The sequence below is a fragment of the Pseudomonas sp. PKS genome (assembly GCF_051913525.1).
GTDB lineage: Bacteria > Pseudomonadota > Gammaproteobacteria > Pseudomonadales > Pseudomonadaceae > Aquipseudomonas > Aquipseudomonas guariconensis_D.
In genome coordinates this window covers 55,743-171,085 of the sequence record NZ_JBEGDO010000005.1, presented here as the reverse complement: position 1 = coordinate 171,085, position 115,343 = coordinate 55,743, and the positions used below count along the sequence as shown (strand labels likewise).

Genomic DNA, 115,343 nt, shown 5'->3' with positions numbered 1-115,343 from the left:
GCGCTGACCCGCCTGGAGCTGCGTCCAAGCTTCGAGAAGATGATTCCGCAGAGCCACCCCTACATCCAGAACTACCTGGACAACCGCCAGTCCCTGCGCGGCCTGGGCAATTCGTTGCGGGTGGTGGTGGAGACCACCGAGGGCGACATCTTCGACCCGGCCTACCTGCAGGCGCTGCGGCACATCAACGATGAGTTGTTTCTCAGCCAGGGCGTGGACCGCGCCTGGATGAAGTCGTTGTGGAGCCCGGCGGTGCGCTGGACCGAGGTCACTGAAGAGGGCTTCCAGGGCGGCCCGGTGATGCCGGACGGCTACCAGGGTGCCCAGGCGGACATCGAGCAGCTGCGCCAGAACATCGAGCGCGCCAACATCGTCGGCAGCCTGGTGGCCCGCGACTTCAAGTCGAGCATGCTGGTGGTGCCGCTGCTCGACCGGGATTCGGCCACCGGCCGTGGCGTGGACTACCACGCGTTCTCCCGTCAGCTCGAACAGCTGCGCAGCCACTACGAAGCGGCCGGCCCCTACAAGGTCCACGTGATCGGCTTCGCCAAGCTGATGGGCGACCTGATCGACGGTTTGATCCAGGTGATGCTGTTCTTCGCCCTGGCGGTGGTCACGAGTCTGGTGATCATCTACCTGTACACCCGCTGCGTGCGCAGTACCTTGCTGGTGGTGTTGTGCTCGCTGACCGCGGTGGTCTGGCAATTGGGCATCGTCGCCTGGCTGGGCTACGCGATCGATCCGTACTCGATTCTGGTGCCGTTCTTGATCTTCGCCATCGGTGTGTCCCACGCCGCGCAGAAGATGAACGGGATCATGCAGGACATCGGGCGCGGCACCCACCGTCAGGTCGCGGCCCGCTACACCTTCCGCCGCCTGTTCGTGGCCGGGGTGACGGCGCTGCTGGCCGACGCGGTGGGCTTTGCCGTGCTGATGCTGATCGACATTCCGGTGATCAAGGATCTGGCCATCACCGCCAGCATCGGGGTGGCGGTGCTGATCTTCACTTCGCTGCTGTTGATGCCGGTGGCGCTGTCGTACATCGGTGTCGGGCGCAAGGCCGCCGAGCGCGCCTTGCGCATCGATTCGCGCGCCGCCGCGCACCGGGGCTTCGGCAAACTGTGGGATGTGCTGGACCGCTTTACCGAGCGCAAGTGGGCCACGGCGGCGGTGCTGGTGGCCGTGGCAATGGGGGCAGGGGGGCTGTGGACCAGCCTGCAACTGAAGATCGGCGATCTGGACAGCGGCGCCCCGGAGCTGCACGCCGACTCGCGCTACAACCGCGACAACGCCTACATCACCGACAATTACGCGCTCTCCAGCGACACCTTCGCGGTCATGGTCAAGACCGCGCCTGAAGGCTGTCTGCGCTACCAGACGTTGGTGTTGGCCGATCGCCTGGCCTGGGAGTTGCAACAGCTGCCAGGGGTGCAGACCACGCTGTCGCTGACCAACGCCGTGCGCCAGATCACCGCCGGTACCTACGAGGGCAACCCCAAGCTCAACAGCATCCAGCGCAACCAGGATGTGCTCAACTACGCCGCGCAGCAGGCCTCGGTCAATGCCCCTGAGCTGTTCAACAACGATTGCTCGCTGATGCCGGTGATCGCCTACCTCAAGGACCACAAGGCCGACACCCTGGATGAGGTGGTGGCTGCTGCCGAGCGTTTCGCCCAGGCCAACAGCCGTGATGATCGGCAGTTCCTGCTGGCTGCCGGCAGCGCCGGGATCGAGGCGGCCACCAACATCGTGGTGCGCGAGGCCAACCGCACCATGCTGTTGCTGGTGTACCTGGCCGTCACGCTGTTCTGCCTGGTGACCTTCCGCAGCTGGCGCGCCACCTTGGTGGCGGTGCTGCCGCTGATGCTCACCTCGGTGCTGTGCGAGGCACTGATGGTGGCCATGGGCATTGGTGTGAAGGTCGCCACCTTGCCAGTGATCGCCCTGGGCGTGGGTATCGGCGTGGATTACGCCCTGTACCTGCTCAGCGTGCAGCTGCACTACCAGCGCAAGGGCCTCTCGCTGGCCCAGGCCTACCAGAACGCGGTGGCCTTCACCGGCCGGGTCGTGGGCCTGGTGGGCATCACCTTGGCCGCCGGTGTGGTGGGCTGGGCCTGGTCACCGATCAAGTTCCAGGCCGACATGGGCCTGCTGCTGACCTTCATGTTCCTGTGGAACATGCTCGGCGCGCTGGTGCTGATCCCGGCGCTGTCGTACTTCCTCCTGCCCGGCGACAAGGTCCGGGCGACCGTCACCGGCCCCCGCACCCAAGGTGGGCTGCACTCCAACAACCAAGAAGCCGAGTGTTCGTCTCATGTCTGATTACCTTGCGCCTTTGCGCGATATGGATTTTCTGTTCAACGAAGTCTTCGATATCCCGGCCTGGTGGGCGCAGACGCCTGCACTGGTGGAGCAGGTCGACGCCGATACCGCCAAGGCCGTGCTCGAACAGGCTGGTAAGGTCATCGCCCAGGTCGTGGCGCCGCTCAACCGCAGCGGCGACGAACAAGGCTGTCGCTTCGAGGCCGGCACGGTGACGACCCCGGATGGCTTCGTCGACGCCTACCGGACCTACGCGGCCGATGGCTGGGTGGGTGTGACGGGCGCCCCGGCGTTCGGTGGCATGGGCATGCCCAAGGTGATCGGCGCCCAGGTCGAGGAAATGCTCAACGCCGCCAACCTGTCGTTTGGCCTGTACCCGATGCTCACGGCCGGCGCCTGCCTGTCGCTGCTCAACCATGCCAGCGAAGCGCTCAAGGCCCGCTACCTGCCGCCGATGTACGAGGGGCGCTGGACCGGTTCGATGTGCCTGACCGAGCCCCATGCCGGCACCGACCTGGGTTTGATCCGCACCCGCGCCGAGCCCCAGGCCGATGGTCGCTACCGCATCACCGGCACCAAGATCTTCATCACAGGCGGCGAGCAGGACCTGACCGAAAACATCATCCATCTGGTGCTGGCCAAGCTGCCTGACGCGCCGGCCGGTGCCAAGGGGATCTCCTTGTTCCTGGTGCCCAAGGTGATGGTCGAGGACGATGGTGAGCTGGGCGAGGCCAACGCGGTCAGCTGTGGCTCCATCGAGCACAAGATGGGCATCAAGGCCTCGGCCACCTGCGTGATGAACTTCGATGGTGCCCTCGGCTACCTGGTGGGGGAGGCGAACAAGGGCCTGAACGCCATGTTCACCATGATGAACTACGAGCGCCTGGGCGTCGGCATCCAGGGCCTGGCCCTGGGCGAACGTTCCTACCAGAACGCCCTGGCCTATGCCCGTGACCGCCTGCAGGGCCGCGCGGCCATCGGCCCCGAGGCGCCCGACAAGGCGGCCGACCCGATCATCGTGCACCCGGACGTGCGCCGCATGCTGTTGACCATGAAGGCACTCAACGAAGGTGGGCGGGCGTTTTCCACCTATGTGGCGCAGCAACTGGACGTGGCCAAGTACAGCGAGCAAGCCGACGTGCGCGGCCAGGCCGAGGCCCGCGTGGCATTGCTGACGCCGGTGGCCAAGGCGTTTCTGACCGACATGGGGCTGGAGACGACGGTGCATGGCCAGCAGGTGTTCGGCGGCCATGGCTATATCCGCGAGTGGGGCCAGGAGCAGTTGATCCGCGACTGCCGCATCACCCAGATCTACGAGGGCGCCAATGGCATCCAGGCCCTGGACCTGGTAGGCCGCAAGTTGGTCGCCGACGGCGGGCGCAGCTACCAGTTGCTGTCCGATGAGATGCGCGCATTCGCCCGAGGCCTGGCGCCGTCGCGCGGCGAGTTCCGCACGCCGTTGCTGGCCGCGCTGGACAACCTGGACGAACTGACTGCCTGGGTGCTCGATCGCGCCCAAGGCAACCCACGGGAAACCGGCGCGGCGGCGGTGGAGTTCCTGCACGCCTTCGGCTACACGCTGTACGCCTACCTGTGGGCGCGGATGGCCGACGTGGCTATTGCGCAGGAGGGCGCGTTCTACCAGAGCAAGCTGGGCACGGCGCGGTTCTACTTCGCTCGCATGCTGCCGCGCATCCATTCGCTCAGCGCCGTGATCAAGGCTGGCAGCGACAGCCTCTATCTGCTCGACGAGGCGCAGCTGTGATGGAGGGCACCATGATCAAGACTCGCGTCATCGCACCGGCGGCCGAGGCCTACACCTACCCGCTGCTGATCAAGCGCCTGCTGCTGTCGGGCGTGCGCTACCAGCCGGGGCAGGAGATCGTCTACGCCGACCAGTTGCGCTACAGCTACACCACCTTGCAAACGCGCATCCAGCGCCTGGCCAATGTGCTCACCGAGGCCGGCGTGCGCCCCGGAGATACCGTGGCCTTGCTCGATTGGGACAGCCACCGGGCGCTGGAGTGCTTCTTCGCCGTGCCGATGATCGGCGCGGTGCTGCACACGGTCAACGTGCGTCTGTCCGCCGAGCAGATCCGCTACACCATGAACCACGCCGAAGACCGGTTGGTGCTTGTGCATGACGACTTCCTGCCGCTGATGGAACAACTGCACGGCGAGTTGGGCGCGGTCGAGCGCTTCATCCGCCTCGGCGAAGGGCTGGCGCCGGTGACCGGCCTGCCGTTGGTGGGCGAGTACGAGGCCTTGCTGGCGGCGGTGGACAGCCACTTCGACTTCCCCGATTTCGATGAAAACTCCGTCGCGACGCTGTTCTACACCACCGGCACCACTGGCGATCCAAAGGGCGTGTACTTCACCCATCGCCAGCTGGTGCTGCATACCCTCAACGAGCTGGGCACGCTCGCCGCCTGTGGCGGCGAGCCGCTGTTGCGCACGGGCGATGTGTACATGCCGATCACGCCAATGTTCCATGTGCACGCCTGGGGCGTGCCCTATGTGGCCACGGCGCTAGGTATCAAGCAGGTCTATCCCGGGCGTTACGAGGCCAACCAGTTGGTGCGCCTGTACCGTGACGAAGGGGTGAGTTTCTCCCATTGCGTGCCCACCTTGCTGCAGATGATGCTCGACTGCGAAGAGGGCAAGCGCACAGACCTCAATGGCTGGAAGATGCTCCTGGGCGGCAGCGCCCTGACCCAGGGCCTGGCCCAGCGGGCCAGCGAGCGGGGCATTCGCGTGCATTGCGGTTACGGTATGTCCGAAACCTGCCCGTTGCTTAGCCTGACCTGCCTGAGCGCCGAGGACCTGGCGTTGCCCATGGCGCAGCAGGTGCCCCTGCGCATCGCGGCCGGAGTGCCGATCCCGCTGGTGGATCTGCGCATCGTCGATGGCGAGGGCCAAGACGTGGCCCATGACGGCGAAACCCTCGGCGAAGTGGTGGTGCGTGCGCCCTGGCTGACCCAGGGCTACCTCAACGCGCCCGAGCAAGGCGCCGCGCTCTGGGCCGGCGGCTGGTTGCACACGGGCGATCTGGCGTGCATCGACGCGCACGGGGTGATGCGCATCCGCGACCGGATCAAGGACGTGATCAAGACCGGAGGCGAGTGGATCAGTTCGGTAGAGTTGGAAAGCCTGATCAGCCAGCACCCCGGCGTCGACTCGGTCGCCGTGATCGGCCTGCCGGACGAACGCTGGGGTGAGCAGCCGCTGGCCCTGGTGGTCTGCACCGACGGCGTGACGCTGGACCAGCCAGCCCTTGCCCGGCATCTGCAGCAATATGTCGACAGCGGGCGGCTGAACAAGTGGGCCGTACCCCGGCAGGTGCGTTTCGTGGACCAAATCCCCAAGACCAGCGTGGGCAAGATCGACAAGAAGCGCATTCGCCAGACCTGCCTTTAGGCACTGGGCTTTTCGCGGGTAAACCCACCACAAGGGCCTGCGCGGACCAGGTGGGTTTACCCGCGAAGAGGACAACACAAGCATATCCAGAAACCATTCCCCACTTGGGCAGTTCGACCGAATCACTAGGCTTAAGGCGAGACCTGATTCAAGGAAGATCCAATGCCTCTCGCCAAATCCCACCTGCTGCGCCGTGGCCGCTACTCGGCGCCTGGCAGGTTGTACCTGTTGACCACTGTCACGCATCGTCGCAAACCGTTGTTTTGCAATCTTCGACCTGCTCGCCTGGTGATTCACCATCTACGTCTGTTGGACCAGGAGCAGGCCTGTCGATCGTTGGCATGGGTGGTAATGCCGGATCATCTTCATTGGTTGATCGAACTGGAGGCTGCAACGCTGGGCACCTTGATGCGCAGGTTCAAGTCGCGCTCAAGCCGTACCTTGCATCAGTCAGGTGTTGAAGATCATCCGATTTGGCAACCGGGCTACCAAGACCGGGCGCTGCGTCGGGAGGAGGAGGTGAAGGCAGTGGCCAGATACATTGTGGCCAACCCGCTGCGTGCGGGCTTGGTGAGTAGCATCAGGGAGTACCCGCACTGGGATGCAGTCTGGCTTTGAACCCGTGGTGCTCCCTTCGCGGGTAAACCCGCTCCCACAGGAATCGCGTCGTCCTGGCGTCTGTGCTCAGTCAGGGAGTACCCGCACTGGGATGCAGTCTGGCTTTGAATCCGTGGTGCGCTCTTCGCGGGTAAACCCGCAGGTATCGCGTCGTCCTAACGTTTGCGCCCGGTCTGACAGGCGCAACACAACCCCAAGAGCGACGCGATCCGTGTGGGAGCGGGTTTACCCGCGAATGCGCCAAAAAGCTCACCACAAAAACCACTGAATGAAATAACGCCAGCCCAGGCACCTCCGTAAGGGCGCAAAGGTGAACGAGCGTCGCCACGTCAAATGGATAACCCCACAACCTCAAAACCAACCACTGCTCGACTCGTATTCACGCAAACCCGGGCTGATACATGCACGTGTTCAGGTCCTCCAGAAACGCCTGCAGGATCGGCGGCGGGGTCACGCCGCGTCGGGTGATGACGTCGAAGGGGGAGGTGAGGTCCAGGGTGTTGGCGTCCAGGCGGTACATCTCGCCGGTCTTGACCCACTGCTCGGCGAAGTGCACCGGCAAGAACCCGATATAGGCCCCGGATATGATCAGGATCGCCGCTGCCTCGATGTTCTCCACGGTGGCATCGGCCTTGCTCATGCCCAACTGCGTCAGGTCGTACTGCTGCATGTAGCCGCGCACCACGATCCGGCAGGCGCGCACCTCTTCGAGCAGGCGCCCGTTGGCCGGTTTGCTGGCGAACAGCGGGTGGCGACGGCCGCAGTACAGCCCCAGGGCTTCGTTGTACAGCGGCAGGTAGGACAGCCCCGGCACCCGTAGGGGAAAGTGCCCGATCGCTAGGTGCAGGCGCCCGTCCAGCACCCGCTCTTCGAGCTCCGCCGGGGCGCCGATGTAGATGTTCAACTGGGCATCATGGCCGCGTGAGACGAAGCGCTGGGTGGTGCGCGGCAGCGGTGAGTCGGGGTCGGTCAGCGTGGAGTCGATGATCCCCAAATTGAGCTGGCCGCTGATGTGCTGCTTGAGCACGTCGGCGTCCATGCAGAAGCTTTCCACCGCGCTCAAAAGGCGCAACGTGGCTTCATGGATGGCCACGCCCTGCTCGGTGAGGCGAAAGCCACTGCGCCCGCGCTGGCAGAGCTTGACGCCCAGGCGGGTCTCCAGATGCGTCATCTGTTCGCTGATGGTGGACTGGCCGGTGTTCAGCGCCGCCTGCGCCGCGGAAAACCCGCCGCACTTGACGATGGTGGCGAACACCCTGAGGAGCTTCAGATCGACATCGTGGAGCTGGATCACCGCGGCCTCCCGGGCCAAGGTCACATCGCGGGCTGCTGATATGAACGCTCGGCTGAATGTGTTTTTGCCAAAGCTAACCCTCTACGCAGAGCAACCGCAATCCCGGCATTTGGCAAAACGCCTGCGGCTGGGGCGGCCTTTGCAGGGGCCGCTATCGGCCGCGCCAGATACTTCGGTGCAGCCGATGTATGCATCTGGACTTGCGCATTTTTCCAAGGCCGAGCCGGGCCCATAGTGGCCTCAACGGTGTCGCACAGTCGCCCCGTCTCCTGACCAGAACAAGAAATGTGGAGAAGCTCTAACATGGCAAAGCATGGTTATGAATCCGGCCGCCTGAACCTGCCCTTCGTGGGGCACTGCACGTTCGCCAAGTCGCCCATCTGCACCGACTGGAATGCCATCGACGCCGATGTCGCGATCCTCGGCGCGCCCAACGACATGGGCACCCAGTGGCGCTCCGGCGCACGTTTCGGACCGCGCGGCATCCGCGAGGCGTCCACGCTGTTCTCCTTCGGCCATTCCGGCGCCTATGACCACGAAGATGACGCCACCTACCTGACCGAAGACCAAGTGCGCATGGTCGATGTGGGGGATGCCGACATCGTCCACACCGACATGGCCACCAGCAACGCCAACATCGAGTCGGCCGTGCGCCAGATCCTTGCCAGCGGCGCCATGCCGGTGGTGCTGGGCGGCGATCACTCGATCCATGCGCCGGTTATCAAGGCCTTCGAAGGGCGCGATCCGATCCACATCATCCACTTCGATGCTCACCTGGACTTCGTCGACGAGCGCCACGGCGTGCGTTATGGGCATGGCAACCCCCTGCGCCGTGCCTCGGAGCTGTCGAACATCACCGGCATGACCCAGATGGGCATCCGCAACGTGTCGTCTTCCAACCGCGACGACTACGACGCCGCCCGCGATGCCGGCTCGAACATTCTCTCGGTGCGCGACGTACGCCGCCTGGGCGTCGAAGGCGTGCTGGCGAAGATCCCCCAGGACATCGACTACTACATCACCATCGACATCGATGGCTTCGACCCGTCCATCGCCCCAGGTACCGGCACGCCGAGCCATGGCGGCTTCCAGTACTACGAAGTGCTGGAGATCATCCAGGCCCTGGCCAAGCGCAGCAATGGGCGCATCGTCGGCATGGACCTGGTGGAAGTGGCCCCGGCCTACGACCCCGCTGGCGTGACGTCCATCCTCGCCGCGCAACTGCTGATGAACAGCATCGGCTTCATCTTCCACGCGCGTGCCAACGCTCGCTGATCCGGAGTTTCCAACGTGGACAACAAGGTAAAGACCTACCTGCAGACCTTCGGTGTTTCCGAGGCGACCCAGCGTTTTCTCACCAAGCAGCAGCACATGTTCATCGGCGGCGCCTGGGTGCTGGCCAGCGATGGTGCCACCGCCGAGGTGATCGAACCCTCCACCGAAGCGGTGCTCACCCGCATTCCCATGGGTACCGCCGAGGACCTGGACCGTGCGGTGAAGGCTGCGCGTGCGCAGTTCGACGGCGGCCCCTGGAGCCAGCTCAAGCCGCTGGAGCGTGAGCGCGTGCTGCACCGCCTGGCGGACCTGATCGAGGCCAACGGCGAGGAGCTGGCGCAGATCGAATCCATCGATATGGGCAAATCGGTCGACCAGGCGCGCGCCGTGGACATCCAGGGCACCATCGACACCTTCCGTTACTTCGCCGGCTGGGCCAGCAAGATCCATGGCCGCACCGTCGAGCCGTCACTGCCGGGCAACTACCTGGCCTACACCCGCAAAGAAGCGGTGGGTGTGGTCGGGGTGATCGTGCCGTGGAACTTCCCGCTGCAGACCATGGCCTGGAAGTTGGGCGCGGCCCTTGCAGTCGGCTGCACCGTGGTGGTCAAACCGGCAGAACTCACCTCGCTTTCGGCCCTGCGTTTCGCCGAGCTGGTGCAGGAAGCCGGGCTGCCCGACGGCGTGGTGAACATCGTCACCGGCCGTGGTAGCGTGGTGGGCAATGCCATGACCAGCCACCCGGGTATCGACAAGCTGAGTTTCACCGGCTCCACCCCGGTCGGCTGCTCGGTGGGCAAGGCCTCGATGGACCAGATGAAGCGCCTGACCCTGGAACTGGGCGGCAAGTCACCGGTGATCGTGTTCGCCGATGCCGACATCGAAGCCGCAGCCCAGGCAGTGGCTAACGGCGTGTTCTTCAACTCGGGCCAGGTGTGCGACGCCGGGACCCGCGCCTACATCGAGCGCAGCGTCTACCCGGCCTTCCTGGAAGCGCTGGCGCGCTACACCGCAACGCTCAAGATCGCCCCGGGCCTGGATCCGGATTGCTTCATCAGCCCCATGGTGTCGCGTCAGCAACAGCAGCGGGTGCTGGAGTACATCGCCCTGGGCAAGGCCGAAGGCGCGCAGGTGTATTACGGTGGCGAGCCGGTCCAAGGCCCGGGTTTCTTCGTGCAGCCGACGATCTTCGCCAACTGCACCCACGACATGCGCATCGTGCGCGAGGAGATCTTCGGCCCGGTGCTGGTGACCCAGCCGTTCGACTCCCAGGAGCAGGCCGTGGAACTGGCCAACGACTCGGTGTTCGGCCTGGCCGCGGCCATCTACTCCAACGACTTGAGCCGGGTCCACGGGCTGATTCCGCGTCTGCGGGCAGGGACCGTCTACGTCAACGCGCACAGCACCCTCGATCCGTCCATGCCCTTCGGCGGCTACAAGCAGTCGGGCTATGGCAAGGACATGGGCGCCGAACAACTGGAGTTCTTGCTGGAGACCAAGGCGGTCTGGATCACCTTGCCCTGAGGTCCAGGGCTGGCCAGCGCCGCTGAGGTTGGCGGGCGGCGCTGATTTATCGGATGCATCGAATTTCAAGAACAAGAACCTATCGAGGTGATGCCCATGAACAGCCAAGCAGATGTAGAGCGAGCGCAAGATCTGGAAAGGCGCTTGTGCGCCTATGAGGAACTGGAAGGACGGACGGATTGGCCGGGTGCGATGGGCGTCGGTGACTACCTGGCGCTGGCGGTGTTCGCCCTGGTCGTGATGGTGGGCTTCTACCTGTGGGGGGGCCACGCATGAGCCCGTCCAGAGAGCAGGAATTGCGACTGGCCGCTGAACGCGGCGACACCCCCTTGCTGCCCAGCGAGCGCGTGTGGGGTTTCTGGGGGTATGCCTATGCCAACTCCGCGCTGGCCGTGGCTACCTGGGTGTTTCTGATCGGCGGCGCCACGGCGCTGTTCGTCGGCCCCAAGCAAGGGATCTGCGCCATCGTCATCGGCAACATCGTGGGGGTGATCCTCGCGGCGTTTGCCACCTGCGTGCCGTGCGGCAAGTATGGGGTGGAGCAGTTCACCTTCCTGCGCAGCATGTTCGGCCTCAATGGCAGCCGCCTGGTCTACATCCTGTCGGTAGTGTTGCTCACCATGGGCTGGCTGGCGGTGTTGGGGCTGATGTGCGGGCGTGCGTTGGATAACCTGGAGACCCTGGTGCAGCAGGTCCCGCCCGATGGCGACGGCTGGCTGGTGACCGGTGGCGCCTTGCTGGCCATCGTGCTGGCGGCGCTGGTGGCCATGCGCGGGCCGGACATGATCCGCTTGCTGAGCGCGATCATCGCGCCCAGCCTGATCCTGATCATGCTGGCGCTGATGTACTTCATCTCCCGCAGCCACAGCCTGGACCAACTGCTGGCCATGCCGGCGCTGCAACCGCCGTTCGCCGACTCACGCATCAACTTCATGATTGCCGTGGAGATCAACATCGCCGCTGGATTCTCCTGGTGGCCCTACATCGGCAACCTGTCGCGCCTGTGCAGCAACCAGCGCACGGCCTTCTGGCCGAACCTGGTGGGGATCTTCGGCGCCGCCTCCCTGGGCGAGACCGTCAGCCTGTTCGCCGCGTCGACGCTGGGCAGCAGCGACCCGACCGCCTGGATGCGCCTGGCCGGTGGCATGGTGTTCGGGGTGGTGGCGCTGGGCTTCCTGGCCCTGGCCAACCTCACGGGCATGGTCAACATCCTCTACACCGCGGTCATCGGTTTGCGGCAAGTGACCGGAGAGCGCTTGCGCAGTGTGCGCTGGGGTGTGCTGGTGGGGCTGTTCTGCGTGATTCCGGTAGCCATCGTGCTGTTCTTCCCGGGCATCTATGACGGCTTCTTCATCTTCCTGGTGTGGACGTCGGCTTTGAACAGCGCCCTGGCCGGGATCGGCATCGCCGACTACTTCTTCCTTCGACGCCAGCGCGTGAACCTGCGCCAGCTCTACGCCCCACAAGAAACATCGCCACTGCGCTTTTGCGGCGGCTTCAACCCCATCGCACTGGTGGCGTTGGTGGCGGGCTTCGTGATCTACGTGGTGGTGTTCAACCCGCAGACCTTGGCCAACACCACCTTCTTCACCTTCGCCACCGCTTCTCTGCCGTCCTGCCTGCTGGCCGGGCTTGTGCACTACGGGCTGACCCGTGCACTGGCCAGGCGCTTTGGCTGGGGCGGCTACCCAAAGGGCAATGAACGCAACATCGAGGCAGCAGGCCTCGAAGCAAAGGGCTACAGCAAATGAACAAGCGATATGACTACATCATCATCGGCGCAGGCTCTGCCGGCTGCGTCCTGGCCAACCGCCTGACCGAAGACGCCGGCACCTCGGTGCTGGTCCTGGAGTTCGGCGGCAGCGACCGCAGTGTGCTGATCCAGATGCCCAGCGCCTTCTCGCTGCCGATGAACACCAAGAAGTACAACTGGCGCTACGAGACCGTCGCCGAGCCCCACCTCGATGGCCGGCGCCTGCACTGCCCGCGGGGCAAGGTGCTGGGCGGCTCATCCTCGATCAACGGCCTGGTCTACATCCGCGGCCATGCCCATGACTTCGACGAGTGGGAAAGCCTGGGTGCGAAGAACTGGAGCTATCGCAACTGCCTGCCGTACTTCAAGCGCGCCGAGACGTTCAAGTTCGGCGGTGACGACTACCGCGGTGCCAGCGGCCCGTTGGCCACCAACAACGGCAACAACATGCAGAACCCGTTGTACGGCGCCTGGGTGGAGGCCGGCGCCGAGGCCGGCTACATCAAGACCGACGACTGCAACGGCTACATGCAGGAAGGCTTTGGCGCCATGCACATGACGGTCAAGGATGGCGTGCGTTGGTCCACCGCCAATGCCTATCTGCGCCCGGCCATGACCCGGCCGAACCTCACCGTCGTCACCCACGCCATGACCCGGCGCATCCTGCTCGACGGCAAACGCGCGGTGGGGGTCGAATACGACGAGGGCGGCAAGACTCACAAGGTCTACTGCAATCGCGAAGTGCTGGTGTCCTCCGGTCCGATCGGCTCGCCGCACCTGTTGCAGCGCTCCGGCATCGGCCCACAGGAGGTGTTGAAGAAGGCCGGCATCGACGTGCGCCACGACCTGCCGGGTGTGGGTGAGAACCTGCAGGATCACTCGGAAATCTACATCCAGTACGCCTGCAAGGAGCCGGTGACCCTCAACGGCAAGATGAACCTGCTGGGCAAGGCGATGATCGGCCTGCGCTGGCTGCTGTTCAAGGATGGCCTAGGGGCGAGCAACCACTTCGAGGCCGGTGGCTTCATCCGCTCGGCCAAGGGCCTGCGCTGGCCGGACATCCAGTTCCACTTCCTGCCGGCGGCTATGCGCTATGACGGCGACAAACCGTTCAAGGGCCATGGTTTCATGGTGCTCACCGGGCCTAACAAGCCCAAGAGCCGCGGCCATGTGCGGGCGCTGTCGGCCGACCCGTACCAGCACCCGGAGATCCGCTTCAACTACCTGCAAAGCGAGGAGGACAAAGAAGGCTTCCGACGCTGCGTGCGCCTGACCCGGGAGATCATCGCCCAGCCGGCTATGGACCGCTTCCGTGGCGAGGAGCTGGCGCCGGGGGCCCATGTGCAGACCGATGAGCAGATCGACGCCTTCGTGCGCGCCAACATGGAAAGCACCATGCACCCCTGTGGTTCCTGCCGGATGGGCGAGGATGACATGGCGGTGGTCGACTCCGAGCTGCGTGTACGTGGCCTGCAAGGGCTGCGGGTGATCGATTCCTCGGTGTTTCCAAGCGAGCCCAACGGCAACCTCAACGCACCGACCATCATGCTCGCCGAACGCGCCTCGGACCTGGTACGCGGCCGCCAGCCCCTCGCGCCTGCCGATGTACCGGTCGGGCTGGTGGAGGGCTGGGAAGAGCAACAACGTAGCGCTGAGCCCGTGCGCAAAGTGCGGGCCTGAACCGCGCCTCGATCGCTGTAGGAGCGGGGTTACTCGCGAAAGCGTTGGTCAACACACTATCGCATTCGCGGGTAAACCCACTTCCACAGGGGGCTGCGGCAACCTGAGGGTCTGCGGGAGCACTGCGATCTTTGTGGGGGCGGGTTTACCCGCTCTCAAGTCCGAGAACTTTGCGTGTATCCGTAGGCGCTGGAGAAGCCTGCGATGGGCTGCATGACAGCCCCAAAAGCGTTTCATGGCAGGTGATAGTCAGCGCACAATAGCCACCTGGCCCTCAGGACACGATCTCCATGAAAACCCCCGGTGGCGTGCTGCTCAGCGGCGTCGAGCTCGATCGCGGCAACTCGGTCCCGCTCTACCGCCAACTTTACCTGCAGTTGCGCAAGCAGATCCTCAGCGGTCGCCTGCCGGGCGGCACGCGACTGCCATCCACCCGCACCCTGTGCAAGGAGCTGTCGCTGTCGCGGATCACGCTGCTCAACGCCTTCGACCTGCTCACCGCCGAGGGCTTTCTGGCCTCGCGCACTGGGGCGGGCACCTACGTGGGCCACGAATGGCAGGGCAGGGTGGCCCAGGCCGACCTGCCCATCAAACCCCCGCGGCTGTCGAGCCTGAGCCAGGCCGTGCATTCGTTGCGTAGCGAGCATTTCAGCGGCATCTCCTACAGCGCCTGGGACCCTCAGCGCCCGGTATCCCTGCTGCCCAGCCATCCGGCCTACGATGCGTTTCCCATGCCGGTGTGGAAGCGCCTGATGAACCGCCACCTGCGCAAACCGGACAAAGCCCAGCTGGCCTACGGCGAGCTCAAAGGCTTGCAGCGCTTGCGCGAGGCCATCGTCGAGTACGTGTTCGACGCCCGCGGCATCGAGTGCAGCGTGGAGCAGGTGGTGATCACCTCCGGTGCCCAGCAGGCGTTCAACCTGCTGGGCATGCTGCTGCTCAACCCCGGTGATCGAGTGTGGATGGAAGACCCTGGCCACATCGCCGCGCGCATCGCCTTCCAGGCATTGGGCTGCCAACTCGTGCCCCTGCGGATCGACGAGCAGGGGCTGGACGTGCAGCAGGGGATACGCGAATGCCCTGAGGCGCGCCTGGCCTTCACCACGCCCTCACGCCAGCATCCTCTGGGCACCACCATGAGCTACCCGCGCCGCCAGGAGCTGATCGACTGGGCTGCGCGCAGCCAGGGCTGGATCGTCGAGGACGACTGCGACAGCGAGTTCCGCTACGTGGGCCGGCCGCTGCCGGCATTGTTCGCCATGGACCCGGGGCAGCGAGTGATCTACGTCGGCACTTTCAGCAAGGTGCTGTACCCATCGTTGCGCCTAGGCTATGTGATCCTGCCCGAGGCGCTGGTCGAGCCGTTCTGCGCGATCCGCGCGGTGATGGACCGCAGCCCCTCCACGCTGCACCAGGCGACCACTGCCGACTTCATGCTCGACGGCCATTTCCTCGGGCACATCCGCCATATGCGCGCGCTCTACCAAGAGCGCCAGGCCAGCCTGGTGGAGGCGCTGCAAGGCCAGTTGGGGGGATTTCTTTCGGTGGCGCCGGTGGAGGCCGGGCTGCACCTGATCGGTTGGTTGCCCGAGCAGGTCGACGATGACGCCCTGGCCCGTGGGTTGGGTAATCACCAGGTCTACACCTATGCGCTGAGCGACTATTGCCTGCAGCGCTACCTGCCGCCCGGGCTGCTGCTGGGCTTTGCCGCCACGCCCGCCGAGCAGGCCGCGCAGCGGGTGCGCGAGCTGGCCCAGGCCCTTGAAGCGTTGGGCATGCACGGCTGAGCCCGGGCTTCAAAATGGCTATACCAACAAAAGGTTAATGGCTCTATGGATGGGGCCACTTCGGAGCGATAAAGGCACTGCCGGCCACCCCGGCATCGCTCTGAGGAAATGACAATAATGAATCCTATCCAAGCCCGTTTCGCCGCTCTCATGGGCCATAACGCGCAGGCGCCGTGCACGCCCGTGCTGCTCACCGCCGACCTTGCCCGCCGCCTGCTGGCGCGTCTGGACAGTCTGCGGCTGTTCGCCCACGGTTACCCGCTTCTGACCAACCTCACCCACGGACGGGTCACCCCCGAGGACATGCTCGACTTTGCCTACCGGCATGGGCTCGACGGCCTCTCGCTGCACCTGCTCGATGGCGAGCACAACAGCCTGTCGCGCATGCCGGCCGAGCGCCTGGCGGCCTTCGCCGACAAAGCCCGCGGCCTCGGGCTGGACGTGCACCTGGAGATCAGCAGCACGCTGCCCGCGGACGTGGAACAGGCCGTGACCGTCGCCCGTGCCATCGGCAGTCGCAACATCCGCGTGTACTCGCGCTACGAAGGGCACCTGTCGCGGGTGATGGGCATCATCGAGGACGACCTGCGCCGCCTGGCGCGCCTGGCCGACGAGCACGACCTGAACTTCGACTTCGAGCAGCATGAAGAGCTCAAGAGCGACGAGATCGCCACCTTGCTGCGCCGGGTCGGACATCCACGGCTCAACGCTTTGTTCGATTTCGGCAACATGATCAATGCCTGCGAGCAGCCGTTGCCTGCGCTGGCGAACCTGGCACCGTTCATTCGCCAGGTGCACCTCAAGGGCGTGCGCGTAGTGCCCGAGGCCAACGGTTTTGGCCATTACGGCGTGCTGCAGGGCAGCGCCGAGGACCAGTTGCCTGGTGCGCGCATGCTGCTGGAGTTGTTGCTGCTGGGCGAATCCACGCCCCAAGTGGTGGCGTTCATCCTCGAGCAGGAAAACCACTACATCGCCCCGGCGTTCCGCCAAGTGGGCGAGGAGGCCGACCCCTTCATCGTCTACCGCGAGATGAGCGAAACCCCGCTGCCGCCTGGCTACAGCCTGGAGCAGATGCTTGCGGACGAGCATCGCTGGGCCAATGACCAGGTGCGCTACGTCCGCGAACTGCTGGCCCAGATGCGCCTGCTGGCCGAACTGACCCTGGCCGATGCCGCCGTAGCCTGACCCTCAACCTGGAAACCGTGGAGAACAACAATGACAGCTTCGGTCAAAGCCAAGTGGCTACGCTTTTTGATCCTCGTCCTCGGCGGCGGGACCATCTACAAACTCTCCAACCTCAAGGATGCCTTCTACATCCCGATGCAGGAGCACATGGGCCTGACCCATACCCAGATCGGCACGCTGCTGAGCGTCAACGCTATCGTCGCTACCGCGCTGTTCGTGGTGGGTGGCTTTCTGGCTGACCGCTTCGAAACGCGCAAGCTGATCCCGCTGGGGCTGGTGAGCATCGGTGGTCTGGGCCTTTACCTGGCAAGCTTCCCGGGCTACAACCAGTTGCTCATCATCTTCGGCCTGCTGGCGGTGTGCGCCGACTGCATCTTCTGGCCCTCGCTGCTCAAGGCCATCCGCAACCTGGGCAATGACCAGGAGCAAAGCCGCATGTTCGGCCTGCTCGAAGGCGGGCGTGGCGCGGTGGACACCTTGGTGGCGTTCTCCGCCCTCGGCGTGTTCGTTGCCCTAGGCTCCGGTGCGGCCGGGCTCAAGGCAGCCATCGCGTTCTATTCGCTGATCGACATCGGGGTCGGCGTACTGGCGCTGTTCCTGCTCAAGGACACCCGCCAGGGCAACAGCACCCGCGAGCCCATCGGCCTGTCGGGGCTGCTGGAGGCGGTGCGCATGCCGGGGATCTGGCTGGTGAGCCTGAACGTGTTCATGGTCTACATCGTGTACTGCGGCCTGACCTACTTCATCCCGTACCTCAAGGACATGTACCACCTGCCGGTGGCACTGGTGGGCGCCTACGGCATCATCAACCAGTACTTCCTCAAGGTGCTGGGTGGCCCGGCCGGTGGTTTCATCGCCGACAAACAGCTCAAGAGTTCGAGCCGCTACCTCAAGTGGGCCTTCGTTGCCTTGCTGCCGCTGATGCTGGTCATCCTCAGCATCCCGCGTGGCGAGAGCTACATCTACGCGGGCCTGGCGGCGACGCTGTCCTTCGCCCTGGTGGTGTTCACCATGCGTGGGGTGTTCTGGGCGCCGATGAGCGAAGTGGGCATCCCTTCGCGCATCACCGGCTCCGCGTTCGGCATCGGCTGCCTGATCGGCTATGCGCCGGGCATGTTCGCCTACGTCATCTACGGCGCGCTGCTGGACCACTACCCAGGTGAGCAGGGCTACACCTATGTGTTCAGCCTGATGAGCGTGTTGGCGGTGGTGGGTGTGGTGGTGTCCAGCCTGCTGCAGCGGATGGTCAGACGCCACCGCGAGGCAGTCGGGGCCCAGGCGATCGCCTGATCCCGATTGGGGCACTGACTTTTGGGCTGCCACAGGGACAGTTAGTCTTTGGGTAAATCTGTTCTCAAAGAAGGCTGCGCCGTGCACCGCCACAAAGCCTGCACAGCCTTCTCGGTGAATTTTTTTACGTTCCGCTGTATCTGATGCCATAGAGCGTGCATCCGCGACAGGGAGCGACCATGAAATCACGGAAAAAGACCGTCAAGCCGATCGGCTTGCAGGACATCACCATCGTCGACGACGCCAAGATGCGCAAGGCGATCACCGCCGCGGCGCTGGGCAATGCCATGGAGTGGTTCGACTTCGGTGTCTATGGCTTCGTTGCCTATGCACTGGGCAAGGTGTTCTTTCCTAACGCAAGCCCCGGGGTGCAGATGATCGCGGCACTGGCCACGTTCTCGGTGCCATTCCTGATCCGCCCGCTGGGTGGGCTGTTCTTCGGCGCGTTGGGTGACCGCTATGGGCGTCAGAAGGTGCTGGCGGCGACCATCGTGATCATGTCCTTGAGTACGTTCGCCATCGGGCTGATCCCGTCCTATGCCTCGATCGGCATCTGGGCGCCGATCCTGTTGCTGCTGGCCAAGATGGCCCAAGGGTTCTCGGTGGGCGGCGAATACACCGGGGCGTCGATCTTCGTGGCCGAGTACGCACCGGACCGCAAGCGGGGCTTTCTCGGCAGTTGGCTGGACTTCGGTTCGATCGCAGGGTTCGTGCTGGGCGCGGGCCTGGTGGTGCTCATCTCCACTGCACTGGGCGAGGCGGCGTTTCTGGAGTGGGGCTGGCGCTTGCCGTTCTTCCTGGCTTTGCCGCTGGGCCTGATCGGCCTCTACCTGCGCCACGCCCTCGAAGAGACGCCAGCCTTCCAGCAGCATGTCGACACGCTGGAGCAGGGCGATCGCGAAGGCCTGGCCTCAGGCCCGAAGGTGTCGTTCAAGGAGGTCGCCACCCGGCACTGGCGTAGCCTGGTGACCTGCGTGGGTGTGGTCATCGCCACCAACGTCACCTACTACATGCTGCTCACCTACATGCCCAGCTATCTGTCCCACAACCTGCACTACAGCGAAGACCATGGGGTGCTGATCATCATCGCGATCATGGTCGGCATGTTGTTCGTGCAGCCGATCATTGGCCTGTTGAGCGACAAGGTGGGCCGCCGGCCCTTCATCATCGGTGGCAGCGTGGGGCTGTTGGTGCTTGCCATTCCGGCGTTCATGCTGATCAACAGCGGCGTGCTCGGGGTGATCTTCGCCGGCCTGCTGATCCTGGCCGTGCTGCTCAATTTCTTCATCGGGGTGATGGCCTCTACCTTGCCGGCGATGTTCCCCACCCACATCCGCTACAGCGCCTTGGCCAGCGCCTTCAACATTTCGGTGCTGATCGCCGGGCTGACCCCGACCCTCGCCGCCTGGCTGGTGGAGAGCAGCGGAAACCTGTACATGCCGGCCTACTACCTGATGGTGATCGCATTGGTGGGGTTGGCCACGGGCGTGTCGATGAAGGAGACGGCCAACAAGCCCCTGCACGGCGCCGCCCCCGCCGCCTCGGACATCGAAGAGGCGCGCGAGCTGCTGCAAGAACACCACGACACGCTGGAGCAGAAGATCGAAGACATCGACGCGAAGATTGCCGAGCTAAAAGCCCAGCGCGCGCGTTTGGCGCAACAGCATCCCCATATCGATTGACGGTGGGAAGCGGCATTTAAATGTGCATTGCAAGTGCAAACTATTTAGTCGGGGTGATTAATTTGACGCCATAAAATAATTGGCAAATACCCGAGGTAGAGCGCTTGCAAAGTCATTTGTTGGCACCTTTACTTGTTACTGGATATGAAGGGGTGATGCTTCAATGAAGTGTTGCTTTCATATCAATGAGTTACAGGGTGCGTTGACGTTTCGCGTTGATATTCCGGCCTAATTGTCAGGTTCATAAAGGGTGGCCACATCCTTTATGGGTTTGCCGTTCCTGATGGGGCCCGCTCAGTGGGGAGGACTGTTCATGGAAAGTGAGGTGTCGGCGTTCAGTCAATTGGAATCCCATCATCGTCGGCACTGGACCTTGGCCGCGTATAAATACATCGCACGAAAACGGCTGGCTCGTCATGTCGATATCAGCCTGAAAAGCATCGCGGAGAAAAGCTGGGACATCGCCCCAGGTTGCCTGGCGTTTTCCCCGCCGGCCATTGCACTGCCCGGCCAGTTGGAGCGGGTCACCGGCTGGGAGGAAAAACGCTTCTATCCCTATGAGCATCCGGCCCGCACCATGGCAGGGCTGGGCGAAGTGGTGCAGGGCCCGACCCGGGGCTATCTGCTCAAGGATGTCTGGTTGATCGACGGTGTGCTGTACAAGGGGCGGGCCAGTTTCTGGCTTTCCCAACGGCCCAGGGCATTCCCGCGAGTGGTCGTGGAGCATGAGATCGACCGCGGGGCGATCTACTGTTCGGTCAACGGTAATACCTGGTTCGGCAACTGGATGGTCGAAGACTGCGTGACCTATCCCCTGGCCGCCGAGGAAGGTGTGCCGGTCACGGTCGGGCCGTCGGCGCGGTTTCCCATCTACACCCAGGCGCCGCCCTACGAAGACTGGCTCGGCATGAAGCCCAGGCGCCTGGGTGGCGCGTACTTCCATGAGCTGGTGCTGTTCGATGACTTCTGCAACAACCGCAACAAGTACCTGCGTTTTCGCGCCATGGGCGACAAACTGCTGTCGCGGGTGGACTATCAGGCGCACCCCGGCGTGTTCTTGCTGCGCGGCGGCGACGGCGACCTGCGCTTGCTGCGCAACGAACTGGAGTTGGCCGAACACCTGCGCCGAACCCGTGGTTTCCACGTGGTCGACCCGCTGAAAAGCGACGTGCCGTCCATCGTTGCGGCCTGCGCCGGGGCGCAGGTGGTGATCGGTGTCGAGGGCAGCCAGCTGGTGCATGGGGTCAATGTCCTGCAACCGGGCGGTGCATTGCTCGCCCTGCAGCCGCCCAATCGCTTCGTCAGCTACTACAAGTACCACACCGACCGCGACAACCAGCATTTCGCCTATGTGGTCGGCACCCCCGATGGCGACGGTTTCAGGGTCGACATCGAGGAAGTGGAGCGCACGTTGGACCTGATTCCACCGCCGTGAGCCGTGGCGCGGAGCCCGCTCAGGACGTAGCCCGGGCCAGAAGTAGGTTCGCCGCCTTCACCATTTGAATCCACTCCTGCTCGGTCACCAACCCCTTCTGTCGGAGCAACTGGGCCTCCAGGATGGCCTCGTCGTACTCGGACTCGGTGAACCCCTTAAAGTGCACGTGCCTTGACGACCACAAGGCAAATTCCGGTGATTGGATGTCGTTCATCGTCAAAAGCCCCTCCGTGGTCAGATCTTGAAGTTCGCCACCAGGCCGTTGAGTTCGATCGCAAGTTGGGACAACGCCTGGCTGGCCGCGCTGGTCTGGTTTGCGCCCGCGGAGGTCTGCATCGACAGGTCACGGATATTGACCAGGTTGCGATCGACTTCCCGGGCGACCTGAGCCTGCTCTTCGGAGGCGCTGGCGATCACCAGGTTGCGGTCGTTGATGGTGGACATGGACTGGGAGATCACCGTCAGGGCGTGGCCCGCCGCCTGGGCAATTTCCAGCGTGCTGTTGGCGCGGCTCTCACTGGCGCGCATGGCATCGACCGCGTGCGCAGTGCCGGAGCGGATGCCGCTGATCATCTGTTCGATCTCTCCGGTGGACTGCTGGGTGCGATGGGCGAGGGCGCGTACTTCGTCGGCCACCACCGCGAAGCCACGACCGGCTTCGCCTGCCCGCGCCGCCTCGATGGCGGCGTTCAAGGCCAGCAGGTTGGTCTGCTCGGCGATCTCGCCGATCACCTCGAGCACGCGGTTGATCTCATTGGCGCGGTGCGCCAGCTGGGCGATCTGCCCAGAGGTCGTGCTGACATCGCCCACCAGCTGCTGGAGCGAACCCAGTGCCTGCTCGACCTTCTCGCGGCCCTGGCGCGTGGTACTGTCGGCGTCCTCGGAGGCCTGGGCGGTATTGACTGCGTTGCTGGCCACTTCCTCGACGGCTGCGGTCATTTCGTTGACAGCGGTTGCGGCCTGCTCGATTTCGGCGCTCTGCTGGTGCAGTCCACGGTTGGTGTCTTCGGTCACCGCGTGGAGCTCTTCGGCTGCGGAGGCGAGCTGGTCCGAGGATTGGGCGATGTGCTGCAAGGTCTGGCGCAGGCTGTCCTGCATGTGCTTGAGCGATGCCAGCAATTGGCCCGGCTCGTCGCGCTCCCTGACGCGGATCTCCTGGGTCAGATCGTTGCTCGAAATCCGCTGGGCGACCGTAATGGCATCCGCCAGCGGCCGCACGATGCTGCGGGTCAGCAGGAACGAGCAGAGCAGCATCATGAGCAGGATGACCACCAGGGCCACGACGATGGTGAAAAACGCCTCGTAATAGGTCTTTTCGCTGGCTTCGGCAGCGCGGTCTGCGCTGTCGGAGTTGAAGGTTCGCAGGGCATTGAGGGCGGCCATCATGCTGTCGGCCCGAGGGGACAGCTCATGCTTGATGGTGTTCATGGTCGCCGCCTTGTCGCCCTGGGCTTCGAGGACCGTATCCAGTACTGTCAGGTAGTTTGCGTATGCGCGGCTGAAGGTGACGAAGAGGGCACGGTCTTCTTCGCTCTGGAGGGTTTTTTCATAGTCGGCCATGGCGTTGGAAACATCGCCCTTGAGCGATTCGATCCTGCGCACGTCTTCAGCGTCTTGTTCGATGAAGTTGCGCAGGGCCAGCGAACGTATCCGCCCCAAGTGGTTGCTGATATCGCCGGTGGCCATCACACCGGGCAGCCAGTGTTGGCGGACTTGTTCGGCCGAAGCGTTCATGGATCGGGTTTGCAGGATGGCAGTCACGCCGATCGCCAGCGTCAACAAGGCGATGAGCGAGAAAATAAGCGCGCAGCGGCTTCCGATGGCGAGGGAACGTAAGTTCATGGGAGGCTCCATGGTCAAGAGGACGTCGCACTTCGAGCACGGTGTACCGAGGATTATCAAGCCATTGGCCGGGCGTGGCTTTTGCCCGGGGGGCCGCGTCTTTCGCTGGCGGGAAATTTTTGTTGTCGGGAACGCGCTCGCGAAATATCCGCAGTTGAAGCGCGCAAAAGTGGCATGCGATAAAACGGCTGCACAGGCCTGTGTGAGGGTGCGGGCCTGCCCTGTATTCGGTCGGTAGAGGAGGGAGTTTCATCGAGACGCTAAATCTGGCGCCAGACGTCCTCCAAGGGCAGCGTATCCTGGTCGTCGATGATGTCGACAATGAGCGGATGCTGCTCGCCGACTACCTGCAGCAGCAAGGTTGCCGCGTGTATCTGGCGCGCAACGGCCAGGATGCGTTCAAGAAGGTTCAGCTGATCAATCCGGACATCGTGTTGATGGATGTGCTGATGCCGGTTTGCGATGGCCTGACCTGTTGTCGAATGATGCAGGCCTCGGCATTGACCCGGCAGATCCCCGTGATCTTCCTGACGGGCGCGGGCATGCCAGACCAGCGGGTGCAAGGCCTGCTGTGCGGTGCGGTCGACTACATCGTCAAACCCTTCAGGCTGGAGGAGATCCGTCTGCGGCTGGTGATTCATCTACGACGCAAACAGGACAGCACCTCGGTGAACGAACCCCTGACCGCACCGGTGCGCAACCTCGACAACATACTGTTCCAGACCGCGCGCAACGTGTTGGTGAATGCGTTGAGCACGACCCCTGACCTGCACGAGCTGGCCGCGCAGGTGGGCACCAACAGCAAGCGCCTGAACGAAGCCTTTCGCCAGTGTGCCGGGGTCACGGTGTTCGAGTTCCTGCGAGAGGAACGCATGAAAGAGGCGTGCCGCCTGCTGTCCAACACCGGTCTTGCCTCCCAGGCGATCGCCCTGGAGGTGGGGTTCACCAGCGGCGCCAGCTTCTCGACGGCATTTCGCGACCGCTACGGGCTCTCGCCCAATCAGTTTCGCCAGGCGCGCGGCAACATGGAGCCGGGCGATGTCGACTGATGCTCGCAGCGCATGCACGGTTTTTTTCGGGGCCTTGCTGTTGTTGCTGGCCTTCGGCTCGGTGGCGGTGTTCGATCAACGCAGCTTCCACGCCCCGTTCCAGGCGCTGACCGGCAATGTCCAGGTCTTCGAAGAGACTCCAGGACATCCCCTTGAAGCACAGCAGGCCCTGCAACAGGTACGTTGGCGTCCAGCCAGCAAAGCGCTTCTGAGTGCGCCGCGTCGTCATACCACGCTCTGGCTGAGGCTCAAGGTCCAGGCACCGGACCAGCAGGTCACCGAGCGCTGGCTGGAGGTTGCGCCCTGGCGAGTCGGAGACATCGATCTCTACCAACTCGATGCCCGTACCGGCGAGGTGATCGACCATCAGCGCACTGGCCCTTCGCTGCCCATGGACGCGCGCGCGATCCACAGTCAGCGGAATCTGCTGCCCATCACCTTCGTCGGCGGAGCACCCAGCGATCTGTTGATTCGGGTTCAAAGCGAAAACCGGCCCACGCTGTCACTCAGGTTGTGGGAGGCGGACGCCGTGCAAGCCCAGGACCGCCTCGAACAGCTGCAGCATGCCGTGCTGTTCGGGTGCGTGCTGGCGCTGGTGGCGATCCTGCTGCTGCGGCTGAAGCTGGTCTTCATGACACTCGCCCTGTGGCTGCTGGCGACCTTCGCGATGCAGGCCGAACAGGAGGGCTACCTGACCTTTCAGCTGTTCGATGGGCTGCAATCCATCGGCCTGGCCCTGCGCATGACGTTCTGGCAGATCGCGCTGCTCAGCTTCCTGACCTCGGCGCTGCTGTTGCTCGACCTTCGCCAGCGCCGAGCGTGGCGGTACTTCTATTGGCCGAGCGTGGTGCTCATTGGGGCGCTGGTCCTGAGCCAGGCACTGTGGGACAACAATACGCTGCGCACGCTCAGCGCCTACCTGAGCCTGGCCGTGCTGCTGGCATGGCCTTTCTCGATATCGCGCACCGCCTTGCGCGGCAACCCCTATCGCCAGGTGCTGCTGGTTCTGTTCCTGTTCATCTGGCTGGAAAGCCTGTGGTTCACCTTTAACTACACCTTTGCCATCAACTACGACGGGCTGTTCAGCATCTCGGCCATGCTCATCCGGTTGGGCATCATCGTCGGCATCATCGGCTTGTTCACCCTCGAGCAGCAGGTCAGGCGCAAGCAGATCGAGCAGGCGTTGCTTCAGAGCGAGCGCCAGCAAAAGCACCGTCTGGAAAAGGCCGTGGCCCAGCGTACGCGGGCGCTTCAGACCGCCGTGGTCGAAGCCAACAACGCCAGCCAGGCAAAGATCGAGTTTCTCGGTCGGGTCAGCCACGACCTGCGCTCGCCGCTGACCTCGATCATCGGCTATGCGCAGCTGCTGCAAGCCGAAGGGGGCGCGATCACACGAAAGGCGGGGGTGATCTTCAAGAGCGCCAACCACATGCTGGCGCTGGTCAGCGACCTGATCGACTACGCCAAAGGCACCTCGGGACAAACCTTGCTCGTTGCGCCGGTGTACTTTCATGGTGTGCTGGACTCGGTGGTCATGGAGGCACAGGTCCTGGCCCTGCGACGCAACAACAAGTTCTCGTTCGACCTGTCCGGGGCTGTCCCGCCCGTGGTGGAAGTCGATGCCAAGCGCCTTCGCCAGGTGTTGATCAATCTGCTGGACAACGCCGCCAAGTTCACCCGCGACGGCATGATCGGCCTGAAGGTGCGGGCGACGGACACCCCGGGGAAGGTGGGCTGCGTGAACCTGCATTTCTGCGTGCACGACACAGGCCTTGGCATTGCCAAAGAAGATTTGCCGAACCTGTTTGCGCCTTTCTTTCGCAGCCACGCCCACGATGTGGAGGGCAGTGGCCTCGGCTTGGCCATCGTCGATCATTGGTTGGGGCTGATGGGCGCGAAGTTAGAGGTCGACAGCGCCGTTGGGGACGGGACGCGCATCGGGTTTTGCCTGACGGTCAATGTCGCTTGCGAGAGCCAGATCGCCGAGCCGCAATGGCTGGATTTCTCGATTGCCGTGCCGCCGGTTCTGGGGGAGGGGCGCACGGTGTGGGTGGTCGAAGACAACGAAGACATCCGCAATGTGCTGGTAGATGAACTGCTCAATTGCGGGTTCTCTGTCCAGGCGGCGGTGGATGGCGAGGATTGCCTGGCACGGCTCGCCGCGACCGCTCTGCAGCCACCAGCGTTGGTCCTGACCGATTACCTGATGCCCAAGCTCAATGGCGCCCAGTTGCTGGGTGCATTGCGCGAGCGTTGGCCTGCACTGCCTGTGGTGTTGATTTCGGCGACCCAGCACAGCCAGCTGTTGCCCAGCCCACCGCACCCTGCGTTCGACGCCATGCTGATAAAGCCGGTCAACCTGGCGACATTGCGCCAGACGCTGGCGCAGTTACTGGGGCTGGGGTATCGCAGGGAGGACAGGGAGGATGAGGTGCCGTGCGACCAGGTGCTGGTGATCCACCAATTGAGCAGCCTGGATGCGCATCGCTTGCGGGAGTTGAGTGTGTTGCTCGAGGCGGGGGCGGTCACGGACCTGTTCGAATGGGTGCAAGCTCTTCCGCAGGAGCTCGAGATGCTGGCGGCCCATATGTGCGCCTTGGCCGAAGCCTGTGATCTGGATGCCGTGAGCGCGCTGCTGGAAGCCGTGCCCGCGACAAAGCCGTGAGGCTGTCCAGGTTTCACGGGTAAATCGGGCACCGAACCGATTTACCCGCGAAGCGGGCGCCACGGCGAAGGGCAGCGCCTACAGGGGTTATTTCTTCAGGGTCTGGTACGACTTGACCATGTCCTGTGCCCAACCGTCGAGCACGGCCTTGGCATCCTTGGCCTGCATGACTTGCGACGAATTTTCCAGCTCCGTACCAGCGCCTTTGCGCACCACTTCGGCCACCAGCTGGTTGTTGCTGCCATCGAGGAAGGCGGCCTCGGTGGCGATGCTGGTGTCCTGGTCACGAATGCCGGTGGCGGTGCTGATACCTGCGGCGATCAGGGCGATCGGGATCACTTCATAAGGGCGCAGGCTCTTGGTGGAGGCGCTGACCGCCGTGATCGCCGGGCGCACGACCAACACGCCCGGGCCAGGGCTGGTGGCCAGCGGCAGGACTTTGGAGAAGTGCGATTTCAAGGTCTGGTCATAGTACTGGGTGATGCCCTGGAGCGTAGACTGCGGGACCTTCTCGGTCGGCTGTGGCCGCGGATAAAGCTGGCTGGGCTCGATGTAGACGCTGCGGAAGGCGTTGACGTTGACGCCAGGCTTGATCCAGCGCATCACCGGCGCACCGGAGGGGGACTTTTCTTCCTTGAGGATGCTGTAGTCCTTCAGAAAGCCGGAATACTGATCGGACTCCACGTATTTGCTTGCACAACCTGAGAGCAGTAACGAGGACAGGCACACGGTAGTAGCGAACGACTTCAAGTTCATTCAGGTTCTCCTTGGGACATTGGCATTGCGCTGTGGCCTTTGTTTCGAGTTCGTGTGACGGTGTCGTGGAAACGCCAGGTCGCGCGCCCTCCAATGATATGTAGCGCACAGTTGCCAAAGTTGCCGGACAAAGTATGGCCCGACAGCGCATTTATTGGGTCAATGCCCTGTTGCTGAGTCAGATCAAGGTGTCGCTCATGCTAGAATCCGCCGCTTCGAATCAGGAGGTAGACGCGTGCGCAAACTGGCAGTGGTAATGGCAGTGCTGGCCCTGGCGGGCTGTGAGAACGAGGTCGAGGGTGTCCACAAACAGGTGGCCGAACACCTGCACAACCCCAAGACGGCCAAGTTCGCCAACGTGCGGATCGACACCCAGGGCTCGATCTGCGGCCAGGTGCGCGGCAAGGACGACGCCGGGCAGTACGAGGCGTACCGCAGTTATGTGGCGATCAAGCACGATGGCCAATATGAAATCCTCGTCGATGAAACCGGCAACAACCTGCGCATCCGTGAGGTCTGCGGCGGTGCCGAGCTGCAACGGCGCGCCGATGCCCTGGCTGACCAGCCGGCTCCCGAAGGCTGGGATGTGGAAGTGATCCAGGGGGCCAACATGGGCGCCTTGACCGACATGACCGCCCGCCTGATCGAAAAAGGCATCCCGTCCTCGGTCGAGTATCGCAATGGCAAGCCGGTGGTGTTGATGGGGCCATTCCCCACCAAGGCCGAGGCCGAGGCACGCAAGGCCGATGTCATGGCGCGCCTGGGGACGGACTCGATCGTCATCCAGCACGGCGCGCAGCGCTGAGTGCCAGGGGCTGCAAGGCAGCCCCAGACCGTCAAAAATGCATGTCCGGGGCGTGTGCGGCTATGCTTGCAGGGAAGCCGGTGGTTGAGGGGGAAAGGCCTCATGTCTACGCTGGAACGGGCCATTGCCGTCGCTGCCAGGGCGCATGAAGGGCAGTATGACAAGGGCGGTGCGGCCTACATTCTCCACCCGTTGCGGGTGATGATGCGGGTCTCGACGCCCGAGCAACGGATCGTCGCGGTGCTCCACGACGTACTGGAGGACACCCCGCTGACCCTGTCGGACCTCGCGCGCGAAGGCTTCCCCCTGAAGATCCTCGCTGCCGTGCTAGCGTTGAGCCGGCGCGAGGGCGAGAGCTACGAAGCGTTCGTGGTACGCCTGGGGGGCGACCCGCTGGCGCGGCAGGTCAAGCTGGCGGATCTGGCCGACAACAGTGACCTGTCGCGTATCCCATGCCCGGGCCCGGCGGACCTGGCCCGGCTTTGCCGCTACCAGCAGGCCAGCGCCTACCTGCAGACCCTCAACTGATCAGCCACAGGCCTGCATGTTCACCGGCCCGACGAAGTCGTTGCCATGGCCCATCACGCACGCCACCTGTTGGTTGCGCTGCAACTCCCAGGTCTGCGGTGGATAGGTCTTGTTCCAGGCCTCGAACAACTGCCGGTCCTGCTTGGACAGGCGCAGGTTGTACTGCTTGCTCATATAGAAGTAGGTGCGCGCGATCATCCCGCGGATCGACGGGCGCGGCATCACTTTCTTGGCCTTGAAGTCCACCTGGGTCAGGCAACTGCCGTACTGGCCCTGTTGCTCGGGCAGCCAGCCGAAGCTGTAGTTGCTGCGGTCGCCATTGACCTCGCCGATGCTCGGCACCAGGTTGTGCAGGTCGGCTTCGGCGCGTTTGTACACCTCATCGTGGCGCGAGCAGTTCTTGCGTCCACCGTTCTGCCAGCATTGGCGCTGATGGCCGATCTGCCAGGCAGGCACGATGTGTTCCCATTCGATGCGCGAAGCGCGTTGGGCGTTCTTGCGCGGGGTGTAGCCGCAGGAGGCCAGGTCCACTTTGTTGCCTTTGTACTTGCAACCACAGTAGAACTCGGTGGATTGCGGTGCATACAGGCGCCAGGCGACTTTTTTGGCTTCCTGGAAGGTGCGCGGGGCGTCGGCGTGGGCGGTGACAGCGGTGAACAGCAGGCACAGGCCTGCGAAAAGCGAAACTCTCATGCGCGGTCAGTCTTCCTTGGGCACGGTCCAGAAGATCTGCACGCCGCCGTCATCGCGGTGGGCGAGGGTGACGTTGTCGTTTTCGGCGATTTCCTCGAGCAGGGTTTCCCAGTCGTCGGGCGACTCGTGCTCCAGGCGGAAGATCAAGGCCGCGCGGCTGCGCTGGGCAATGGGGCTGTTGATGATCTTCTGGATGCGCAGACCCAGTTGTTCGTAGGTGCTAGGCGATGCTGCAGAGGTACTGGCCACGGGGCTTTTCCTTGTTTTGCTGTATGCGCATACAGTATTTCACTGTAGGCTATTTCGCAACAGCGTGTAAGGCGAAAAGCGTCTATGACCGCAGGAATGGAATTGGTTCACTCACCCAGAGAATGCAGACGCGGGTAAACCCGCTCCTCCCTTGTCCGCACTGGACCCTGTGGGAGCGGGTTTACCCGCGAATGGGCCGGCTCAGACAACGCGCCGGCCCGACTTCATGGCAACGAATCAATACTCCCAGAAGATCCGCTGCAGCTCCTTGCTGTCCTGGGTCTTGGTCATCGCCACCATCGCCAGGATCCGCGCCTTCTGCGGATTCAGGTCATGGGCCACGACCCAGTCGTTCTTGTCGTCAGGCTGTTCGGCGTTGCGCAGCACGAAACCACCCTGATTGACGTGGGACGAACGAATGATCTGAACACCGTTCTTGCGCAGCTCTTGCAGGGCTGGCACCACCCGCGACGATACCGAACCATTGCCAGTGCCCGCGTGGATCAGGGCCTTGGCGCCATTTTGTGCCAGGGCCTTGTAGGCGGTGTCGGTTACGTTGCCGTAGCCATAGGCGATGTCCACCTGGGGCAGGGCGCTGATCTGCTTGATGTCGAACTCCGAGTTGACGGTATGGCGCTTGGCCGGCAGGCGGAACCAGTAGGACTTGCCTTCGACCACCATGCCCATTGGGCCCCAGGCGCTCTTGAACGCTTCGGTCTTGATGTTGACCGACTTGCTCACGTCACGGCCGGACTGGATCTCGTCGTTCATGGTCACCAGCACCCCTTTGCCGCGGGACTGCTTGTCGCTGGCCACTGCTACGGCGTTGTACAGGTTGAGCATGCCGTCAGCGGACATCGCAGTACCCGGACGCATGGAACCGACGACCACGATTGGCTTGTCGGTCTTCTCCACCAGGTTGAGGAAGTAGGCGGTTTCTTCGAGGGTATCGGTGCCGTGGGTGATGACGATGCCGTCGACATCCTTGCTGTCGGCCAGCTCCGCGACGCGTTTGCCAAGCTTGAGCAGGTCGTCGTTGCTGATGCTCTCGGAGGCGATCTGCATCACCTGCTCGCCACGCACGTTGGCCAAGGTGGCCAGCTCCGGTACGCCGGCGATGAGTTTGTCGACACCGAGCTTGGCGGCCTGGTAGGTGGCGCTGTTGGCGGCACTGGCACCGGCGCCGGCAATGGTGCCGCCGGTGGCGAGAATGACTACGTTGGCCAGTTTCTGCTGTTGCTCGGCTTCCTTGGCGCTAAGGCCGGTCGGCAGGATCAGCAACAGGGCGAGGGCGCTTGGGGCGAAGGTTTTCACTGCAGCGTTCATGTTTTTATTTTCTCTCTTCCAAATGAGATGGTTGGCTGTGTCGCCGCCCTAGAGCAGGCAGGTTTCGTACCAGCAGGGTGCGGGGCCTCGGCGAGGGCTGCGTGAGGCCGTGATCAGGGCGCGTTACGACATTCCTGTGTGACTGGTTCGGGCTGCATGACAGCCTGTTCCGTTCGGTATCCCGAATGAAAGTAGGAAAAGGTGTTCGGTTTTTCGGAAATTTTTCGGATAATCCCGACGTACGCGGCCTGGGCAAAACCGCGTGATGGATTTGACAAAAGCAGGTCTTGTTTCCATAGTTAGGCAACGCAAACGTTTGCGATCCGATAAAAAACACAAGATTCGGAGTCAAATTCATGAAATTGCCATTCCCCGGCCGCTTGCTGGCCCTGGCTGTCCTCTCCACGCTTGCCCTCACACTCCCCGTGTCCGCCGCCCAGGCCCAGGACAAACCCAAGGTCGCCCTGGTCATGAAATCCCTGGCCAACGAGTTCTTCCTGACCATGGAAGACGGCGCCAAGACCTACCAGAAAACCCACGCTGATGATTTCGACTTGGTGGCCAACGGCATCAAGGACGAATCCGATACTGGCAACCAGATCCGCATTGTCGAGCAGATGATCGTCTCCGGCGTCAACGCCCTGGTCATCGCCCCGGCCGACTCCAAGGCCCTGGTGCCGGTGATCAAGAAGGCCATGGATGCAGGCATCACCGTGGTCAACATCGACAACCGCCTCGACCCCGACGTGCTCAAGAGCAAAGGCCTGAGCGTGCCCTTCGTCGGCCCCGACAACCGCAAAGGCGCACGCTTGGTCGGCGACTACCTGGCCCAGCATAAGCTCAAGGCCGGTGACCAGGTCGGTATCATCGAGGGCGTGCCGACCACCACCAACGCCCAGCAGCGCACCGCAGGCTTCAAGGACGCCATGGAAGCTGCGCAGATGAAGGTGGTCTCGGTGCAGTCGGGCAACTGGGAGATCGACAAGGGCAACGTCGTCGCCGCCGCCATGCTCAACGAATACCCCGATCTCAAGGCATTGCTGGCCGGTAACGACAGCATGGCCCTGGGCGCTGTGTCGGCGGTGCGGGCGGCGGGCAAGACCGGCCAGGTTCAGGTGGTGGGCTACGACAACATCCGCGCCATCAAGCCCATGCTCAAGGACGGCCGTGTGCTCGCCACCCTCGAGCAGCATGGCGCCGACCAGGCGGTGTTCGGCATCCAGGCGGCCTTGCAGATGCTCAAGGGCGAAAAGCCTGCGGTGGACGCCGACAACGTCATTCAGACCCCGGTCGAACTGGTTACCGAATAATGACGTGGCATCGCGGCGCCTGTTTCGTCGGTAACCCCGTTCCCCTGGGTACAGCAAGGTTCTCGAGGACTGCGCAAGGCCTGCGGGAGCGGGCTCGCCCGCCAATAGGCCAGCACAGCCAATACAAGACCGCTGCGTTCCCTGGGGCGGGGTGTTTGCCATGAGAGAAGCGAATGAGGTCACCCTCGCTGTCAGCGGCCTGGGCAAGACTTACACCCAACCGGTGCTCGGCGATGTGACGCTGGAGCTGCGCGCCGGCGAAGTACTGGCGCTCACCGGCGAGAACGGCGCGGGCAAGAGCACGCTGTCCAAGCTCATCAGCGGCCTGGAAACGCCCACCACAGGGCAGATGCGTTATCGCGGCGAGCCCTACGCGCCCGGCAGTCGCAGCGCGGCCGAGCGCCTGGGCGTGCGCATGGTGATGCAGGAGCTCAACCTGCTGCCCACCCTGACCGTGGCCGAGAACCTGTTCCTCGACAACCTGCCCAGCCGCGCCGGCTGGATCAGCCAGAAACGCCTGCGTCAACTGGCTACCGCCGCCATGGCCCAGGTCGGCCTGGATGCCATCGACCCGGACACCCCGGTCGGCGAGTTGGGCATCGGCCATCAGCAGATGGTGGAGATCGCCCGCAACCTCATTGGCGATTGCCATGTGCTGATCTTCGACGAGCCCACGGCGATGCTCACCGCTCGCGAAGTGGAGCTGCTGTTCACCCAGATCGAACGCCTGCGCCAGCGCGGCGTGGCCATCGTCTATATCTCCCATCGCCTGGAAGAGCTGCAGCGCGTGGCCCAGCGCATCGCCGTGCTGCGCGATGGCAAGCTGGTGTGCGTCGAGCCGATCCAGCGTTACAGCAGCGCCGAGCTGGTCAACCTCATGGTCGGTCGCGAGCTGGGTGAGCATATCGACCTCGGCCGTCGCGAGATCGGCCAGACGCTGCTCAAGGTCCACAAGCTCAGCCGTGGCGACAAGGTGCGCGAGGTGTCGTTCGAGGTCAGGGCAGGGGAGATCTTTGGCATCTCCGGCCTGATTGGCGCCGGGCGCACCGAGCTATTGCGCCTGATCTACGGCGCCGACCGCGCCGACAGCGGGCAGATTGAACTTGGCCAGCCCTTGCAGCCGGTCACCCTCGATTCGCCCAAGGCGGCGGTGCGCGCGGGTATCGCGTTGATCACCGAGGACCGCAAGGGCGAAGGCTTGCTGCTGTCCCAATCGATCAGCGCCAATATTGCCTTGGGCAACCTGGGGGCGGTGTCCCGCGCGGGCATACTCGACGCCGAGGCCGAGCGCGCCCAGGCGCTGCGCCAGATCAACGCCATGCGCATCCGCAGCGCCAGCCCGGCCCAGGCCGTGGGCGAGCTCTCCGGCGGCAACCAGCAGAAAGTGGTGATCGGCCGCTGGCTGGAGCGCGACTGCCAGGTGCTGTTGTTCGACGAGCCGACCCGGGGCATCGACGTCGGCGCCAAATTCGACATCTATGGCCTGCTGGCCGAACTGGCGCGCCAGGGCAAGGCCTTGGTGGTGGTGTCCAGCGACCTGCGCGAGCTGATGCTGATCTGCGATCGCATCGCCGTGCTTTCGGCGGGCCGGCTGATCGATACCTTCGACCGCGAGCGCTGGAGCCAGGATCAACTGCTCGCCGCCGCCTTCGCCGGCTATCAGAAACGTGACGCACTGCTGCACGAAGCAGCTCCCAGGATGGACCCATGAAGACCACACCTCTCGACACCCCGGGCCGCGCCCCCGCGCGCCGCAGCGCCAATTACTTCGGCCTGGGTACCTACCTGGGCCTGGCCGGCGCGTTGCTGGCGATGATCGTGCTGTTCTCGTTCCTGAGCAGCCACTTCCTGTCCTACGCCACCTTCAGTACCCTGGCCAACCAGATCCCGGACCTCATGGTGCTGGCGGTGGGCATGACCTTCGTGCTGATCATCGGCGGCATCGACCTGTCGGTGGGCTCGGTGTTGGCCCTGGCCGCCTCGGCGGTCAGCGTGGCGATCCTGGGCTGGGGCTGGAGCCCGTTGCCTGCGGCGTTGCTGGGCATGGCCGTGGCGGCGCTGGCCGGTAGCGTCACCGGTGGCATCACGGTGGCCTGGCGCATCCCATCGTTCATCGTCTCCCTGGGCGTGCTGGAGATGGCCCGAGGTCTGGCCTACCAGTTCACCGACTCACGCACCGCCTACATCGGCGATGCCTTTGCCTGGTTCTCCAACCCCATCGCCTTCGGTATTTCGCCAGCCTTCATCATTGCCTTGCTGGTCATCGTCGTCGCCCAGTTGGTGCTGACCCGCACGGTGTTCGGCCGCTACCTGATCGGCATCGGCACCAACGAAGAGGCCGTGCGCCTTGCCGGCATCGACCCGCGCCCCTACAAGGTGCTGGTGTTCGCCTTGATGGGCCTGCTCGCGGGCGTGGCCGCGCTGTTCCAGATCTCCCGCCTGGAGGCCGCCGACCCCAATGCCGGCGCTGGCCTGGAGCTGCAGGTCATCGCCGCCGTGGTCATCGGCGGCACCAGCCTGATGGGCGGGCGCGGCTCGGTCATCAGTACCTTCTTCGGCGTCCTGATCATCTCCGTGCTGGCCGCGGGGCTGGCGCAGATCGGCGCCTCCGAACCCACCAAGCGCATCATCACCGGGGCGGTCATCGTGATCGCCGTGGTGCTCGACACTTACCGGAGCCGGCGCGCAGGCCGGCGGAACTGAACCCATGGCAACCATCAAAGACGTCGCGGCACTGGCAGGTATTTCCTACACCACCGTGTCCCATGTACTGAACAAGACCCGCCCGGTCAGCGAGCATGTGCGCCTGAAGGTCGAGGCGGCCATCGCCGAGCTCGACTACGTGCCCAGCGCCGTTGCCCGTTCGCTCAAGGCCCGTAGCACCGCCACCATCGGCCTGCTGGTGCCCAACAGCGTCAACCCGTACTTCGCCGAGTTGGCCCGGGGTATCGAGGACGGCTGTGAGCGCAACGGTTATTGCGTGATCCTCTGCAACTCCGACGACAACCCGCAAAAGCAGCGCAGCTACCTGCGGGTGTTGCTGGAAAAGCGCATTGACGGCCTGATCGTCGCCTCGGTCGGCCAGGACAGCGACTTGCTGGAAAGCCTGGCCTGCGTGCGCACGCCGATGGTCATCGTCGATCGCGCCCTGGATGGCATCGATGCCGACCTGGTACGCATCGACCACGAACAGGGCGGCTACCTCGCCACCCGGCACCTGCTGGACCTGGGCCATCGCGACATCGCCTGCATCGGCGGGCCGGCCGACTCAGGGCCTGCCCAGTTGCGCCTGGCGGGCTACCGTCGGGCGATGGCCGAGCAGGGCGTGGCGGAGGTCGAAAACCGCATTCTGCACAGTGATTTCAGCAGCCCCGGTGGCTACGCCGCCGCGGTGCACCTGCTCGACGGCCCGCGGCCCACGGCGATCTTCGCCGGCAACGACATGATCGGTTTTGGCGTGTTGCGTGCGGCGGCCGAGCGCAACATCCACGTGCCGGGCGAGTTGTCGGTGGTCGGCTTCGACGACATCGAGCTCAGCCGCTACGTGTACCCGCCGTTGACCACGGTTGGTCAGTCGATCCGCGAGCTGGGCGAAAGCGCCGCGCAACTGCTGCTCTCGCGCATCACCACACCCCGCAGCGGCGGCGTGGAGCAGCGAATCGTCGCTCCGCGCATCGTGCTGCGTGAATCCACCGGGCCGCGCCCGGACCTGTTCAATGATTACCGTTAAGGAGTGACCATGAGCGCCAAGGTCGTGGTGGTCGGCAGTCTCAACATGGACCTGGTGGCCCGCACCCAGCGTTTGCCCCGGCCCGGCGAGACGCTGGCCGGCGACAGCTTCTTCACTGTGCCCGGCGGCAAGGGCGCCAACCAGGCGGTGGCCGTGGCTCGGCTCGGGGCCAACGTGGCCATGGTCGGCAATGTGGGCGACGACGCCTATGGCCAGCAACTGCGCAAGGCCCTGGAGCAGGAGGGCATCGATTGCCAGGCGGTGGGCGTATGTCCGGGCGTCTCCAGCGGCGTGGCGCTGATCATGGTCGATGCCGCCAGCCAGAACTCCATCGTCATCATCCCTGGTGGCAACGGCCAACTGACGCCGGCGTCCGTGCAGCGTTTCGACGCTCTGTTGCAGGCGGCCGAGGTGATCATCTGCCAGCTGGAAGTGCCCATGGCTACGGTGGCCTGGACGCTGGCCCGTGGGCGTGAGCTGGGCAAGACAGTGATCCTCAACCCCGCGCCTGCCACCGGCCCGCTGCCGTCGGACTGGTTCGCCCACATCGATTACCTCACGCCCAACGAGAGCGAGGCCGAAGCCTTGACCGGGCTGCCGGTGACCGACATCGACAGCGCACGCCGCGCGGGTGAACGGCTGTTGCAACTGGGCGCGGGCAAGGTGATCGTCACACTGGGGGCGCAGGGGGCGTTGTTCGTCAGCCCTGCGGGTAGCCGGCATTTTCCCGCCCCGGTGGTCCAGCCGGTGGACACCACGGCGGCGGGGGATACCTTTATCGGCGGCTTCGCTGCCGGCCTGGTGCGGGGCTTGGAGGAGGGCGAGGCCATCGCCTTCGGCCAGCGGGCCGCGGCGTTGTCGGTGACCCGCGTGGGCGCCCAGCCTTCGATCCCCTATTTGGCGGAGCTTGCGCCATGAAGAAGACCGGATTGTTGAATGTGGCGTTGTCCAGGGTGATCGCCGGGCTGGGCCACGGCGACATCCTGGTGATCGGCGATGCCGGGCTGCCGGTGCCGCCGGGCGTGGAACTGATCGATCTGGCCGTAACGCCCGGTGTGCCGGATTTCGCCAGTGTGTTGCAGGCGGTGCTGGAAGAGATGCAAGTGGAGCGGCATGTGCTGGCCGAGCAGATGCTCGAGGTGGCGCCACCGGCCCTGGCGCAGGTACAGGGGTTGCAAGGACAACTGGGCGTGCGCGAGCTGCTGACCCATCAAGCGTTCAAAGAGCTCTGCCGCCGGGCCAAGGCCGTGGTGCGAACCGGAGAGTGCAAGCCCTACAGCAACATCGCGCTAGTGGCGGGTGTCACGTTCTGAGGTCAAGGCTCACTCGCGGGTAAGCCCGGTCCTGCGCCGAACCCTGTGGGAGCGGGTTTACCCGCGAAGGGCCGCAACCCGGCCCCAATACCGAAGGCAACAAGGAGTGCCCCCATGCTCAAACACCTCCTCAAAGGAGTCATCCTTATGTCAGCCGTGGCCACCACCACCCTCCAGGCCGCCCCGCGGGATGTGATCATCGACACCGACCCGGGTGCCGACGACGTCGTCGCGCTGCTGCTCGCCATGGCCTCGCCCGAGGACCTGAACATCCGCGCCATCACCACCGTGGCCGGCAACGTGCGCCTGGACAAGACCTCGCGCAACGCTCGCCTCGCGCGGGAATGGGCTGGGCGCGAAGACATCCCGGTCTACGCCGGGGCAGGGCGCCCGCTGGTGCGCAAGCCGATCTACGCTGACGATATCCATGGTCGGGAGGGCCTGGAGGGGGTGAAGGTCCACGAGCCCAAACAGGGGCTGGCCCAGGGCAATGCCGTGCAGTACCTGGTCGATACGCTGTCCCACGCCGAGCCTCACAGCATCATCCTGGCCATGCTCGGCCCGCAGACCAACCTGGCCCTGGCGTTGATCCAGAAGCCCGAGATCGCCAAAGGCATCAAGGAAGTGGTGGTAATGGGTGGTGCTCACTTCAATGGCGGCAACATAACCCCGGTGGCCGAGTTCAACCTCTACGCCGACCCCCATGCTGCGCAGGTGGTGCTGGCCAGCGGCGTCAAGCTCACCTACGTGCCCCTGGACCTGACCCACAAGGTGATTACCAGCGAAGCGCGCTTCAAACAATTGGCGGCCATCAACAATCAGGCCAGTCAGCGTGTGGTGGATATTCTCGACGCCTACGTCAAGCACGACATGGACCTGTACGGCATGCCTGGTGGCCCGGTGCACGATGCCAGTGTCATCGCCTACCTGATCCAGCCCGAGCTGTTCAGCGGCAGGCGGGCCCACCTGGAGGTCGACAGCCGTGAAGGCCCGACCTTTGGCCAGACCATCGTTGACTGGTACGCGGTGCTCAAGTGTCCGGCCAATGTGCTGTGGCTGAACGAGGGCGATGCCCAGGGTTTTTTCGACCTGCTCAGCGAGCGCTTGGCTCGATTGCAATAGCGGCGTGCGGGGCGTAGCGCTCGAACACCTGCTCGATGAAGCTGCGCGCTGCTTCGCTGCCGCGGTCGCGGACCAACAAGTCGATGGCGATCAGCAGCAGTTCTTCAGGGGTGCTGGGGCTGTAGGCGCTCTGGCCCTCGGCCCATTTGACCTTGATGTCGGCGTCGATGCTGTGGCTGCTCATGGGAGGCTCTCGTGGCAAGCCTGGGCTAAGGGTCGAACACCGGACCCTGGCGTTCGAAGGGAGGCGTGCTGCGCTCCGGTTGTTGCAGTAAATCATGCCTTTGCATTCGTCGCACGACCGCTGGCGAATAAACCGCCAGGCGTATGGCGCAAAATCCAGTCACGATTCCCTTTCGCCATCAGGGGCCGGTTCAGGCAGACTTGCCCGGTTTTGCAACAAAAGTTGAGCGGAGCTGTCGCATGAGACAGTTCCCATGATGATTAGGAGGATTCATGTTCCGTACCCGTGCTTACCTGGCGACCTTGCTGGCGGCTGCAGTCCTGGCAGGTTGCAGCACAGGCGGTTCTTCTAGCGGTGGCGACAAGGCCCCAGGCACTTCGGCCGACAACGGCGGTCGCTGCGAGGCCAGCGGCGCCGACTTCACCATCGGCAAGCAGGCCACCCCGGCGCTGCTGGAGCAGGCGCGCAAGGCCAGCGGTTCGCAACTGGCACGCATCCTCAAGCCTCATGACGTGATCACCCTGGAATACCGCTCCGAGCGGCTGAACCTGAACGTCGATGACAAAGGTGTGGTGACCCGCGTCAACTGCGGTTGAGGCTTCGCCTGCGAATGCGTCGGTGGTTTCACTATCGCATTCGCGGGTAAATCCAAGGCAATGGCTTCCCGCTGCCAAAAGCGAACACCCACAAAAAACCCGCCATGAAGGCGGGTTTTTTGTATTCGATCCGAATTACTCCGGACGAACCTGCGCAGCCTGCATGCCCTTCTGACCGCGTTCGGCAACGAAGGAAACGGACTGGCCTTCTTTCAGGCTCTTGAAGCCGTCGGTTTCGATGGCCTTGAAGTGTACGAACAGGTCGTCGCCGCCGCCTGCTGGGGTGATGAAGCCGTAGCCTTTTTCATCATTGAACCATTTGACGGTGCCGTTTTGGCGATTGGACATGGGGTGAATCTCCAGAAACATGGTTTTTTTTCGAGGTGCGATGTTGCCGAGGCTACGCAGCACCGGCGACATCATAGTCTAATTCTGCGTATCTAGCGCCTGTTACCTTCGCAGGATACTGATCCACGGCAAATAATGCGTGGATTGCCCCGCAAAAAAGGCTCAGCTTTTCGGTGCGCAGGCCTGACGTACCACGGTTTGCGCCCGCTGCATCAACTTGGCGTCGACGCCGTCCTTGCTGTCCAGGTCTTCGATTTCCGCCTTGGTGAAGTTCTTTTCGATCGCATTAGCGCCGCACTTGCAGTGCTGGTCCGCTGTTTTTGCATCGACACCTTGAGCCGACGCCACCTGGACGCACTGCTCCATATAGGCGCCTTTCTTGCCGGCAGGCCACTCGGCATGTGCCGCCAGGGGCAGCAGCAGGGCGCTGGCGGCGGTCAGGGCCAGAAGAGACTGAAGTCGCATAACCACACACTCCTTGGGTTAGATCTCATCAAGAGTAGGATGCTTCAGAAACTCTGAGGTGGAATTTTCCAAACAAGTTCACCCAGACGGCTTAATTTCCAAATATTTCTGCCTGCCGCCCAAGCCGCGTGCTAGCATGCTCGGCTTGCAGCTGCACCCTGGCAGCTGTTTTCCATTTTTCTTTCCAGTCACTCTGGTTCGTCCCTGGTTGGCCGAAAGGCTCCTGCCACTGTGAGGCAGGCTTTCCCGCGGGAAAGGCAGGTCGGATCTTGTACTGGCTCATCCCAACCCATGTGACCTTTGGTAGGGGTCACCACTAGGAGAGGAGGCGCCATGCCCGTAATTACTCTTCCCGATGGCAGTCAACGTACGTTCGACAAGGCCGTCACCGTTGCCGAAGTCGCCGCCTCCATTGGCGCGGGCCTCGCCAAGGCCACCCTGGCCGGCAAGGTCGATGGCAAGCTGGTCGACGCCTGCGATCTGATCGAGAACGACGCCACCCTGCAGATCATCACCCCTAAAGATGAAGAGGGACTGGAGATCATCCGTCACTCGTGCGCCCACCTGGTCGGCCACGCAGTGAAACAGCTGTACCCGACCGCCAAGATGGTGATCGGCCCGGTGATCGACGAAGGCTTCTACTACGACATCGCCTACGAGCGCCCCTTCACCCCAGAAGACATGGCCGCCATCGAACAGCGCATGCAACAGCTGATCGACAAGGACTACGACGTCGTCAAGAAGATGACCCCGCGCGCCGAAGTCATCGACGTGTTCAAGAGCCGTGGCGAAGACTACAAGCTGCGCCTGGTCGAGGACATGCCGGACGAACAGGCCATGGGCCTGTACTACCACGAAGAATACGTCGACATGTGCCGTGGCCCGCACGTGCCGAACACCCGCTTCCTCAAAGCCTTCAAGCTGACCAAGCTGTCCGGTGCCTACTGGCGCGGCGATGCCAAGAACGAGCAGCTGCAGCGTGTGTACGGCACCGCCTGGGCTGACAAGAAGCAACTGGCTGCCTACATCCAGCGCATCGAAGAGGCCGAAAAACGCGACCACCGCAAGATCGGCAAGCAGCTGGACCTCTTCCACCTGCAGGAAGAAGCTCCGGGCATGGTCTTCTGGCACCCGGCCGGCTGGACCGTCTATCAGGTGCTCGAGCAGTACATGCGTGGTGTGCAGCGCGAAAACGGCTACCTGGAGATCAAGACGCCGCAGGTCGTCGACCGCATCCTCTGGGAGCGTTCCGGCCACTGGTCCAACTACGCCGAGAACATGTTCACCACTTCGTCGGAAAGTCGCGATTTCGCGGTAAAACCGATGAACTGCCCGTGCCACGTGCAGGTGTTCAACCAGGGCCTGAAGTCCTACCGTGACCTGCCGCTGCGCCTGGCCGAGTTCGGTGCCTGCCACCGTAACGAGCCGTCCGGCGCCCTGCACGGCATCATGCGTGTGCGTGGCTTCACTCAGGACGACGCCCACATCTTCTGCACCGAAGATCAGGTGAAGAAAGAAGCGGCCGACTTCATCAAGCTCACCCTGGATGTCTACAAGGACTTCGGCTTCACCGACATCGCCATGAAGCTCTCGACCCGTCCCGCCAAGCGCGTGGGCTCCGAAGAGCTGTGGGACCGCGCCGAAGGCGCCCTGGCCGATGCGCTGAACGAGTCGGGCCTGGAGTGGGAATACCAGCCGGGCGAGGGCGCTTTCTACGGTCCGAAGATCGAATTCACCCTGCGTGACTGCCTTGGCCGTAACTGGCAGTGCGGCACCCTGCAGTACGATCCGAACCTGCCGGAGCGTCTGGATGCCAGCTATATCGCCGAAGATAACAACCGTAAGCGCCCGGTCATGTTGCATCGTGCGATCCTCGGTTCCTTCGAGCGCTTCATCGGCATGCTGATCGAGCACTACGCGGGCGTATTCCCGGCGTGGCTGGCCCCGACCCAGGCGGTGATCATGAACATCACCGACAAGCAGGCCGATTTCGCACTCGAAGTGGAAAAATCCCTCAATGGGGCTGGCTTCCGTGCCAAGTCCGACTTGAGAAATGAGAAGATCGGCTTTAAAATCCGCGAGCATACTTTGCTCAAGGTCCCATACCTTCTGGTTATAGGGGACCGCGAAGTCGAAACGCAGACCGTTGCAGTGCGTACCCGTGATGGCAAAGACCTGGGCTCCATGCCCGTCTCCCAATTCACCCAACTGCTCGCTGACGCCGTGGCTCAGCGCGGTCGCCTAGAATCGGAGTAATGACTATTAAGCGTGAAATGAGAAACGATAAACGAACTGCACCGAAAGCCCCGATCAACGAGAATATCTCGGCACGCGAGGTTCGGTTAATTGGCGCTGACGGCGAGCAGATTGGCATCGTCTCGATTGATGAAGCGCTGCGTATCGCTGATGAAGCGAAGCTGGATCTGGTGGAGATCTCTGCAGACGCGCAACCGCCTGTCTGCAAGGTCATGGACTACGGCAAGCACCTCTTCGAGAAGAAGAAGCAGGCCAACGAAGCCAAGAAAAACCAGAAGCAGATCCAGATCAAAGAAATCAAGTTTCGTCCAGGGACGGAAGAAGGGGATTACCAGGTAAAACTACGCAACCTGGTACGTTTCCTTAGCGATGGGGACAAGGCCAAGATCTCTCTGAGATTCCGCGGCCGTGAGATGGCCCACCAGGAGCTGGGCATGGAGCTGTTGAAGCGGGTCGAAGCTGACCTCGCCGAATACGGCACCGTTGAGCAGCATCCGAAGATGGAAGGACGCCAGCTTATGATGGTCATCGCCCCCAAAAAGAAGAAGTAATCTCCCGGGCACGGCAGGCCTGATGATTATGTGTAATTTTATCGAATGCGGAGTTCCAACATGCCAAAAATGAAAACCAAGAGCGGTGCTGCGAAGCGTTTCCTGAAAACCGCTTCCGGCTTCAAGCACAAGCACGCTTTCAAGAGCCACATCCTGACCAAAATGTCGACCAAGCGTAAGCGTCAACTGCGCGGTGCCAGCCTGCTGCACCCGTCTGACGTGGCAAAAGTCGAGCGCATGCTGCGCGTACGTTAATTCTGGTCAACGATAGAGGAAGTTACTCATGGCTCGTGTAAAGCGTGGCGTCATCGCTCGTAAGCGTCACAAGAAAATTCTGAAACTGGCTAAAGGCTACTACGGTGCACGCTCGCGCGTATTCCGCGTTGCCAAGCAGGCTGTCATCAAGGCTGGCCAATACGCCTACCGTGACCGTCGCCAGAAGAAGCGTCAGTTCCGCGCTCTGTGGATCGCTCGTATCAACGCCGGTGCCCGCACCAACGGTCTGTCCTACAGCCGTCTGATCGCTGGCCTGAAAAAAGCGTCGATCGAAATCGACCGCAAGGTTCTGGCCGACCTGGCAGTGAACGAAAAAGCGGCGTTTGCTGCGATTGTCGAGAAAGCTAAAGCCGTCCTGGCTTAAGTACCCACGACAATCATCCGGCGGCGCTTTGCGTCGTCGGGTGTAAAACGTCATCGATAGGGGAAGAGCCTTCAAAAGCTCTTCCCCTATTTTCGTATCTGGAGTCTGTACATGGAAAACCTGGACGCGCTGGTTGCCCAAGCCCTCGAGGCCGTGGAACGCGCTGAAGACATCACTACCCTGGAACAGATCCGGGTCCAATACCTCGGCAAGAAAGGCGAGCTGACCCAGGTGATGAAGACCCTGGGCAACCTGCCAGCCGAAGAGCGCCCGAAAGTCGGCGCGCTGATCAACGACGCCAAAGAGCGCGTCACCGACGTGCTCAACGCACGCAAGGCTGCCTTCGAAGAAGCCGAGCTCAACGCTCGCCTGGCCGCCGAATGCATCGACGTGACCCTGCCAGGCCGTGGCCAGACCACCGGCGGGCTGCACCCGATCACCCGTACCCTCGAGCGCATCGAGCAGTTCTTCACCCACATCGGCTACGGCATCGCCGAAGGCCCTGAGGTCGAAGACGACTACCATAACTTCGAAGCGCTCAACATCCCCGGCCATCACCCGGCCCGGGCGATGCACGACACCTTCTACTTCAATGCCAACATGCTGCTGCGCACCCACACTTCGCCTGTGCAGGTGCGGACCATGGAGTCCAGCCAGCCGCCGATCCGCATTGTCTGCCCGGGCCGCGTCTATCGCTGCGACTCGGACATTACCCACTCGCCGATGTTCCACCAGGTCGAAGGCCTGCTGGTCGATCGCGGCATCAACTTCGCCGACCTCAAGGGCACCATCGAAGAGTTCTTGCGCGTGTTCTTCGAAAAAGAACTGGCGGTACGCTTCCGTCCGTCGTTCTTCCCCTTCACCGAGCCTTCGGCTGAAGTCGACATCCAGTGCGTGATGTGCTCCGGCAATGGCTGCCGCGTGTGCAAGCAGACCGGCTGGCTCGAAGTCATGGGTTGCGGCATGGTCCACCCGAACGTGCTGCGCATGTCCGGCATCGACCCGGAAGAGTTCCAGGGCTTCGCCTTCGGCATGGGCGCCGAGCGCCTGGCCATGCTGCGCTATGGCGTCAACGATTTGCGTCTGTTCTTCGACAACGACCTGCGGTTCCTCGCCCAATTCCGCTAGGCCCAATCGACGCACTTTCTAGGAGAACAGCATGAAATTCAGTGAACAGTGGCTGCGCGGTTGGGTAAACCCGCAAGTCTCCCGTGACGAACTGGTCGCCCGCCTGTCCATGGCCGGCCTTGAAGTCGACAGCGTGACCCCCGCTGCCGGCCAGTTCAGCGGCATCGTGGTGGGCGAGATCCTCGCCACCGAACAACACCCGGACGCCGACAAGCTGCGCGTGTGTCAGGTGAGCAACGGCCAGGAAACCTTCCAGGTCGTCTGCGGCGCTCCGAACGCGCGCCCAGGCATCAAGATCCCGTTCGCCATGATCGGCGCCGAACTGCCGGGCGACTTCAAGATCAAGAAGGCCAAGCTGCGTGGCGTCGAGTCCTTCGGCATGCTGTGCTCGGCCGCCGAGCTGCAGATCAGCGAAGAGAACGACGGCCTGCTGGAGCTGGCGGCTGACGCCCCGGTCGGCGAAGACATTCGCCAGTACCTGAACCTGGACGACGCCAGCATCGAAATCGGCCTGACCCCGAACCGCGGCGACTGCCTGTCCATCGCAGGCCTGGCCCGCGACGTCAGCGCCCTGTACGACGTGCCGGTCACCCGTCCTCAAGTGCCTGCCGTTGCCCCGGCCCATGACGAAGTGCGCCCGGTCGAAGTCTGCGCGCCGGCGGCCTGCCCACGCTACCTGGGCCGCGTCATCCGCAACGTCGACCTGAGCAAGCCGACCCCGCTGTGGATGGTCGAGCGCCTGCGCCGCAGCGACGTGCGCAGCATCGACGCCGCTGTCGACATCACCAACTACGTGATGCTCGAGCTCGGCCAGCCGATGCACGCCTTCGACCTCGCCGAAATCAACGGCGGCATCCGCGTGCGCATGGCCGAGGAGGGCGAGAAGCTCGTCCTGTTGGATGGCCAGGAAGTCGCCCTGCGTGCCGACACCCTGGTCATCGCCGACCACACCCGCGCCCTGGCCATCGCAGGCGTCATGGGTGGCGAACACAGCGGCGTGAACACCGAGAAGACCCGCGACCTCTTCCTGGAAAGCGCCTTCTTCGAGCCGATTTCCGTCGCAGGCAAGGCCCGTTCCTACGGTCTGCACACCGATGCCTCGCACCGCTACGAGCGCGGCGTCGATTCGCAGCTGGCCCGTGAAGCCATGGAGCGCGCCACCGCCCTGGTCCTCGAGATTGTCGGCGGCGAAGCCGGCCCCATTGTCGAGGCCTTGAGCGAGCAGCACCTGCCGAAGGTCGCGCCGGTCACCCTGCGTGCTGATCGCATCAACCAGATGCTTGGCATGGACATGGCCGCCGCCCAGGTCGAGCAACTGCTCAACGCCCTGGGGCTGAAAACCAGCGCTGATGGGGCAGGGCAGTGGACTGTCGAAGTCCCAAGCCACCGCTTCGACATCAGCCTCGAAGTCGACCTGATCGAAGAGCTGGCCCGCCTGTACGGCTACAACAACCTGCCGGTCCGCTACCCGCAAGCCCGCCTGGCCCCGCAGACCCGCCCGGAAGCCCGTGGCGAGCTGCCGACCCTGCGCCGCCTGCTGGTCGCCCGCGGCTACCAGGAAGCCATCACCTACAGCTTCATCGACCCCAAACTGTTCGAGCTGTTCACCCCGGGCGTCGAGCCGCTGCTGCTGGCCAACCCCATCTCCAGCGACATGGCCGCCATGCGCGCGTCCCTATGGCCGGGCCTGGTCAAGGCGCTGCAGCACAACCTCAACCGCCAGCAGGACCGCGTACGGCTGTTCGAAAGCGGCCTGCGCTTCGTCGGCCAACTGGGCGACCTCAAGCAGCAGCCGATGATCGCTGGCGTCGCCACGGGCAGCCGCCTGCCGGAAGGCTGGGCGAACGGCCGTGACAGCCTCGACTTCTTCGACGTGAAAGCCGACGTGGAAGCCCTGCTGGGCTACTCGGGCGCCCTGGACGACTTCACGTTCGTCGCCGGCAAGCACCCAGCCCTGCATCCTGGCCAGACCGCCCGCATCGAGCGCGACGGCAAGGAAGTCGGCTACATCGGCGCTATCCACCCAGAGCTCGCCAAGACCCTGGGCCTGGAGCGTCCGGTGTTCGTCTTCGAGCTGGTACTGGGCGAAGTGGTCGAAGGCCGTCTGCCGAAGTTCAGCGAACTGTCCAAGTTCCCAGAAGTGAGGCGTGACCTGGCTTTGATCGCAGGACGTGATGTTGCTTCTAGCTCCGTGCTTGAAGTAATTCGTGACAATGCGGGCGAATGGCTCACAGACCTCAGGCTGTTTGACGTCTACCAGGGTAAAGGCATTGATCCTGATAGAAAAAGCCTGGCCGTCGGCTTGACCTGGCAGCATCCATCGCGCACTCTTAACGACGATGAGGTGAACACTACCCTGCAAAACATCCTCACCTCGCTTGAACAAAGGTTGAACACCACGTTAAGGAAATAGCGTATGGGTGCTCTGACGAAAGCTGAGATGGCCGAAAGGCTGTACGAGGAGCTGGGGCTCAACAAGAGAGAGGCCAAGGAGCTGGTCGAGCTGTTTTTCGAAGAAATTCGGCACGCACTTGAAGAGAACGAGCAGGTCAAGCTGTCCGGTTTCGGCAACTTCGACCTTCGCGACAAACGCCAGCGGCCGGGCCGCAACCCCAAGACAGGGGAAGAGATCCCGATCACCGCTCGCCGCGTCGTCACCTTTCGTCCAGGGCAAAAACTGAAAGCCCGGGTTGAGGCCTATGCTGGAACCAAGCCATAACGACGAGCTGCCCCCCATTCCGGGCAAGCGCTACTTCACCATCGGTGAGGTCAGTGAGCTCTGTGCGGTAAAACCGCACGTGCTGCGTTATTGGGAACAGGAGTTCCCGCAACTCAACCCGGTCAAGCGCCGCGGCAACCGACGGTATTACCAGCGCCAAGACGTGCTGATGATCCGCCAGATCCGCGCGCTGCTGTATGACCAAGGCTTCACCATCGGCGGGGCGCGACTGCGCCTCTCCAGTGACGAGGCCAAGGATGACACTACCCAGTACAAACAACTTATCCGGCAGATGATTGCCGAGTTGGAGGATGTGTTGGTGGTGTTGAAGAAGTGAACCGAACCCGATGAATGGAAAGTCTTTTGAAAAAAAGCTTCCATTATTCAAAAGGTTAGGGTAGATTCTTCACCGTTCTCAGCAGTATCGAGAATGATGTCGGGGCGTAGCGCAGCCCGGTAGCGCACTTGCATGGGGTGCAAGGGGTCGAGTGTTCGAATCACTCCGTCCCGACCAAAAAACCCTAGAAAATCCAGTCACTTAACGGTGACTGGATTTTTTTATGCCTGATGGTTTTCAGCTGCCGTCCAGAATTCTGCGTTTTGGTCACCGTTGGGTCACCGTTAGCCCTAATCTGATTTTTTCACGTCAGCCTCGTCACCGCTTAGGCCATCTTGCGGCTCTGCTAAGCCGGTGCACCACTCAGCTAACTCTCCCAAAGCTCAATCCAGAATTTCTCTCGACAGGCCAAGCAATGTTGCTCCCCGTTGCCTGGCCTGATCGGGAGGAGCGGAGGTAGGCATGGCTGCATCTATTGATATAGCTAATAGCTATTAACTACCAACTCTTACTAACCATCACTACCCATCACCACTGACTACACCAGAGGGAAAGAAGACCAGTAAAAAGAAACAGTGACCACTTACCTGATATGCACCATCAACCAATCAGGTACTGAACCATGACCAACCGCAAGCACAACACCCACCTATCCCAGTCCGACATAGCCCTGCAGATCGAGTCACTCGTCCAGGCTATCGACCGCAGCGATACACCCGCATTCCGGATTACGCACAAACGGTCAGGCTATGAGCAGGTCGAGCAGACCAGACTCTCCCGGTACTTCACCAACGTCCAGCAGATGTACAACCTGTTCGATGACCGAGTGCCATACGACTACAGCGAGCACCTGCAGGCGTTCCGGGAAGCCTGTGACGACATCGGCCTTCAGCGTTCACCCAATGGCCCTGTCTGCATGAGTGAGACGGGGACGTACTGGCTCAGTCATCAGCAGAGCATGAACGTACTCACAGAACGGATCCGTGAGTTGACACGAGAGCAGTGGTATCGGCGTAGGAAGTGGGACCGACAGGGGTTAGCCAAGCAGCAGGATAGGGACATTACCGAGTACACGGATGCGATGATGAGTCGATACTCGCGTACGACGATCATCAGGCTGAACCTGTACTACTGGTCTGAGGCTCAAGCCAGGCTGCGTATCGAGCAAGTGTTCGATCACTTGGATGCCCTGATTACCAAGCACCACCGCCATCCGATCTTCAAGCACCTTATCGGCTACATCTACGCCGTGGAGCAGGGGGATCGAAATGACAGTAGGGGTTACCACATCCATGCAGCCTACTTCTTCAATGGCAACATAGTGTGCCGGGATGTCTGTAAGGCGATTGAGATCAGTGAGCTATGGGAGGAGGTCACTCGCCGTCAGGGCTATGCCCATAGCTGCAATCACGACAAGGATCAGTACGGCGACAAGCTAGGCATTGGCCAGATCCAGAGGGACGATCAGTCGAGACGGCCCCATACGCACTACGCCATGAAATACCTAGTCAAGGACGATCAGCACCTGCGCTTGAAGCCTGCGGGAGCACGCTGCCTGCGTAAGGGGACTCTGAGCCGTGCTCGTCGCGGATAAGTGAATGGCAAGGCTACTTGGCCTTCGCAACCATCAGCTCAGACCAGCGAGTGGTGTATGCGGGGGAGAGCAATTCTCTTCGCATAGCCCACTCGACTGGCTTAGCGATGCGTCCAGGCTGCAGGGTACCTCGCCCCCAACGATTGTTGATCGCGTCCAGAGTGCTCATCAGTCTCTCGGTTTTCACGGGCTGCTCGGGGGCGAACAGATCCGGCGTGTACTCATTCTTGCGACACAGATCCAACAGCATCACCTGAGCCTTGGCATAGCTGAAACCCTCTCTGAAGACCTGCTGCAATCCAGCCTGGACGGCCTTGATGATCAGTCGGCTGTCGTCGGTTGGGTAGGGCAGTTGGCAGAGGACGCCGTTGGCGTATTTAGCCTCGGTTGGGTTGAACATCCCGGTGCGCAGACTGACCCGCACCTGTCTGCAGAGCGACTCCTGCTTGCGCAGCTTTTCAGCAGCGCGCGTCGCATAGCTGGTGACGGCCTCCTGTATAGGGGGTAGCTCACGCAGGCGCTTGCCGAATGAGCGACTACTGCAGATCTCTTGCTTGGGTTCGATTTCGTTCTCGATCTCCAGGCACGCCAGGCCGCGCAGTTCGCGCACAGTTTTCTCGACCACGACGTTGAATCGCTTGCGCAGTGTCCAGGCATCCATCTGTGCCAAGTCCCAAGCTGTCTTGATTTGCATGCCTTCCAGGTGCGCACGCATGCGGTGACCAACACCCCAGACTTCCTCTACAGGCATTGCCTTGAGCAGCTTGTCGCGACGAATCGGATCGCGGATGTCTACTACGCCACCAGTTTGCTTTTGCCAGCGCTTGGCAGCGTTATTGGCGAGCTTGGCCAGTGTCTTGGTGGTGGCGATACCAATTCCAACGGGTATGCCGGTCTTCTGCCTGATCTCTGCTTGTACCTGACGGCCTATCGACTCCAGCGGTTCGGGTAGACCGGTCATATCGGCAAAGGCCTCGTCGATGTAAAGGAAAGAAGAACAGCCATGGACATGACTTCAGCTCAGACATTCCGCTACTCAATCTCTGATGTCGGATGTCCATAGAAAGAACCTCTTTTCCAGGAAATTGGGGCTTGAAGTCCATACCTGCGCAATTGCACCCATTTGACCAGTCAATTGCATTGGTACTGACCACCGCGTGCATCCGACTTGGCCAGTGGGCAGCAGAGACGCAACAGGCAGAAACCGGCCAGAAGCAGTCAGTCAATCATGCGTTACAGTGATTTTTTGCAGCTCTTTATAGAGCCGTTAGCTGCTGCCACCAATAATCCATAGGCCTGCCAGTCGTCAGACAGTCTTATTCTCGATCAGACGATTGCCCCGTCGATGACCAGTAGCTCACCGGTGATGGAGCCAGAGTCCGGTCTTCGGATGCAGGACTCCTGGCTTTGCTCACTCAGCGCCGATCCCGGCCATCGGTTCAGTTTGGCCCCAGCCACCGCCCAGAGACCTGAACAGGTCAACCAGCGCAATCTGCCGTTCCGTGCTGATTTGAATTAGTGTGGTCTGGTTGCTAAAGGTGCTGCGCTGGGCGTCAAGATAACGCAGGTAGTCGTCCACGCCGCCCTCGTAACGCGCCTTAGCCAGGGCCATCGCAGCCTCGCTGGAACCGGCCAGAGCCTGGCGGGCAGCCTCCTCGCGGCGCAGGGTGTCGGTGGCGGCCAGGGCATCGGCCACTTCGCGGAAGGCGGTCTGGATGGTGCCTTCGTAGTCGGCCACCGCCGCGTCCTGGCGCACTTCGGCGAGGTCCAGGTTGGCGCGGTTGCGGCCACCGGCGAAGATCGGCAGCGACAGCGTCGGGGCAAAGCTCCAGGCCCGCGAGCCGCCATCGAACAATCCGGACAACTCGGCACTGGAGCTGCCCACCGAACCGGTCAGGCTGATCCGGGGAAAGAACGCGGCGCGAGCTGCACCGATATCGGCATTGCGCGCCTTGAGGCGGTGCTCGCTGGCGAGAATGTCCGGGCGCCGTTCGATCAGTTCCGAGCTGGTGCCGGGGGCGATGTCCTGCAGCACCATCAGGTCGTCGCGGGGCGTCGCGGGCAGCAGGCGAGCGGCATCTGGCGTGCCGAGCAACAGGACCAGGGCGTTGTCCGCCTGGCGTAACTGGCGTTCGGTGCTCTCGCGCTCGGCCCTAGCCTGTTCGGCAAGGCCGACCGCTTCCTGGTAATCCAGGGCGGTGGCGGCCCCCGCTGCACGGCGCTGGCTGACCAGCTCCAGCGAGGCCATGCGGCTGTCCAGGGTTTGTTCGACCAGGGCCATGCGGCGTAGCGCACCATCGCGGGTCAGGTAGGCCTGGATGACCTCGGCAACCAGGCTGATCTGCGTGGCACGGGTCGCCTCCTCGGTCGCCAGGTAGGTCTCCAGCGCGGCCTCGGAGAGGTTGCGCACGCGGCCGAACAGGTCGACTTCGTACTCCGCGAGGCCGAGGCCGACCTGATAGTTGCTGGTCACTTCCGAGCGCCCGGTCTGCGACAGATCGGCAGGCAGGCGCTGGCGGTTGCCGCTGGCATTGGCGTTGATCGAAGGCAGGCGATCAGCACGCTGGATGCGGTACTGGGCACGCGCAGCTTCGATATCCAGCAGCGCCTGGCGCAGGCTGCGGTTGTTGCTCAGCGCCGTATCCACCGCGCGGCGCAAGTCGGCATCGACGATGAAGGTCTGCCAGTCCAGCGCCTGGGCACGGGCGCCCTCCGCGTCGGCGGCTTGCCAGTGCGACGCGACCGGTGCCTGCGGGCGCTCGTAGGTCGGGGCCAGCGAACACCCCGCCAGGGCGGCGATGGCCAGGGGCAGCAGAGCGCGACGGAGCATGAAGTGAGAGGTCATCGCATTACTCCGCTTTATGCAGGGGATGGTTGTCGGTTTGCTGAGGTTTGGTGCGCAGCAGCGACAGCACCCAGACGAAGAAGATCGGCACGAAGATCACCCCGAGCATGGTCGCGCTGAGCATCCCGCCCAGCACCCCGGTGCCCAGTGCGCGCTGGCTCGCAGCGCCGGCGCCAGTGGCGATGGCCAGCGGCACCACGCCGAGCATGAACGCCATGGAGGTCATGATGATCGGGCGGAAACGCAGGCGCGCGGCTTCGACAGCGGCATCGCGCAGCGAGTAGCCGTCTTCCCACAGGTCCTTGGCGAACTCGACGATGAGAATGGCGTTCTTCGCCGCCAGGCCGATCACGGTGATCAGGCCGACCTTGAAGTACACGTCGTTGGGCAGGCCGATGGCAGTCACCGCCAGTACCGCGCCGAGTGCGCCGACCGGCACGATCAGCATCACCGTCAGCGGGATCGCCCAGCTCTCGTAGAGCGCCACCAGCAGCAGGAACACCACGGTGATGGCCAGCGCGAACAGCATCGTCGCCTGGCCGCTGGCGACCCGCTCCTGATACGAAAGCCCGGTCCACTCGTAGCCGATACCTTCGGGCAGCTCGGCAGCGATGCGCTCCAGTTCGAGCATCGCCTCGCCAGTGCTCACGCCGGGCGCGGCGTCACCGGCAATGCGGATCGACGGGTAACCGTTGTAACGCGCGACCTGCACCGGGCCTTCCTCCCAGCTCGTGGTGACGAAAGCACTCAGCGGTACCAGGCTGCCGCTGTCGTTGGGCACATGCAGGCGCAGGACGCTTTCCGGCGTCATGCGCTCGGCCTGTTCGGCCTGTACCACCACGCGCTGCTGGCGGCCGGCGTTGGCGAAGTCGTTGATCACCGACGAGCCGAACGCAGTGGACAGCGCGCTGCTGATCGCTTCGAAGCTGACACCCAGCGTGCGGGCCTGCTCACGGTCGATCACCAGGCGCAGCTGCGGCGCCTCGGCCAGACCTTCCATCATGGCGTAGAGGAACTTCGGATTGCCGTTGACCTTGCCCAGCACTTCATCGCGCGCTGCCAACAGGGCATCGCGGCCAAGGCCGGCGCGGTCCTGCAGGCGCAGGGCGAAACCACCCGAGTTGCCCAGGCCTTCGACCGGCGGTGGCGGCACCGCCATGATCGCGCCGTCATCGAGGTTGGCGAAGTGCTGGTTGACCGCAGCCGACTCGGCTTCCGGCGACTGCGAAGAATCTCGCTCGGACCAGTCCTTGAGCAGCGGGAAGGCAATGGCCGCGTTCTCACCCATGCCGGAGAAGCTGAAGCCGAGGACCAGAAAGGACGTCTGCACGGCCTCGCGGGCCATCAGAAACTCTTCCAGCTCCTCACCCGTGGCCGAGGTGCGCTCACGGGTAGCGCCTGGCGGCAACTGGATGTCGACGATCATGTAGCCCTGGTCTTCCACCGGCACGAAGGATTCCGGCAGGCGCAGGTAGAAGAAACCCATCAGCACCACCACGCCCAGGTAGATGAACATCACCCGCCCGGCGCGCGGCACCAGCTTGCCGTTGAGTTTGGTGTAGCGGCCGGTCAGGGCGGTGAACTTGCGGTTGAACCAGCCGAAGAAACCGGTCTTCTCGTGATGGCCCTCGGGGATCGGTTTGAGCAGCGTGGCACACAGCGCCGGGGTGAAGGTCAGCGCAAGAAAGCCCGAGAACAGGATCGACACCGCCAGCGACAGCGAGAACTGCTGGTAGATCACCCCCACCGAGCCGGCCATGAAGGCCAGCGGCAGGAACACCGCCGACAGCACCAGGGTGATACCGATGATCGCCCCGGACACCTGCCCCATCGCCTTGATGGTCGCCGGCACCGGCGCCAGGCCTTCCTCGGCCATGATCCGCTCGACGTTCTCCACCACCACGATGGCGTCGTCCACCAAGATGCCGATGGCCAGCACCATGCCGAACATGGTCATCATGTTCACCGAGAAGCCCAGCAGGTACATGAAGGTCAGGGTACCAAGCAGACACACCGGCACGACGATGGACGGGATCAGGGTGTAGCGCACGTTCTGCAGGAACAGGAACATCACCAGGAACACCAGCACCATGGCCTCGATGAGGGTCATGATGACCTTGTCGATGGCCACGTCGACGAAGCGCGAGGTGTCGTACGGCACGGAGAACTCGACGTTGTCCGGGAAGTTGGCCGACAGCTCGGTCAGACGCTGCTTGACCGCCTCGGCGGTCTGGATCGCGTTGGCACCGGGCGACAGCTGCACGGCGGCGGCAACGGCGGGCTTGCCGTCCTGGCGCGAGCCGAAGTTGTAGTCCTGGCTGCCGACCTCGATGCGTGCCACGTCGCCCAGGGTCAGGCGCGAGCCGTCCTGGTTGGCACGCAGCACGATGGCGGCGAATTCCTGCGGGTTGTCCAGGGTGCCCTTGACCGCCAGGGTCGCCGTCAGCTCCTGCTCGCTGGAACCCGGCGTGCTGCCGAAGGCACCGGCCGGCACCTGCACGTTCTGCGCGCGGATCGCGTTGTTCACGTCATCGATGGACAGGCCGTAGCCGACCAGCTTCTGCGGATCGATCCACACGCGCATGGCCGCCTCGGAGGCGAAGAACTGCAGCTTGCCGACGCCGTTCACGCGACGGATTTCGTTGTTGATGTTGCGCGCGGCGTAATCGGCCAGCGCCGTGACGTTGGCGTCCTTGTCGCCATCGGTGTAGCTCAGCGCATAGATCAGCAGGAAGCCGGCGGTGGCCTGCTCGGTCTGGATGCCGAGGGTCAGCACGGCCTGCGGCATACGTGCCTCGGCCTTCTTCAGACGGTTCTGCACGTCAACCTGGGCCAGTTCGGGGTCGGTCCCTGGCTGGAAGGTGACGGTGATCTCGGCGATGCCGTTGGCGTTGCTGGTGGACTCGAAGTACAGCAGGTTCTTGGCGCCGTTGAGTTCTTCCTCGATGACGCTGGTCACCGAGTCGGTGAGCACCTGCGCCGAAGCGCCGGGATAGGTGGCGGTCACGGTGATCTGCGGCGGCGCCACGTTGGGGTACTGCGCCACCGGCAGGAACGGGATGGCCAGCAGGCCACCCAGCGAGATGAACAGGGCGACTACCCAGGCGAAATTGGGGCGCCGGATGAAAAACAGGGACATGAGAGGTTCTCCGGCTTACTGCGCCTGGGACTGTGGAGCGGCTTCGGCGGCATCTTGCTCGCGGGGGATGACCTTGGCGCCCGGACGGATAGCCGCCAGCGAGCTGGTGATCACCTTGTCGCCGACCTGCAGGCCCTCGCTGATCTGCCAGCGCGAGCCCTGCATGGCACCGGTGGTGACCTGGCGCGCCTCGACGGTATCGCCCTGCCCCAGCAGCATCACGCTGGCCTGACCGTCAGCCGAACGCTGCACGGCACGTTGCGGCACCAGGATGGCGTTCTGGTTGAGCCCCTGCGGCGTGCGCACACGCACGTACATACCCGGCAGCAACACGCCCTCGGGGTTGTCGAACTGCCCTCGCAGGGCGATTTGCCCGGTGCTGCGATCCACCGAGATATCAGTGAACAGCAGCGTGCCCTTGCTCTCGATATCGGTACCATCGACGCGCAGCGACAACGGCTGGTCGCTAGCGCCGGCAACCTTGCCCTCGGCGATGGCCGCGCGCAGGCGCAGGGCGTCGGCAGCCGGCTGGGTGAAGTCGGCGTACACCGGATCAAGTTGCTGGATACGCGCTAGCAGAGTCGCCTCACCCTGGCCTACCAGCGCCCCTTCGGTGACCTGGGCTCGGCCGATGCGTCCGGCAATGGGTGCGCGAACCTCGGCATAGCCCAGGTCCAGGCGGGCGGTTTCGACATTGGCCTGGGCCGATCGCTTGTCGGCCTGGGCACTCTGCAGAGCGGCCTTGGCGTTGTCGAAATCCTGCTGGCTGACGGCGTTGATCTTCACCAGCGGCTCGTATCGGCGAACCATCGCCTGGGCCTGGAACAACTGCGCCTCGGCGCGGGCCAGTTCACCCTGCGCCCGCGACAGGGCCGCTTTGAACGGCGCAGGGTCGATCTGGAACAGCACGTCGCCGGCCTTCACGTCGGCCCCTTCCTCAAAGGTGCGCTTGAGCACGATCCCCGCCACCCGCGCGCGCACCTCGGCGACACGCACCGGCTCGATGCGTCCTGGTAGCTCGGCAACCACGGTGAAGGGCTCGGTCTGCACGCTGAGCACATCGACTTCACGCGCCGGCGCCTCCTCCCCTTGCTCTTCGGGCTTGTCGCAGCCAACCAGGGTCACGGCGACCAAACAGGAGATCACGGAAAAAGTGATCCACTCGCGAAATTTGTTCATATCTCACCCAAGCACGAAGCCAGTACGTAGTCGAAGCCGCGCATGATCCACACCAAAATCAAATGAGTCAATATTGACTCATTTGATTTTGGTGTGAACAAAGCTAGTATCCTCTTTGAGAAAAATGAGTGTTCTAGGCAAAATACCCGCATCTGCCTGCGATAGATAAAGAGTGACCGATGGATTTAACTGCTGCCGATGAGAAATTGCTGAAGGCCCTGGCGATCGCCATCGTTGACCACCCGCGAGCCACGTTCAAAGAAATAGCCCAGGCAGCGGGAGTCAGCAAGGCGACGCTAAACAGGTTTTGCGGCACCCGCGACAACCTGATCGAGATGCTTCTGGATCATGGTTCGGTGGTTATTTATCGGGTCATTGCCGATACCGATCTTGAGTCGGCGCCCTTGGACGCATTGCATCGCCTGATCGAAGGCCATTTGACTCACAGGGAGTTGTTGGTTTTCCTCTCATTTCAGTGGCGCCCGGACACGTTTGATTTAGATGCAGGCGGCTGCCGATGGCTGCCTTACTCAGAAACGCTGGACGAGTTCTTTCTACGCGGGCAAAAACTGGGCGTATTCCGTATCGATATCGGTGCCCCGGCGCTTACCGAAATCTTCTCCTCCTTGATCTTCGGCCTGGTAGACGCCGAGCGCCGCGGCCGTATCGCACGCGCAGGTATGGCGGCGTTGATCGAGCAATTCTTCCTGAACGGGGCTTGCAACTACCAAACTTAACGGAAAGCAACGCTCAGTTTTTTTCCAACGGGTTGGCGGTGTCCGTTTTTGGCCGTTCTCTGACGGTCGTGACAGTGACACGCCCTGGTCAAGTTGAACGCAATCCGTGGTCAACGCCAACCCAAATTGGTGGTCAAGAGGAGTGCAATTTCGCACATACCTGAGGACTGCTCACCACATCGCTTGCGTCGGTAGTAGCTTCCGCACTTTCCCCGTCTCTCACCGCTAAACAGCGCTTTCCGGTAGCGGACTTTAGAGCGGCTTGATACTGGCCAGCATGCAGAAATTCTGCCCGTGTAGCGTCACGACCGGACAAGCCACTAGGGTGGCGGTCAGGAAGGCAGGCAAACGGAACACGGCGAAGCACCTCGAAGGCGCTGGCCACTTGCCATCCAACTGGGCGCGGCCTTTAATCGGCGGATCTGGAAAGGAGACGGATATGCCATTGTTGGACGAGATTATTGGGTGGGCCGGCGGACTCAGACCCTGGCAGCAGGAAGCACTGCGCCGGATATTTGCCCGGGCCGAACTAACCCAAGATGACATCGAGACCATTCTGCGAATGGTTCGCGAGCAAGAACGGGAAGACGCAACCACGGGGGGAGCACGGCCATTCACGCTGGACGACGTACCAGGCGCCGGAAGTGGCGCAACCGTGCGGTTGGTGGGTGTCTCGGGGCTAGACCAGGTAAACGGCTTCCCGTCCGGTCGTGCCTTTGACCTCGCACCGGAGGGCATGACCATTTTCTTTGGTCATAACGGCGCCGGCAAATCCGGCTACGCCCGCGTCTTCAAGAATGCCTGCAACGCTCGGCATCGGGTGGAGGTCCTGCCCGACGCTTTTGGGGCGGCAACCCCAGCTAGACTGCCATCAGCAGATTTCGCCATTTTGGTGGATGGCACTCCGGAAACCGCACGTTGGGTCCAGAACGGGCCGGCCCATTTGCATTTGAGTTCGGTCTCGGTCTACGACGCGGCCTGTGCCAATGACTACATCGACGCGGAAGGGACCCCTGCATTTCAGCCCTACGGACTCACTCATCTGACGCGCCTGGTCCTACTTCAGCGTGATTTACAGGCACGGATTGGGACCGAACGCAATGCCTTGGCTCTGGATACCCGGCAATTCGAACCGCTGAAGGGTGACACCGAAGTCGGCCGCTACATCGCCAAATTAGGTGGGGACTCGGACCGCGCCGTGCTTGCTCGATTAGGGACGGTCGGTGACGATGAACTCCGGCGACTGGAGTTTCTGAAGCGGACATTACTGGAAAGCGATCCTGTGCCGCAGGCGCTGGCCTTGGAACGTTTGGCGACACGCTTGGACCAGGCGCAGCGTCGAGCCGAGGAAGTCCAGCGCTGGGTGAATGATCGTGCCATAGCACGGGCAAAGGAACTGATTACAACGGAAAAAACCGCGCATCTCGCCATGCAACTGGCGCAAGCGCGTCTTCAGGATCGAGACACACTGAACGCCATGGAGTTGCCGGTAACGTCCTCACCCACCGCCACGCTGCTGGAAGGCACAGGAGCTGAACTCTGGCAAACGATGTACCGAGCCGCTGAGGCTTTCTCTCAGCAGACGGCATACCCTGAACATCCCTGGGGTCGTTTGCGGGAGAGGGCGAAATCCTACGCTAAGGCTTTGGCCAACGATATTCTCCGGTAAGATTGATGTGTTCCCAGGGGATAGGAGAAGTCGCTTGATATCTAGTATGACGTCTGTCGCACCTGCTTGATCGCGGCCGCGATAGCTAGATCGCGTTGCTCCTCTTCTCCATCCGCGTTCCAAGCTGCGGAAAGGCACCCATAAGCGTACGCCTGGTCGAGCAGGCGACGCGGATCGACGTCCAGCGCACGAGAGAATGCGTCCGCCATCTGTGCAATGCGTCTAGGATCGAGACAAAGGTCGTCTCTGTCAGCCGGATCGTAGAACATATTGGCGGCGCCAAAGCCCACTTCACCGACCAGACCGACGGGATCTATCACCAGCCAGCCGCGACTGGAGAACATGATGTTTTCATGATGCAGATCGCCATGTAGCCCACGCAGTTCCGAGGCATTGCTCATCATTTGATCGGCTATAATCGCCGCGTGGACGTAGTCAGTTTGACAACCTGCGTTTTGATCATCGCGCGCCCGCTGAAACAAAGCTGCAAAGCGATCCCGGATCGGGAGAAGGGCAGAAGGCAGGGGTTCCTCAGATGCGGCATACAGCTTCGCCATTAGTTCCGCTGCAATTTCGGTCGCCTGGTAGTCGCCGTGCTCGGCAACGATGTGAGAGAGCATTCGCTCCCCGGCATATTCGAGCAACATCAGATTGTTCTCACGACCGAGCAACCGGACTGCTCCCCTCCCATTGCGCCATACCAGATAGTCGGCCCCGCGCAGTTCATCAGCAATGTCTTCTATAGGTTTCAATCCCTTGACGATTGCAGGAGTCCCGTCTGGCAATGAAACTTTCCAAACGAGGCTGGAAAAGGTGTCCGCAATGAGAACAGGTTGCGAAACGTGCCAATGAGCAGGAAAAACAGGCGGCATGAACATCAACCCCAAGTCAGAGGGTCCAATCGCAGATAGAAGGCAAGGCGTTCGCGGTCGGGGGCTTCGATCCCCAATACATTGAATAGGACAGCGAAGGCGCGCTCTGCTTCATCTGGCGCTGCCCAGTTCTCTTCGGCGTTAGCAATCATGAGTGCCAAATCGGCATAGCGATCTGCTGTTCCGAGCCGCCCAAGGTCGATCAGACCCGTGCATTGAAGAGTTTTAGGGTCCACCATGAAGTTCGGCATGCAGGGATCACCATGGCAAACAACCATATCGGTGCGCTCTTGGTCGAGCCGCACCGGTAGCTCTCGTTCGACACGAGCCAAAAGATCGAGCTGCGGCGTACTCTTGTCCTCGTCCGGTAAGAAGTCGGGATTGACGGCATTGCGGGACACCACATCAACGGCGCGTCCGAACATTCGCGACAGCCTGCGCTCAAACGGACATTGATCAACCGATAGGCTGTGAACAGCGCCAAGTTGCTGCCCCATTGACGGCCACGCTTTGAGCAAATCCGCTCCAGACAGATCAGCCGCCGGTACTCCCGGAATTGCCGTTATCACCAAGCATGCACCCTCCTGTTCCTCCTGCCAGTTGATCACCTCGGGGCAAGCCACACCTCGACCTTTGAGCCAAATGAGGCGGTCACGCTCTCCAGCGAGCTCACCGCGGCGGGAAGCAGGTGCGATTTTCGCGAAGGCATGCCCGTCACCACGTCGAAAAACAAAATCACCAGATTCTCCGCCTCTGACAGGCAACCAGTCAGAATGCGATTCACCAAAAAAAATATTAGTTCGATTCAATGGAGGTTCCTTCAGTTTTCTGATGAAGCGCGGAGGTGGCTCAACCTGCGAAAAGAAACGAGTTGCTACGTAAGTCCGAGAACATGCTTTCCATGGTCTCTGAGCTCGCCTTTGGGACCGACATATCGGTAGAGAGTGACGCGCTCGATGCCGAGTTCCTTGCAGAGATCGGAAACTGAAGTATCGCGCTGGGCCATGGCGGCTTGCGCGAGACGCACCTGAGCTTTGGTGAGCGCGAATTTTCGTCCGCCCTTGCGACCGCGCGCTCTCGCGGAGGCGAGACCCGCCATGGTGCGCTCTCGGATCAGATCCCGCTCGAACTCGGCCAAGGTGGCGAAGATTCCGAACACCATGCGACCGGACGCAGTCGTGGTGTCGATCTGAGCGCCCTTTCCAGTCAGAACCCGCAGGCCGATCTTGCGGTCTGACAGCTCCTTCACCGTGTTGACCAGATGGGCAAGCGATCGTCCGAGGCGATCGAGCTTCCAGACCACCAGCACATCGCCGTCACGCAATGACTTGAGGCAGGCAGTCAAGCCAGGGCGATCATCACGACCGCCGGAAGCAAGATCATCATAGATATTGTCCCGTTCGACACCTGCGGCGCGCAAGGCGTCGTGCTGCAGGTCGAGAGACTGCGAGCCATCGGCTTTGGAGACGCGGGCATATCCGATCAGCATGTATCACAAACGTTGGTTTGAGGCGGCGCTTCGGCCACGATTGCATTGACCTCTGGAAATGTATCTCAACCAGCTTCATAAACAAAGCGTCTTGAACGCTATCAGATTTTGAAAAAGGAACATGTATGCCGCGTCGCGTCACTCTAACCGATCGGCAGAAAGACGCGCTGTTGCGCTTGCCGACTTCACAGACGGATTTGCTCAAGCACTATACGCTGAGTGATGAAGACCTTGGGCATATCAGGCTGCGTCGGCGCGCTCACAACAGGTTCGGCTTCGCCCTGCAATTGTGTGTCCTGCGCTATCCCGGCCGGGTGCTGGCTCCAGGCGAACTGATCCCTGCAGAGGTCATCGAATTTATCGGAGCGCAGCTTGGCCTGGGTGCCGACGATCTCGTAGACTATGCTGCCCGCGAGGAAACACGGCACGAGCATCTTGCCGAGTTACGGGGGCTCTACGGCTTCCGCACCTTCTCCGGACGTGGTGCGAGCGAGCTGAAGGAATGGTTGTTCCGAGAAGCCGAGATGGCGGTGTCGAACGAGGATATCGCCCGTCGCTTCGTAGCCGAGTGCCGACGCACCCGCACTGTCCTTCCCGCGACATCCACGATCGAGCGGCTTTGTGCCGCGGCTCTCGTCGATGCCGAGCGACGCATCGAGACGAGGATCGCCAGTCGGCTGCCTATGTCGATCCGAGAACAGTTGCTGGCATTGCTCGAGGAGACGGCTGATGATCGGGTGACCCGTTTTGTGTGGCTGCGCCAGTTCGAGCCTGGCTCGAACTCTTCGTCGGCCAACCGGCTGCTCGACCGGCTCGAATATCTGCAACGCATCGATCTCCCCGAGGATCTGCTTGCCGGCGTTCCTGCCCATCGGGTGACTCGTCTGCGCAGGCAGGGTGAACGGTATTATGCCGACGGCATGCGCGATCTCCCGGAGGACAGGCGGCTTGCGATCTTGGCTGTTTGCGTCTCGGAATGGCAGGCGATGTTGGCCGACGCAGTGGTCGAAACCCACGACCGGATCGTCGGCCGTCTCTACCGTGCTTCGGAGCGTATTTGCCATGCAAAGGTCGCAGACGAAGCGGGGGTGGTGCGTGACACCCTGAAATCCTTCGCCGAGATCGGGGGCGCCCTGGTCGATGCACAGGATGATGGCCAGCCGCTGGGCGATGTCATCGCGAGTGGGTCAGGGTGGGACGGCTTAAAAACCCTTGTTGCAATGGCAACCAGGCTGACCGCCACCATGGCCGACGATCCGCTCAATCATGTGCTCGACGGTTATCACCGCTTCCGCCGATACGCTCCACGCATGTTGCGCCTGCTCGATCTGCGAGCTGCGCCCGTTGCACTGCCGCTTCTGGAAGCGGTGACGGCCCTTCGTACCGGTTTGAACGATGCCGCGATGACCAGCTTCTTGCGGCCCAGCTCGAAATGGCATCGCCACCTTCGGGCCCAGAGGGCTGGCGACGCTCGCCTATGGGAGATCGCGGTGCTGTTCCATCTGCGCGATGCGTTCCGCTCCGGAGATGTCTGGCTTACTAGGTCCCGGCGCTATGGCGATCTGAAACACGCACTCGTTCCGGCACAATCCATCGCGGAAGGCGGTCGTCTCGCTGTGCCATTGCGGCCGGAGGAATGGCTGGCAGACCGGCAAGCTCGCCTCGACATGCGGTTGCGCGAGCTTGGCCGTGCCGCTCGCGCAGGCACGATCCCGGGCGGGTCGATTGAAAACGGCGTTCTGCATATCGAGAAACTCGAAGCCGCCGCGCCGACAGGCGCCGAAGATCTGGTGCTCGATCTCTACAAGCAGATCCCGCCCACGCGCATCACCGATCTCCTGCTGGAGGTGGATGCGGCGACCGGCTTCACCGAAGCGTTCACCCATCTGCGCACAGGAGCACCCTGCGCTGACCGGATCGGGCTAATGAACGTTATCTTGGCGGAAGGGATCAACCTCGGCTTGCGCAAAATGGCGGATGCGACAAACACCCACACCTTCTGGGAATTGATCCGCATTGGACGGTGGCATGTCGAGGGCGAAGCCTATGACCGGGCGCTGGCCATGGTGGTCGAGGCACAGGCAGCGTTACCCATGGCCCGGTTCTGGGGCATGGGCACGTCGGCTTCGAGCGACGGACAGTTCTTCGTCGCTACAGAGCAAGGTGAGGCCATGAACCTGGTCAACGCGAAATATGGCAATACCCCGGGCCTGAAAGCCTATAGCCACGTCTCCGACCAATATGCGCCGTTCGCAACCCAGGTGATTCCTGCAACGGCAAGCGAAGCGCCTTACATCCTCGATGGCCTGCTGATGAACGATGCTGGACGCCATATCCGCGAGCAGTTCACCGACACGGGCGGCTTCACCGATCACGTCTTTGCCGCATGTGCCATTCTCGGCTACCGGTTCGCTCCGCGCATCCGCGACCTGCCATCCAAACGGCTCTACGCGTTCAATCCGTCGGCCGCCCCGGCGCACCTGCGAGCGTTGATCGGCGGAAAGGTCAACCAAGCCATGATCGAGCGCAATTGGCCCGACATCCTGCGCATCGCCGCCACCATTGCTGCCGGGACCGTCGCGCCAAGCCAGATTCTGCGGAAACTCGCCTCCTATCCGCGGCAGAACGAGCTCGCGACAGCCCTGCGGGAAGTCGGTCGCGTCGAGCGCACCCTGTTCATGATCGACTGGATTCTGGATGCCGAACTCCAACGGCGTGCCCAGATCGGGCTCAACAAAGGCGAAGCTCATCATGCGCTGAAGCGGGCAATCAGCTTCCACCGCCGCGGTGAAATCCGCGACCGTTCCGCCGAAGGCCAGCATTACCGCATCGCCGGCATGAATCTGCTCGCCGCCATCATCATCTTCTGGAACACCATGAAGCTCGGCGAGGTCGTTGCAAACCAGAAACGCGATGGAAAGCTGCTATCGCCCGATCTCTTGGCCCATGTTTCGCCGCTCGGATGGGAACACATCAATCTCACCGGAGAATATCGCTGGCCAAAGCCTTAGCGTAGGATTCCGCCCCCTCCCGCAAACGACCCCACATAATTCTGACAACAAGGGGTGGGTCAAAATTCAATGCAAATCCCGGGTCAAATTTGGGTGCAAATCAACAGATATCGACAACCTCTCGCGCAACCAAGACATCGCGGTCGGACTGCAAGTGATCTTGAAGCCACGGGCCCGTCCCACCCCGACATGGACCTCGATGCCCGAACGGACGTTAGATTTCGAGTTCTAGGCGTTCTGCGATGAAGGTTGGATCCCAGCCGGGATTGAAAGTGTCGACGTGGGTGAATCCGAGCCGCTCGTATAGGCCACGCAGGTTCGGGTGGCAGTCGAGCCGCAGCTTGGCGCACCCCTGCGTTCGCGCGGCATGGCGGCAAGCCTCGATCAGCGCGGAGCTGACACCCCGGCCCGCATGTGTCCGTCGCACCGCGAGCTTGTGCAGATATGCGGCCTCCCCCTTGAGGGCGTCGGGCCAGAACTCGGGATCCTCGGCCGACAAGGTGCAACAGCCGACGATGCCGTCGCTGCAACTCGCGACTAGGAGCTCGGATCTCAGGACGAAGGTCTCCGCGAATGTCCGGTCGATCCGCGCGACGTCCCAGGCGGGCGTTCCCTTGGCGGACATCCACGCCGCAGCGTCGTGCATCAGCCGCACAACCTCGTCGATATCACCCGAGCAGGCGACCCGAACGTTCGGAGGCTCCTCGCTGTCCATTCGCTCCCCTGGCGCGGTATGAACCGCCGCCTCATAGTGCAGTTTGATCCTGACGAGCCCAGCATGTCTGCGCCCACCTTCGCGGAACCTGACCAGGGTCCGCTAGCGGGCGGCCGGAAGGTGAATGCTAGGCATGATCTAACCCTCGGTCTCTGGCGTCGCGACTGCGAAATTTCGCGAGGGTTTCCGAGAAGGTGATTGCGCTTCGCAGATCTCCAGGCGCGTGGGTGCGGACGTAGTCAGCGCCATTGCCGATCGCGTGAAGTTCCGCCGCAAGGCTCGCTGGACCCAGATCCTTTACAGGAAGGCCAACGGTGGCGCCCAAGAAGGATTTCCGCGACACCGAGACCAATAGCGGAAGCCCCAACGCCGACTTCAGCTTTTGAAGGTTCGACAGCACGTGCAGCGATGTTTCCGGTGCGGGGCTCAAGAAAAATCCCATCCCCGGATCGAGGATGAGCCGGTCGGCAGCGACCCCGCTCCGTCGCAAGGCGGAAACCCGCGCCTCGAAGAACCGCACAATCTCGTCGAGCGCGTCTTCGGGTCGAAGGTGACCGGTGCGGGTGGCGATGCCATCCCGCTGCGCTGAGTGCATAACCACCAGCCTGCAGTCCGCCTCAGCAATATCGGGATAGAGCGCAGGGTCAGGAAATCCTTGGATATCGTTCAGGTAGCCCACGCCGCGCTTGAGCGCATAGCGCTGGGTTTCCGGTTGGAAGCTGTCGATTGAAACACGGTGCATCTGATCGGACAGGGCGTCTAAGAGCGGCGCAATACGTCTGATCTCATCGGCCGGCGATACAGGCCTCGCGTCCGGATGGCTGGCGGCCGGTCCGACATCCACGACGTCTGATCCGACTCGCAGCATTTCGATCGCCGCGGTGACAGCGCCGGCGGGGTCTAGCCGCCGGCTCTCATCGAAGAAGGAGTCCTCGGTGAGATTCAGAATGCCGAACACCGTCACCATGGCGTCGGCCTCCGCAGCGACTTCCACGATGGGGATCGGGCGAGCAAAAAGGCAGCAATTATGAGCCCCATACCTACAAAGCCCCACGCATCAAGCTTTTGCCCATGAAGCAACCAGGCAATGGCTGTAATTATGACGACGCCGAGTCCCGACCAGACTGCATAAGCAACACCGACAGGGATGGATTTCAGAACCAGAGAAAGAAAATAAAATGCGATGCCATAACCGATTATGACAACGGCGGAAGGGGCAAGCTTAGTAAAGCCCTCGCTAGATTTTAATGCGGATGTTGCGATTACTTCGCCAACTATTGCGATAACAAGAAAAAGCCAGCCTTTCATGATATATCTCCCAATTTGTGTAGGGCTTATTATGCACGCTTAAAAATAATAAAAGCAGACTTGACCTGATAGTTTGGCTGTGAGCAATTATGTGCTTAGTGCATCTAACGCCTGGCACAGCTGCCGACAAAATTGGCGCTTGTTTTGCCGGCTTTTTGGCAAAACAAGTGACACTTTTGGCGGTCAGTTGCTGCCACTTGTTAACCCTTTTGCCAGATTTGGTAACTATAATTTATGTTAGACACGAAGTCTTGGCTAAAAACTGGCCTAAAACTACTGGGGATTTCTGGAAAATAGACATCACCTTCTGGCTCAATGTCGATTGTTGAAATATGTAAAGTATCAACTTTATCGATCAGGCTTTTGTATATTTCACCACCACCAGACACAATCACATGATCCGTTATCGTCTTCAGATGATTTAGCGCTTCATCGATAGATGGAAATACCAATACATTCTCATCACTGGAAGTGAAGCTTGAACGAGTTACAACGGCATATTTTCGGTTGGGTAAAGCCCCCATTGACTCGAAAGTCTTTCGGCCTACCAAAAGCCACTGATTATAGGTAATCGCTTTGAAGAGTAATTGTTCCCCTTTGGCACTCCATGGAATATCTGGGCCATTTCCGATAACTCCATTCTTCGAAATTGCTGCCATTAGTGATAGTTTCACGATACTTCCTTAGGGGTTAACGCCTGAGCTCAGCCGACCGAAACCGCGTAGCGGTTTTGGGTCGGCTGCAGCGATTTGTTGGGCGATAGCTTGCCACATTCTCTCAACGATTGGGATTTGACGTACTTTCCGCACTTTGTAGCGCGACCACATCATGCTCCCCCTGGCCGCGAGAGCCCTCCGCTCGGGAAACACAAGACAGACCGAGCACGACTGTTGCAAGGGTCAAACAGTACACGACAACCGGCCAAGCCGTGTTGCGCGGCAACAGCGAAATGATCAACGTTCCGATGCTTCCTAGCAGTACACCGCCCAAGCAGAAGTAGACTGCCGTGACCGTTCCAGCAACATGGTCGAATCCTCGAAGAGCGCCATTGGGCGCCACAGATACCGCTGTGGCGACACCAATACCCACTAGCCACATTGGAGAAATAAAGCCTAACACGGACTGCGAAGCCCATATTTCGGTGATGGCAAGCAATACTGCTCCAGCTATCAGGCATCCCATTCCCATTCGCAAGACGCTTGGGCTGCCCCACTTGGGTATTACACGCCCCATAAAACGAGCTGTAAACACCATGGCAATTGCCACTGTGGCGAACAGCAGGCTGAAGCCAAGCTGAGACACACCTTGCCTGCCCATCATTAGTCCGGGCGCAATGGAGAAAAAGACGAAGAAGCTACCCATTCCAGCGGCGTAACACAACGTGTACAACCAGAAGTTCAGGCACTTAACGGGGAGTAGCAGCTGCGACCATTGCAAGCCCGCAACTCGTTGCACCCGGGTTTCAGGCCAGAATCGCCACGCTGCTGCAGATGCAGCGATCATGCCCAAACCTAGAAACGCAAAGATAGCCCGCCACCCAAGCCACATGTCGACGAGCGCTCCGAGCAATGGGCCTACCGCCGGGACCATGGCCAGCATGGATCCGAGTATGCCGTAAATGACATTACTTTCCTCGCGACCTGCGTAAATGTCACGTACTGTTGCAAACGTGGAAACAAGGCACGCCGAGGCACCACAAGCCTGAAGAATCCGAAGCCCCAGAAAGACTTCAGCCGATGACGTAAGAGCGAGGCCCATTGACGCCACAACGTAGGCGAGGCCACCTCCCAGTAGAACGGGGCGGCGCCCCAGTCGGTCCGATAGCGGTCCAAACAAGAGCTGACCGGCACCAATCATGACCAAGTACGTTGTCAGCGTAAGCTGAATTGTGCTCGCTGTCGTACCAAGCGCGTTTGGCATAAACGGCACTGCCGGCAAGTACATGTCCATGCCGAGTGATGCCAATAAATCGAACGGTGATAACAACAACACCGTGGCGGCAAGGGAGTACCGCCAACTAAAATTTTTTGAGCGCACGAAACCATCTCCTTGAACAAAGGATTTGGCGGCGCTCCCGTAGAGCAAAAGGATTCTTGAGAACGCCGCAACAACCGAAAAATGAAGGTTGCTGCGGCTTACTTGTCTGCGTTCTTGGAAATGCTCATCTGCCGACTATCTCATGATTGAATTTGAATCGTAACAACTTTCAAGCAACTCTGCGAGGAGCCTTATTGTGCGCCCAACGTTTGACATGAGGGGCGGCCAAGGGCGCCAGCCCTTGGACGTCCCCCTCGATGGAAGGGTTAGGCATCACTGCGTGTTCGCTCGAATGCCTGGCGTGTTTGAACCATGTACACGGCTGGACCATCTGGGGTGGTTACGGTACCTTGCCTCTCAAACCCCGCTTTCTCGTAGCATCGGATCGCTCGCAAGTTGCTCGGCGACGGGTCCGTTTGGATCTTGGTGACCTCGGGATCATTGAACAGCAACTCAACCAGAGCTCGAACCAGCTTGGTTCCCAAGCCTTTGCCCAGTTGTGATGCATTCGCCAGTGACTGGTCTATTCCGCGTACTCCTGGATCGGTTTCTTCTTCCCACCATCCGTCCCCGCTTCCAAGAGCAACGTACGACTGGGCATACCCAATCGGCTCTCCATTCAGCATTGCAATGTATGGAGTGACGGACTCTTGCGCTAAAACGCTTGGCAAGTACTGTTCCTGTACGTCAGCAAGTGTCGGGCGTGCTTCTTCTCCGCCCCACCACTCGACGATATGAGATCGATTTAGCCACTCATAGAGCATCGCAAGGTCATGCTCAGTCATGAGGCGCAGTGTGACGGAATCGGTGCTGTTGGTCACGATGCTGTACTTTGTGATGCCTAACGCCCGCTTAAGTGGTGAGCAACGCTACCACAACACTCAATTATTACACCGTAAATACAAAAGCCAATTCAAACTAAAACCGCCAAACGTTGCGAATCCGTCTTAAAGCGTTTGTTATGTGCGTAGCCGAATCTTGCGCTTAGTCAGGAACAATGATTACCCCTAATTGCTCCAGTAACTGTTCCTGTTGCCACGAGCATATTTTTACACCCGTAAGATCAATCTTTCGAGGATCTAAACCATAAAGCTCTGAATGGCTTAAATCACAGCCTTGTACTCTAAACTGTTCCCAGCAGTCTTCCGAAAAAACACCACGGCTTAAATCTGATTCTTTAAATGAAGCGCCTCGAAGATTTGCACCAATCCATCTATTTTCGAACAGGTCACATTTTTCAATAAGCTGCTGCTCAAAATTGGCATAGGATAAGTTACAACCTGTTATGTATGCAGAACAAAAGTACATTTTATTCGAAACCTGATTTACAAAACTAACTTGACTAAAATTTGCTCCTTTAAGATCACAATCTCTCAGTTCAATACCAAAGCAATTTGCCCCCTTAAAATGGGACATTGAAAGCTGACAGTTTTTAAATGAAGCATCTCGAAGATCAGCATAAGAAAAATCGCACCCTTCCAATGCCCCCTGCTCTATGAAAGTACAGTTAATGAACTGTGTATCTCGGAGGTTTGAGCGCTTAAAATTACAATGTATAAAAGTACAATTGCTAAAGATATGTTCTTGCAAGTCCTGATGTGAGAAGTTCACTTGATTATATAATTGCTTTGATTTTTCCATGCTGTGGCTCCAAAAAACATTTGATTTGAAGACTATCATTTACCTGAAAGTTCTCAACAAAAACAAAACCAATAAAAACAGAAACTTAAAACACCCCGTTTTAGCCAAAATAAGGCATCAAAACGGCATTTTAAAGGTGGCTAATTCGAAACGACCGATGCGGCCAGCCAGAAGAAAGTTTCAGTGAATCTGGCTTGTTTTAGAGAAAGCACATAACTTTGTTTTAGGGCGACTGCCCTGCTGCGTAACATCGTTGCTGCTCCATAACATCAAACATCGACCCACGGCGTAACGCGCTTGCTGCTTGGATGCCCGAGGCATAGACTGTACAAAAAAACAGTCATAACAAGCCATGAAAACCGCCACTGCGCCGTTACCACCGCTGCGTTCGGTCAAGGTTCTGGACCAGTTGCGTGAGCGCATACGCTACTTGCATTACAGCTTACGAACCGAACAGGCTTATGTCCACTGGGTTCGTGCCTTCATCCGTTTCCACGGTGTGCGTCACCCGGCAACCTTGGGCAGCAGCGAAGTCGAGGCATTTCTGTCCTGGCTGGCGAACGAGCGCAAGGTTTCGGTCTCCACGCATCGTCAGGCATTGGCGGCCTTGCTGTTCTTCTACGGCAAGGTGCTGTGCACGGATCTGCCCTGGCTTCAGGAGATCGGAAGACCTCGGCCGTCGCGGCGCTTGCCGGTGGTGCTGACCCCGGATGAAGTGGTTCGCATCCTCGGTTTTCTGGAAGGCGAGCATCGTTTGTTCGCCCAGCTTCTGTATGGAACGGGCATGCGGATCAGTGAGGGTTTGCAACTGCGGGTCAAGGATCTGGATTTCGATCACGGCACGATCATCGTGCGGGAGGGCAAGGGCTCCAAGGATCGGGCCTTGATGTTACCCGAGAGCTTGGCACCCAGCCTGCGCGAGCAGCTGTCGCGTGCACGGGCATGGTGGCTGAAGGACCAGGCCGAGGGCCGCAGCGGCGTTGCGCTTCCCGACGCCCTTGAGCGGAAGTATCCGCGCGCCGGGCATTCCTGGCCGTGGTTCTGGGTTTTTGCGCAGCACACGCATTCGACCGATCCACGGAGCGGTGTCGTGCGTCGCCATCACATGTATGACCAGACCTTTCAGCGCGCCTTCAAACGTGCCGTAGAACAAGCAGGCATCACGAAGCCCGCCACACCGCACACCCTCCGCCACTCGTTCGCGACGGCCTTGCTCCGCAGCGGTTACGACATTCGAACCGTGCAGGATCTGCTCGGCCATTCCGACGTCTCTACGACGATGATTTACACGCATGTGCTGAAAGTTGGCGGTGCCGGAGTGCGCTCACCGCTTGATGCGCTGCCGCCCCTCACTAGTGAGAGGTAGGGCAGCGCAAGTCAATCCTGGCGGATTCACTACCCCTGCGCGAAGGCCATCGGTGCCGCATCGAACGGCCGGTTGCGGAAAGTCCTCCCTGCGTCCGCTGATGGCCGATAGTCGCCAGTAGTTAGCCGATTGTGGCAGGTCTATCAGAATCGTCGCTGCTGGTAATACCTGACAGAAGTACTGCCAGGTCTACCCGTGCAGAAGGTGCTCCCGCAGAGCTGTCATCTGACTCGTGGTTTGAGACTGTGATGCCCTTTCTCAGGGCGTCCCTGCTAGACGAGGGTTTGCTGGCTAATGGCTTGGAAAATTTCCTGGCTGTCCTAAGCGAGGCCAGCTCACGCCAATTGCAGTGCGCATTCATTCGCTGTGCAGAGCCTTGGGAGGTGCCGGAGGCGGCATTAAAGGCGCTGAAATTTCGCACCCTGTACGCCAACCTCTTTGGTGGCGAGCATCTCACGTTAGGTATGTATGCCGGGCTGCTTGATGCGGTTGAGAGGTGCAATCCCGGTCTTACGACTAGCTGGCTTGATATGAAAATTCACGACAGTGCCCAGCCAATCTTGCTGCTACTCGGTGAGCCAGAAGGTGAGGCAGGGGTATAAGGTCTTGAATCGCCACTATCTGAGTCGTTACACGAAACCTGAAACCAAGCCTCAGTGATACAACCACTCCTGCAACTCATCCAGGTTCACCACCACAATCTGCTGCGCCGTCGCTTTGGCATGCACCTTGGTTGGATCAATCTGATAGCGCTGCAGCACGTACTGCACCAGCGCGCCCCGCGTCTCGACTACCAGCTGTCCTTGGTGCATGCCGTAGTCGGTCTCGATGATGGCTTGCTGCTCGGGCTTGAGGCGTGAGTCCGGTGCGATGATCACCTGCACCGGAGTGTTCCAGCCGCTATCGGCATCCCGCCCGTGTGTAGAGCGGCCATCCATTAGGTCGGGAACGCCGCGAAAGCGACTCAGCACAAAGTCGCGGTAGTCGGCATTGCGCTCGCAATAGGCGCGCACATGCCAGCGCATGCCGGTGTAGATCAGCGTATGCGGCGCGATCAGGCGCGTTTCGCCATCCGGGGTATTAAAGGACACGTACTCACACTCCAGACGCAGCCCTTCGCGGCAGGCACGCAGCAGAGGGCGGAGCACCTCGGGTTGCACACTGCGATCTGGCACCCGCAGCACTTCAGTGTGTGCGTAGGCCAGGGCCAGGCCTTCAATGTGTGGCGCGCGGTCATGATTTTGGTTAAGCAGGTGCAGGTAGGCACTGGCACTGTCATCAATGAACAGCGGCTTGAAGTGGCGGCTCGGTACATACCCCTTCAAATGCTTGTCATATTCCAGGTTCTTCGGCGCGTACTCGGCAATGTACGAATTGATGTCCTTCGACGCCTGCTGGCGGCTGATGCCGAAGCTCTGCATCAGATGGCCCGTGGTTAACCGGCCCTCCCACCAGGCCACCGTCTCGATCAAACGGTAGCGCAGCGCCAGATCCCAGCGAACCGACGTGATTTCCTGCTTACGCTTCATAGCCTCTCCATCTGCTCGAAAACTTTACCTGTACAGGCAAACACCGTAGATACGTCGCTCAAAACTACATATCTTGATAGCCGGAGACAAGCAGGCCGATGTCATTTAGTCCGGGGCTGTAGCTAGTCCAGTACATAAGTTGGATGTGCGGTTCCTGATTGGAGGGGCGTGAAGATGAATCAACTGGATCGAATTCTCGGTTGCCTGCTGGCCGGTGCGGCTGGCGATGCTTTGGGCGCGGCGGTGGAGTTCATGGATTGGCCGAGCATCCGGCAGAAGTTCGGTGAGCGGGGTATTCGGGATTTTGCCCCTGCATTCGGCAAGCTGGGCGCCGTCACCGACGATACCCAGATGATGCTCTTTACCGCCGAAGGCCTGTTGCGGGCCTGGGTTCGGCACAATTCACGTGGTATCTGCCATCCGCCTTCGGTCATTCATCATGCGCTGCTGCGCTGGTACATCACCCAGGGCGGCAAACCAAAGGCTGAGGTCACGCAGGATGGCTGGCTAATCGGTGTGAAAGACCTATGGTCGAGCCGCGCGCCGGGCATGACCTGCATGAGTGCGCTGGCCGCCAGCCAGGCGTTTGGCGACAAGGCCAGCAATGACAGCAAGGGCTGTGGTGGCGTGATGCGTGTAGCACCGCATGCGTTCTTCCCGCAGGCCTTCGAGTTTGCGGTCGAAAACGCACACCTGACTCATGCCCATCCCAGTGGCTATCTGGCAGCGGGCCTGTTTGCCGACATTCTGCAGCGGATCTTCGAGCAAGGTTGCGACCTGAAAGACGCCATCCGCCAGAGCCTGGCCGAACATGGCCAGAAACCGGGCATGGCGGAAACCCGTGAGATGGTCGAGTACGCCCTGCGCCAGAGTGAGGCCGGTATCGCGCCTACGCCCGAAGGGATTGCCGTGATGGGTGGCGGTTGGGTGGCCGAAGAAGCACTCGGCATTGGTCTGTGGTGTGCCTTGATGGCTAGCAGCCTGGAGGAGGGTATCTGCTGGGCGGTCAATCACACCGGCGACAGCGACAGCACGGGTCTGATTGCCGGCAACCTGCTGGGTATCCAGTTGGGGCCTGATGCCATTCCTGAGCGCTGGCTGGAGTCGTTGGAGTTGCGCGAGGTGATCGAGCAACTGGCGCATGACATCGAGTGGGTACCGCGTACCTATTGCGGGGATTACAGCTCAAATGTGGCTGAGGATGAACGCATCTGGGCGCGCTATCCCGGGTTCTGATAGGGAGCAAGCATGAGTCGCAGAACGCAAAGTGATGCCCTGCAATGGCTGGCCGCTGGATTGGCGGTGTTCTTGCTGGTCAGTGCCCAGGCTCAGGACCGAGACCTGGATAACGACGGACTCTGGGATTACAACCGCGGCGGCATCGACCGGGATGTCGATAACGACGGCACGTGGGATTACGACAAGGGTGGCATCGATCGTGATCTGGACAACGACGGCACTTGGGATCATGGCGCCGGCGGGATTGATCGGGATGTCGACAATGATGGCAGTTGGGACCATGACGCCGGCGGGATTGATCGTGACCTCGACAACGACGGGCTCTGGGACGAGTCAGCTGACGGCATTGATAGGGACCTGGATAACGATGGAGTGTGGGATGAGTGAGTCGCTGATCATGGCTGTCTGTGCTGAATTGACGGTCGATGGGGAGGGGCTGGAGTTGCTTGCGCCGTGCTACATGACTCGTCAGGAAAGCGTGATTGCCAGCATGGGTGTGCTGGAGTGTTTGCGCGAGTGCTCCCCTGGTGCAGTCGAGGGCGCCGGGCTAGTGGCCCTGTCTTGGTACGAGGGCATTGAGCAGTTGATGGAGTCGGTCAATCTTCACCCCTTTGAAGATGCGGCCGGCTATATGCCCACCGGGCATCGGCTGAGCATTCCAGGCGTGCATAACCGCTTGGAAGAAGGCTGCGTAGTGGCTCGCCGAGAGCGCATCAGCCTGACGCGACACTGAGCGTTGGCACGAACTGACCGATCCGGCAAAAAGCCGGGGCTCCGGCTTTACCCCGGCCCGGTCAGTGGATAAGGTGACAGCCATCGCAAATGGCAGGTCGCGGTATCCCAGGGATGGCTCTGCATATGCGCATCGGCATTCGCCGTGTGGCGCTCAGCTTCCCTCCGGTTTCCGTTGTTTCGTTGCCACCCGTGTCTGAATTGGGCTGGCCCGCGCTGCGGCGGGCGGCTGTGGAGAGTTGTGAATGAATGAATTGCAGCAGGCCCTGCTGGCCGCCGTACCTGCCGATGGATCGAGCATTGGCAATCAGTCGCTATTGGAGCGCCTGAAAAGCCAGGTCCCGCAGCTGAGTGAAGAGGCCTTCTGGGCGGCGCGGGATGGGCTGATCGAACAGGGCGTGCTGCAAAAAGGCCGTGGTCGCGGTGGTTCGGTGCTGCGGGCGCAACCGGTTGCCAGCAGCCTGGCTGAGCAAGTGCTAAGCAAGGCGCGCGAGCGTTTAGATCCGGCTGTGCGTGAGGAGGAGCCGGGCGAATATGTTGTCCAGCCCTCAGCTGCCGTCAGCAAGGGCCGGGCGGCCAAGGTACAGCCCGCCACCGGCATCGAGGACATGAAGAAAACCCTCTGGGCCACCGCCGACAAACTGCGCGCCAATATGGACGCCGCCGAGTACAAACACATCGTGCTCGGGCTGATCTTCCTCAAGTACATCTCCGACAGCTTCGCCGGCCGCCGCGCCGAGCTGGAGCGAAGGCTCACCGACGAGAACGACGACTACTACCTAGGCGCTCACGCCCTTGACGGCAGTGACCCCGAAGCACTGAACGCCGAGCTGGAAGACCGCGACTACTACCGCGAGGTCAACGTGTTCTGGGTGCCGGAAGTGGCGCGCTGGGAGTCGATCCGTGCCGCCGCCAAGCAGGTGGATATCGGCAAGCGCATCGACGAGGCCCTGGCCGCCATCGAGGCGGAAAATTCCAAGCTGAAGAACATCCTCGACAAGCGATTTGCTCGCGTCCAGTTGCCGGATGGCAAGCTGGGTGAGCTGGTGGACCTGATCTCCACCATCGGTTTTGGCGAGGACATCGGCAAGGCGCGCGATCTGCTCGGCCAGGTTTACGAATATTTCCTCGGCCAGTTCGCCAGCGCCGAAGGGCGCAGGGGCGGGCAGTTCTATACGCCGGCCAGCATCGTGAAAACCCTGGTGGCGGTGCTCAACCCGCACCATGGCAAGGTCTACGACCCCTGCTGCGGTTCGGGCGGCATGTTTGTGCAGTCGGAGAAGTTCATCGAGGCCCATGGCGGCAAGCTGGGCGATGTGTCCATCTACGGCCAGGAAGCTAACCCCACCACCTGGCGCCTGGCGGCGATGAACCTGGCCATTCGCGGCATTGACTTCAACCTGGGCAAAGAGCCGGCGGATACCTTTGTCCGCAACCAGCACAGTGATCTGCGCGCCGACTTCGTACTCGCCAACCCGCCGTTCAATATCAGCGATTGGTGGCACGGCAGCCTGGAAGGCGACCCGCGCTGGGTGTATGGCACTCCGCCGCAAGGCAACGCCAACTACGCCTGGCTGCAACATATGCTCTACCACCTCAAGCCTAATGGCCGAGCCGGTATCGTGCTGGCCAACGGCTCGATGAGTTCCAGCCAGAACAGCGAAGGCGATATCCGCAAGGCCATGGTCGAGGCCGATGTGGTGGAAGTGATGGTCGCCTTGCCCGGCCAGCTGTTCTTCAACACGCAGATTCCCGCCTGCCTGTGGTTCCTCGCCAAGGACAAGCGCCATGCCCTGAGCACCGCCGGCTGTGATCGCAGCGGCCAGGTGCTGTTTATCGATGCGCGCAAGCTGGGCACCAGCGTTAGCCGTGTGCAGATCGAGCTGACCGACGCCGATATCGAGCGCATCGCGCAAACCGTAGCGGCTTGGCGTGGCGAGCCGCTAACCGAAGGCGGGCTGGTTGGCGACGACTGCAGGGATGCAGGAGGTAGGGCGACGCAGGATGCCAAAGCCGAGTACGCCGATATCCCCGGCTACTGCCGCAGCGTAACCCTCAATGAGATCGCCGAGCATGGCCATGTGCTGACGCCGGGTCGCTATGTGGGTGCCGAGGAAGTAGAGGACGACGATGAAGCCTTTGCCGAGAAGATGCAGCGGCTGACCCAACAGCTTGGCGAGCAGATGCAGAAGGGCGCGGAACTCGATCAGTTGATCCGGCAGAAGCTGGGGGGGCTGGGGTATGAGCTCTGAGTGGCGAACTGCAAGTTTGCTCGACCATTATGAGGTTCGATCCGGGTTATCTAAACCAGCAAAGGATTTTGGCTCGGGCTATCCGTTTCTGACGTTCAAGGATGTTTTTTACAATTACTTCACACCTGAGCACTTGGGTGATTTTGTTCAAGCCACAGAAAAAGAGAGAGAGGGCTGCTCCATCTTGAGGGGGGATGTTTTCCTGACCCGGACAAGCGAAACGATGCATGAACTCGGAATGAGTTGCGTAGCTCTGCGAAGCTATAAAGACGCAACCTTCAACGGGTTTTGTAAGCGTCTCCGTCCCAAGCCAAGCAGTGAGTTGTTGCCGGAGTATGTGGGGTATTACCTCCGCAGCCCTGTATTTAGGCAGGCAGTCTCGGCAATGTCGACAATGTCGACTAGAGCCAGTCTGAATAACGAGATGATTGGGCGGCTGGAGATTTCTTTTCCTCCCAGAGAAGTTCAAGTACGCATTTCTGAGATTTTAAAGTCATTCGACGACCGCATCACCCTGCTGCGCGAAACCAACGCCACCCTGGAAGCCATCGCCCAGGCGCTGTTCAAATCCTGGTTCGTCGATTTCGACCCCGTGCGCGCCAAGGCCGAAGGGCGAGCACGCCAGGATGGCGAGCGCAGCGGGCAACCAAGGATGCCGCAGGCATCCGACTTGCCCAGGCCTGGAGCGGAGGCAGGAGCCGAAGCGCAAGGCCAGCCGGAAGGCGCTATACAGGGAAGTATGAGTGCCGCTGAAGGCAGGATGCCGAAAGCGGCCATGGACGCCACCACCGCCGCCCTGTTCCCCGATAGTTTCGAAGAGTCCGAACTGGGCTTGGTGCCGAAGGGGTGGAAGGTTAAGCCAGTTGGCGATGCTGTGGATTGTTTGGGCGGGGGGACGCCTGATACCAAAGAACCAAGCTACTGGGAGCCAGCCGAGCATTGCTGGACAACACCTAAAGACCTGTCAGGCCTGCAATCCCCTGTATTGCTTCGGACAGAACGCCAGCTTTCGTCTTTAGGGTTAGCCAAGGTCAGCTCGGGATTGTTACCTGCGGGTACTTTGTTGCTGTCTTCCCGTGCTCCAATTGGCTATCTAGCCATCGCCCAGATGCCGGTTGCAGTTAATCAGGGCTATATCGCCATTCCTCCAGGCGGTGAACTTTCACCTGTGTATATGCTGTTCTGGTGTCGTCAAAACATGGAAGGAATAAAAGGTCGCGCCAATGGTTCGACCTTTATGGAAATCAGCAAAAAGGCTTTCCGTCCAATCCCTGCGTTGGTGCCAACAGCTGACGTGCTGGACGCGTTTGCAAATATCGCCGAGCCGCTGTTTGAGCGCTTAATCGAAAACGAACGCCAAGCCCAAACCCTCACCCAACTCCGCGACACCCTCTTACCCCGCCTGATCTCCGGCCAGCTGCGCCTGCCGGAAGCAGAAACCCTGCTGGAGAAAGCCCTGTGAGCGAGAACGTCGGTCAATTGTTCAAGGACTGGATGGTTGCCTCGGGCAAGTCCAAAAATACCGCCAGCAACTACCTCACTGGGGTGAATACCGTTTCCAATCATTGTGGTCGCGATGTGTTTGCCATCGACGATCTCGACGAACTGGAGCGCCTCTATCTGCTGTATGGCCCCAAGGGCGAGCATGCTGCCATTGGAGCCAGCAACAGCGGCAATGTGCAGAGCGGCCTCAAGCAATGGCTGGCCTATAACCGCTATCGCACATCAGAGCCGAGCATTGATCCGCAGGAAGGGCGCCAGCAATGGGATAAGTTTCTGGCGCGCTGGCCGGTGTCAAAGCTGCGCGAGTTGACGCTGGAGCAGTATTACGGCAGCGAGGGTGACGACACCTTCTACAGCTGGATGCGCGACCATACGAACAAGCTCGGGGATTTCAAAGAGGGCTTGATGAGTGCCGGGGTGCGTTTGCGCGGGGCCAATCCCAGGAACGACCCAGGCTCTGATATGCAGAGCGATGGCCAATACCTCTGGTACAGGATCCTCGGCGACAGTGCGCAACAAGCCTTGGATAACCTCAAGGCCGAACTGCTGACGGCTATAGATGCCGTGCAGCAGGGGGATCTTGGCCTGATGAGTGGGCTCAAAAACGCGCCGGGGTCATTGGTTTGGAAGGTGGCCTTCCTTTACCAGAATCGTTCACAGCCCTTGGTCTTGCCGTTCTTCAATCAGAAGCAGTTGAAGCGCATTTTGGGCGCGGGCGCTACTGGTGGTGTCCGTGAGTTACAGCAGCAACTGATGGCCAGACGGGGTGAAAAGGACGTGCTGGAGTTTGCCGCTGAGTTGGAGCGGGAAGCGCTAAAGGGCCAAAACAAGCAGTGCGAGCAGAGGTCTTCCAGTATGAAAAAGAGCGCCACTGCCCTGAACCAGATTCTGTTCGGCCCACCGGGCACCGGCAAAACCTACCACACCATCGACCAGGCGCTGGCCATTCTGGCGCCCGAGTTCCTGGCGCAGAGCAGTGGCAATGACCCGGAGACGCGCAAGCGTCTGAAGGCGGAGTTCGACCGTTTCGTGACCGCCGAGCGGGTGCGCTTTGTGACCTTCCACCAGACCTTCAGCTACGAGGACTTTGTCGAAGGGCTGCGGGCGGACTCCGACACAGAAACCGGGCAGGTCAGGTATTCCGTTGAGTCGGGTGTGTTCAAGCGCCTTTGTGATGATGCCCGCACGCGCCCAGCATCTGAGCTGGGGGTGCGGGCCAATCCTGCCATCTGGAAGATTTCCATTGCCGGCACTGGTGCATCGCCAACCAAGAACTATTGCCTGGCCAACGGTGAGGCGCGTATTGGCTGGGGTAAAACAGGCGATCTGCGTGGAGACTATGAGCAGAATGCGTACTACCAGTCGCTCGGCGGTGGCGATAAAGGCACGCTCAGTTACTTCGCCGAGCAGATGGTGGTGGGTGACATTCTGCTGTGCATCCACTCGGCCGAGCAGATCGGCTCGATTGGCGTGGTGACCGGCGACTACCGTTATGAGGCGCAGGTGCCGGCCGGAGTGCTCGGTGACTATCAGCATGTGCGCTCGGTGCGCTGGCTGTATCGGGATATCAATCTGTCCATTCTGCCGCTCAATGACGAGCGCCAATTCACGCTGAAAACCGTGTATGCGATGAGCCGCTTCACCTGGGCTGATCTGCTGTCATACCTGCAGCAGCAGGGCGTGAAACCGGTTGAGTCGGTGACGGTGGCGGGCGCAGACAGTGAGCCCTATGTGCTGATTATCGATGAGATTAACCGGGGCAATGTTTCCCGCATCTTCGGTGAGTTGATCACGCTGATCGAGGAGTCCAAGCGCGAGGGTGCCGATGAGGCGCTGAGCGTGAAGTTGCCCTATTCAAAGAAGCCGTTCAGCGTGCCGAAGAATGTTTACCTGATCGGCACCATGAACACTGCCGACCGTTCGTTGGCCGGTTTGGATATTGCTCTGCGCCGGCGCTTCGTGTTCCGCGAGATGCCGCCGCGGCCTGAGCTGCTGGATGATGTTGAGGTGGTCGGGCTGAACATTGGTCAGCTGCTGCGGGTGATGAACCAGCGCATCGAGGTGCTGCTGGATCGGGATCACTGCTTGGGCCATGCCTACTTTATGCCGTTGAAAAAGGATGGCTCCCAGGCTCGGCTGGAGCTGATCTTCCGCAACCAGATTCTGCCTTTGCTGCAGGAGTATTTCTTCGAGGACTGGCAGCGCATCGCCTGGGTTCTGAATGACCAGCGCAAGGCGCCAAACGATCAGTTCATTCAGGAGCGAACCAGCTTCGCTGAAGCACTGTTTGGCCGGGACGTGGGGCAAGGCTTGGCGGCTAGCTACTGGACGCTTAATGATGAGGCGTTCGAGCGAATGGAGGCCTATATCGGCATTCTCGATGCCTCACGGGTGACTGCTGAGCGGGTGGTAACGCGCGAAGCGGTGCAGGGTGAGTTCACCTTGCGAGAACTGGCCAGCGGCTCCGTTGAGGTGTGGCGTGCGGATACCTTGCTGCAGCCGGCCAAGCCCATTTTGCGCCAGTTGGCTGAACAGCTTGGCGTTAGCCAGCAGAACAGCAGCGGCAACCCTCTGAATACTAGAAGCCTGGGGCGCCACCTGATCGATCAGCTAAGCCAGGGCAGGGCGTGAAAGCAACCGTCACCATCCGCGAGTACGCTCGCCTGACTACGGCCGAGGTTGAGCCCACGTTGGATGTGGCTCAGCTATCGCAGAGCGCGTTCGACTGGCTATGTGAGCTGAGCGCCAGCTTCAGCCGTAACGGCGCCACGCTGCTGCAGGTGGACGGGCGGCATGCGTTGAAGTGGGACTCTTACGTAGGGGTGGTGGAGACGCCCTGTGGCACGCGCCTGGAGATTCTGCCCAAGCACCATGAGCAGGACGATTGCCTGCTCAAAAGTCGCCAGTTGCTGCGTAAGCTGATCCAGCAGGCTCTGCAGCTCAAGCCCCGTGAGGCCTCGGTGGCCAGCTTGGAGCTGTTCGATGCGCCTCTCAGCGAGTGGGTAATGGGGCAGTTCTTGACTGAGCTGGATTTGCTGGTGAAGCGTGGCGTGCGCTTCGACTATCAGCGTATCGAGGAAGAGCAGCGATTTCTGCGCGGCCAGCTCAATGTGGTGGCGCAGATGCGCCAGCCGCCGGGACGGCAGCATCACTTCCAGATTCGCCACGATGTGTTCTTACCTGATCGTGCGGAAAACCGCTTGCTCAAGCTGGCGTTGGAGCTGGTGGCAAAAAGCACGCAGGATGCCGGCAACTGGCGCCTGGCCAATGAGCTGCGCTCAATGCTGGCCGAGGTGCCCGCCAGTCGTCAGGTGAGCCAGGATCTGCGCGCCTGGAGCCGCGACCGGCTGATGGCGCATTATCAGGCGATCAAGCCCTGGTGCGAGCTGATCCTCAATCAGCAGATGCCGATAGCCGTGAGTGGCGAGTGGCGAGGGATGAGCCTGCTGTTCCCAATGGAAAAGCTATTTGAGTGCTATGTGGAGGGCTGGTTGCGGCAACGCTTGCTGCACGGTGCGAATCTGACCTCACAAGCCAGCCAGCACCACCTGTGCGCGCATGACAGCGGAAAGATGTTCTGCCTGAAACCGGACTTGCTGATCGACACGCCAGAGCAGCGTTGGATTCTTGATACCAAGTGGAAGCGCATCGATGCCGGTAAACCTGAGAAGAACTACGACCTGAGTCAGAGCGATTTCTATCAGCTGTTTGCCTATGGGCATAAATACCGAAGAGGCGACGAGGTGCCGAGGCTGGTACTGATTTATCCGTATTGGTCTGGTCTTCAGAAAGCGCTGCCGATGTTTGATTACGGCAAGGGCATGCAGTTATGGGTGTTGCCCTTCGAGTTAGATAGCGACCATTTGCGGGACGCTGAGTCCGTTGGAGTACCTGTGCGACAGGAAAGTGGGGTCGTTGCGGAGCGCAGTCAGTTAATGGCTGTTTGAATCACCTGAATTAAGAAAAAGGCCCGCAGAGGCCGCTGGAAAACAAGCAAGGCTAGGGCTATGGACTATTCGAAGTGGTTGGACCTTTGGGATAAGGCAACACCCGAGCAGCTGATTGCTCCCGTGTTCGTATTTAGTCTGGTGACGGTGCTGTGCCTTTGGTACTTGCTGCGTTACTTCCTGCGGTCGTTTGCATTGAGCCGCCGCTTGAAGAAGCTCACGCGGCAGGTGCGGGCAATCAAGGAGCTGCAGCCAGCCAAGCGCCGTAGCGAGCTGGAGCAGCTGTTCCAGGAGCATACGCTGGGGCATGCCTGGCAGGAGTATGCCGAGACGCTGCATGACCAGTTCGAGGTGCGCGAGGGTGAGCAGCGCTTGTTGTGCTCCCGTGCCACGGCGGGTGCGGGACATTTCTTCACCGCGCAAACGGTGGTGGAGACGCCGCTGGGTACAGAGTTTTACAAGCACTTGCCGGGCATCCTGACGGGGATCGGGATTGTCGGCACTTTCTTCGGCTTGATGCTGGGCCTGCAGCACTTCGACCCCAGCACGCCCGAGCAGGTCAGCTCCAGCGTCGATCAGTTGCTCAAAGACGTGCTATTTGCCTTCCTCGGCTCCTTCTTCTCGATCTTCGCTTCTATTGGCGTGACTCTGACCGAAAAGTGGCGCCTAGGCCGCTGCTACAAGCATCTGGAAACCCTGACTGAGAGTATCGATGGGCTGTTCGACAGTGGTGTGGGCGAGGAGTACTTGGCGGAGCTGGTGAGGTCGAGCAACGAAAGTTCGATTCAGACCCGTCAGCTCAAGGACAGCCTGGTCACCGACCTGCGTGAGATGCTGCAGAACCTTGTGGATACCCAGGTGCGTGAGAATCTCAAGTTGGCTGATACCCTTTCGGCAAGTTACCGCGACTCTGGTCAGGTGCTGGCCGAGCAGATTGGCGGTGCCCTTGAAAACAGCCTCAAGTCTCCCCTGGAGGCCATCGCTGGAGCGGTGAATACCGCCAGCGGCGACCAGAGCAGCCAGGTGCAGAGCCTGCTCACCGATGTGCTAGCAGCCTTTATGAGCAAGCTGGAAAGTACCTTTGGTCAGCAGTTCAATGGCTTGCACGAGATGCTGGGGCAGTCGGTAGCGGCCATGCAGTCCATGCAGCAGGGCTTCAATGAACTGGTCGGCGACATGCGCTCGGCCAGCGAGGCTTCATCTCAGAACAGCGCCAAGATAATCGCGCAGCTGCTGGCCGATATGCAGGCCGGGCAAAACAGCATGCAAGCCGGGATGAACGAGATGCTGGCCAACCTGCAGACCTCCATCGCGCGTATCGGCAGCGAAGGCGAGGGTGCTGGCGAGCGGATGGCCAAGCAGCTGGAGAAGCTGTTCGCCGACAGCGAAGCGCGTCAGCAGGCCATGGCGGCGAATCTGCAGGCCTTTGTCGAATCCATGCAGCAGAGCATGGGCCAGGGCCAGCAGGAGACCATGGCCAAGATCGCCGGCTCGGTGGAAGTGTTGGGCGAGCGGTTGGGTGGCTTGTTCAAGCAGCTAGAGCACAACCGCACGCAGATGGATCAGGCCAGTAAGGTCGCCCAGGTCGAACTGCACCGTGGTACGCGCGAGATGGTTGGCGGGCTGGAAGAACAGGTGAAAACCCTGCTGGATGCCGTCGCCGATCAGCAAGGCGCGATGCAGGAAAGCCTCAAACTGCTGGGAGCGCAAACCGAGCAGCACCTGCAGAGCATGCAACAAGGTGCCGAGAAGATGCGCCTGGCAGCCGAGCGCTTCGACAGCGCCGGGCAGAGCGTGAGTAAAGCCGGCGAGGCGACTGCGGGCGTGCTGGGTGCCCTGCAGGGCACTAGCGGCGATCTGGTTGGCGCTTCCCGCGAGCTGACCAGTGTTGTGGCTGACTATCGCAATAACCGTGAAGCACTGAGTCAGACGCTTGCGGTCATTCAAGGTGTGGTCGCCACTACTCAGAGTGAGTCCGCTGGGCGCAGTCAGTACCTGCAGGATCTGAAGCAGCAAGGCGAGCGGCTGCAGGCGCTTAACCGTGAAGTGAACGACTACCTGGAGCAGATCAGCGCCGTGCTGGGCAAGGGCTTCAACGAGTTTAGCGAGGGGGTAGATCGTAGCCTGCGGCAGACGCTGGGTAGCCTGGATGCCGAGCTGCACAAGGCGATGACCAGCCTGGCCGGTGGTGTCGAAGGGGTCAAGGAAAGCCTGGAAGACTTCAGTGACATCATGGAGAGCGTTCAGCGCCGCTGAGGGGGGGTAGAGCATGTTCGGCAAATCAGCCGCTCCCGCGCGGGCGCGTGACGAAGGCGAGAAGCCTTTCTGGATATCATTCGCCGACCTGATGACGGCGATGATGATCTTGTTCCTGGTGGTGATGGTGGCCTCGCTGAGCTCGGTGACGCAGCGCATTCAGCAGGCTGAACAAGGTGAGAAACAGCGTGGCAAGGACATCGCTAAGCTCTGCCAGGACCTAAAACTGAGGGCCGGAGATCTTAACTCCACCATCGTGGTGGACTGCCGGGATAACCGCATTAGCTTCGGTGAGGCTGGGCGCTTTGGCCACAATCAATACTTCCTCAACAGCCAGGGGCAACAGGCCCTGCAGGATGTTGTGCCGTTGATCTTGGATGCTGCTGACAGCGAAGAGGGGCGCAAGTGGCTCAAGCAGGTGGTGATCGAGGGCTTCACCGATACGGACGGCTCTTACCTGTACAACCTGCACCTCTCCCTGCAGCGCTCGGAGTGGGTGATGTGCAGTCTGCTCGATAGCCGCAGCCCGGTGCAGAAAGGGCTTTCAGCTGAGCGTCAACAGCAGATTCGCTCCATGTTCCTGGCTGGCGGTGTGTCGTTCAACAATGCCAAGGAAAGCAAGGAGGAGAGTCGGCGGGTGGAGCTTCGCATGCAGTTCTTCGGGCTCAAGGACCAGGAGCATGAAGGCCAGGAGCCGGCGCTTGAGTTTGCCTACGCGGCAAACGAAAAATGCCAGTTGGAGATGCGCTAGATGAGCCGGGCTCTGTCGTCTCTGTCGGCGGCCATCGCTTCCGGCTTGCAGCGCCAGAATGAGCGCAGCGGCGATGTTGGGCTCAGTGGCTTGGTGGCGCTGAAGCGCGCCAGCACAGAGCTTTCTCGGCGCTTTGATCAGGTCGAAAAAGCCCTGGCACCGCCCCGTGAGAAACGCTTGCTGGCACTTGGCAAGTTCAAGCGCGAGCAGGCGCTAACTTCATCGGAGTGGCGCCTGGTTTTTGCCGGGTTGGCCGATGACGATGAGGTCAGTGTTCCGGTGTTGGAGGACGATCAGCTGTTTGACCGTGTTCATCGGGAAGTGGCTGGCCGTATCGAGCAGCGGTCACTTAGCCGCCGCGACTGGCTGGCGCTGTGTTTCAGCTACTTTGCCTACGATGAGCACAAACCCGATGACAACGCGAACTGGCGGGTGCTGCGTGACGATATTGATCGCGGCTTTGATGCTGTCAGGCAGCGTATTGGTCGCGAGAAAGAGTGGATGCGCATTGTAGCTGAGCATCGCGAACTGTTCGGCGCTCAGGCTGGAACTCGTCTGGCGGGGGAGATATTCGAGGGCAGGGCGCGTGACCTTTCCTCTCTGCAGGCCATTGCCCAGGTGCCGGATAGCAGTTGGTTGTGGCAGCGGATTTTTGCGGTTCTGCTTTCGCGCATTTTCCTGCTGGATGACGAAACCTTCCTAAAGCGCCTGCCGGAGTTGGTAGCTCTGGGGCAGCTGAATACGCGCTATCTCAATCAGGTGCTGAGTGCCTGCCTGACTCGTTATCACCGTTCGCGATATCGCGAGCAGTCGTCCTCGCTACTCAAGCAAGCTGCGTTGGAGCACTGGGGTAGCCCGCAGATGCGTTCCAAGCAGAATGCCTGGTTGCAATATGTGGAGCAGCCTGTCTGCGCCATGGTGGTGGCCTGGTTCGCCAAGGAAGATCTGGAGCACTTCTTCACCTTGCTCAAGGGCGAGGCGGAGGTCGATCAGTCGCGTTTGTTCTACTGGCTGCGCTTTGCCAATCAGATGAGTTATACGCGGATTGTGATGGGTGGTGATGCGTGGCATGACCGGGGTAGTGATTTCGTGGCCTTCCGCGAGAAAAACAAAGGGCGCTTGAGTCAGCTTACCGGCGGGCCGAGCCACAACAACGCGGTGGTGATGCAGATCGGCAACTACTTTTTTGTCGAGTTCTCCGGTACCGGCAATGCGTGCTACGTCTATCGTGCCGATGCCGCTCCATTCAATCCGGACAAACAGGTGCTGGGGCTGGCAACTGAGCTGAAGCAGCAAGGACGGGCGCTGAAGCGTATGTCCCACTCTCCAGCCCCGCGGCGACCCAATGTGGTCGAAGGGTGGCTGGATAAGTTTGATGACGAGCTCCGAGCGTTGGGAATTGTCGCGCAGTGTCCCGCTTCATATACGCACCCCCGCGTTTCCGAAGACAAGCCCGCCGCCCCAAGTGCTGCGTCTGCATCTGTTGCGGGTGATTCGCTGGACGTGCAGGTTAAGTCGATGTTGGGCAGTGTGCCCTATAAGACGTTCGACCACCGCTCGACTAGCGGGGTCTACCAGGTTTTGCTTGCCAGGGATGATGCGGCTGCCAAAACAGCGCTGCTGCGCCTCGGCTTCAAGGCTGTGAAAAACAATGCACTCATGTTCTGGAGGCTTTGATGCTCGGCCGATTTTTTCCCGGGAAGGATCGTTCTCAGCCCGCCAAGGGGGCAGCGCCTGGTGCTTACCAGATCGAAGAGCAAGGTCTTTGTTATGCCTTGAGTCTGGCCGGCGACGATGCAAGCTGGCCCGTCGCTGCCTACCTGGACCAGCTCTTTGAAGAGGACTATGCCAGCCAGCTGAGTGATCGCTGGTTGTTGCCTTGGGAGTCGATCTACCAGCTTTTGGATGATTCGGAGCACGCTAGTAGCCTTCCCTTACTTGGCTTGCCCGCGATTTCCGACCTACAGCCACAGTTGGCCAGTACCGGTGGCTTATCGGATCCGGATTTCAAGGTGTTTATCCAGTCCTGGCGTAACCCGCGGACGGGTAACCCGATTACTTTCGAGCGTTCTGGCGCCGTGGTGCGCTACGCCAGCACCACTGAGCTGCTTCCGCGAGCGGTCTGGGAGCTGTTAAAGGCCATTCGAGATTTGCATGCCACTCAGCAGCAGGCTCCGGGAGAAGTCGCCAACCAGATCGGCTGGGCCAATATCCGTAAGTTGGCCAAGCGCGCTGGTGCGGGATTGGACGGGTTCCTCGACAAAACTGTGGTGGTCAAGCCTGAGCACTTGAAGCTGAAGCCGCGTAAGGCAGTTGTCGCCGGTACGCCGATTATCGAGTTGGATGTCGCGTTTGATGGGCAGCCTGACAATTGGTTGGCCAGTTTCGATGGTTACAAGCAGGTGCAGGATAAGTACAGGGTGCCGGGTGCCGATGGAACGGTGACGCACGTGCTGATTGAGCCGGATGTAAAGGCGGTGCTTGAATCTGTTCGCGCGTTACCGGGGCGGCGGGTAGCCGGTGATGAAGCGCTGTCACTGGTGCGCAACCCCTACAGCGTGATCGGGGATGCGGCCGAGAAGGTTGTTGATGCGGACGAGTATGAGGAGCAGCTGGCTGACGCGGGCATCTACTTCCATCGTTTTCGCCTGGAACCTTGTCTAGGCGAAGACGGCAAACATATTCAGTCGATTAGTCTGTTCCTTGAGCCTATCTCGTCCAAGCCGCTACCCGAAATTGAGCTGCGCTTCGATTTTGCCCATGAGTTCGCACCATTCGTGAATGAGCTGCAGGTGAAGTTGGCAGCTGGTATGCCCGCGGGATTCTGGCAGGGCTATGAGCTGGAGCTGAGTGACTTCGATCTCGCGCAATTGGCAGGGGTCAATGAGCTTTTGCGCCACTGGCAGCGCCAGGAGGCCGGACAGACATTCGAGGCGGTGCTGGATTTGGCCTCGTATGGTGATCGCGTCGTCGGCATTGGTGAGGCGGAGCGCATTACATCCCCATTTTTGGTGAAAGAGGCAACGGAAAACTGGTTGCCGACGGATGTGAAAGAGCTTGGGGTGGATAGCGAACTGCTCAGCCAGTGGGATCCTGCCAGCCGCGAAGATTTTGAAGAGTTTGAGCACCGCATCGACCAGGCGCGTATGGCGGGTGATGAACAGGTATGTCTACCGGGTACTGAAACCCCCCTACCTTTCCAGGTCGCGGAGCAGCTTTATGAAGCCTGGTCGAAGAAGCTTAATCCGGTCGAGCCAAAACCACCTGTTGTGACTGAGCCCGTAGCTGGTCGTGCGGTGCTGCATATCGAGCACAACATTGAGGAAGCGACCTATGCCCAGCGCCGTGAGGCGGCTCTGCTGGCGGGGCGGCATGCCAACGCGGATATTCCAGAACTGCTTCGCCCCGAAGTTCAACTGCGCGATCATCAAATGAAAGGTGTGGCGTGGATGCAGCACCTGTTTGGCTTATCACCCGATCATGTCGCGGGTTGCTTGCTTGCCGATGACATGGGCTTGGGTAAGACCATTCAACTGCTGACCTTCGTTGTTTGGTATTTGGAGCAGAATCCTCAGGGTAAACCGGTCCTGATTGTTGCCCCCGTTTCCCTGTTGGATAACTGGGAGCGTGAGCTGCAGCGCTTCTTCTATGCGGATGCATTGCCGGTACTGAAGCTTTATGGCGGCGCGCTCAGCGCTGTGAAGTTCAAGAAGGACGAGATTCCCGGGGATCTGCAGGCCAAGGGGATAAAAAATCTTCTTCGGCCGGGTTGGATGGGCGATGCTCGTATCGTGCTTACCACCTATGAAACCTTGCGTGATCAGGAACTCTCCTTGGCACGGCAGCAGTGGGCTATCGTGATCTGCGACGAGGCGCAGAAGATCAAGAACCCGGCGGCGCTGATCACGCAAGCGGCGAAAGCTATCCCCTCGCGATTCCGTATCGCCTGCACGGGAACGCCGGTGGAGAACACGCTGATTGATTTGTGGTGTCTGTTCGACTTTATCCAACCGGGCTTCCTGGGGGGGCTGAATCAGTTCGGACGGGAGTATCAACGCCCCATCGAGGCCGGCATGGAGCGGGACACGGCGGCGCTTGAGCGCCTGCGTAGACTTATCGAACCTCAGACTTTACGGCGTACCAAGCAGGATGTGGCGAAGGATCTCCCGGCCAAAATCGAGGACCAGGGGTGCCGCAAGCTGCTGATGCACACATTGCAGCGCAATCTCTATTTGTCCGAGGTGGCCCAGTACACACAGAAGCAGCAGATGCAGGAGCAATTGGAGCAGCGGGAGAGCGGCATGCTTGGCCTATTGCACAGGCTCAAGTTGGTGTGCGCGCACCCGTTCAGCGTGCAGCCTGATCCACGCTTGAGGGAGCACTCGCCGAAACTTCAATGGCTCTTAAGCACGCTGGATAACATTGCGCGTTCGGGCAGCGGCGATAAGGTCATCCTTTTCACCGAGTTGCGGGACATCCAACGTGAATTGCAGCATGCAATTCAGCAACGCTTCGGCTTCAAACCCACTGTAATCAATGGTGATACCAGCACCAGCAGCCAGAGTGCGCATAGCCGGCAGCGACTGATCGACCGTTTTCAAGAGCAGCCTGGTTTCTCGGTGATAATCCTCTCCACTGTTGCAGTTGGATTTGGTGTGAACGTGCAGGCAGCCAACCACGTTATCCATTTCACTCGCTGCTGGAATCCGGCCAAAGAGGATCAGGCAACTGATCGCGCTTACCGGATTGGTCAGGAGAAGGACGTGTACGTCTATTACCCGACTGTGCGTGATGACGGGATGCCTACATTTGAGGCGACGCTGGATGAGCTGCTACAGAAGCGACGCGCGTTGGCGCGGGATATGCTGCATGGGGCATCTGAGCTTCAGGTATCTGAGTTTGGGGAACTGTTAAGGGCGCAAGGATGAGATTGAACAATGACTGAAGATCAGCTGGAGCAGGAAACCCTCGGCTGGCTCAGTGATGTGGGGTACACGCATCTGTATGGCCCGGATATCGCCCACGACGGCGATAACCCCGAGCGCGAGAGCTATCGCGACGTGCTCTTGACCATGCGCCTGCGCACGGCCATCGCGCGGCTCAACCCACAGGTGCCGTTGGCTGCGCGCGAAGATGCGCTGCGCCAGGTGCTGGAGCTGGGTGTGCCGGTGCAGCTTTCGGCCAATCGTCTGTTCCATCGCCTACTGGTCAGCGGTGTGCCGGTGCAGTACCAGAAGGACGGCGAAACACGCGGTGACTTCGTACGCCTGATCGACTGGGCGGATGTGCGCGGTAACGAGTGGTTGGCGATCAATCAGTTCAGCATTCAGGGGCCGAAGCACACGCGCCGGCCGGACATCATTCTGTTCGTAAACGGCCTGCCGCTGGTGCTGCTGGAGTTGAAGAACCCGGCGGATGTGAATGCCGACCTGGTGAAAGCGTTTGATCAGATCCAAACCTATAAGGAACAGATCCCGGACGTTTTCCACTACAACGAGATTCTGGTGATCAGCGATGGCAGCGAGGCGCGTATGGGCTCGCTGTCGGCGGATATCGAGCGCTTTGCCCGCTGGCGCACCATCGATGGTGTAACGGTCGATCCGCTGGGTGAGTTCAACGAGTTGGAGACGCTGGTGCGTGGTGTGCTGCAGCCGGCGATGCTGTTGGATTACCTGCGCTATTTCGTGTTGTTTGAGGATGACGGCCGGCTGGTGAAGAAGATTGCCGGCTATCACCAGTTCCATGCCGTGCGAGCGGCCATCCAGCAGGTGGTCAGCGCCTCGCGCCCAGGCGGCACGCACAAGGGCGGGGTGGTCTGGCATACCCAGGGATCGGGTAAGAGCATCACCATGACCTGCTTCGCTGCGCGGGTGATGCAGGAAGCGGCGATGGAAAACCCTACCATTGTGGTGATCACCGACCGCAATGACCTGGACGGCCAGCTGTTCGGCGTTTTCTCGCTGTCTCAGGATTTGCTGCGTGAGCAGCCGGTGCAGGTGACCACGCGTGGTGATTTGCGCGAGAAACTGGCCAATCGCCCCAGTGGCGGCATTGTTTTCGCCACCATCCAGAAGTTCATGCCGGGCGAGGATGAAGACACTTTCCCGGTGCTTTCGGAGCGCTCGAACATCGTGGTGGTGGCCGACGAGGCGCACCGCACCCAATATGGCTTCAGTGCTTCGCTGAAAGTGCCGGACCTTAAGGTGGCCGAGGCCAGTGCCCGCTATCAGGTGGGCTATGCCCAGCACCTGCGCGATGCCTTGCCCAATGCCACCTTCGTGGCTTTTACCGGCACGCCCGTGTCCAGCGAGGACCGCGATACCCGTGCGGTGTTCGGCGACTACATCCACGTCTACGACATGCAGCAGGCCAAGGAAGATGGCGCCACCGTGGCCATCTACTACGAGTCACGCTTGGCCAAGTTGTCGCTCAAGGATACGGAGCTGGCGCATATCGACGAGGAAGTCGATGAGCTGGCCGAGGATGAGGAAGAGGATCAGCAGTCGCGCCTGAAATCGCGCTGGGCCGCGCTGGAGAAAGTGGTGGGCGCTGAACCACGGATTCAGAGCGTGGCGGCTGATCTGGTTGCGCACTTCGAGGAACGTAACCAGGCGCAAAGTGGCAAGGCCATGGTGGTGGCGATGAGCCGCGAGATTTGCGTGCACCTGTACGACGCGATCATCGCGCTGCGCCCGGAGTGGCATGACGAGGACCCGGAGAAGGGCGCGGTGAAGATCGTCATGACCGGCAGTGCTTCGGACAAGGCGCTGCTGCGTCCACACATTTATCCGAGCCAGGTGAAGAAGCGCCTGGAAAAGCGCTTCAAAGACCCGAAAGACCCGCTGCAGCTGGTCATCGTACGGGACATGTGGCTGACCGGCTTCGATGCGCCCTGCGTGCATACCCTCTATGTCGACAAACCCATGAAGGGCCACAACCTGATGCAGGCCATCGCCCGGGTGAACCGCGTGTTCAAGGACAAGCAGGGCGGCCTGGTGGTGGATTACATCGGCATCGCCAACGAGCTGAAGGCAGCGCTCAAGGAGTACACCGCCAGCAAGGGCCGGGGGCGACCTACGGTCGATGCCTATGAGGCCTATGCCGTGCTGGAGGAAAAACTCGATGTGCTGCGCAGCCTGCTGCATGGCTTCGATTACAGCGACTTCTTGACTGGCGGGCACAAGCTGCTGGCCGGTGCGGCCAACCATGTGCTGGGGCTGGAGGATGGCAAGAAGCGCTTTGCTGACAACGCACTGGCCATGAGCAAGGCCTTCACCCTGTGCTGCACGCTGGACGAGGCCAAGGCGGTGCGTGAGGAAGTTGCCTTCCTGCAGGCGATCAAGGTGTTGCTGACCAAGCGCGACATCAGCGCAAAAAAGAAAACGGATGAAGAACGAGAGCTTGCGATCCGCCAGATCATCGGCAATGCAGTGGTTTCCGGTGAGGTGGTGGATGTGTTCGAGGCGGTTGGCCTGGACAAGCCCAACATCGGCCTGCTCGATGACGAATTCCTCGCTGAGGTGCGCAACCTGCCGGAGAAGAACCTTGCCGTGGAGCTGCTGGAACGGCTGCTGGAAGGCGAGATCAAGAGCAAGTTCGCCAGCAACCTGGCCCAGGAGAAGAAGTTCTCCGAACTGCTCGATAGCGTGATCAAGCGCTATCAGAACCGCTCTATCGAAACGGCTCAAGTCATCGAAGAGCTGATCGAGATGGCCAAGAAATTTGCTGCAGCGAGCAAGCGCGGTGATCAGCTGGGGCTCAATGACGACGAACTGGCCTTCTACGATGCCTTGGCCAACAACGAATCATCAGTACGCGAGCTGGGTGATGAGACCCTGGCGAAGATCGCTCATGAGCTTACCCAAAGTCTGCGCCAGAACGTGACCGTGGACTGGAGCAACCGCGACAGCGTTCGTGCCAAGTTACGTCTTTTGGTTAAGCGCATCCTGCGTAAGTACAAGTACCCACCGGATCAGCAGGAGGAAGCAGCCCAGCTGGTGCTGATGCAGGCCGAGACGCTTTGTGAGGCGTGGATGTAACGATGGAGAACCAGCAAGGATCGCTGTTTGACCAAGCGCCTCAAGCCTGTGTTGACCCACCTGCTGCTTCATGTGAGCGTTAGCTGCCAAGGCAAAAGAAAAAGTGAGAGCCATTGCAGGCAGTCTTTCGACTACCCACGCTGGCTCACTGTTCAAGGGTTCATTCTTACTTTCTGTTTCCGGTAGATCCAGCACGCCAACACCACGGCAATCAGCAATGGTGGAAAGCGCACCATCAGAATCACCAGCAGCAATATCGCCAGACAACCGGCCAAGATCCCGGCAAACATGAATGCCGAGGCAACAGTCCGTAGCAGCAGTTTCATTGGCACCTCCTTACAGGTAGCCGCGCTCAGCCAACGACACACAATCCTCCTGGCCTACCACAACGTGATCGAGCGTTCTGACTCCGACCAGATTCAGTGCGTCCTGCAGTTTCGTGGTGAGGTTGCGATCCGCCATGCTGGGCTCAGGGTCACCCGAAGGGTGGTTATGCACCAGGATCAGGGCGGCTGCGTTGTGCTCCAGGGCGAGCTTCACGACCTCCCTGGGATACACGCTGGCTCCATCGAGAGTCCCCCTGAACAGCTCCTCAAATGCGATCACCCGGTGCCGGCTGTCGAGCATGAGCAGTGCGAACACCTCGTGCTCATAATCAGCCAGCAGCGCCTGCAGGTGACTGAACACCTCCTTAGGCGACGTCAGGGCACGTCCCTTGCGTAGACGCAGACTGGCCAGTTGTTTGGCCATCAGCAAGATGTCGCTTTCCGTAACCGGCGACTCGACCAGGTAGGTGCCGGTCGTGTCACTGGCTTTCAGCTTGTGCAGGCGCATGACGGCCTCCTTGGTCTTGATCAGTTGGTGAGTTTTGACGCGCAGTTTGTGCCTCAAGCTTTTCAGCCAGGCTGGGTTTGGTGGGGTTGAGTTGCGAAATTGTTGCTGCAGCAGGGGCTTCACCCTCGGGGTAGAACTCTTCAACGATCGCGCTGGCATCTTCCTCGCTGTCTTCGAACGCACCGTTGCCGAAGCCGCGTCGTGCAGCCTCATCCAACGCTGCCTGATTGAAGCCGGCAGCTTGCCGCCGCGAATCGAGTTCGCTGGCTGTCACCAGTGCTTCAGCCATGTCCATGCCGCCTCTTACCGTCAGATCGGCGTAGAAGATCGGCGTGCCATGGCTTTGTCGCGTCGACTTCCCGCGTAGACGCAGCTCCAACGGCAGGCAGGCCAGGCGGTTGCCCGAGATGGCCTGGAAGTAATGCAGGCGAGCGGCGAGGGTGCGGATGCTGTTGAAGCCGGTGGTGCGGAAAACGAAGCTGCCGAGCGGATCCTCGTCGCCAATGACCACGTTCAGTCGTCCAAAGGGTTTGCACGCGCCGCCCTTGGCCAGTGGGCAAGCGTCTGGCGAGGGGCAGGGCAGTGACTGCATGCCATCCTGGGTGACCCGCTTGCAGGTCTCGCCATTACCGACGCAAACCGGGCGCCCCGATTGCCGGTCGAACAGCGTGTAGTCGGCTCGGAAATTCAGCTCCGGCTCGTTGAACAGCAGGCGTACCGGAATGCTGCGCAGCTTGTCGTCCTTGCCCTGACGCAGTTCGTCATTGAGCGGGTGCAGCAGCCAGCCATCCTTGCCTTGCACCTGGGACGTGATAGTGAACTGGTCATCTTTCTCCGGTAGGCGCTTGCCGTTCTTCTCGATGACTTTACCGATGGAAATCCGTCCGAGTACGGGCGGGGTGATTGCCAGACCTTTGAGCATGATGGTTCTCCTGCAAACGAAAAAAGGCCAGCCACGCAGCGCGAACTGCATGGACTGGCCAAGGGGAGGAAATGGATTGAGTAGTTGGGTTTCAGCCGACCAGGAAGCGCCGTGCACCCGTTTTCAGCAGTGGGTACTTGGCCTGCAGGTGCGGCTTTTCTTTGAGCAGTTGCGCGACGTCGAAGCCGACACTGTCTTTGGCCTTGCGCCAGGTGATGTAACCGTTGGCGAACTCCGCCCGGCTAGCATCGCCCATGGCCTGCTGCAGCATCTGCTTTAGCTCAGCCTCGCGTTTTTCCTTGTCGGCAATCGACTGACGAACAGCCTTCAGTTCAATGAAGGCTGCGGCCAGCCCTGCCTGGCTACTGAAGTCGACGACCTGGCCGTTGTCCTCCGGATAGAGGCAGCGCAGCGCCAACTCAGCGGAAGCAGTGCCATCAGCCGGTGGCGGTGTATCGGTCTCCACGTACTGCCAGAACTTTCGCTCCAGCTCGATCAGCCGAGCGATCATCTGCTCATCCCGCTCGATGCGATGGATCTCCAAAGTCTGGCCACCCAGCAGCACAGCCACGTCTGCCGCCTGCTTGCCGGTGACTGCGAGCTGGTGCATCACCTGCAGCTGCACATACTCAGGCACGCCTTCTTTCCAGAGGCGTGCCCCGTTTATGCCGGCTGTCTTGCATTCGAGGATCTGCACATCGTCGGCCCCGATCACCTCGCGGTCGATGTTGGCCAGCATCCAGGGCAACTCCGGATCAGGATGCTGCAGCACGGCGTTGATGCGCCGTACCTTGTTCTTAGTGCGCTTGCTGTAGTGCCAGGCCACGATGGGCTCCAGCACGTTGCCCCAGTACATCGGGCTTTCCTCATCCTGAGGATCAGCCTTGGGCATGCCAGCATCGCGCCCGGTCTTTTCCAGCCACAGCTCCAGCTGTGACTTATAGGGGTTCAGCCCCACGGCCGCAGCCGCATCCGAACTGCCGATGCCTTGCTTGCGGATCTGCAGCCAGTCTTCGCGTGGCAGTTCCTTGGTGCTGACCAGGCGCAGAGCCGGGCGGGAGTTGCTGTTGCTGCGATTCAATGAAGTGGCTTTCATAGCGTTCACCTTGCAGAAATAGAAACGCCCGACCTGCAACGAAGCGGGTTGGGCGTTATGGGGTGGGTAAAAGGTCAGGCGACTAATTGCAGGACTGTATCCAAGGCGCGTTGCTTGATCTGGGCACCCTGGCCGAACCAGGCGGAGTCGAGGCGGTACTCGGTGCTACGTGCCCGGCGCTCGTGATCGACGAACTCGGTCACGGCATTGAGCAGGCCCCAAGCCGTGCCGCGTGCCGATTCCAACTGGCTGCCACGGCCACGGCCTTCGTACAGCTCCTGCACTTTGCGCAGAGCGCGCTCGTTCGGCAGCTGTTCAGGAAGCGGACCGGTCGGGCTGGTCTCACACATCACGTTCATAAAGAAGCCCAGTGCCTCATGCCACTGCACCTTGCGTTCCGCCAAGTGGCGCATGCGGTACATAAAGTCATCCCATTGCGAGACGGCGATACCGAGCTGCTTCTTCACCAGGTCGCCATCGAAGCGGGTGCTGTGCGGTACCTTGATCGCACGGCTGGTGCCGTCAAGGGCGATGGTCAGCGTGTTGTTGCAGACCACTCTGATGGTGGTGGGCGTTGCCGTGGTGGCCAGAGTGCCGTCGCAGGAAGTGGCCAACAGCAGGTAGCCATTCACCTGGTCGTTACCCTTGAGTGCAGCGCCCTGGCCGGTGCGTGCCAGCGCCCAGAATTTGCGACCGCCCTTGAGCACTCCAGCGGTTTCCAGCTCGTAGCCGGAGACCTCGGTCAGGTCACGATAAAATTCGAGCACTTCCCGAGGCTGCACGGTGTGATAGCGCTGCGAGACCACTGACAGCGGTGCCTTGGTGTCCGAGCGGTAGAGCACCTTTTGTTCGGGGAATGAGTGGATGGTGCCCAGGTGGCCGATGGCGTCCGACTTAAAGTGCACGGGGCTTTCCAGTATCTGCCAGTCCATGCCGGCTTCGCGTTGCCAGACTTCGATGGGCTGTTTCTGCGGCAGGTTGTTGCCCAGGCCGTGCCACGGAGTAGCACCAACGTAGGCCATTTGTTCGATTTGATGAGCCATGACGAATTTCCTTTGGGTACAGGCCGGCATAAAGCGCTGCGCATGGCGCAGCACCGGCAGTCAGTGATGGATTAAGAAGAGGAGAGCGGTGGCCGGATTAGGCCGGCAGGTTGAAGCGGTGACCGCAGAGCAGACAGAGGTTGTGAGCCAGGACATGGCGGTCCAGCGACTCGCCGAGCTGCGCGCCAATCGCACAGCCACCGACGCTTCCGGCCAGGCCACCGAGAATGGCGCCGGATACCGAGCCGAGAGTGATACCGACAGGACCGGCGATTACGCCGAGCGCTGCGCCGGCCTTGCCGCCTGCCAAGGCAGCGCTGACGCCACGTGCGAGGCCACCGACAGCTCCGATGGCCGCGCCGGCTTTCATGGCGTGATGGAAGGAAGCGACTTTGGGGGAGTGACAGCGAGGGCACTGCAATGACATGTGGGGAGTTCCTTTTTGGTGGTTATGTCAATGCGGTTATGTGTTGTTGTGATAAATTCGAATCAAGAAAAATAAATAAACCGGCGCAAGGCCGGTTTTGAAGTTGGTTCACTAGCTGTTGAGTTTTAGTATAATTCGTACAGGTTTTTTAGTGTAGTCAACAGTAATTTTTCCTTGGGCCTCAAGGCAGTCGAGGAGTGGGTTTAACTTCGAAATTGTTCGGAATTTCCCTGGGCCTTTGTACAGGACTGTATTTTTTTCGACCCAGTTAAATAGTGGTGAATGTTTGCAGTTTGATTGTAGCCAGGCGTGTAGGGTTTCTGCATCGCTGATGATGTTAGGCATGAAGGTGAACTCGTTTCGGAATGTTTTTGAGCACTCAAGTACGATTTTCTCTGCTGACTTGAGCTCTGCTAATGAAATAATGCCATTGCCAAGTTCAAAGTAGTGCAAGAGAGCAGCAACTCTGGCGATGTTCTCGCTAAGCTTGGATGCGTGATCTTTTGATCGTTCATACTTGCCACCTTTTTGTAGTTCGTATTCGATATTGTTATATGATTCTGTCCAGTATTCGGCGGCGCTTGAAGAGAACTTGATGATTTCCTTCTCTTCTGTGATGTTACGAAGTCGTTGAATACTTTTTTCAAGAAGTTGGTTTGCTCGTGACTGGTAGCGCGCAATGACTTCTTTGTTTATTGGTCGTTTGTTAATGAATCGCTTTCCTTGAGTCGACTCTGGGTTAAAGACTAAGGCGCGAGATAGTAAGCCTACAGATCGAGCGCGATCTCCCTTCCCCTCAAGATATTCCTTTAGTATTTGTGGTTGAATCATAATTCCTATGGTTAGACGGGCATCATTTAGTGAGCATCCTTCTACGGTTGCCCTTGCTACATCAATGGTGCTACCTGTCCATAGCGCATTAATTTTCCCGAAATCATTAAATACTCCCTTTAAGGCAGAAATTCCTTCACTTGACATCAATGCTGCCCAAGGGCAGTCAAGACGCATTCCCTTGAGAAGAGCTGCGGTAGTGGCGTCTTCATAGATTGGATTGAATGCGCGCGGCCGTTCGGGTTTCAGTTCGTGATGGAGAATTAATTCATTTTCAAAATGTTTGTACGCTGGGTCGGTCTCAGGATGATCGCTCATCTCTTTAATGATTTTGCGCTTTCTTGCTTCCCAGGCTTCTGATTTGATTCGCCATACAAGTAACTCTTTTTCATGTGCTTTAATCGCATTTATTATAAATACCCGGACGGCACCCATAAACATGCTTTCAACTGTTGACTTTCTTTCTCCGGATTGTGCAATGCTGATGACCATTAGAGAGACCGGCCCGATCATTTTTCCTGGTCGCTCTACATCAATCAGTGGTTGGCATAAGAGCGAAATAGTTGAAAGCGCTGAGGCTAACACCAACTCCAATGGTGCTTGTGTTGCTTCGGCTACCTCAATAAGCATATCTTTAAGCAAGGGGAACTCATTGAGTGCAGTAAGGATTGTTTCATTGGTGATGTTTTGATTCATTTTATTTTCTCTCTTTGGCTTGTATTCAAAGTTTCTATGGTGATGTTTAGATATCTGGTTGCTCGCGATTGTTTAGCCATGCGATAACTGATTCCAATCGCCAACCTACTGCGCCGCCACTTTTGCGCCCTGAGAGCCGAACTTGTTTCGGAAAGGATGGGTCGTGCCTGGGTGACTTTGGATTCAGCCAGTCATAAACGCAGGATCGAGAAATCGATAGCATCTGCGTTAGCTGACTAAGCCGAATGATTTGGGGGGAGGATGTTTTTTCTGTATGTGCGTTCGTCTCCTTTTTCCGTAGTTTGGATAGTGATTTGTGTGCATTGGCGAAGTGCTCGACTCGAAATAGAACGGTTGGATCCCCTTCGAAATTCTTCGCCTCTGATTCGCGGGTGTTGGTCATTTGATTGCCTCCGAGTTGGTGAGGCGATGCTATTCCTGTGCCCATGGGCTTACACCGCTTGTACTTAGCGGTAATTTTTTACCTGCAAGCACTGGCCTTGAAATGACTAAGGGTTTGTGGTAGTCCGTTTGTGTTTTCGGTCGGGGGAGGTATCAAAAGCCAGCGATAGCTGCGACTGCTATCGCAGCTATCGCTGGCTTTTAGCGCTTCCTCTTTCGGGGATGCAGAAAGCGAGCAGGCGTGATGGCATAGACTTGGGTGGCACGGATGATGAAGCTGTGTGCCTCTCAGGCGTTTGTCTTGTACGGCCTGGGGAAGGGGAGTGCTAGGCTTATTGTGAAATTGTGGAGATAGGCTTATGAGGCTTGCTGTGCCGAAAGCTGCTCATTACGGTGTATTGATTACTAATGACTCTTTTGAAGTTTTACTGCCTAAAGAAATTAACTATTCTGAGGGGTTATTCTTGAGATGGGAGCTGAGTCCTGGTTGCGCGCCGACAAAGTTGGTGCGCTCTAGGTTGGTTGATGATTTCTGTATTAATGCTGAATTTATTCTTATACCGCTCCACTTGATATTTGTTAAGAGTGGAACCCTTGTTAATTTTTTGATGAAATATGTAGGTGGCGACATAGATGCTGCAGGTTTCAAGTGGGTTTCTATACGAGAGGCTTGGGATGAAGTGGCTAAATTGGATGATGATGATCTTCACATGGGTGAATGTAGTTCCTTAAGTATTTTAAATAACTGGGTTCATGAGCAAAGGCGTAGATTGGCTGAAGATGAAATTAATGAATCTCATATAGAGTCTTATGGGCGATTTGATGCGCTCTGCCATCGGGCGCGTGCCGTGCTGGATAGGTATCCTAGGTACTTTGATGGCGTTGGTATGTATTCGGAATTTATGCAGTCAATGCTTGGTGTGGCAGAAAGCGAAATAGATGAAATTGATAATTTTGATTTATATCTGAATGAGTTGTGTGCGAGAGCGGAAAGACCTGGTAGAAGCTCTCGTCGTGAGAAAGATCTTATTCATGTTGTTCGCTTTAGCATGGCTAGTGCATATCGCTGTTTGCGTGAAGGAATGAATGATGATTATTCTGCTGAGTGTCTGCGTGCTGAGAAGTTTATAGATTATCTTGAGCAAATCTATTCTGGGGTCTCGCCTGAAATAAGGTCTCGCGCCATTAAAGGTGGGGGTGCACCTAGGCGTGGTCGTCTAAAACAAAGTGATATTAAAATTGTTGAGTCTGTTATTTTGAGTGTGCTTGAGGTTAGAAAATTCAAAAGCAGACAGAGTCAAAATTATGAAATTTCACGAATTATAGCGGATGATGTTTTGGTTGGGATTTCAAAGTCGGGGCTTGGTGATGCCTTTGATCTAGATGGTTTGCGTCAATTCATTCTCGATTTTATTATCGAAAATAAGGCTGCGCGGACTTTGATAAAATAACGTAGCATCTAAGATGTTTGGTGTTTATTTACTGTTCCGTTATTTTTTGCAGGTGCGCGCCAAGTAAGTTCCAGGCTTCTGACATCTCTTTTGAGTAGCTATGTCTTTGGTAAGTTCTTTTTACTTTGTTTTCCTCCGTGTGATTAAGGCATCTCTCGGCTACCTCCGGCAAAACGCCTAAAGCTGTCATGATCGTAGCTCCTGTCCGTCTCAGGTCATGAGGTGTCCACTTGCCTCCTTTTAGTAGAAGAGCGTGAGAGTTGGCGCTTCGGTTGCTCATTGTGGCTTGATCTGGTTTCCGTTGCCTATCACCAAGTTGCTTGGTGACTGTTTTGGAGCAGACAGGTCCTGTCTTTTTGGTGTTTGGATAGCACCATTGGCATTTACCTGAAATTGCTTTTATTCTTTCGAATTGATATCTTGAAAAATTGGATAGCGTTACTGTGTGAGCCTTCCCATTCTTGCTATCTTCAGCAGGAATAAGCCATATCCCTGCTTTTAGATCGACATTTTCCCAGCGAGCATTCATGAGTTCGCCTATTCGGCAGCATGTGGATAAGGCAATCCATATAGCGGCCTCAGTTGAAACGAGAAGGCCTGCGTCTGGCAAAAGCTTCGCAAGCGAAGATATTTCTTCATCGCTGAGTACTCTGTCCCGCTCGACATCTTTCCCGCCGATCTTGGCTTTCCGGATGCTTGCGGTGGGATCATGCTCAAGCAGATCTCGATCTACGGCAAATCGAAACATTTGGCGCATCAGGCTGAAAATCAACTTAGCCATGCGGTTCACGCCTCGGGCCAACAATGCGTCAGTTACTTCGGTGATGTGGCCTTTGCGGACTTCTTCAAGTGGCAATGTCCCAAGCAGGGGGAGGACGTCCTTTTTGAACATCCGACGTACCTCATCTCCGCCATCTTTTCGGTTTATCAGATCAACCTTGGCCCAGTGGTCAAAGAGGTCTTGAACTGTTTTTCTTGCCGCTTGCTTGGCTTCAGCCGCCTCAAATGCAGCCTTCTCGGCAGCAAGGCGCTTTTGCTCCGCTTCTCTTGCGGCTGTCCTCGCTTCTTCTTCTGCCTGGAAGTGTTCGCGCAGATCACGAACGCCTCCTTGATAGAGGCGTGAAAGTTCACCTGCTTTAGCTCTGGCTTCTTTTAGGGTCAGGCCGTCTATTCCGGCAGGGTCATAGACGCCCAGCGGAAGAAAGACGCGCTCGCTGCTTGAGTTCGTATAGCGGAAGTAGAAGTGTCGCTCACCGTTTGGCCTGAGCCTTGCCATGAAGCGACCGCATCCACGAGGAGCATCTTCAATCAACCAGGTTGGTTTTGCAGGCTTAGCAGCCATTTGCTTGTCAGTTATCGTTGCCATCGTATTCCTAGCTTGGTCACCGTATGGTCACCGTTTCTCGTAGGCTTTGATTGGATGGTATAGCAATCGATTGGACAGTGGAACCTGTTGGAGGCCCCATTTTAAAGGGGTTATAAGGCAATTTTTGGATTTCTTTGGATTACGTTGGTAGATAATTTACCTTTATGGGGTGCAAGGGGTCGAGTGTTCGAATCACTCCGTCCCGACCAAAAACCCTAAAAAATCCAGCCACTTAGCGGTGGCTGGATTTTTTTATGGGCGCCGATTTTCGTTTCTTATCGGAGTCTGGCTGTTCTGGTTGCCAATTGGTTGCCAATTGAGATTGGCTTCACCAGTTAGTGGGATTAGGATTCAGGACAGCGTAGATGCTCCGGCCGACGCAAAGCTATGCCAGAGATAGGTAAGTTGCATCAATCAATAGGCGTCCAGTCGTGCGTAAAAACAGGGAAGGCTTTTTCTCATGACCAAGTCCGAAGCACAAACCAGGTCTGAGCTGATTGATCAGCAGCTTGCCCGAGCGGGCTGGATCGTCAATGACCCCACTCAGGTTGTTGAAGAGTTTGACATCCTCACGGGCTTGCCCGAAGGCGTTTCTGAGCCACGCACACCCTACGAAGGTCATCAATTCAGCGATTACGTCCTGCTTGGCAAAGACCGCAAGCCGCTGGCGGTGATCGAGGCCAAGAAGACAATCCGTGATGCCGCGATTGGGCGTGAGCAGGCAAAACAATACTGCTACAACATCCAGAAGCAGCTGGGTGGTGAGCTTCCCTTTTGCTTCTACACCAATGGCCACGAGCTCTATTTCTGGGATCTGGAAAACGCGCCGCCACGCAAGGTGGTCGGTTTTCCAACGCGCGACGATCTGGAACGCTTTGTTTACATCCGCCGCAATCGCAAGCCGCTGACGCAGGAATTCATCAACACATCGATCGCTGGCCGTGACTACCAAATCCGCGCCATTCGCTCGGTGCTTGAAGGCATCGAGCAGAAGAAGCGCGATTTCCTGCTGGTGATGGCCACCGGCACCGGCAAGACGCGCACCTGCATTGCCATGGTCGATGCCTTGATGCGCGCCGGGCACGCAGAAAAAGTGCTATTCCTTGTGGATCGCATCGCTTTGCGCGAACAGGCATTGGCCGCCTTCAAGGAGCACATGCCCAATGAGCCGCGTTGGCCCAATGTGGGCGAAAAGCTGATTGCCACAGACCGCCGTGTATACGTTGCCACGTACCCGACGATGCTGAACATCATCCGGGATGAGGCGCAGCACCTGTCGCCGCACTTCTTCGACTTCATCGTCGTCGATGAAAGCCATCGCTCCATCTACAACACGTTCGGCGAAGTCCTCGACTACTTCAAAGCCATCACGCTTGGCCTGACGGCCACGCCTAGGCGCCTCTGGTGGCTGTCAGAAGCGCTTTTTTGTGCCCGCGGCGCAAATCAAGCACCAAGCAGCCCATCACGACACAAGCCCACTCCCAAACGTTGAGCGTTTGCCTTTTACGTTGAATGTCAGCCTGCCGCCCTCACACCGGCGGCCTGACATACACAACCTGGTCACGCCCATTCTGCTTGGCGGCATAGAGCCCTTTGTCAGCGCGCTCCAGTGCGTCATCGATTTTTTCACCCGGGGCGAAGAGGGTGCAGCCGATGCTCACGCTAACCTTCAACTCAACGCTGGGCAGTTGCATCGGGTTGCTGCCGATCTGTTCACGAACGCGCTCGGCAATCCGCTTCAGTTCTTCGTTGTCGTTGACCTGCAAAATAGCGACGAATTCTTCTCCGCCGTGGCGCACGAGCAGGTCGTCGGGGCGAAGGGCGGCTCGCAGGCGGCGGGCGCATTCACAGAGCACTTTGTCTCCGCTTGCATGGCCGTACGTGTCGTTGATGGATTTGAAATGATCGAGGTCTGCGTAAATCGCTGCCAGTCGTAAGCCACTGGCAGCGGCCATACGCCGTTGGTGGTCTTCAAACGCGGTCAACGCGCCACGGTTCCACAGTTGGGTCAAAGGGTCGAGCAGCGCTTTACGATGCTCTCGATCCATTTCAAGGCGCAGGTCGCGGTTGGCCTGGGCCAAGGCACGCAGTTGCAAATAGCCTTCTGCGAGGGTGGCCAGGTCCTTGAAGTTCGCTTTTTGGGCGTCGCTGAGCACGCGGGGGCGGGGGTCGAACATGCACAGGGTGCCGATGGCCTTGCCGTTGCCAGCGCGTAGCGGGTGGCCGGCATAGAAGCGGATATGGGGCGCGTTGAGCACCAGCGGATTGTCAACGAAGCGCTCATCGTACCTGGCGTCGGGGACCATCAAGGTATCTTCACCGAGAATGGCGTAGCCGCAGAAGGAAATACTCCGTGTCGTTTCGCTTACCTCGAGCCCGATTCGGGCTTTGAACCACTGCCTGTCCTGGTCGATGAGGCTGATAAGCACCGTGTCCACGTGGGCCAGATCCTGGGTGAGCCGTACCAAGGTATCGAGGTAGTGCTCGGCTGGGGTATCGACCAGGTTCATGTCATCGAGGGCGCGCTGGCGAAGCGCTTCGTCAACGGGCAAAGGGCAAGCTGGCATGTTCAATCTCCCATTCCTTGGTTCACGGCTTCCGGAGTTGGCAAGGTGCAGTTTCTGTTCATCGTCAAACCGAGCACAGCATAGGTTATGGGCATCAAGACTACGACAGTACGGACACGCCTGAACGCCCCGTCATCCATTTCTTCGCGAACATGTGATTTCTCCCACTCGATTGTCGTCAAGAATGCCACCCCTCGCTGTCGTCTGGGGGACTGATGACTGGGCCTTCCATGCAAACGCTGTTGAACGAAATTCTCGACGAAGTGCGTCCCTTGATCGGCAAGGGCAAAGTGGCTGATTACATTCCTGCGCTGGCCGATGTGCCCGCGAACCAGCTGGGCATCGCGGTCTATGGCAACGATGGCAGCTATTACTGCGCAGGCGACGCGCGGGTGCCGTTCTCGGTGCAAAGTATTTCCAAGGTGTTCAGCCTGGTTCAGGCGATCGAGCACTCGGGTGAGGCGATCTGGGAGCGGCTGGGTCATGAGCCTTCGGGCCAGCCGTTCAACTCTTTGGTGCAGCTGGAGTTTGAGCGCGGGCGTCCGCGTAACCCATTCATCAATGCCGGGGCGCTGGTGATCTGCGATATCAACCAGTCGCGTTTCGCCGCGCCCACGTTGTCGATGCGCGATTTCGTGCGGCGGTTGTCGGGCAATCCGCACATTGCGATCGATACCCGGGTCGCTGACTCGGAGTATCAGTTCCGCGCGCGCAACGCGGCCATGGCTTATCTGATGCAGTCATTCGGCAACTTCCATAACGAGGTCGAGACGGTGCTGCGCAGTTATTTCAGCTACTGCGCGCTGCAAATGAACTGCCTGGACTTGGCCAAGGCGTTCTGTTTCCTGGCCAACGATGGGTTCTGCAAGCACAGCGGCAACCAGATTCTGACCCAGCGCCAGACCCAGCAGGTGAACTCGATCATGGCCACCAGCGGGTTGTATGACGAAGCCGGAAACTTCGCCTACCGCGTGGGCTTGCCCGGCAAGAGTGGCGTAGGCGGCGGGATCGTTGCGATCGTGCCGGGGCAGTTCACGGTTTGCGTGTGGTCACCGGAGTTGAATGCCGCGGGCAATTCGCTCGCTGGGATGGCGGCGCTCGAGTTGCTCAGCTCAAGGATCGGCTGGTCGGTGTTCTGATCGGCACTCGGCCGCAATACCGTTACAGCACGAAAGCTCCAGGGCTTTCGTGCTGTAAAACCGCTCAACACAGCCATTAAAAAAAACGCCCCTCACCCCCGGATTCCATCGTTTTTCAGCTTTTGGCCATATCCCTATAGTCCCCCCAAGGCCCGATCTTGAATCGGTGCAAGACTCTCAGCCTGCGGGAAGCGGATATGAACAAGAACGAAAACCTCGAGCACAGCAGCGTGGCCGGTATCGGCACACAGGTGGTGTGGAGCGGCGAGCAAGTGCAGCACCCCTACAACGCCACCCAGACGCCGATCGTGGTCAGCGCCGCCTACGGCTACAACGACATCGACGCCTGGTACGACGTGGCCCTGGGCAAACTCCCGGGCTATATCTACAGCCGCATGAGCAACCCCACGGTCGCCACGCTGGAAGCGAAAGTGGCCCAGTTGGAGCAGGCCGAATCGGCAGTGGCATTCAGCAGCGGCATGGCGGCGATCAGCGCGGTGCTGCACACCTTCCTCTGCACCGGCAAGCGCGTGGTGTCGACCCGCGACAGCTACGGTGGCACCAACAAGATCTTCGAAGAGTTCCTGCCGCGCATGGGCGTGCAGGTGTGCCTGTGCGACACGCTCGATACCGAGGCGCTGGAGCGTGAGATCGAAGCCGGCTGCGACGTGCTGTACCTCGAAACCCCCACCAACCCCACGCTGAAGGTGCTGGACATCCGCCGCCTGAGCGCCGCCGCGCGGCGGGTGGGGGCCATCGTGGTGGCGGACAACACTTTTGCCACGCCGCTCAACCAGAACCCTCTGGCCCTGGGCGTGGACGTGGTGGTGCACAGCGCCACCAAGTTCCTGTCCGGCCACGGTGATGTGCTGGGCGGGGTGGTGTGCGGCGCCGAGGCGTTGATGGCCCAGGTGCGTCACTACCGGGAGATCAACGGCGCGGCCCTGGACCCGTTCTCGGCCTACCTGATCATCCGGGGCATCAAGACCTTGGCCCTGCGCATGCGCCAGCAACAGGCCAGCGCCCTGGCCCTGGCCCAGTACCTGAGCCACGAGCCGCTGGTGGAGGCGGTGAACTACCCAGGCTTGCCCGAGCATCCGGGCCATGCCATTGCCAAGGCGCAGATGCGCGGCTTCGGCGCCATCGTGAGCTTCGTGCTCAAGGGCGGCATGCCGACGGTGGCGCGCTTGCTGCCGCGTCTTAAGTACGCCCACCGGGCGGGCAACCTGGGGGCGGTGGAGACGATCTATGGCCCGGCGCGCACCACCAGCCACGTGGAGAACACGCTGGAGGAGCGCCTGGCGCTGGGCATCTGCGAAGGCCTGGTGCGCATTTCGGTCGGCATCGAAGAAACCGACGACCTGCTGGCCGACCTGGCGCAAGCCTGCACGGCCGTCCGCCAGGAGCTGGCCGAGGCCAAGGAACTGCACGGTGATGTGGCGTGCAGCACGATCGAGCTGCCCGCCTGAGCTGTCGCGCGGCACTCGCTCGGGAGGGCGGGTGCCCCTTCATGAAGTAGAACAACAACAACGATGCAAGGCCATTCGATTCGCTCTGCCAAGACGAGGTCGTCGCTACGCCCTTGCCCGCCAACATTCATGAGAAACCCACAATGTCCGTGCAAACAACGACAAGTAAAAATGCTTCGGTGCACTCCTTCAAACAGGACATGCAAACCCGCCATATCGTCATGCTGGCGTTGGGCGGTGTCATCGGCACCGGCCTGTTCCTGACGTCCGGCTACACCGTCAACCAGGCCGGCCCATTGGGCGCGGTGATCGCCTACGTGCTGGGGGCGATCATGGTGTACCTGGTGATGATGTGCCTCGGTGAGCTGGCCGTGCACATGCCGGAAGTCGGCTCGTTCAGCAGCTACGCCACGCGCTACATCGGCCCGGGCACCGGCTACATGGTCGCCTGGATGTACTGGTTGACCTGGACGGTGGCCATCGGCTCGGAGTTCACCGCTGCCGGTATCTTGATGGTGCGCTGGTTCCCGGACACGCCGGTGTGGATCTGGAGTGCGTTGTTCGGGGCCGCGGTGTTCATCAGCAATATCATCTCGGTGCGTTCGTTCGCCGAGACTGAGTTCTGGCTGTCGTTGATCAAGGTGCTTGCCGTTGTCGCGTTCCTGGTGGTGGGCGGCGGGGCGATTCTCGGTGGTTTCGAGATCGAGCAGGCGCACAGCGTCGGGCTGGGCAACTTCACCCGCGAAGGGCTGTTCCCGACCGGCTTCTGGTCGATTGCCATGACCTTGCTGGCGGTGGCGTTCGCCTTCTCCGGCACCGAGCTGATCGGTATCGCCGCCGGCGAAACCCGTGACCCTGAAAAGAACGTACCCAAGGCCATCCGCACTACGGTGCTGCGCCTGGCGCTGTTCTTCATCGGCACCATCTTCGTGCTGGCCACGCTGTTGCCTCGGGAACAGGCCGGGCTGGTGGAGAGCCCGTTCGTGATGGTCTTCGAGATGATCGGCATCCCCTATGCCGCGGACATCATGAACTTCGTGATCATCACCGCGCTGCTGTCGGCCGCCAACTCCGGGCTGTACGCCGCCGCGCGGATGCTCTGGACCTTGAGCGATCAGGGCAGCATGCCGCGCCGGTATGCCTCGCTGTCGCGTCGTGGCACGCCGGTCAACGCCATCGTGCTGAGCATGGCAGGCGGCATGGCGTCCTTGCTGAGCAGTGTGTTCGCCCCTGACACCATCTACCTGGCGTTGGTGTCGATTTCCGGGCTGGCGGTGGTGGTGGTGTGGATCAGCATCGCCGTGAGCCAGATCGCTTTCCGCCGGCATTACCTGGCCCACGGCGGCAAGCTCGAAGACCTCAAGTTCCGCGTGCGGGGCTACCCGTTCGTGCCGCTGGCGGCGATCTTCTGCTGTCTGCTGGCCTGCGTCGGTATCGCTTTCGACCCGGCCCAGCGCGTGGCCCTGTACTTTGGTTTGCCGTTCATTGCCTGGTGCTACTTCGTGTACTGGCTGACCTGCAAGTTCAAGGCGCGCAGCCCGGCGCCGGAAATTACCGCGCCCGGTACCGAGGCCGCCTGAGCACAGCGATACTAGGCCATCGCCGAACGTTGTCATCAGGAGCCGCCCTTGAGCCAGAAAACCTTGCCCCCCTTGAACTGGCTTCGTGCCTTTGAAGTCTCGGCCCGCTACCTGAACTTCACCCACGCGGCAGAGGAGCTGCACCTCACCCAGGGCGCCGTGAGCCAGCAGATTCGCCACCTGGAAAGCCAACTCGGGGTGGCGCTGTTCAAGCGCCTGCCCCGGGGGCTGGGGTTGACCGAAGAAGGGCAGTCGTACCTGCCGGTGGTGCAGGACGCCATCAGCCGCCTGGCGGTGGGCACCAACGAGATTTTTGGCCAACGCAAGCGCCGGCCGTTGAAGGTGCGCGGCAGCCTGTCGTTCCTGCACTTCTGGTTGGCGCCGCGGTTGGCTGGCTTTCGCCATGCCTACCCGCAGGTGGATCTGCGCTACATCAGCAACCTGTGGGTCAAGGAGCTCGATGCCGAGGATGACCTGGAGATTCGCTGGGGCAACGGTCAGTGGTCGGGGGTGGAGGCGCAGCGGCTGACCCATGACGTGCTGGTGCCGGTGTGCTCGCCGGCGCTGCTCGCCCGTTGCCCGCTACGCGAGCCCCGCGACCTGGCCCGTCTGCCGCTGCTGCATGTATTGGGCTATGAAGAGGGGTGGGGGTACTGGCTGGAGCGAGTCGGGGCCGAGGGGGTCGACTATTCCAGCGGCATGCAGTTCGACACCTTGGTGTCCACCTTGCGCATGGCCGAGGCCGGGCTGGGGGTGGCCCTGGCGCGTTCCTCGCTGGCCGAAGACCTGCTGCGCGAGGGGCGTCTGGTGGCGCCGTTCAGCCAGCGGATCGAGGCCAGCGAGTCGTTTTATCTGGTCCGGGGCCTGGGCGAGGCCCTGACCCCGGATGCCCAGGCTTTCAGCCATTGGCTGGTGGCCATGGCGCACCGCTAATCACGAGTATTCACCTGGAGCAACGATGCAGTACACATCCACGCGCGGTACCCAGACACGAGTTGATTTCCGCACGGCGCTGCTGTCCGGGCTGGCCGAGGACGGCGGGCTGTATGTGCCGGCGTCCCTGCCGGTGTTCAGCCCACAGGAAATCGCCAAATGGTCGTGGCTGCCGTTCGACGAGCTGGCCTGGCGTGTCATCGCGCCCTTCGTGGGCGATACCCTCGATGAGCCGACCTTGCGCGCGCTGGTCAGCGACAGTTACCGCGGGTTCCAGCACCGGGCCATCGCCCCGTTGCAGCAGATCGGCCACAACGAGTGGATCCTGGAGCTGTTCCACGGGCCGACACGTTCGTCCAAGGACTTCGCCGCGCAGTTGCAGGCGCGGCTGATCCGCCACTTCCTGGGCCAGGCGTGCGAGCGGGTGATGTGGGTGGGCGCCAGCAATGGCGACACCGCCGTGGCCGCCATCGATGCCTTGCGTCATTGCCCGACGGCGCGTCTGCTGGCGTTGTATCCATCCGCCGGCACCCCGCCGGACCGCGCTGCGATCATGAACAGCGCCGACTCCGACAGCGTCAGTTGCATGGCGGTCGATGGCAGTTTCGATGACTGCCAGTCCCTGGCCTCACGCCTGCTGCGGGCCTGGCCGTGCCCGGCGCTGATGCCGATCAGTTTCAACTCCAGCAACTGGGTCGGTGTGCTGGCGCAGATCGTGTTCTATTTCCATGCGGCGCTGCAGTTGGGCGGCGGCATCCGGCCAGTGGGGTTCAGCATTCCCACGGCCAGTTTCGCCGAGATCTACGCCGGGTTCATCGCGCAGAAGATGGGCCTGCCGATCAACCAGATCATCGTCTCCACCAACCGTAACGACGCCTTGCACCGGTTCATCCACAGCAACCGCTACAGCCGCTCGGCCACCCGGCAAACCTTGTCGCCGGCCATGGATTTCTCGCTGTTCTCCAACCTGGAGCGGTTTGTCTGGGAGCTGTACGACCGCGATGGTGGTGCGACCCGGGCGCTGATGGAGCACTTCGAAGCCTGCGGCGAACTGAGCATCGGCAACCGCCAGTGGTTGCAGGCGCGCATGCTGTTCGACTCCTACGCCGTGGACGATGCGCTGATCCGCGAAGAGATCGTCACGCTGTTCCACGAGACCGGCAGCGCTGTGGACCCTCACACTGCGACCGGCGCCTTCGCCGGGCGCCTGCACCGGCGCAACATCGGCGCGCCCATCGTCACGCTGGGCCAGTTCGCGCCTGAAAAATCCGCCACGCTGCTGGCCGAGCTGGGTGCCTGGCACGGTGCGGTGCCGGCCCAGCCGACCGGCACCACGGCCGCGCCGCGCCTGGGCAGGGATGACTTGGCGGGGCTGCACGAGGCACTGATCCAGTTGCAGGCCGCGCGATGAAGCGCATTCTCGACCCGTTGGACGAGCGCATTCTCGCCGAGCTCACCGCCAACGCACGCATTGCCCACGCCGAGCTGGGGCAGAAGGTGAATCTCTCGCGCAATGCGGTGCGCCAGCGTATCGAACGGCTGGAGCGCGATGGGGCCATCCAGGGCTATACCTTGCGCATCGGCGAGGGGCGGCGGCCCACCTCGCTGATCAACGCGGTGATCTTCGTCTACCGCTACGACCGCATGCGGGGGGAGGCGGTACTCGATGCGCTGCGGATGATCCCCGAGGTGGTCCAGTGCGAAGTGCTCAGCGGCGAGTTCGATCTGCTGCTGCGCGTGGAGGCCGCCAGCCCCGAGCGGGTGCACCACGTCTGGAAGGAAATCGCCGCCATGTCGGGCGTCGAGAACACCGTCACCTCGTTCGTGCTGTCCAGCGTGATCTGAGCCCATCACCGTATTGCGCACACCTGCTGCCGATCCACGCCGCTCGGGCTCGACCCGGGCGGCGTTTTTCGTGTGGCCGGCATAAAAGCAGGCGCCAGGCACTGGTCAGATTGGCCAATAAATACAGCGGATTGCCATATTCAACTGGCATGGCCCGGCTCTTAGGCTAACCCCATCGACCAATCGCCTGAGAAGGACCACACAGCATGACTGAATACAAGATCGCACTCGTTGGCTTTGGCGGAGTGAACCGCGCCCTGGCCCAGCTGATCGCCGAGCGCAATGCGCGCTGGCAGCAGGAGTTGGGTTTCAGCCTGAAGATCGTCGGCGTCACCGACCTGTTCCTGGGGTCGGCCATCGACCGCGATGGCCTGGATGCCGCCACCCTGGTCGCGCTACCGGCCAGCAAGGGGGCGCTGGCGCAGTTGGCACAAGGCTCGGCGGAGGCCTTCAATGAGGCGGTGATCAAGCAGTCCGGCGCCGACATCATCGCTGAGGCCACGTTCACCAATCCCAAGGATGGCGAACCTGCTGCCACTTTCTGCCGCTGGGCGCTGGAAGCGGGCAAGCATGTGGTCACCACCAACAAAGGGCCGATTGCCCTGCATGCCCAGTCGCTCAAGGCGCTGGCCAAGGCCAAGGGGGTGTCGTTCGAGTACGAAGGCGCCGTGATGAGCGGCACCCCGGTCCTGCGCATGGCACGCCAGACGTTGCCCGGAGCAAGTCTGGTCGGTTTCGAGGGCATTCTGAACGGCACCTCCAACTATGTGCTGACGCGCATGGAAGAGGGCCTTGGCTTTGCCGAGGCGGTCGCCAAGGCCCAGGAACTGGGCTATGCCGAAGCGGACCCGAGTGCCGACGTCGAAGGTTACGACGTGCGCCTGAAGGTGGTCATTCTGGCCAACGAACTGCTGGGCGCCTGCCTGCAGGTCAGCGATGTGGCGTGCAGCGGCATCAGCGCGATCACCTGCGACGATATCCAGCAGGCCCTGGCCTCGGGCCAGCGCTGGAAGCTGATCGGTGCTGCCAGCCGTAACCAGGACGGCTCGGTCCAGGCCAGCGTGCAGGCCCGCCTGCTACCCGGCAACCACCCCCTGGCAGGCATCAGCGGCGCCACCAACGCGGTCGCATTCGATACCGAACTGCTGGGCGCCGTGACTGTGTCGGGCCCTGGCGCCGGGCGGATCGAAACCGCATTTGCCTTGCTGTCGGACATCGTCGCCATCCACGCCACCAAGCACTCGGCCTGAGGAGCAACCCCATGAATCTGTCCTACTTGCCACGGGTTTCCTTGCAGCAGCCCGCCTTGATCGACGTGTACAACCCCTTCGATGGCAGCCTCGTCGGCAGCGTCGAAAACCTCGGTGTCCAGGACGTGCCGGGCCTGTTGGCCCGCGCTCGCCAGGGCGTCAGCGACAGCGCCGCACTGCCTCGGCATCGCCGAGCCAGCATCCTGGAAAACACCGCGCGGCTCATCGAGCGGGATGCGGCGGACTTCGCCGGCCTGATCGTCGACGAGGCGGGCAAGACCCTGCGCCAGGCCGAAAAAGAAGTGAAGCGTTGCATCAACACCCTCAGGCTCTCCGCCGAGGAAGCGCGGCGCAACGCCGGGGAAGTGGTGCCTTTCGATGCCTATGAAGGCTCGGAATCGCGCCAAGGCTGGTTCACCCGCGAACCCCTGGGGTTGATCCTGGCGATCACCCCTTACAACGACCCGCTGAACCTTGTGGCCCACAAGCTTGGCCCGGCCATCGCCGGGGGCAACGCGGTCATTCTCAAGCCTTCGGAATTGACCCCGCTGTCGGCCATCAAGCTGGTGCAATACCTGGGCCTGGCGGGTTTGCCCGACACCGTGGTCACTGTCGCTACCGGCGGCGCCGAGCTGGGCAAGGCCCTGGTCGCGGTGCGTGAAGTCCGTATGATTTCCTTCACCGGCGGCTTCGCCACCGGCGAGCAGATTGCGCGTAACGCGGGCCTGAAGAAGCTGGCCATGGACCTGGGCGGCAATGCCCCGGTGCTGGTGCTGGAAGACTGCGACCTTGCCGCCACGGTCGAGGCCTGCGTCTCGGGTGCATTCTGGGCGGCCGGGCAGAACTGCATCGGTACCCAGCGCATTCTCGTGCACGCCTCGATCTATGAGGCGTTCCGCGAGCGCTTCGTCGCCCTGACACGCTCGATGGTGTTGGGCGATCCCGCCCGGCGCGAAACCGACATGGGGCCGATGATCACCGAGGCCGCGGCACGACGGGTCGAGGCCCTGGTGGACCAGGCGCTGGAGGAGGGGGCAACGCTGCTGTGCGGCCACCAGCGCGAGGGCGCCGCCTATGCACCTACCGTGCTCGAGCAGGTCTCCCACGCCAGCCAATTGTGGCGCGAAGAAGCGTTCGCACCGGTGGTCATGCTGGCGCCGTTCGATGATCGCGAGCAGGCCATCGCCCTGGCCAATGCGCCGGAGTACAGCCTGCACGCCGGCGTGTTCACCCAGGATCTGTCCGCCGCGCTTGCACTGGCCAAGCGCATCGAGGCCGGTGGCGTGATGATCAACGACTCCTCGGACTACCGCTTCGACGCCATGCCGTTCGGCGGTTCCAAGTACGGCAGCCTCGGGCGCGAGGGTGTGCGCTTCGCCTATGAAGACATGACCCAGCCCAAGGTGGTCTGCATCAATCAACTGAGTTAATGCACAAGGGAGTACACATCGATGATCACACGTCATGCCTCAGGCGACCGGATGTCGCTGGCCGTCAGCTACCGAGGCCTGTTCGAAACGGCGGGTATCGCCGCCCACGACCTGCAACAGGATGTGCAGGGGCAACTCCGGCAAGTGCTTGCGATCATCGATGGCCTGATGGCCGAGGCAAGCATCGGTAAGGACCAGTTGACCCGGGTTCAGTTATGGCTAGCCGACTACAGCCATTTCGACCGGGTCAACGAGGTGTACGACGCCTGGCTTGAGGGCTGCCCAAAGCCAGTGCGTGCCTGCGTCGGCGCTGACCTGGGCGACGGTTACCTGGTGGA

Annotated in this window: 97 protein-coding genes, 1 tRNA gene and 1 pseudogene (2 of these 99 cut by a window edge); 64 read left to right on the top strand and 35 right to left on the bottom strand. The window is 60.6% G+C overall.

The window, feature by feature from the left end; all coding sequences use genetic code 11:
- The 4 genes from ABOA88_RS07710 to ABOA88_RS07695 form a co-directional block, all read left to right on the top strand.
- Nucleotides 1-2,322: the 3' portion of an efflux RND transporter permease subunit gene (locus ABOA88_RS07710; RefSeq protein WP_367851871.1), read on the top strand. 153 nt of this gene lie to the left of the window's left edge; only the last 2,322 of its 2,475 coding nucleotides appear in the window; its start codon lies off the left edge, out of view; it ends in the stop codon at nucleotides 2,320-2,322.
- Nucleotides 2,315-4,087 carry an acyl-CoA dehydrogenase C-terminal domain-containing protein gene (locus tag ABOA88_RS07705; protein WP_367851870.1) on the top strand — a complete coding sequence of 591 codons (1,773 nt, stop codon included), beginning with the start codon at nucleotides 2,315-2,317 and terminating at the stop codon, nucleotides 4,085-4,087. The genes ABOA88_RS07710 and ABOA88_RS07705 overlap by 8 nt, the downstream gene beginning before the upstream one ends.
- An 11-nt stretch (nucleotides 4,088-4,098) precedes the next feature.
- Nucleotides 4,099-5,739, top strand: a complete 1,641-nt coding sequence (locus ABOA88_RS07700) for a fatty acid--CoA ligase (protein WP_367851869.1) — start codon at nucleotides 4,099-4,101, stop codon at nucleotides 5,737-5,739.
- A gap of 162 nt (nucleotides 5,740-5,901) precedes the next feature.
- Entirely contained in the window at nucleotides 5,902-6,357 is a 456-nt protein-coding gene (locus ABOA88_RS07695) for an REP-associated tyrosine transposase (protein WP_367851868.1), read from the top strand.
- Nucleotides 6,358-6,736: 379 nt separating this feature from the next.
- Here the strand turns inward: ABOA88_RS07695 and ABOA88_RS07690 are convergent, their stop codons facing one another.
- Nucleotides 6,737-7,651 carry a LysR family transcriptional regulator gene (locus ABOA88_RS07690; RefSeq protein WP_367851743.1) on the bottom strand — a complete coding sequence of 305 codons (915 nt, stop codon included), beginning with the start codon at nucleotides 7,649-7,651 and terminating at the stop codon, nucleotides 6,737-6,739.
- Nucleotides 7,652-7,954: 303 nt separating this feature from the next.
- Here ABOA88_RS07690 and speB point away from each other — a divergent pair, with 303 nt between their 5' ends.
- The 10 genes from speB to ABOA88_RS07640 all read left to right on the top strand — a co-directional run bounded on the left by speB (nucleotide 7,955) and on the right by ABOA88_RS07640 (nucleotide 21,262).
- Nucleotides 7,955-8,926, top strand: coding sequence for an agmatinase (gene speB / locus ABOA88_RS07685; protein ID WP_070571878.1), 972 nt, complete (start codon nucleotides 7,955-7,957; stop codon nucleotides 8,924-8,926).
- A 15-nt stretch (nucleotides 8,927-8,941) separates the two neighbouring features.
- Entirely contained in the window at nucleotides 8,942-10,450 is a 1,509-nt protein-coding gene (locus ABOA88_RS07680) for an aldehyde dehydrogenase family protein (protein WP_367851742.1), read from the top strand.
- 96 nt (nucleotides 10,451-10,546) lie between these two features.
- On the top strand, nucleotides 10,547-10,726 hold the full coding sequence (locus tag ABOA88_RS07675; RefSeq protein WP_070571880.1) for a hypothetical protein: 180 nt from the start codon (nucleotides 10,547-10,549) through the stop codon (nucleotides 10,724-10,726).
- Nucleotides 10,723-12,201, top strand: a complete 1,479-nt coding sequence (locus ABOA88_RS07670; RefSeq protein ID WP_367851741.1) for a purine-cytosine permease family protein — start codon at nucleotides 10,723-10,725, stop codon at nucleotides 12,199-12,201. The genes ABOA88_RS07675 and ABOA88_RS07670 overlap by 4 nt, the downstream gene beginning before the upstream one ends.
- Nucleotides 12,198-13,883 carry a choline dehydrogenase gene (gene betA / locus ABOA88_RS07665; protein ID WP_070571882.1) on the top strand — a complete coding sequence of 562 codons (1,686 nt, stop codon included), beginning with the start codon at nucleotides 12,198-12,200 and terminating at the stop codon, nucleotides 13,881-13,883. The genes ABOA88_RS07670 and betA overlap by 4 nt, the downstream gene beginning before the upstream one ends.
- Nucleotides 13,884-14,173: 290 nt before the next feature.
- Nucleotides 14,174-15,670 (top strand): MocR-like pyridoxine biosynthesis transcription factor PdxR, encoded by a 1,497-nt coding sequence (gene pdxR, locus ABOA88_RS07660; RefSeq protein WP_367851740.1) that lies wholly within the window; start codon nucleotides 14,174-14,176, stop codon nucleotides 15,668-15,670.
- Between the two features lie 114 nt (nucleotides 15,671-15,784).
- Complete coding sequence (locus tag ABOA88_RS07655; protein ID WP_196170463.1) at nucleotides 15,785-16,855, top strand: sugar phosphate isomerase/epimerase family protein; 1,071 nt, start codon at nucleotides 15,785-15,787, stop codon at nucleotides 16,853-16,855.
- Nucleotides 16,856-16,885: 30 nt separating this feature from the next.
- The gene (locus tag ABOA88_RS07650) at nucleotides 16,886-18,145 is read left to right on the top strand and encodes an MFS transporter (RefSeq protein WP_367851739.1); all 1,260 of its coding nucleotides are present in this window, start codon (nucleotides 16,886-16,888) and stop codon (nucleotides 18,143-18,145) included.
- Between the two features lie 179 nt (nucleotides 18,146-18,324).
- A complete protein-coding gene (gene proP, locus ABOA88_RS07645) occupies nucleotides 18,325-19,827 on the top strand; it encodes a glycine betaine/L-proline transporter ProP (protein WP_196170394.1) in 1,503 nt (500 codons plus the stop codon).
- 313 nt (nucleotides 19,828-20,140) lie between these two features.
- Nucleotides 20,141-21,262 (top strand): glycosyltransferase 61 family protein, encoded by a 1,122-nt coding sequence (locus ABOA88_RS07640; RefSeq protein WP_367851738.1) that lies wholly within the window; start codon nucleotides 20,141-20,143, stop codon nucleotides 21,260-21,262.
- A gap of 19 nt (nucleotides 21,263-21,281) precedes the next feature.
- On the opposite strand, the gene ABOA88_RS07635 is transcribed toward ABOA88_RS07640, so the two are convergent.
- Both ABOA88_RS07635 and ABOA88_RS07630 read right to left on the bottom strand, forming a co-directional pair.
- On the bottom strand, nucleotides 21,282-21,476 hold the full coding sequence (locus ABOA88_RS07635) for a hypothetical protein (protein WP_196170392.1): 195 nt from the start codon (nucleotides 21,474-21,476) through the stop codon (nucleotides 21,282-21,284).
- 20 nt (nucleotides 21,477-21,496) lie between these two features.
- A complete protein-coding gene (locus ABOA88_RS07630; RefSeq protein WP_367851737.1) occupies nucleotides 21,497-23,104 on the bottom strand; it encodes a methyl-accepting chemotaxis protein in 1,608 nt (535 codons plus the stop codon).
- A gap of 221 nt (nucleotides 23,105-23,325) precedes the next feature.
- Between ABOA88_RS07630 and ABOA88_RS07625 the strand changes: the two genes are divergently transcribed.
- Both ABOA88_RS07625 and ABOA88_RS07620 read left to right on the top strand, forming a co-directional pair.
- Nucleotides 23,326-24,153 (top strand): response regulator transcription factor, encoded by an 828-nt coding sequence (locus ABOA88_RS07625; RefSeq protein WP_367851745.1) that lies wholly within the window; start codon nucleotides 23,326-23,328, stop codon nucleotides 24,151-24,153.
- On the top strand, nucleotides 24,143-26,818 hold the full coding sequence (locus ABOA88_RS07620; protein ID WP_367851736.1) for a hybrid sensor histidine kinase/response regulator: 2,676 nt from the start codon (nucleotides 24,143-24,145) through the stop codon (nucleotides 26,816-26,818). Before ABOA88_RS07625 ends, ABOA88_RS07620 begins: the two co-directional genes overlap by 11 nt.
- A gap of 87 nt (nucleotides 26,819-26,905) precedes the next feature.
- On the opposite strand, the gene ABOA88_RS07615 is transcribed toward ABOA88_RS07620, so the two are convergent.
- Nucleotides 26,906-27,574: a DUF3313 domain-containing protein gene (locus tag ABOA88_RS07615; protein WP_196170388.1), complete on the bottom strand. Its 669-nt coding sequence runs from the start codon at nucleotides 27,572-27,574 to the stop codon at nucleotides 26,906-26,908.
- A gap of 235 nt (nucleotides 27,575-27,809) precedes the next feature.
- Here ABOA88_RS07615 and ABOA88_RS07610 point away from each other — a divergent pair, with 235 nt between their 5' ends.
- Nucleotides 27,810-28,379, top strand: a complete 570-nt coding sequence (locus tag ABOA88_RS07610; protein ID WP_196170387.1) for an SPOR domain-containing protein — start codon at nucleotides 27,810-27,812, stop codon at nucleotides 28,377-28,379.
- 102 nt (nucleotides 28,380-28,481) lie between these two features.
- Complete coding sequence (locus ABOA88_RS07605) at nucleotides 28,482-28,907, top strand: GTP pyrophosphokinase (protein WP_043214816.1); 426 nt, start codon at nucleotides 28,482-28,484, stop codon at nucleotides 28,905-28,907.
- Here the strand turns inward: ABOA88_RS07605 and ABOA88_RS07600 are convergent, their stop codons facing one another.
- The 3 genes from ABOA88_RS07600 to ABOA88_RS07590 form a co-directional block, all read right to left on the bottom strand.
- Nucleotides 28,908-29,600, bottom strand: coding sequence for an endonuclease (locus tag ABOA88_RS07600; protein WP_196170386.1), 693 nt, complete (start codon nucleotides 29,598-29,600; stop codon nucleotides 28,908-28,910). It lies immediately after the preceding gene.
- A 6-nt stretch (nucleotides 29,601-29,606) separates the two neighbouring features.
- Nucleotides 29,607-29,849, bottom strand: a complete 243-nt coding sequence (locus ABOA88_RS07595) for a DUF1654 domain-containing protein (protein ID WP_043214811.1) — start codon at nucleotides 29,847-29,849, stop codon at nucleotides 29,607-29,609.
- A 237-nt stretch (nucleotides 29,850-30,086) separates the two neighbouring features.
- Nucleotides 30,087-31,175: an asparaginase gene (locus ABOA88_RS07590; protein WP_043214809.1), complete on the bottom strand. Its 1,089-nt coding sequence runs from the start codon at nucleotides 31,173-31,175 to the stop codon at nucleotides 30,087-30,089.
- Nucleotides 31,176-31,531: 356 nt separating this feature from the next.
- Here ABOA88_RS07590 and ABOA88_RS07585 point away from each other — a divergent pair, with 356 nt between their 5' ends.
- The 7 genes from ABOA88_RS07585 (at nucleotide 31,532) to ABOA88_RS07555 (ending at nucleotide 38,650) form a co-directional block, all read left to right on the top strand.
- Entirely contained in the window at nucleotides 31,532-32,485 is a 954-nt protein-coding gene (locus ABOA88_RS07585) for a sugar ABC transporter substrate-binding protein (RefSeq protein ID WP_367851735.1), read from the top strand.
- 160 nt (nucleotides 32,486-32,645) lie between these two features.
- On the top strand, nucleotides 32,646-34,196 hold the full coding sequence (locus ABOA88_RS07580) for a sugar ABC transporter ATP-binding protein (protein WP_367851734.1): 1,551 nt from the start codon (nucleotides 32,646-32,648) through the stop codon (nucleotides 34,194-34,196).
- Nucleotides 34,193-35,188, top strand: coding sequence for an ABC transporter permease (locus tag ABOA88_RS07575; protein ID WP_367851733.1), 996 nt, complete (start codon nucleotides 34,193-34,195; stop codon nucleotides 35,186-35,188). The genes ABOA88_RS07580 and ABOA88_RS07575 overlap by 4 nt, the downstream gene beginning before the upstream one ends.
- A gap of 4 nt (nucleotides 35,189-35,192) precedes the next feature.
- Nucleotides 35,193-36,215, top strand: a complete 1,023-nt coding sequence (locus tag ABOA88_RS07570) for a LacI family DNA-binding transcriptional regulator (RefSeq protein ID WP_196170383.1) — start codon at nucleotides 35,193-35,195, stop codon at nucleotides 36,213-36,215.
- 9 nt (nucleotides 36,216-36,224) lie between these two features.
- Nucleotides 36,225-37,133, top strand: a complete 909-nt coding sequence (rbsK, locus tag ABOA88_RS07565) for a ribokinase (RefSeq protein WP_367851732.1) — start codon at nucleotides 36,225-36,227, stop codon at nucleotides 37,131-37,133.
- Entirely contained in the window at nucleotides 37,130-37,528 is a 399-nt protein-coding gene (gene rbsD / locus ABOA88_RS07560; protein ID WP_070571893.1) for a D-ribose pyranase, read from the top strand. The genes rbsK and rbsD overlap by 4 nt, the downstream gene beginning before the upstream one ends.
- A gap of 114 nt (nucleotides 37,529-37,642) precedes the next feature.
- Nucleotides 37,643-38,650 (top strand): nucleoside hydrolase, encoded by a 1,008-nt coding sequence (locus tag ABOA88_RS07555; RefSeq protein ID WP_367851731.1) that lies wholly within the window; start codon nucleotides 37,643-37,645, stop codon nucleotides 38,648-38,650.
- Here ABOA88_RS07555 and ABOA88_RS07550 read toward each other — a convergent pair.
- Complete coding sequence (locus tag ABOA88_RS07550) at nucleotides 38,622-38,834, bottom strand: hypothetical protein (RefSeq protein ID WP_043214792.1); 213 nt, start codon at nucleotides 38,832-38,834, stop codon at nucleotides 38,622-38,624. The genes ABOA88_RS07555 and ABOA88_RS07550 overlap by 29 nt on opposite strands.
- Nucleotides 38,835-39,106: 272 nt before the next feature.
- On the opposite strand from ABOA88_RS07550, the gene ABOA88_RS07545 reads away from it, so the two are divergent.
- Nucleotides 39,107-39,430, top strand: a complete 324-nt coding sequence (locus tag ABOA88_RS07545; RefSeq protein WP_070571896.1) for an I78 family peptidase inhibitor — start codon at nucleotides 39,107-39,109, stop codon at nucleotides 39,428-39,430.
- 135 nt (nucleotides 39,431-39,565) lie between these two features.
- Here the strand turns inward: ABOA88_RS07545 and ABOA88_RS07540 are convergent, their stop codons facing one another.
- Together ABOA88_RS07540 and ABOA88_RS07535 are read right to left on the bottom strand one after the other, a co-directional pair.
- Nucleotides 39,566-39,778, bottom strand: a complete 213-nt coding sequence (locus ABOA88_RS07540; protein WP_070091905.1) for a cold-shock protein — start codon at nucleotides 39,776-39,778, stop codon at nucleotides 39,566-39,568.
- Between the two features lie 162 nt (nucleotides 39,779-39,940).
- Nucleotides 39,941-40,243 (bottom strand): hypothetical protein, encoded by a 303-nt coding sequence (locus ABOA88_RS07535; RefSeq protein WP_196170377.1) that lies wholly within the window; start codon nucleotides 40,241-40,243, stop codon nucleotides 39,941-39,943.
- Nucleotides 40,244-40,576: 333 nt separating this feature from the next.
- Between ABOA88_RS07535 and thrS the strand changes: the two genes are divergently transcribed.
- The 10 genes from thrS (at nucleotide 40,577) to ABOA88_RS07485 (ending at nucleotide 49,468) form a co-directional block, all read left to right on the top strand.
- A complete protein-coding gene (gene thrS / locus ABOA88_RS07530; protein ID WP_070091785.1) occupies nucleotides 40,577-42,499 on the top strand; it encodes a threonine--tRNA ligase in 1,923 nt (640 codons plus the stop codon).
- Nucleotides 42,499-43,050: a translation initiation factor IF-3 gene (infC, locus tag ABOA88_RS07525; RefSeq protein WP_170831750.1), complete on the top strand. Its 552-nt coding sequence runs from the start codon at nucleotides 42,499-42,501 to the stop codon at nucleotides 43,048-43,050. Before thrS ends, infC begins: the two co-directional genes overlap by 1 nt.
- Before the next feature lie 60 nt (nucleotides 43,051-43,110).
- Complete coding sequence (gene rpmI, locus ABOA88_RS07520; RefSeq protein WP_003250667.1) at nucleotides 43,111-43,305, top strand: 50S ribosomal protein L35; 195 nt, start codon at nucleotides 43,111-43,113, stop codon at nucleotides 43,303-43,305.
- Between the two features lie 28 nt (nucleotides 43,306-43,333).
- Nucleotides 43,334-43,690, top strand: coding sequence for a 50S ribosomal protein L20 (rplT, locus tag ABOA88_RS07515; RefSeq protein ID WP_003250671.1), 357 nt, complete (start codon nucleotides 43,334-43,336; stop codon nucleotides 43,688-43,690).
- A 111-nt stretch (nucleotides 43,691-43,801) separates the two neighbouring features.
- Complete coding sequence (pheS, locus tag ABOA88_RS07510; protein WP_043215859.1) at nucleotides 43,802-44,818, top strand: phenylalanine--tRNA ligase subunit alpha; 1,017 nt, start codon at nucleotides 43,802-43,804, stop codon at nucleotides 44,816-44,818.
- Nucleotides 44,819-44,849: 31 nt separating this feature from the next.
- Entirely contained in the window at nucleotides 44,850-47,231 is a 2,382-nt protein-coding gene (gene pheT / locus ABOA88_RS07505) for a phenylalanine--tRNA ligase subunit beta (protein WP_367851730.1), read from the top strand.
- Between the two features lie 3 nt (nucleotides 47,232-47,234).
- Nucleotides 47,235-47,537 (top strand): integration host factor subunit alpha, encoded by a 303-nt coding sequence (ihfA, locus tag ABOA88_RS07500; RefSeq protein ID WP_003250679.1) that lies wholly within the window; start codon nucleotides 47,235-47,237, stop codon nucleotides 47,535-47,537.
- Nucleotides 47,518-47,874 carry a MerR family transcriptional regulator gene (locus ABOA88_RS07495; protein ID WP_043213594.1) on the top strand — a complete coding sequence of 119 codons (357 nt, stop codon included), beginning with the start codon at nucleotides 47,518-47,520 and terminating at the stop codon, nucleotides 47,872-47,874. Before ihfA ends, ABOA88_RS07495 begins: the two co-directional genes overlap by 20 nt.
- A 100-nt stretch (nucleotides 47,875-47,974) precedes the next feature.
- Nucleotides 47,975-48,051: transfer RNA gene (locus ABOA88_RS07490), tRNA-Pro, on the top strand.
- Nucleotides 48,052-48,496: 445 nt separating this feature from the next.
- Nucleotides 48,497-49,468 carry a YagK/YfjJ domain-containing protein gene (locus tag ABOA88_RS07485; RefSeq protein ID WP_367851729.1) on the top strand — a complete coding sequence of 324 codons (972 nt, stop codon included), beginning with the start codon at nucleotides 48,497-48,499 and terminating at the stop codon, nucleotides 49,466-49,468.
- A gap of 13 nt (nucleotides 49,469-49,481) precedes the next feature.
- Here the strand turns inward: ABOA88_RS07485 and ABOA88_RS07480 are convergent.
- The 4 genes and pseudogenes from ABOA88_RS07480 to tmexC form a co-directional block, all read right to left on the bottom strand.
- Nucleotides 49,482-50,450: pseudogene (locus tag ABOA88_RS07480) on the bottom strand (DUF4113 domain-containing protein); the annotation flags it as partial.
- A gap of 429 nt (nucleotides 50,451-50,879) precedes the next feature.
- Nucleotides 50,880-52,313, bottom strand: coding sequence for a multidrug efflux transporter outer membrane subunit TOprJ1 (locus tag ABOA88_RS07475; protein WP_003152694.1), 1,434 nt, complete (start codon nucleotides 52,311-52,313; stop codon nucleotides 50,880-50,882).
- A 4-nt stretch (nucleotides 52,314-52,317) separates the two neighbouring features.
- Nucleotides 52,318-55,452 (bottom strand): multidrug efflux RND transporter permease subunit TMexD2, encoded by a 3,135-nt coding sequence (locus ABOA88_RS07470; RefSeq protein WP_027591160.1) that lies wholly within the window; start codon nucleotides 55,450-55,452, stop codon nucleotides 52,318-52,320.
- Between the two features lie 15 nt (nucleotides 55,453-55,467).
- Nucleotides 55,468-56,631 carry a multidrug efflux RND transporter periplasmic adaptor subunit TMexC gene (gene tmexC, locus ABOA88_RS07465; RefSeq protein ID WP_037009368.1) on the bottom strand — a complete coding sequence of 388 codons (1,164 nt, stop codon included), beginning with the start codon at nucleotides 56,629-56,631 and terminating at the stop codon, nucleotides 55,468-55,470.
- Between the two features lie 179 nt (nucleotides 56,632-56,810).
- Between tmexC and ABOA88_RS07460 the strand changes: the two genes are divergently transcribed.
- The gene (locus tag ABOA88_RS07460; protein ID WP_125853905.1) at nucleotides 56,811-57,368 is read left to right on the top strand and encodes a TetR/AcrR family transcriptional regulator; all 558 of its coding nucleotides are present in this window, start codon (nucleotides 56,811-56,813) and stop codon (nucleotides 57,366-57,368) included.
- A gap of 439 nt (nucleotides 57,369-57,807) precedes the next feature.
- Complete coding sequence (locus ABOA88_RS07455) at nucleotides 57,808-59,037, top strand: hypothetical protein (protein WP_232905536.1); 1,230 nt, start codon at nucleotides 57,808-57,810, stop codon at nucleotides 59,035-59,037.
- Between the two features lie 41 nt (nucleotides 59,038-59,078).
- On the opposite strand, the gene ABOA88_RS07450 is transcribed toward ABOA88_RS07455, so the two are convergent.
- The 3 genes from ABOA88_RS07450 to ABOA88_RS07440 all read right to left on the bottom strand — a co-directional run bounded on the left by ABOA88_RS07450 (nucleotide 59,079) and on the right by ABOA88_RS07440 (nucleotide 61,398).
- A complete protein-coding gene (locus ABOA88_RS07450; protein WP_000480968.1) occupies nucleotides 59,079-59,915 on the bottom strand; it encodes an aminoglycoside O-phosphotransferase APH(6)-Id in 837 nt (278 codons plus the stop codon).
- Nucleotides 59,915-60,718, bottom strand: coding sequence for an aminoglycoside O-phosphotransferase APH(3'')-Ib (aph(3'')-Ib, locus tag ABOA88_RS07445; RefSeq protein ID WP_001082319.1), 804 nt, complete (start codon nucleotides 60,716-60,718; stop codon nucleotides 59,915-59,917). Before aph(3'')-Ib ends, ABOA88_RS07450 begins: the two co-directional genes overlap by 1 nt.
- A gap of 65 nt (nucleotides 60,719-60,783) precedes the next feature.
- The gene (locus ABOA88_RS07440) at nucleotides 60,784-61,398 is read right to left on the bottom strand and encodes a recombinase family protein (protein ID WP_000904906.1); all 615 of its coding nucleotides are present in this window, start codon (nucleotides 61,396-61,398) and stop codon (nucleotides 60,784-60,786) included.
- Nucleotides 61,399-61,523: 125 nt separating this feature from the next.
- On the opposite strand from ABOA88_RS07440, the gene ABOA88_RS07435 reads away from it, so the two are divergent.
- The gene (locus ABOA88_RS07435) at nucleotides 61,524-64,409 is read left to right on the top strand and encodes a Tn3 family transposase (RefSeq protein ID WP_001138082.1); all 2,886 of its coding nucleotides are present in this window, start codon (nucleotides 61,524-61,526) and stop codon (nucleotides 64,407-64,409) included.
- Nucleotides 64,410-64,623: 214 nt separating this feature from the next.
- Here ABOA88_RS07435 and ABOA88_RS07430 read toward each other — a convergent pair whose 3' ends face one another.
- From ABOA88_RS07430 to ABOA88_RS07400, 7 genes are all read right to left on the bottom strand, one after another.
- A complete protein-coding gene (locus ABOA88_RS07430; RefSeq protein ID WP_000376623.1) occupies nucleotides 64,624-65,124 on the bottom strand; it encodes a GNAT family N-acetyltransferase in 501 nt (166 codons plus the stop codon).
- 127 nt (nucleotides 65,125-65,251) lie between these two features.
- The gene (sul1, locus tag ABOA88_RS07425; protein WP_000259031.1) at nucleotides 65,252-66,091 is read right to left on the bottom strand and encodes a sulfonamide-resistant dihydropteroate synthase Sul1; all 840 of its coding nucleotides are present in this window, start codon (nucleotides 66,089-66,091) and stop codon (nucleotides 65,252-65,254) included.
- Entirely contained in the window at nucleotides 66,085-66,432 is a 348-nt protein-coding gene (locus ABOA88_RS07420; protein WP_000679427.1) for a quaternary ammonium compound efflux SMR transporter QacE delta 1, read from the bottom strand. The genes sul1 and ABOA88_RS07420 overlap by 7 nt, the downstream gene beginning before the upstream one ends.
- A 200-nt stretch (nucleotides 66,433-66,632) precedes the next feature.
- Nucleotides 66,633-67,106, bottom strand: a complete 474-nt coding sequence (gene dfrA15, locus ABOA88_RS07415; protein WP_001355915.1) for a trimethoprim-resistant dihydrofolate reductase DfrA15 — start codon at nucleotides 67,104-67,106, stop codon at nucleotides 66,633-66,635.
- Nucleotides 67,107-67,209: 103 nt separating this feature from the next.
- Nucleotides 67,210-68,469, bottom strand: coding sequence for a chloramphenicol efflux MFS transporter CmlA1 (locus ABOA88_RS07410; protein ID WP_001256776.1), 1,260 nt, complete (start codon nucleotides 68,467-68,469; stop codon nucleotides 67,210-67,212).
- A gap of 266 nt (nucleotides 68,470-68,735) precedes the next feature.
- Nucleotides 68,736-69,290 (bottom strand): AAC(6')-Ib family aminoglycoside 6'-N-acetyltransferase, encoded by a 555-nt coding sequence (gene aac(6')-Ib, locus ABOA88_RS07405; RefSeq protein WP_012695458.1) that lies wholly within the window; start codon nucleotides 69,288-69,290, stop codon nucleotides 68,736-68,738.
- A 163-nt stretch (nucleotides 69,291-69,453) separates the two neighbouring features.
- A complete protein-coding gene (locus tag ABOA88_RS07400; protein ID WP_000415714.1) occupies nucleotides 69,454-70,110 on the bottom strand; it encodes a quinolone resistance pentapeptide repeat protein QnrVC1 in 657 nt (218 codons plus the stop codon).
- Nucleotides 70,111-70,462: 352 nt separating this feature from the next.
- On the opposite strand from ABOA88_RS07400, the gene intI1 reads away from it, so the two are divergent.
- Together intI1 and ABOA88_RS07390 are read left to right on the top strand one after the other, a co-directional pair.
- Nucleotides 70,463-71,476 (top strand): class 1 integron integrase IntI1, encoded by a 1,014-nt coding sequence (gene intI1 / locus ABOA88_RS07395; RefSeq protein ID WP_000845048.1) that lies wholly within the window; start codon nucleotides 70,463-70,465, stop codon nucleotides 71,474-71,476.
- Nucleotides 71,477-71,775: 299 nt separating this feature from the next.
- Nucleotides 71,776-72,078, top strand: coding sequence for a hypothetical protein (locus ABOA88_RS07390; protein WP_144188614.1), 303 nt, complete (start codon nucleotides 71,776-71,778; stop codon nucleotides 72,076-72,078).
- Between the two features lie 51 nt (nucleotides 72,079-72,129).
- Here the strand turns inward: ABOA88_RS07390 and ABOA88_RS07385 are convergent, their stop codons facing one another.
- Nucleotides 72,130-73,005 (bottom strand): helix-turn-helix transcriptional regulator, encoded by an 876-nt coding sequence (locus ABOA88_RS07385; RefSeq protein WP_144188612.1) that lies wholly within the window; start codon nucleotides 73,003-73,005, stop codon nucleotides 72,130-72,132.
- A gap of 174 nt (nucleotides 73,006-73,179) precedes the next feature.
- Here ABOA88_RS07385 and ABOA88_RS07380 point away from each other — a divergent pair, with 174 nt between their 5' ends.
- The 12 genes from ABOA88_RS07380 (at nucleotide 73,180) to ABOA88_RS07325 (ending at nucleotide 93,724) form a co-directional block, all read left to right on the top strand.
- Nucleotides 73,180-74,241, top strand: coding sequence for an ADP-ribosylglycohydrolase family protein (locus tag ABOA88_RS07380; protein ID WP_144188610.1), 1,062 nt, complete (start codon nucleotides 73,180-73,182; stop codon nucleotides 74,239-74,241).
- 12 nt (nucleotides 74,242-74,253) lie between these two features.
- Nucleotides 74,254-74,631: a hypothetical protein gene (locus tag ABOA88_RS07375; RefSeq protein WP_238706592.1), complete on the top strand. Its 378-nt coding sequence runs from the start codon at nucleotides 74,254-74,256 to the stop codon at nucleotides 74,629-74,631.
- Entirely contained in the window at nucleotides 74,624-74,977 is a 354-nt protein-coding gene (locus ABOA88_RS07370) for a hypothetical protein (RefSeq protein ID WP_144188609.1), read from the top strand. Before ABOA88_RS07375 ends, ABOA88_RS07370 begins: the two co-directional genes overlap by 8 nt.
- Nucleotides 74,978-75,221: 244 nt before the next feature.
- Complete coding sequence (locus ABOA88_RS07365) at nucleotides 75,222-77,228, top strand: type I restriction-modification system subunit M (RefSeq protein WP_144188608.1); 2,007 nt, start codon at nucleotides 75,222-75,224, stop codon at nucleotides 77,226-77,228.
- Nucleotides 77,218-78,690 (top strand): restriction endonuclease subunit S, encoded by a 1,473-nt coding sequence (locus ABOA88_RS07360; protein ID WP_144188606.1) that lies wholly within the window; start codon nucleotides 77,218-77,220, stop codon nucleotides 78,688-78,690. The genes ABOA88_RS07365 and ABOA88_RS07360 overlap by 11 nt, the downstream gene beginning before the upstream one ends.
- Nucleotides 78,687-81,362: an AAA family ATPase gene (locus ABOA88_RS07355; protein ID WP_418948339.1), complete on the top strand. Its 2,676-nt coding sequence runs from the start codon at nucleotides 78,687-78,689 to the stop codon at nucleotides 81,360-81,362. The genes ABOA88_RS07360 and ABOA88_RS07355 overlap by 4 nt, the downstream gene beginning before the upstream one ends.
- Nucleotides 81,359-82,678 carry an McrC family protein gene (locus tag ABOA88_RS07350; protein ID WP_144188604.1) on the top strand — a complete coding sequence of 440 codons (1,320 nt, stop codon included), beginning with the start codon at nucleotides 81,359-81,361 and terminating at the stop codon, nucleotides 82,676-82,678. The genes ABOA88_RS07355 and ABOA88_RS07350 overlap by 4 nt, the downstream gene beginning before the upstream one ends.
- Nucleotides 82,679-82,738: 60 nt before the next feature.
- Entirely contained in the window at nucleotides 82,739-84,934 is a 2,196-nt protein-coding gene (gene zorA1, locus ABOA88_RS07345; RefSeq protein ID WP_144188602.1) for a type I Zorya anti-phage system protein ZorA1, read from the top strand.
- Between the two features lie 13 nt (nucleotides 84,935-84,947).
- Complete coding sequence (zorB1, locus tag ABOA88_RS07340) at nucleotides 84,948-85,685, top strand: type I Zorya anti-phage system protein ZorB1 (protein WP_144188600.1); 738 nt, start codon at nucleotides 84,948-84,950, stop codon at nucleotides 85,683-85,685.
- On the top strand, nucleotides 85,686-87,362 hold the full coding sequence (zorC, locus tag ABOA88_RS07335) for a type I Zorya anti-phage system protein ZorC (RefSeq protein ID WP_144188598.1): 1,677 nt from the start codon (nucleotides 85,686-85,688) through the stop codon (nucleotides 87,360-87,362).
- Nucleotides 87,362-90,613, top strand: a complete 3,252-nt coding sequence (zorD, locus tag ABOA88_RS07330) for a type I Zorya anti-phage system protein ZorD (protein ID WP_144188596.1) — start codon at nucleotides 87,362-87,364, stop codon at nucleotides 90,611-90,613. Before zorC ends, zorD begins: the two co-directional genes overlap by 1 nt.
- 9 nt (nucleotides 90,614-90,622) lie before the next feature.
- Nucleotides 90,623-93,724: a type I restriction endonuclease subunit R gene (locus ABOA88_RS07325; RefSeq protein WP_144188594.1), complete on the top strand. Its 3,102-nt coding sequence runs from the start codon at nucleotides 90,623-90,625 to the stop codon at nucleotides 93,722-93,724.
- A gap of 152 nt (nucleotides 93,725-93,876) precedes the next feature.
- Here the strand turns inward: ABOA88_RS07325 and ABOA88_RS07320 are convergent, their stop codons facing one another.
- The 8 genes from ABOA88_RS07320 to ABOA88_RS07285 all read right to left on the bottom strand — a co-directional run bounded on the left by ABOA88_RS07320 (nucleotide 93,877) and on the right by ABOA88_RS07285 (nucleotide 99,976).
- Nucleotides 93,877-94,050: a hypothetical protein gene (locus tag ABOA88_RS07320; RefSeq protein ID WP_165362587.1), complete on the bottom strand. Its 174-nt coding sequence runs from the start codon at nucleotides 94,048-94,050 to the stop codon at nucleotides 93,877-93,879.
- Nucleotides 94,051-94,060: 10 nt separating this feature from the next.
- Nucleotides 94,061-94,558, bottom strand: coding sequence for a RadC family protein (gene radC, locus ABOA88_RS07315; protein WP_144188592.1), 498 nt, complete (start codon nucleotides 94,556-94,558; stop codon nucleotides 94,061-94,063).
- Nucleotides 94,530-95,480, bottom strand: coding sequence for a recombination directionality factor (locus tag ABOA88_RS07310; protein WP_144189643.1), 951 nt, complete (start codon nucleotides 95,478-95,480; stop codon nucleotides 94,530-94,532). The genes radC and ABOA88_RS07310 overlap by 29 nt, the downstream gene beginning before the upstream one ends.
- 91 nt (nucleotides 95,481-95,571) lie before the next feature.
- Entirely contained in the window at nucleotides 95,572-96,576 is a 1,005-nt protein-coding gene (locus ABOA88_RS07305; RefSeq protein WP_144188590.1) for a YqaJ viral recombinase family nuclease, read from the bottom strand.
- 74 nt (nucleotides 96,577-96,650) lie between these two features.
- Nucleotides 96,651-97,619: a DUF932 domain-containing protein gene (locus tag ABOA88_RS07300; RefSeq protein WP_144188588.1), complete on the bottom strand. Its 969-nt coding sequence runs from the start codon at nucleotides 97,617-97,619 to the stop codon at nucleotides 96,651-96,653.
- A 97-nt stretch (nucleotides 97,620-97,716) separates the two neighbouring features.
- Nucleotides 97,717-98,046: a hypothetical protein gene (locus ABOA88_RS07295; protein ID WP_023101967.1), complete on the bottom strand. Its 330-nt coding sequence runs from the start codon at nucleotides 98,044-98,046 to the stop codon at nucleotides 97,717-97,719.
- 111 nt (nucleotides 98,047-98,157) lie between these two features.
- Nucleotides 98,158-99,573, bottom strand: a complete 1,416-nt coding sequence (locus ABOA88_RS07290; RefSeq protein WP_144188586.1) for a YfjI family protein — start codon at nucleotides 99,571-99,573, stop codon at nucleotides 98,158-98,160.
- Nucleotides 99,574-99,619: 46 nt separating this feature from the next.
- Nucleotides 99,620-99,976: a helix-turn-helix transcriptional regulator gene (locus tag ABOA88_RS07285; RefSeq protein ID WP_083393744.1), complete on the bottom strand. Its 357-nt coding sequence runs from the start codon at nucleotides 99,974-99,976 to the stop codon at nucleotides 99,620-99,622.
- Between the two features lie 358 nt (nucleotides 99,977-100,334).
- Between ABOA88_RS07285 and ABOA88_RS07280 the strand changes: the two genes are divergently transcribed.
- A complete protein-coding gene (locus tag ABOA88_RS07280; protein ID WP_144188584.1) occupies nucleotides 100,335-101,426 on the top strand; it encodes a hypothetical protein in 1,092 nt (363 codons plus the stop codon).
- A 28-nt stretch (nucleotides 101,427-101,454) separates the two neighbouring features.
- Here the strand turns inward: ABOA88_RS07280 and ABOA88_RS07275 are convergent, their stop codons facing one another.
- A complete protein-coding gene (locus ABOA88_RS07275) occupies nucleotides 101,455-102,792 on the bottom strand; it encodes a tyrosine-type recombinase/integrase (RefSeq protein ID WP_074859155.1) in 1,338 nt (445 codons plus the stop codon).
- A 460-nt stretch (nucleotides 102,793-103,252) separates the two neighbouring features.
- Here ABOA88_RS07275 and ABOA88_RS07270 point away from each other — a divergent pair, with 460 nt between their 5' ends.
- On the top strand, nucleotides 103,253-104,284 hold the full coding sequence (locus tag ABOA88_RS07270) for a DEAD/DEAH box helicase family protein (RefSeq protein WP_367851728.1): 1,032 nt from the start codon (nucleotides 103,253-103,255) through the stop codon (nucleotides 104,282-104,284).
- A gap of 37 nt (nucleotides 104,285-104,321) precedes the next feature.
- Here ABOA88_RS07270 and ABOA88_RS07265 read toward each other — a convergent pair whose 3' ends face one another.
- Complete coding sequence (locus ABOA88_RS07265) at nucleotides 104,322-105,359, bottom strand: sensor domain-containing diguanylate cyclase (protein WP_367851744.1); 1,038 nt, start codon at nucleotides 105,357-105,359, stop codon at nucleotides 104,322-104,324.
- A gap of 230 nt (nucleotides 105,360-105,589) precedes the next feature.
- Here ABOA88_RS07265 and glsB point away from each other — a divergent pair, with 230 nt between their 5' ends.
- From glsB to ABOA88_RS07220, 9 genes are all read left to right on the top strand, one after another.
- Nucleotides 105,590-106,498 carry a glutaminase B gene (gene glsB, locus ABOA88_RS07260; RefSeq protein WP_070094453.1) on the top strand — a complete coding sequence of 303 codons (909 nt, stop codon included), beginning with the start codon at nucleotides 105,590-105,592 and terminating at the stop codon, nucleotides 106,496-106,498.
- A gap of 197 nt (nucleotides 106,499-106,695) precedes the next feature.
- Nucleotides 106,696-107,967 carry a cystathionine gamma-synthase family protein gene (locus ABOA88_RS07255; protein WP_367851727.1) on the top strand — a complete coding sequence of 424 codons (1,272 nt, stop codon included), beginning with the start codon at nucleotides 106,696-106,698 and terminating at the stop codon, nucleotides 107,965-107,967.
- Nucleotides 107,968-108,110: 143 nt separating this feature from the next.
- Nucleotides 108,111-109,547 (top strand): amino acid permease, encoded by a 1,437-nt coding sequence (locus ABOA88_RS07250; RefSeq protein WP_437437098.1) that lies wholly within the window; start codon nucleotides 108,111-108,113, stop codon nucleotides 109,545-109,547.
- 48 nt (nucleotides 109,548-109,595) lie between these two features.
- Nucleotides 109,596-110,480 (top strand): LysR substrate-binding domain-containing protein, encoded by an 885-nt coding sequence (locus ABOA88_RS07245; protein WP_367851725.1) that lies wholly within the window; start codon nucleotides 109,596-109,598, stop codon nucleotides 110,478-110,480.
- Between the two features lie 25 nt (nucleotides 110,481-110,505).
- The gene (locus ABOA88_RS07240; protein WP_196170526.1) at nucleotides 110,506-111,891 is read left to right on the top strand and encodes a threonine synthase; all 1,386 of its coding nucleotides are present in this window, start codon (nucleotides 110,506-110,508) and stop codon (nucleotides 111,889-111,891) included.
- Nucleotides 111,888-112,325: an Lrp/AsnC family transcriptional regulator gene (locus ABOA88_RS07235; RefSeq protein ID WP_090345637.1), complete on the top strand. Its 438-nt coding sequence runs from the start codon at nucleotides 111,888-111,890 to the stop codon at nucleotides 112,323-112,325. Before ABOA88_RS07240 ends, ABOA88_RS07235 begins: the two co-directional genes overlap by 4 nt.
- Nucleotides 112,326-112,531: 206 nt before the next feature.
- Entirely contained in the window at nucleotides 112,532-113,575 is a 1,044-nt protein-coding gene (locus ABOA88_RS07230) for a homoserine dehydrogenase (protein WP_367851724.1), read from the top strand.
- A gap of 11 nt (nucleotides 113,576-113,586) precedes the next feature.
- Nucleotides 113,587-115,005 carry an aldehyde dehydrogenase family protein gene (locus ABOA88_RS07225; RefSeq protein ID WP_367851723.1) on the top strand — a complete coding sequence of 473 codons (1,419 nt, stop codon included), beginning with the start codon at nucleotides 113,587-113,589 and terminating at the stop codon, nucleotides 115,003-115,005.
- Nucleotides 115,006-115,056: 51 nt separating this feature from the next.
- A protein-coding gene (locus tag ABOA88_RS07220; RefSeq protein WP_090345643.1) for a RidA family protein crosses the window boundary here: on the top strand, nucleotides 115,057-115,343 show its 5' portion. It continues 43 nt past the right edge of the window; only the first 287 of its 330 coding nucleotides appear in the window; its start codon is at nucleotides 115,057-115,059; the stop codon falls past the right edge of the window.

Coding starts and splice junctions, on each gene's coding strand:
- ABOA88_RS07705 (WP_367851870.1), top strand. CDS start 2,315: ATGTCTGATTACCTTGCGCCTTTGCGCGATATGGATTTTCTGTTCAAC.
- ABOA88_RS07700 (WP_367851869.1), top strand. CDS start 4,099: ATGATCAAGACTCGCGTCATCGCACCGGCGGCCGAGGCCTACACCTAC.
- ABOA88_RS07695 (WP_367851868.1), top strand. CDS start 5,902: ATGCCTCTCGCCAAATCCCACCTGCTGCGCCGTGGCCGCTACTCGGCG.
- speB (WP_070571878.1), top strand. CDS start 7,955: ATGGCAAAGCATGGTTATGAATCCGGCCGCCTGAACCTGCCCTTCGTG.
- ABOA88_RS07675 (WP_070571880.1), top strand. CDS start 10,547: ATGAACAGCCAAGCAGATGTAGAGCGAGCGCAAGATCTGGAAAGGCGC.
- ABOA88_RS07670 (WP_367851741.1), top strand. CDS start 10,723: ATGAGCCCGTCCAGAGAGCAGGAATTGCGACTGGCCGCTGAACGCGGC.
- betA (WP_070571882.1), top strand. CDS start 12,198: ATGAACAAGCGATATGACTACATCATCATCGGCGCAGGCTCTGCCGGC.
- pdxR (WP_367851740.1), top strand. CDS start 14,174: ATGAAAACCCCCGGTGGCGTGCTGCTCAGCGGCGTCGAGCTCGATCGC.
- ABOA88_RS07650 (WP_367851739.1), top strand. CDS start 16,886: ATGACAGCTTCGGTCAAAGCCAAGTGGCTACGCTTTTTGATCCTCGTC.
- proP (WP_196170394.1), top strand. CDS start 18,325: ATGAAATCACGGAAAAAGACCGTCAAGCCGATCGGCTTGCAGGACATC.
- ABOA88_RS07640 (WP_367851738.1), top strand. CDS start 20,141: ATGGAAAGTGAGGTGTCGGCGTTCAGTCAATTGGAATCCCATCATCGT.
- ABOA88_RS07635 (WP_196170392.1), bottom strand. CDS start 21,476: ATGAACGACATCCAATCACCGGAATTTGCCTTGTGGTCGTCAAGGCAC.
- ABOA88_RS07630 (WP_367851737.1), bottom strand. CDS start 23,104: ATGAACTTACGTTCCCTCGCCATCGGAAGCCGCTGCGCGCTTATTTTC.
- ABOA88_RS07620 (WP_367851736.1), top strand. CDS start 24,143: ATGTCGACTGATGCTCGCAGCGCATGCACGGTTTTTTTCGGGGCCTTG.
- ABOA88_RS07615 (WP_196170388.1), bottom strand. CDS start 27,574: ATGAACTTGAAGTCGTTCGCTACTACCGTGTGCCTGTCCTCGTTACTG.
- ABOA88_RS07605 (WP_043214816.1), top strand. CDS start 28,482: ATGTCTACGCTGGAACGGGCCATTGCCGTCGCTGCCAGGGCGCATGAA.
- ABOA88_RS07600 (WP_196170386.1), bottom strand. CDS start 29,600: ATGAGAGTTTCGCTTTTCGCAGGCCTGTGCCTGCTGTTCACCGCTGTC.
- ABOA88_RS07590 (WP_043214809.1), bottom strand. CDS start 31,175: ATGAACGCTGCAGTGAAAACCTTCGCCCCAAGCGCCCTCGCCCTGTTG.
- ABOA88_RS07585 (WP_367851735.1), top strand. CDS start 31,532: ATGAAATTGCCATTCCCCGGCCGCTTGCTGGCCCTGGCTGTCCTCTCC.
- ABOA88_RS07580 (WP_367851734.1), top strand. CDS start 32,646: ATGAGAGAAGCGAATGAGGTCACCCTCGCTGTCAGCGGCCTGGGCAAG.
- ABOA88_RS07575 (WP_367851733.1), top strand. CDS start 34,193: ATGAAGACCACACCTCTCGACACCCCGGGCCGCGCCCCCGCGCGCCGC.
- ABOA88_RS07570 (WP_196170383.1), top strand. CDS start 35,193: ATGGCAACCATCAAAGACGTCGCGGCACTGGCAGGTATTTCCTACACC.
- rbsK (WP_367851732.1), top strand. CDS start 36,225: ATGAGCGCCAAGGTCGTGGTGGTCGGCAGTCTCAACATGGACCTGGTG.
- rbsD (WP_070571893.1), top strand. CDS start 37,130: ATGAAGAAGACCGGATTGTTGAATGTGGCGTTGTCCAGGGTGATCGCC.
- ABOA88_RS07555 (WP_367851731.1), top strand. CDS start 37,643: ATGCTCAAACACCTCCTCAAAGGAGTCATCCTTATGTCAGCCGTGGCC.
- ABOA88_RS07550 (WP_043214792.1), bottom strand. CDS start 38,834: ATGAGCAGCCACAGCATCGACGCCGACATCAAGGTCAAATGGGCCGAG.
- ABOA88_RS07545 (WP_070571896.1), top strand. CDS start 39,107: ATGTTCCGTACCCGTGCTTACCTGGCGACCTTGCTGGCGGCTGCAGTC.
- ABOA88_RS07540 (WP_070091905.1), bottom strand. CDS start 39,778: ATGTCCAATCGCCAAAACGGCACCGTCAAATGGTTCAATGATGAAAAA.
- ABOA88_RS07535 (WP_196170377.1), bottom strand. CDS start 40,243: ATGCGACTTCAGTCTCTTCTGGCCCTGACCGCCGCCAGCGCCCTGCTG.
- thrS (WP_070091785.1), top strand. CDS start 40,577: ATGCCCGTAATTACTCTTCCCGATGGCAGTCAACGTACGTTCGACAAG.
- infC (WP_170831750.1), top strand. CDS start 42,499: ATGACTATTAAGCGTGAAATGAGAAACGATAAACGAACTGCACCGAAA.
- rpmI (WP_003250667.1), top strand. CDS start 43,111: ATGCCAAAAATGAAAACCAAGAGCGGTGCTGCGAAGCGTTTCCTGAAA.
- rplT (WP_003250671.1), top strand. CDS start 43,334: ATGGCTCGTGTAAAGCGTGGCGTCATCGCTCGTAAGCGTCACAAGAAA.
- pheS (WP_043215859.1), top strand. CDS start 43,802: ATGGAAAACCTGGACGCGCTGGTTGCCCAAGCCCTCGAGGCCGTGGAA.
- pheT (WP_367851730.1), top strand. CDS start 44,850: ATGAAATTCAGTGAACAGTGGCTGCGCGGTTGGGTAAACCCGCAAGTC.
- ihfA (WP_003250679.1), top strand. CDS start 47,235: ATGGGTGCTCTGACGAAAGCTGAGATGGCCGAAAGGCTGTACGAGGAG.
- ABOA88_RS07495 (WP_043213594.1), top strand. CDS start 47,518: ATGCTGGAACCAAGCCATAACGACGAGCTGCCCCCCATTCCGGGCAAG.
- ABOA88_RS07485 (WP_367851729.1), top strand. CDS start 48,497: ATGACCAACCGCAAGCACAACACCCACCTATCCCAGTCCGACATAGCC.
- ABOA88_RS07475 (WP_003152694.1), bottom strand. CDS start 52,313: ATGACCTCTCACTTCATGCTCCGTCGCGCTCTGCTGCCCCTGGCCATC.
- ABOA88_RS07470 (WP_027591160.1), bottom strand. CDS start 55,452: ATGTCCCTGTTTTTCATCCGGCGCCCCAATTTCGCCTGGGTAGTCGCC.
- tmexC (WP_037009368.1), bottom strand. CDS start 56,631: ATGAACAAATTTCGCGAGTGGATCACTTTTTCCGTGATCTCCTGTTTG.
- ABOA88_RS07460 (WP_125853905.1), top strand. CDS start 56,811: ATGGATTTAACTGCTGCCGATGAGAAATTGCTGAAGGCCCTGGCGATC.
- ABOA88_RS07455 (WP_232905536.1), top strand. CDS start 57,808: ATGCCATTGTTGGACGAGATTATTGGGTGGGCCGGCGGACTCAGACCC.
- ABOA88_RS07450 (WP_000480968.1), bottom strand. CDS start 59,915: ATGTTCATGCCGCCTGTTTTTCCTGCTCATTGGCACGTTTCGCAACCT.
- ABOA88_RS07440 (WP_000904906.1), bottom strand. CDS start 61,398: ATGCTGATCGGATATGCCCGCGTCTCCAAAGCCGATGGCTCGCAGTCT.
- ABOA88_RS07435 (WP_001138082.1), top strand. CDS start 61,524: ATGCCGCGTCGCGTCACTCTAACCGATCGGCAGAAAGACGCGCTGTTG.
- ABOA88_RS07430 (WP_000376623.1), bottom strand. CDS start 65,124: ATGGACAGCGAGGAGCCTCCGAACGTTCGGGTCGCCTGCTCGGGTGAT.
- sul1 (WP_000259031.1), bottom strand. CDS start 66,091: ATGGTGACGGTGTTCGGCATTCTGAATCTCACCGAGGACTCCTTCTTC.
- ABOA88_RS07420 (WP_000679427.1), bottom strand. CDS start 66,432: ATGAAAGGCTGGCTTTTTCTTGTTATCGCAATAGTTGGCGAAGTAATC.
- ABOA88_RS07400 (WP_000415714.1), bottom strand. CDS start 70,110: ATGGAAAAATCAAAGCAATTATATAATCAAGTGAACTTCTCACATCAG.
- intI1 (WP_000845048.1), top strand. CDS start 70,463: ATGAAAACCGCCACTGCGCCGTTACCACCGCTGCGTTCGGTCAAGGTT.
- ABOA88_RS07385 (WP_144188612.1), bottom strand. CDS start 73,005: ATGAAGCGTAAGCAGGAAATCACGTCGGTTCGCTGGGATCTGGCGCTG.
- ABOA88_RS07380 (WP_144188610.1), top strand. CDS start 73,180: ATGAATCAACTGGATCGAATTCTCGGTTGCCTGCTGGCCGGTGCGGCT.
- ABOA88_RS07375 (WP_238706592.1), top strand. CDS start 74,254: ATGAGTCGCAGAACGCAAAGTGATGCCCTGCAATGGCTGGCCGCTGGA.
- ABOA88_RS07370 (WP_144188609.1), top strand. CDS start 74,624: ATGAGTGAGTCGCTGATCATGGCTGTCTGTGCTGAATTGACGGTCGAT.
- ABOA88_RS07365 (WP_144188608.1), top strand. CDS start 75,222: ATGAATGAATTGCAGCAGGCCCTGCTGGCCGCCGTACCTGCCGATGGA.
- ABOA88_RS07360 (WP_144188606.1), top strand. CDS start 77,218: ATGAGCTCTGAGTGGCGAACTGCAAGTTTGCTCGACCATTATGAGGTT.
- zorA1 (WP_144188602.1), top strand. CDS start 82,739: ATGGACTATTCGAAGTGGTTGGACCTTTGGGATAAGGCAACACCCGAG.
- zorB1 (WP_144188600.1), top strand. CDS start 84,948: ATGTTCGGCAAATCAGCCGCTCCCGCGCGGGCGCGTGACGAAGGCGAG.
- zorC (WP_144188598.1), top strand. CDS start 85,686: ATGAGCCGGGCTCTGTCGTCTCTGTCGGCGGCCATCGCTTCCGGCTTG.
- zorD (WP_144188596.1), top strand. CDS start 87,362: ATGCTCGGCCGATTTTTTCCCGGGAAGGATCGTTCTCAGCCCGCCAAG.
- ABOA88_RS07325 (WP_144188594.1), top strand. CDS start 90,623: ATGACTGAAGATCAGCTGGAGCAGGAAACCCTCGGCTGGCTCAGTGAT.
- ABOA88_RS07320 (WP_165362587.1), bottom strand. CDS start 94,050: ATGAAACTGCTGCTACGGACTGTTGCCTCGGCATTCATGTTTGCCGGG.
- radC (WP_144188592.1), bottom strand. CDS start 94,558: ATGCGCCTGCACAAGCTGAAAGCCAGTGACACGACCGGCACCTACCTG.
- ABOA88_RS07310 (WP_144189643.1), bottom strand. CDS start 95,480: ATGCTCAAAGGTCTGGCAATCACCCCGCCCGTACTCGGACGGATTTCC.
- ABOA88_RS07305 (WP_144188590.1), bottom strand. CDS start 96,576: ATGAAAGCCACTTCATTGAATCGCAGCAACAGCAACTCCCGCCCGGCT.
- ABOA88_RS07300 (WP_144188588.1), bottom strand. CDS start 97,619: ATGGCTCATCAAATCGAACAAATGGCCTACGTTGGTGCTACTCCGTGG.
- ABOA88_RS07295 (WP_023101967.1), bottom strand. CDS start 98,046: ATGTCATTGCAGTGCCCTCGCTGTCACTCCCCCAAAGTCGCTTCCTTC.
- ABOA88_RS07290 (WP_144188586.1), bottom strand. CDS start 99,573: ATGAATCAAAACATCACCAATGAAACAATCCTTACTGCACTCAATGAG.
- ABOA88_RS07285 (WP_083393744.1), bottom strand. CDS start 99,976: ATGACCAACACCCGCGAATCAGAGGCGAAGAATTTCGAAGGGGATCCA.
- ABOA88_RS07280 (WP_144188584.1), top strand. CDS start 100,335: ATGAGGCTTGCTGTGCCGAAAGCTGCTCATTACGGTGTATTGATTACT.
- ABOA88_RS07275 (WP_074859155.1), bottom strand. CDS start 102,792: ATGGCAACGATAACTGACAAGCAAATGGCTGCTAAGCCTGCAAAACCA.
- ABOA88_RS07270 (WP_367851728.1), top strand. CDS start 103,253: ATGACCAAGTCCGAAGCACAAACCAGGTCTGAGCTGATTGATCAGCAG.
- ABOA88_RS07265 (WP_367851744.1), bottom strand. CDS start 105,359: ATGCCAGCTTGCCCTTTGCCCGTTGACGAAGCGCTTCGCCAGCGCGCC.
- glsB (WP_070094453.1), top strand. CDS start 105,590: ATGCAAACGCTGTTGAACGAAATTCTCGACGAAGTGCGTCCCTTGATC.
- ABOA88_RS07255 (WP_367851727.1), top strand. CDS start 106,696: ATGAACAAGAACGAAAACCTCGAGCACAGCAGCGTGGCCGGTATCGGC.
- ABOA88_RS07250 (WP_437437098.1), top strand. CDS start 108,111: ATGTCCGTGCAAACAACGACAAGTAAAAATGCTTCGGTGCACTCCTTC.
- ABOA88_RS07240 (WP_196170526.1), top strand. CDS start 110,506: ATGCAGTACACATCCACGCGCGGTACCCAGACACGAGTTGATTTCCGC.
- ABOA88_RS07235 (WP_090345637.1), top strand. CDS start 111,888: ATGAAGCGCATTCTCGACCCGTTGGACGAGCGCATTCTCGCCGAGCTC.
- ABOA88_RS07230 (WP_367851724.1), top strand. CDS start 112,532: ATGACTGAATACAAGATCGCACTCGTTGGCTTTGGCGGAGTGAACCGC.
- ABOA88_RS07225 (WP_367851723.1), top strand. CDS start 113,587: ATGAATCTGTCCTACTTGCCACGGGTTTCCTTGCAGCAGCCCGCCTTG.